The 115,343-nt window shown below is 36.2% G+C and carries 120 protein-coding genes, 1 tRNA gene, 1 pseudogene and 3 other annotated features (1 of these 125 cut by a window edge); of the genes and pseudogenes, 77 read left to right on the top strand and 45 right to left on the bottom strand.

The annotated features are described in order from the left end of the window. The first annotated feature begins 130 nt into the window (after nucleotides 1–130). A complete protein-coding gene (locus tag PQF83_RS00625; protein ID WP_000397901.1) occupies nucleotides 131–1,033 on the top strand; it encodes a helix-turn-helix domain-containing protein in 903 nt (300 codons plus the stop codon). 483 nt (nucleotides 1,034–1,516) lie between these two features. Here the strand turns inward: PQF83_RS00625 and PQF83_RS00630 are convergent, their stop codons facing one another. Next, nucleotides 1,517–2,008 (bottom strand): YajQ family cyclic di-GMP-binding protein, encoded by a 492-nt coding sequence (locus tag PQF83_RS00630; RefSeq protein WP_001040153.1) that lies wholly within the window; start codon nucleotides 2,006–2,008, stop codon nucleotides 1,517–1,519. A 246-nt stretch (nucleotides 2,009–2,254) separates the two neighbouring features. Here PQF83_RS00630 and PQF83_RS00635 point away from each other — a divergent pair, with 246 nt between their 5' ends. Next, nucleotides 2,255–3,109: a CvfB family protein gene (locus tag PQF83_RS00635; protein ID WP_000281267.1), complete on the top strand. Its 855-nt coding sequence runs from the start codon at nucleotides 2,255–2,257 to the stop codon at nucleotides 3,107–3,109. Between the two features lie 49 nt (nucleotides 3,110–3,158). Here PQF83_RS00635 and prsA read toward each other — a convergent pair whose 3' ends face one another. Together prsA and PQF83_RS00645 are read right to left on the bottom strand one after the other, a co-directional pair. After that, nucleotides 3,159–4,016 carry a peptidylprolyl isomerase PrsA gene (gene prsA / locus PQF83_RS00640; protein WP_001214230.1) on the bottom strand — a complete coding sequence of 286 codons (858 nt, stop codon included), beginning with the start codon at nucleotides 4,014–4,016 and terminating at the stop codon, nucleotides 3,159–3,161. A 129-nt stretch (nucleotides 4,017–4,145) separates the two neighbouring features. Beyond that, nucleotides 4,146–4,277, bottom strand: a complete 132-nt coding sequence (locus PQF83_RS00645; protein ID WP_001120845.1) for a DUF3941 domain-containing protein — start codon at nucleotides 4,275–4,277, stop codon at nucleotides 4,146–4,148. Nucleotides 4,278–4,377: 100 nt separating this feature from the next. Here PQF83_RS00645 and PQF83_RS00650 point away from each other — a divergent pair, with 100 nt between their 5' ends. Continuing rightward, nucleotides 4,378–5,235 carry a YitT family protein gene (locus PQF83_RS00650; protein WP_000364453.1) on the top strand — a complete coding sequence of 286 codons (858 nt, stop codon included), beginning with the start codon at nucleotides 4,378–4,380 and terminating at the stop codon, nucleotides 5,233–5,235. Between the two features lie 25 nt (nucleotides 5,236–5,260). Here the strand turns inward: PQF83_RS00650 and PQF83_RS00655 are convergent, their stop codons facing one another. From PQF83_RS00655 to PQF83_RS00665, 3 genes are all read right to left on the bottom strand, one after another. Further along, entirely contained in the window at nucleotides 5,261–5,458 is a 198-nt protein-coding gene (locus PQF83_RS00655) for a DUF3813 domain-containing protein (protein ID WP_000527400.1), read from the bottom strand. Beyond that, nucleotides 5,459–5,599 carry a hypothetical protein gene (locus tag PQF83_RS00660; RefSeq protein ID WP_000516816.1) on the bottom strand — a complete coding sequence of 47 codons (141 nt, stop codon included), beginning with the start codon at nucleotides 5,597–5,599 and terminating at the stop codon, nucleotides 5,459–5,461. Nucleotides 5,600–5,704: 105 nt separating this feature from the next. Continuing rightward, nucleotides 5,705–6,514, bottom strand: coding sequence for a Cof-type HAD-IIB family hydrolase (locus PQF83_RS00665; protein ID WP_001041235.1), 810 nt, complete (start codon nucleotides 6,512–6,514; stop codon nucleotides 5,705–5,707). Between the two features lie 492 nt (nucleotides 6,515–7,006). Here PQF83_RS00665 and PQF83_RS00670 point away from each other — a divergent pair, with 492 nt between their 5' ends. Both PQF83_RS00670 and clpB read left to right on the top strand, forming a co-directional pair. Continuing rightward, complete coding sequence (locus PQF83_RS00670; RefSeq protein WP_000531418.1) at nucleotides 7,007–7,186, top strand: YjzC family protein; 180 nt, start codon at nucleotides 7,007–7,009, stop codon at nucleotides 7,184–7,186. Nucleotides 7,187–7,397: 211 nt separating this feature from the next. Further along, a complete protein-coding gene (gene clpB / locus PQF83_RS00675) occupies nucleotides 7,398–9,998 on the top strand; it encodes an ATP-dependent chaperone ClpB (RefSeq protein WP_000365371.1) in 2,601 nt (866 codons plus the stop codon). A 37-nt stretch (nucleotides 9,999–10,035) separates the two neighbouring features. Here clpB and PQF83_RS00680 read toward each other — a convergent pair whose 3' ends face one another. Further along, on the bottom strand, nucleotides 10,036–10,218 hold the full coding sequence (locus PQF83_RS00680; protein ID WP_001211114.1) for a YjzD family protein: 183 nt from the start codon (nucleotides 10,216–10,218) through the stop codon (nucleotides 10,036–10,038). Between the two features lie 156 nt (nucleotides 10,219–10,374). Here PQF83_RS00680 and PQF83_RS00685 point away from each other — a divergent pair, with 156 nt between their 5' ends. From PQF83_RS00685 to PQF83_RS00715, 7 genes are all read left to right on the top strand, one after another. Beyond that, nucleotides 10,375–11,109 (top strand): hypothetical protein, encoded by a 735-nt coding sequence (locus PQF83_RS00685; RefSeq protein ID WP_000028704.1) that lies wholly within the window; start codon nucleotides 10,375–10,377, stop codon nucleotides 11,107–11,109. A 29-nt stretch (nucleotides 11,110–11,138) separates the two neighbouring features. Then, complete coding sequence (locus PQF83_RS00690) at nucleotides 11,139–12,011, top strand: NAD-dependent epimerase/dehydratase family protein (RefSeq protein ID WP_000486163.1); 873 nt, start codon at nucleotides 11,139–11,141, stop codon at nucleotides 12,009–12,011. 53 nt (nucleotides 12,012–12,064) lie between these two features. Beyond that, nucleotides 12,065–12,241, top strand: coding sequence for a ComZ family protein (locus tag PQF83_RS00695; protein WP_009879752.1), 177 nt, complete (start codon nucleotides 12,065–12,067; stop codon nucleotides 12,239–12,241). A gap of 402 nt (nucleotides 12,242–12,643) precedes the next feature. After that, a complete protein-coding gene (fabH, locus tag PQF83_RS00700) occupies nucleotides 12,644–13,576 on the top strand; it encodes a beta-ketoacyl-ACP synthase III (protein WP_001100541.1) in 933 nt (310 codons plus the stop codon). 31 nt (nucleotides 13,577–13,607) lie between these two features. After that, the gene (gene fabF / locus PQF83_RS00705) at nucleotides 13,608–14,846 is read left to right on the top strand and encodes a beta-ketoacyl-ACP synthase II (protein ID WP_000412651.1); all 1,239 of its coding nucleotides are present in this window, start codon (nucleotides 13,608–13,610) and stop codon (nucleotides 14,844–14,846) included. A 106-nt stretch (nucleotides 14,847–14,952) separates the two neighbouring features. Then, the gene (locus PQF83_RS00710; RefSeq protein ID WP_000539323.1) at nucleotides 14,953–15,741 is read left to right on the top strand and encodes a DUF2268 domain-containing protein; all 789 of its coding nucleotides are present in this window, start codon (nucleotides 14,953–14,955) and stop codon (nucleotides 15,739–15,741) included. 143 nt (nucleotides 15,742–15,884) lie between these two features. Further along, on the top strand, nucleotides 15,885–16,631 hold the full coding sequence (locus PQF83_RS00715) for a YjbA family protein (RefSeq protein WP_000966137.1): 747 nt from the start codon (nucleotides 15,885–15,887) through the stop codon (nucleotides 16,629–16,631). Between the two features lie 524 nt (nucleotides 16,632–17,155). Here PQF83_RS00715 and trpS read toward each other — a convergent pair. Further along, entirely contained in the window at nucleotides 17,156–18,145 is a 990-nt protein-coding gene (gene trpS / locus PQF83_RS00725; protein ID WP_000110985.1) for a tryptophan--tRNA ligase, read from the bottom strand. 75 nt (nucleotides 18,146–18,220) lie between these two features. Further along, nucleotides 18,221–18,437 (bottom strand) — a binding site (T-box leader). Nucleotides 18,438–18,543: 106 nt separating this feature from the next. Continuing rightward, nucleotides 18,544–18,924, bottom strand: coding sequence for a DUF3899 domain-containing protein (locus PQF83_RS00730; protein ID WP_001044989.1), 381 nt, complete (start codon nucleotides 18,922–18,924; stop codon nucleotides 18,544–18,546). Between the two features lie 319 nt (nucleotides 18,925–19,243). Between PQF83_RS00730 and PQF83_RS00735 the strand changes: the two genes are divergently transcribed. The 5 genes from PQF83_RS00735 (at nucleotide 19,244) to PQF83_RS00755 (ending at nucleotide 24,935) form a co-directional block, all read left to right on the top strand. Next, nucleotides 19,244–20,875 (top strand): peptide ABC transporter substrate-binding protein, encoded by a 1,632-nt coding sequence (locus PQF83_RS00735; protein ID WP_000727235.1) that lies wholly within the window; start codon nucleotides 19,244–19,246, stop codon nucleotides 20,873–20,875. A 127-nt stretch (nucleotides 20,876–21,002) separates the two neighbouring features. Further along, entirely contained in the window at nucleotides 21,003–21,932 is a 930-nt protein-coding gene (gene opp3b / locus PQF83_RS00740) for an oligopeptide ABC transporter permease (RefSeq protein ID WP_000534165.1), read from the top strand. Beyond that, the gene (gene opp3C / locus PQF83_RS00745; RefSeq protein ID WP_000974101.1) at nucleotides 21,929–22,945 is read left to right on the top strand and encodes an oligopeptide ABC transporter permease; all 1,017 of its coding nucleotides are present in this window, start codon (nucleotides 21,929–21,931) and stop codon (nucleotides 22,943–22,945) included. Before opp3b ends, opp3C begins: the two co-directional genes overlap by 4 nt. An 18-nt stretch (nucleotides 22,946–22,963) precedes the next feature. Continuing rightward, the gene (locus PQF83_RS00750; protein WP_000854346.1) at nucleotides 22,964–24,007 is read left to right on the top strand and encodes an ABC transporter ATP-binding protein; all 1,044 of its coding nucleotides are present in this window, start codon (nucleotides 22,964–22,966) and stop codon (nucleotides 24,005–24,007) included. Beyond that, entirely contained in the window at nucleotides 24,000–24,935 is a 936-nt protein-coding gene (locus PQF83_RS00755) for an ABC transporter ATP-binding protein (RefSeq protein WP_000166346.1), read from the top strand. The genes PQF83_RS00750 and PQF83_RS00755 overlap by 8 nt, the downstream gene beginning before the upstream one ends. 144 nt (nucleotides 24,936–25,079) lie before the next feature. Here the strand turns inward: PQF83_RS00755 and PQF83_RS00760 are convergent, their stop codons facing one another. Next, nucleotides 25,080–26,525 (bottom strand): MATE family efflux transporter, encoded by a 1,446-nt coding sequence (locus PQF83_RS00760; protein ID WP_002163724.1) that lies wholly within the window; start codon nucleotides 26,523–26,525, stop codon nucleotides 25,080–25,082. A 352-nt stretch (nucleotides 26,526–26,877) separates the two neighbouring features. Here PQF83_RS00760 and PQF83_RS00765 point away from each other — a divergent pair, with 352 nt between their 5' ends. Then, complete coding sequence (locus tag PQF83_RS00765; RefSeq protein ID WP_000728616.1) at nucleotides 26,878–28,524, top strand: peptide ABC transporter substrate-binding protein; 1,647 nt, start codon at nucleotides 26,878–26,880, stop codon at nucleotides 28,522–28,524. A 28-nt stretch (nucleotides 28,525–28,552) separates the two neighbouring features. Here PQF83_RS00765 and PQF83_RS00770 read toward each other — a convergent pair whose 3' ends face one another. After that, nucleotides 28,553–28,756 carry a hypothetical protein gene (locus PQF83_RS00770; protein WP_000559978.1) on the bottom strand — a complete coding sequence of 68 codons (204 nt, stop codon included), beginning with the start codon at nucleotides 28,754–28,756 and terminating at the stop codon, nucleotides 28,553–28,555. A gap of 592 nt (nucleotides 28,757–29,348) precedes the next feature. Here PQF83_RS00770 and spx point away from each other — a divergent pair. Continuing rightward, nucleotides 29,349–29,744: a transcriptional regulator Spx gene (gene spx / locus PQF83_RS00775; protein ID WP_000258267.1), complete on the top strand. Its 396-nt coding sequence runs from the start codon at nucleotides 29,349–29,351 to the stop codon at nucleotides 29,742–29,744. A 49-nt stretch (nucleotides 29,745–29,793) separates the two neighbouring features. Here the strand turns inward: spx and PQF83_RS00780 are convergent, their stop codons facing one another. Next, nucleotides 29,794–30,468, bottom strand: a complete 675-nt coding sequence (locus tag PQF83_RS00780; protein ID WP_000362603.1) for a TerC family protein — start codon at nucleotides 30,466–30,468, stop codon at nucleotides 29,794–29,796. 339 nt (nucleotides 30,469–30,807) lie between these two features. On the opposite strand from PQF83_RS00780, the gene mecA reads away from it, so the two are divergent. From mecA to pepF, 4 genes are all read left to right on the top strand, one after another. Then, nucleotides 30,808–31,491, top strand: coding sequence for an adaptor protein MecA (gene mecA / locus PQF83_RS00785; protein ID WP_000350710.1), 684 nt, complete (start codon nucleotides 30,808–30,810; stop codon nucleotides 31,489–31,491). Between the two features lie 72 nt (nucleotides 31,492–31,563). After that, the gene (locus tag PQF83_RS00790) at nucleotides 31,564–33,108 is read left to right on the top strand and encodes a cardiolipin synthase (RefSeq protein WP_000799204.1); all 1,545 of its coding nucleotides are present in this window, start codon (nucleotides 31,564–31,566) and stop codon (nucleotides 33,106–33,108) included. A gap of 80 nt (nucleotides 33,109–33,188) precedes the next feature. Beyond that, the gene (locus PQF83_RS00795; protein WP_000612277.1) at nucleotides 33,189–34,433 is read left to right on the top strand and encodes a competence protein CoiA; all 1,245 of its coding nucleotides are present in this window, start codon (nucleotides 33,189–33,191) and stop codon (nucleotides 34,431–34,433) included. 50 nt (nucleotides 34,434–34,483) lie between these two features. After that, a complete protein-coding gene (gene pepF, locus PQF83_RS00800; protein ID WP_000003390.1) occupies nucleotides 34,484–36,310 on the top strand; it encodes an oligoendopeptidase F in 1,827 nt (608 codons plus the stop codon). 117 nt (nucleotides 36,311–36,427) lie between these two features. Here the strand turns inward: pepF and PQF83_RS00805 are convergent, their stop codons facing one another. The 4 genes from PQF83_RS00805 to PQF83_RS00820 form a co-directional block, all read right to left on the bottom strand. Then, nucleotides 36,428–36,601 (bottom strand): hypothetical protein, encoded by a 174-nt coding sequence (locus tag PQF83_RS00805; RefSeq protein WP_000754592.1) that lies wholly within the window; start codon nucleotides 36,599–36,601, stop codon nucleotides 36,428–36,430. Between the two features lie 229 nt (nucleotides 36,602–36,830). Next, nucleotides 36,831–37,724: a ClpXP adapter SpxH family protein gene (locus tag PQF83_RS00810; protein WP_000360652.1), complete on the bottom strand. Its 894-nt coding sequence runs from the start codon at nucleotides 37,722–37,724 to the stop codon at nucleotides 36,831–36,833. Further along, a complete protein-coding gene (locus PQF83_RS00815; RefSeq protein WP_000043380.1) occupies nucleotides 37,724–38,122 on the bottom strand; it encodes a globin domain-containing protein in 399 nt (132 codons plus the stop codon). Before PQF83_RS00815 ends, PQF83_RS00810 begins: the two co-directional genes overlap by 1 nt. Nucleotides 38,123–38,302: 180 nt before the next feature. Further along, complete coding sequence (locus PQF83_RS00820) at nucleotides 38,303–38,881, bottom strand: CYTH domain-containing protein (protein WP_000191110.1); 579 nt, start codon at nucleotides 38,879–38,881, stop codon at nucleotides 38,303–38,305. Nucleotides 38,882–39,027: 146 nt separating this feature from the next. Here PQF83_RS00820 and PQF83_RS00825 point away from each other — a divergent pair, with 146 nt between their 5' ends. The 4 genes from PQF83_RS00825 to PQF83_RS00840 are packed head-to-tail and all read left to right on the top strand — an operon-like array spanning nucleotide 39,028 to nucleotide 41,793. Continuing rightward, on the top strand, nucleotides 39,028–39,399 hold the full coding sequence (locus tag PQF83_RS00825) for a hypothetical protein (RefSeq protein WP_001180002.1): 372 nt from the start codon (nucleotides 39,028–39,030) through the stop codon (nucleotides 39,397–39,399). Nucleotides 39,400–39,429: 30 nt separating this feature from the next. Then, entirely contained in the window at nucleotides 39,430–40,068 is a 639-nt protein-coding gene (locus PQF83_RS00830; protein WP_001081482.1) for a GTP pyrophosphokinase, read from the top strand. A gap of 18 nt (nucleotides 40,069–40,086) precedes the next feature. After that, entirely contained in the window at nucleotides 40,087–40,884 is a 798-nt protein-coding gene (locus PQF83_RS00835) for an NAD kinase (protein ID WP_000673184.1), read from the top strand. Between the two features lie 15 nt (nucleotides 40,885–40,899). Continuing rightward, on the top strand, nucleotides 40,900–41,793 hold the full coding sequence (locus PQF83_RS00840) for an RluA family pseudouridine synthase (protein WP_001079093.1): 894 nt from the start codon (nucleotides 40,900–40,902) through the stop codon (nucleotides 41,791–41,793). A gap of 47 nt (nucleotides 41,794–41,840) precedes the next feature. Here PQF83_RS00840 and PQF83_RS00845 read toward each other — a convergent pair whose 3' ends face one another. From PQF83_RS00845 to PQF83_RS00875, 7 genes are all read right to left on the bottom strand, one after another. Continuing rightward, complete coding sequence (locus tag PQF83_RS00845; RefSeq protein ID WP_000730496.1) at nucleotides 41,841–43,229, bottom strand: peptidase G2 autoproteolytic cleavage domain-containing protein; 1,389 nt, start codon at nucleotides 43,227–43,229, stop codon at nucleotides 41,841–41,843. A gap of 200 nt (nucleotides 43,230–43,429) precedes the next feature. Beyond that, nucleotides 43,430–44,170, bottom strand: a complete 741-nt coding sequence (gene prpE / locus PQF83_RS00850; protein WP_000872681.1) for a bis(5'-nucleosyl)-tetraphosphatase PrpE — start codon at nucleotides 44,168–44,170, stop codon at nucleotides 43,430–43,432. 74 nt (nucleotides 44,171–44,244) lie between these two features. After that, a complete protein-coding gene (locus tag PQF83_RS00855; protein WP_000654692.1) occupies nucleotides 44,245–45,405 on the bottom strand; it encodes an FtsW/RodA/SpoVE family cell cycle protein in 1,161 nt (386 codons plus the stop codon). 142 nt (nucleotides 45,406–45,547) lie between these two features. Continuing rightward, a complete protein-coding gene (locus tag PQF83_RS00860; RefSeq protein WP_000427738.1) occupies nucleotides 45,548–46,483 on the bottom strand; it encodes a glycosyltransferase family 2 protein in 936 nt (311 codons plus the stop codon). A 6-nt stretch (nucleotides 46,484–46,489) separates the two neighbouring features. Then, a complete protein-coding gene (locus PQF83_RS00865; RefSeq protein WP_001004741.1) occupies nucleotides 46,490–47,248 on the bottom strand; it encodes a class I SAM-dependent methyltransferase in 759 nt (252 codons plus the stop codon). Between the two features lie 136 nt (nucleotides 47,249–47,384). Further along, nucleotides 47,385–48,230 carry a TylF/MycF family methyltransferase gene (locus PQF83_RS00870; RefSeq protein WP_000428849.1) on the bottom strand — a complete coding sequence of 282 codons (846 nt, stop codon included), beginning with the start codon at nucleotides 48,228–48,230 and terminating at the stop codon, nucleotides 47,385–47,387. 122 nt (nucleotides 48,231–48,352) lie between these two features. Next, complete coding sequence (locus PQF83_RS00875) at nucleotides 48,353–49,204, bottom strand: BclA C-terminal domain-containing protein (RefSeq protein ID WP_000069699.1); 852 nt, start codon at nucleotides 49,202–49,204, stop codon at nucleotides 48,353–48,355. Between the two features lie 165 nt (nucleotides 49,205–49,369). Between PQF83_RS00875 and PQF83_RS00880 the strand changes: the two genes are divergently transcribed. From PQF83_RS00880 to PQF83_RS00925, 10 genes are all read left to right on the top strand, one after another. Beyond that, nucleotides 49,370–50,470, top strand: a complete 1,101-nt coding sequence (locus PQF83_RS00880) for a glycosyltransferase (protein WP_000932900.1) — start codon at nucleotides 49,370–49,372, stop codon at nucleotides 50,468–50,470. Nucleotides 50,471–50,622: 152 nt separating this feature from the next. Beyond that, the gene (locus PQF83_RS00885) at nucleotides 50,623–51,312 is read left to right on the top strand and encodes a class I SAM-dependent methyltransferase (RefSeq protein WP_001087872.1); all 690 of its coding nucleotides are present in this window, start codon (nucleotides 50,623–50,625) and stop codon (nucleotides 51,310–51,312) included. After that, nucleotides 51,309–51,995, top strand: a complete 687-nt coding sequence (locus PQF83_RS00890; RefSeq protein ID WP_001272381.1) for a glycosyltransferase family protein — start codon at nucleotides 51,309–51,311, stop codon at nucleotides 51,993–51,995. The genes PQF83_RS00885 and PQF83_RS00890 overlap by 4 nt, the downstream gene beginning before the upstream one ends. A 12-nt stretch (nucleotides 51,996–52,007) precedes the next feature. Next, entirely contained in the window at nucleotides 52,008–52,688 is a 681-nt protein-coding gene (locus PQF83_RS00895; RefSeq protein WP_000654997.1) for a glycosyltransferase family protein, read from the top strand. Nucleotides 52,689–52,702: 14 nt separating this feature from the next. Beyond that, nucleotides 52,703–53,440 carry a sugar phosphate nucleotidyltransferase gene (locus PQF83_RS00900; RefSeq protein ID WP_000676174.1) on the top strand — a complete coding sequence of 246 codons (738 nt, stop codon included), beginning with the start codon at nucleotides 52,703–52,705 and terminating at the stop codon, nucleotides 53,438–53,440. Nucleotides 53,441–53,448: 8 nt separating this feature from the next. Further along, nucleotides 53,449–53,994: a dTDP-4-dehydrorhamnose 3,5-epimerase gene (rfbC, locus tag PQF83_RS00905; RefSeq protein WP_000451992.1), complete on the top strand. Its 546-nt coding sequence runs from the start codon at nucleotides 53,449–53,451 to the stop codon at nucleotides 53,992–53,994. Between the two features lie 15 nt (nucleotides 53,995–54,009). After that, nucleotides 54,010–54,978, top strand: coding sequence for a dTDP-glucose 4,6-dehydratase (gene rfbB, locus PQF83_RS00910; protein WP_001024147.1), 969 nt, complete (start codon nucleotides 54,010–54,012; stop codon nucleotides 54,976–54,978). Nucleotides 54,979–54,989: 11 nt separating this feature from the next. Beyond that, nucleotides 54,990–55,844, top strand: a complete 855-nt coding sequence (gene rfbD / locus PQF83_RS00915) for a dTDP-4-dehydrorhamnose reductase (protein WP_001209176.1) — start codon at nucleotides 54,990–54,992, stop codon at nucleotides 55,842–55,844. 108 nt (nucleotides 55,845–55,952) lie between these two features. After that, nucleotides 55,953–56,723, top strand: coding sequence for an enoyl-ACP reductase FabI (fabI, locus tag PQF83_RS00920; RefSeq protein ID WP_000421886.1), 771 nt, complete (start codon nucleotides 55,953–55,955; stop codon nucleotides 56,721–56,723). A gap of 140 nt (nucleotides 56,724–56,863) precedes the next feature. Next, the gene (locus PQF83_RS00925) at nucleotides 56,864–57,397 is read left to right on the top strand and encodes a spore coat CotO family protein (RefSeq protein ID WP_074532198.1); all 534 of its coding nucleotides are present in this window, start codon (nucleotides 56,864–56,866) and stop codon (nucleotides 57,395–57,397) included. Between the two features lie 60 nt (nucleotides 57,398–57,457). On the opposite strand, the gene exsY is transcribed toward PQF83_RS00925, so the two are convergent. Further along, nucleotides 57,458–57,916, bottom strand: coding sequence for an exosporium assembly protein ExsY (exsY, locus tag PQF83_RS00930; RefSeq protein ID WP_001277736.1), 459 nt, complete (start codon nucleotides 57,914–57,916; stop codon nucleotides 57,458–57,460). A gap of 125 nt (nucleotides 57,917–58,041) precedes the next feature. On the opposite strand from exsY, the gene PQF83_RS00935 reads away from it, so the two are divergent. Both PQF83_RS00935 and PQF83_RS00940 read left to right on the top strand, forming a co-directional pair. Continuing rightward, complete coding sequence (locus PQF83_RS00935; protein WP_000899670.1) at nucleotides 58,042–58,401, top strand: DUF1360 domain-containing protein; 360 nt, start codon at nucleotides 58,042–58,044, stop codon at nucleotides 58,399–58,401. A gap of 101 nt (nucleotides 58,402–58,502) precedes the next feature. Beyond that, entirely contained in the window at nucleotides 58,503–58,688 is a 186-nt protein-coding gene (locus PQF83_RS00940) for a hypothetical protein (RefSeq protein WP_011181560.1), read from the top strand. Between the two features lie 78 nt (nucleotides 58,689–58,766). Here the strand turns inward: PQF83_RS00940 and exsF are convergent, their stop codons facing one another. The 6 genes from exsF to PQF83_RS00970 form a co-directional block, all read right to left on the bottom strand. Continuing rightward, nucleotides 58,767–59,270, bottom strand: a complete 504-nt coding sequence (gene exsF / locus PQF83_RS00945) for an exosporium protein ExsF (RefSeq protein ID WP_000492931.1) — start codon at nucleotides 59,268–59,270, stop codon at nucleotides 58,767–58,769. Between the two features lie 167 nt (nucleotides 59,271–59,437). After that, the gene (gene cotY, locus PQF83_RS00950; RefSeq protein ID WP_001277716.1) at nucleotides 59,438–59,905 is read right to left on the bottom strand and encodes a spore coat protein CotY; all 468 of its coding nucleotides are present in this window, start codon (nucleotides 59,903–59,905) and stop codon (nucleotides 59,438–59,440) included. A 142-nt stretch (nucleotides 59,906–60,047) separates the two neighbouring features. After that, nucleotides 60,048–62,114 carry an ATP-dependent helicase gene (locus tag PQF83_RS00955; RefSeq protein WP_000191175.1) on the bottom strand — a complete coding sequence of 689 codons (2,067 nt, stop codon included), beginning with the start codon at nucleotides 62,112–62,114 and terminating at the stop codon, nucleotides 60,048–60,050. Nucleotides 62,115–62,213: 99 nt separating this feature from the next. Continuing rightward, nucleotides 62,214–62,636 carry a GNAT family N-acetyltransferase gene (locus PQF83_RS00960; protein ID WP_000543279.1) on the bottom strand — a complete coding sequence of 141 codons (423 nt, stop codon included), beginning with the start codon at nucleotides 62,634–62,636 and terminating at the stop codon, nucleotides 62,214–62,216. Nucleotide 62,637: 1 nt separating this feature from the next. Beyond that, nucleotides 62,638–63,156, bottom strand: a complete 519-nt coding sequence (locus PQF83_RS00965) for a YjcG family protein (protein WP_000765876.1) — start codon at nucleotides 63,154–63,156, stop codon at nucleotides 62,638–62,640. Nucleotides 63,157–63,248: 92 nt separating this feature from the next. Continuing rightward, nucleotides 63,249–63,980 (bottom strand): alpha/beta hydrolase, encoded by a 732-nt coding sequence (locus tag PQF83_RS00970; RefSeq protein WP_001076848.1) that lies wholly within the window; start codon nucleotides 63,978–63,980, stop codon nucleotides 63,249–63,251. A 203-nt stretch (nucleotides 63,981–64,183) separates the two neighbouring features. On the opposite strand from PQF83_RS00970, the gene PQF83_RS00975 reads away from it, so the two are divergent. Further along, nucleotides 64,184–65,095 carry a DMT family transporter gene (locus tag PQF83_RS00975; protein WP_000808261.1) on the top strand — a complete coding sequence of 304 codons (912 nt, stop codon included), beginning with the start codon at nucleotides 64,184–64,186 and terminating at the stop codon, nucleotides 65,093–65,095. Between the two features lie 76 nt (nucleotides 65,096–65,171). After that, nucleotides 65,172–65,567, top strand: coding sequence for a PH domain-containing protein (locus PQF83_RS00980; RefSeq protein ID WP_000395648.1), 396 nt, complete (start codon nucleotides 65,172–65,174; stop codon nucleotides 65,565–65,567). A gap of 24 nt (nucleotides 65,568–65,591) precedes the next feature. On the opposite strand, the gene PQF83_RS00985 is transcribed toward PQF83_RS00980, so the two are convergent. Together PQF83_RS00985 and putP are read right to left on the bottom strand one after the other, a co-directional pair. Beyond that, nucleotides 65,592–65,990, bottom strand: a complete 399-nt coding sequence (locus tag PQF83_RS00985) for an Ig-like domain-containing protein (protein WP_000878719.1) — start codon at nucleotides 65,988–65,990, stop codon at nucleotides 65,592–65,594. A 271-nt stretch (nucleotides 65,991–66,261) separates the two neighbouring features. After that, on the bottom strand, nucleotides 66,262–67,740 hold the full coding sequence (gene putP, locus PQF83_RS00990) for a sodium/proline symporter PutP (RefSeq protein WP_000107220.1): 1,479 nt from the start codon (nucleotides 67,738–67,740) through the stop codon (nucleotides 66,262–66,264). A gap of 456 nt (nucleotides 67,741–68,196) precedes the next feature. Continuing rightward, nucleotides 68,197–68,434: a binding site (T-box leader), on the top strand. Between the two features lie 42 nt (nucleotides 68,435–68,476). Next, nucleotides 68,477–68,721: a binding site (T-box leader), on the top strand. A gap of 52 nt (nucleotides 68,722–68,773) precedes the next feature. Here putP and trpE point away from each other — a divergent pair. The 12 genes from trpE to PQF83_RS01050 all read left to right on the top strand — a co-directional run bounded on the left by trpE (nucleotide 68,774) and on the right by PQF83_RS01050 (nucleotide 80,137). Beyond that, the gene (trpE, locus tag PQF83_RS00995) at nucleotides 68,774–70,192 is read left to right on the top strand and encodes an anthranilate synthase component I (RefSeq protein WP_001996962.1); all 1,419 of its coding nucleotides are present in this window, start codon (nucleotides 68,774–68,776) and stop codon (nucleotides 70,190–70,192) included. Continuing rightward, entirely contained in the window at nucleotides 70,189–70,776 is a 588-nt protein-coding gene (locus PQF83_RS01000; protein ID WP_000636349.1) for an aminodeoxychorismate/anthranilate synthase component II, read from the top strand. Before trpE ends, PQF83_RS01000 begins: the two co-directional genes overlap by 4 nt. Continuing rightward, a complete protein-coding gene (trpD, locus tag PQF83_RS01005) occupies nucleotides 70,773–71,798 on the top strand; it encodes an anthranilate phosphoribosyltransferase (RefSeq protein ID WP_001067335.1) in 1,026 nt (341 codons plus the stop codon). The genes PQF83_RS01000 and trpD overlap by 4 nt, the downstream gene beginning before the upstream one ends. A 1-nt stretch (nucleotide 71,799) precedes the next feature. Further along, a complete protein-coding gene (gene trpC, locus PQF83_RS01010) occupies nucleotides 71,800–72,561 on the top strand; it encodes an indole-3-glycerol phosphate synthase TrpC (RefSeq protein WP_000536685.1) in 762 nt (253 codons plus the stop codon). Next, nucleotides 72,558–73,172 (top strand): N-(5'phosphoribosyl)anthranilate isomerase, encoded by a 615-nt coding sequence (trpF, locus tag PQF83_RS01015; protein WP_000865096.1) that lies wholly within the window; start codon nucleotides 72,558–72,560, stop codon nucleotides 73,170–73,172. Before trpC ends, trpF begins: the two co-directional genes overlap by 4 nt. After that, complete coding sequence (gene trpB / locus PQF83_RS01020; protein WP_001105009.1) at nucleotides 73,169–74,362, top strand: tryptophan synthase subunit beta; 1,194 nt, start codon at nucleotides 73,169–73,171, stop codon at nucleotides 74,360–74,362. Before trpF ends, trpB begins: the two co-directional genes overlap by 4 nt. A 3-nt stretch (nucleotides 74,363–74,365) precedes the next feature. Next, a complete protein-coding gene (trpA, locus tag PQF83_RS01025) occupies nucleotides 74,366–75,142 on the top strand; it encodes a tryptophan synthase subunit alpha (RefSeq protein ID WP_000537856.1) in 777 nt (258 codons plus the stop codon). Nucleotides 75,143–75,216: 74 nt separating this feature from the next. After that, nucleotides 75,217–75,567 carry a DUF4029 domain-containing protein gene (locus PQF83_RS01030; RefSeq protein WP_000946143.1) on the top strand — a complete coding sequence of 117 codons (351 nt, stop codon included), beginning with the start codon at nucleotides 75,217–75,219 and terminating at the stop codon, nucleotides 75,565–75,567. 339 nt (nucleotides 75,568–75,906) lie between these two features. Continuing rightward, on the top strand, nucleotides 75,907–76,722 hold the full coding sequence (locus PQF83_RS01035) for a hypothetical protein (protein WP_000751438.1): 816 nt from the start codon (nucleotides 75,907–75,909) through the stop codon (nucleotides 76,720–76,722). Between the two features lie 142 nt (nucleotides 76,723–76,864). Next, on the top strand, nucleotides 76,865–77,245 hold the full coding sequence (locus PQF83_RS01040) for a hypothetical protein (RefSeq protein ID WP_000733134.1): 381 nt from the start codon (nucleotides 76,865–76,867) through the stop codon (nucleotides 77,243–77,245). Between the two features lie 618 nt (nucleotides 77,246–77,863). Then, complete coding sequence (locus PQF83_RS01045; RefSeq protein ID WP_000974169.1) at nucleotides 77,864–79,363, top strand: L-lactate permease; 1,500 nt, start codon at nucleotides 77,864–77,866, stop codon at nucleotides 79,361–79,363. Nucleotides 79,364–79,453: 90 nt separating this feature from the next. Continuing rightward, the gene (locus PQF83_RS01050; protein ID WP_001128586.1) at nucleotides 79,454–80,137 is read left to right on the top strand and encodes a DUF2278 family protein; all 684 of its coding nucleotides are present in this window, start codon (nucleotides 79,454–79,456) and stop codon (nucleotides 80,135–80,137) included. Nucleotides 80,138–80,151: 14 nt separating this feature from the next. On the opposite strand, the gene PQF83_RS01055 is transcribed toward PQF83_RS01050, so the two are convergent. After that, nucleotides 80,152–80,985: a hypothetical protein gene (locus tag PQF83_RS01055; RefSeq protein ID WP_000424508.1), complete on the bottom strand. Its 834-nt coding sequence runs from the start codon at nucleotides 80,983–80,985 to the stop codon at nucleotides 80,152–80,154. Between the two features lie 197 nt (nucleotides 80,986–81,182). Between PQF83_RS01055 and PQF83_RS01060 the strand changes: the two genes are divergently transcribed. Then, nucleotides 81,183–81,956, top strand: a complete 774-nt coding sequence (locus tag PQF83_RS01060) for a zinc ribbon domain-containing protein (protein ID WP_000649876.1) — start codon at nucleotides 81,183–81,185, stop codon at nucleotides 81,954–81,956. Between the two features lie 76 nt (nucleotides 81,957–82,032). After that, nucleotides 82,033–82,259, top strand: a pseudogene (locus PQF83_RS01065) (YARHG domain-containing protein); the annotation flags it as partial. 42 nt (nucleotides 82,260–82,301) lie between these two features. Here the strand turns inward: PQF83_RS01065 and PQF83_RS01070 are convergent. Further along, the gene (locus PQF83_RS01070; protein WP_000332405.1) at nucleotides 82,302–82,733 is read right to left on the bottom strand and encodes a hypothetical protein; all 432 of its coding nucleotides are present in this window, start codon (nucleotides 82,731–82,733) and stop codon (nucleotides 82,302–82,304) included. A 199-nt stretch (nucleotides 82,734–82,932) separates the two neighbouring features. Here PQF83_RS01070 and PQF83_RS01075 point away from each other — a divergent pair, with 199 nt between their 5' ends. The 3 genes from PQF83_RS01075 (at nucleotide 82,933) to PQF83_RS01085 (ending at nucleotide 85,415) form a co-directional block, all read left to right on the top strand. Continuing rightward, nucleotides 82,933–84,267 carry an FAD-dependent oxidoreductase gene (locus PQF83_RS01075; protein ID WP_001110208.1) on the top strand — a complete coding sequence of 445 codons (1,335 nt, stop codon included), beginning with the start codon at nucleotides 82,933–82,935 and terminating at the stop codon, nucleotides 84,265–84,267. Between the two features lie 101 nt (nucleotides 84,268–84,368). After that, the gene (locus PQF83_RS01080) at nucleotides 84,369–84,860 is read left to right on the top strand and encodes a GNAT family N-acetyltransferase (RefSeq protein WP_000498238.1); all 492 of its coding nucleotides are present in this window, start codon (nucleotides 84,369–84,371) and stop codon (nucleotides 84,858–84,860) included. A 144-nt stretch (nucleotides 84,861–85,004) separates the two neighbouring features. Next, the gene (locus PQF83_RS01085; protein ID WP_000996789.1) at nucleotides 85,005–85,415 is read left to right on the top strand and encodes a DUF3908 family protein; all 411 of its coding nucleotides are present in this window, start codon (nucleotides 85,005–85,007) and stop codon (nucleotides 85,413–85,415) included. Between the two features lie 32 nt (nucleotides 85,416–85,447). On the opposite strand, the gene PQF83_RS01090 is transcribed toward PQF83_RS01085, so the two are convergent. The 6 genes from PQF83_RS01090 to odhA all read right to left on the bottom strand — a co-directional run bounded on the left by PQF83_RS01090 (nucleotide 85,448) and on the right by odhA (nucleotide 95,938). Beyond that, a complete protein-coding gene (locus PQF83_RS01090) occupies nucleotides 85,448–86,038 on the bottom strand; it encodes a class I SAM-dependent methyltransferase (protein WP_000025739.1) in 591 nt (196 codons plus the stop codon). Nucleotides 86,039–86,130: 92 nt separating this feature from the next. Beyond that, nucleotides 86,131–87,672: a SagB family peptide dehydrogenase gene (locus tag PQF83_RS01095; RefSeq protein ID WP_001175558.1), complete on the bottom strand. Its 1,542-nt coding sequence runs from the start codon at nucleotides 87,670–87,672 to the stop codon at nucleotides 86,131–86,133. Between the two features lie 15 nt (nucleotides 87,673–87,687). Further along, nucleotides 87,688–89,637 (bottom strand): TOMM precursor leader peptide-binding protein, encoded by a 1,950-nt coding sequence (locus PQF83_RS01100; RefSeq protein WP_000192974.1) that lies wholly within the window; start codon nucleotides 89,635–89,637, stop codon nucleotides 87,688–87,690. Further along, nucleotides 89,634–91,553 carry a putative thiazole-containing bacteriocin maturation protein gene (locus tag PQF83_RS01105; protein WP_000067622.1) on the bottom strand — a complete coding sequence of 640 codons (1,920 nt, stop codon included), beginning with the start codon at nucleotides 91,551–91,553 and terminating at the stop codon, nucleotides 89,634–89,636. Before PQF83_RS01105 ends, PQF83_RS01100 begins: the two co-directional genes overlap by 4 nt. 124 nt (nucleotides 91,554–91,677) lie before the next feature. After that, nucleotides 91,678–92,937: a 2-oxoglutarate dehydrogenase complex dihydrolipoyllysine-residue succinyltransferase gene (gene odhB, locus PQF83_RS01110; protein WP_000569916.1), complete on the bottom strand. Its 1,260-nt coding sequence runs from the start codon at nucleotides 92,935–92,937 to the stop codon at nucleotides 91,678–91,680. Between the two features lie 133 nt (nucleotides 92,938–93,070). After that, nucleotides 93,071–95,938: a 2-oxoglutarate dehydrogenase E1 component gene (gene odhA, locus PQF83_RS01115; protein ID WP_000197153.1), complete on the bottom strand. Its 2,868-nt coding sequence runs from the start codon at nucleotides 95,936–95,938 to the stop codon at nucleotides 93,071–93,073. A gap of 825 nt (nucleotides 95,939–96,763) precedes the next feature. Between odhA and PQF83_RS01120 the strand changes: the two genes are divergently transcribed. The 6 genes from PQF83_RS01120 (at nucleotide 96,764) to PQF83_RS01145 (ending at nucleotide 98,973) form a co-directional block, all read left to right on the top strand. Beyond that, nucleotides 96,764–96,973: a helix-turn-helix transcriptional regulator gene (locus PQF83_RS01120; protein WP_000428510.1), complete on the top strand. Its 210-nt coding sequence runs from the start codon at nucleotides 96,764–96,766 to the stop codon at nucleotides 96,971–96,973. A gap of 2 nt (nucleotides 96,974–96,975) precedes the next feature. Continuing rightward, nucleotides 96,976–97,353, top strand: coding sequence for a hypothetical protein (locus tag PQF83_RS01125; RefSeq protein ID WP_001109907.1), 378 nt, complete (start codon nucleotides 96,976–96,978; stop codon nucleotides 97,351–97,353). A gap of 28 nt (nucleotides 97,354–97,381) precedes the next feature. Beyond that, the gene (locus tag PQF83_RS01130) at nucleotides 97,382–97,564 is read left to right on the top strand and encodes a DUF3976 domain-containing protein (protein WP_001178301.1); all 183 of its coding nucleotides are present in this window, start codon (nucleotides 97,382–97,384) and stop codon (nucleotides 97,562–97,564) included. Nucleotides 97,565–97,698: 134 nt separating this feature from the next. Next, complete coding sequence (locus PQF83_RS01135; RefSeq protein ID WP_001036572.1) at nucleotides 97,699–98,058, top strand: hypothetical protein; 360 nt, start codon at nucleotides 97,699–97,701, stop codon at nucleotides 98,056–98,058. Between the two features lie 18 nt (nucleotides 98,059–98,076). After that, the gene (locus PQF83_RS01140) at nucleotides 98,077–98,346 is read left to right on the top strand and encodes a hypothetical protein (protein ID WP_001195382.1); all 270 of its coding nucleotides are present in this window, start codon (nucleotides 98,077–98,079) and stop codon (nucleotides 98,344–98,346) included. Nucleotides 98,347–98,427: 81 nt separating this feature from the next. Further along, nucleotides 98,428–98,973 carry a hypothetical protein gene (locus PQF83_RS01145; RefSeq protein WP_001267324.1) on the top strand — a complete coding sequence of 182 codons (546 nt, stop codon included), beginning with the start codon at nucleotides 98,428–98,430 and terminating at the stop codon, nucleotides 98,971–98,973. A 212-nt stretch (nucleotides 98,974–99,185) separates the two neighbouring features. Here PQF83_RS01145 and PQF83_RS01150 read toward each other — a convergent pair. From PQF83_RS01150 to PQF83_RS01160, 3 genes are all read right to left on the bottom strand, one after another. Then, a tRNA-Val gene (locus PQF83_RS01150) sits at nucleotides 99,186–99,258 on the bottom strand. Between the two features lie 189 nt (nucleotides 99,259–99,447). Continuing rightward, nucleotides 99,448–99,672, bottom strand: a complete 225-nt coding sequence (locus tag PQF83_RS01155) for a hypothetical protein (RefSeq protein WP_000929655.1) — start codon at nucleotides 99,670–99,672, stop codon at nucleotides 99,448–99,450. Nucleotides 99,673–99,956: 284 nt separating this feature from the next. Next, the gene (locus PQF83_RS01160; protein ID WP_000858642.1) at nucleotides 99,957–100,712 is read right to left on the bottom strand and encodes a class I SAM-dependent methyltransferase; all 756 of its coding nucleotides are present in this window, start codon (nucleotides 100,710–100,712) and stop codon (nucleotides 99,957–99,959) included. 365 nt (nucleotides 100,713–101,077) lie between these two features. Between PQF83_RS01160 and PQF83_RS01165 the strand changes: the two genes are divergently transcribed. The 6 genes from PQF83_RS01165 to calY all read left to right on the top strand — a co-directional run bounded on the left by PQF83_RS01165 (nucleotide 101,078) and on the right by calY (nucleotide 106,136). Beyond that, complete coding sequence (locus PQF83_RS01165; protein ID WP_000251858.1) at nucleotides 101,078–101,305, top strand: hypothetical protein; 228 nt, start codon at nucleotides 101,078–101,080, stop codon at nucleotides 101,303–101,305. A 155-nt stretch (nucleotides 101,306–101,460) separates the two neighbouring features. Continuing rightward, a complete protein-coding gene (locus tag PQF83_RS01170) occupies nucleotides 101,461–102,747 on the top strand; it encodes a D-alanyl-D-alanine carboxypeptidase family protein (protein WP_000247652.1) in 1,287 nt (428 codons plus the stop codon). A gap of 185 nt (nucleotides 102,748–102,932) precedes the next feature. Continuing rightward, nucleotides 102,933–103,502 carry a signal peptidase I SipW gene (gene sipW, locus PQF83_RS01175; RefSeq protein ID WP_000767809.1) on the top strand — a complete coding sequence of 190 codons (570 nt, stop codon included), beginning with the start codon at nucleotides 102,933–102,935 and terminating at the stop codon, nucleotides 103,500–103,502. Between the two features lie 62 nt (nucleotides 103,503–103,564). Beyond that, nucleotides 103,565–104,152 carry a CalY family protein gene (locus tag PQF83_RS01180; RefSeq protein ID WP_000172834.1) on the top strand — a complete coding sequence of 196 codons (588 nt, stop codon included), beginning with the start codon at nucleotides 103,565–103,567 and terminating at the stop codon, nucleotides 104,150–104,152. A 160-nt stretch (nucleotides 104,153–104,312) separates the two neighbouring features. After that, nucleotides 104,313–105,119 (top strand): DUF4047 domain-containing protein, encoded by an 807-nt coding sequence (locus PQF83_RS01185; RefSeq protein ID WP_000917715.1) that lies wholly within the window; start codon nucleotides 104,313–104,315, stop codon nucleotides 105,117–105,119. A gap of 423 nt (nucleotides 105,120–105,542) precedes the next feature. Beyond that, nucleotides 105,543–106,136 (top strand): biofilm matrix protein CalY, encoded by a 594-nt coding sequence (gene calY / locus PQF83_RS01190; protein ID WP_000053740.1) that lies wholly within the window; start codon nucleotides 105,543–105,545, stop codon nucleotides 106,134–106,136. Nucleotides 106,137–106,211: 75 nt separating this feature from the next. On the opposite strand, the gene PQF83_RS01195 is transcribed toward calY, so the two are convergent. Both PQF83_RS01195 and PQF83_RS01200 read right to left on the bottom strand, forming a co-directional pair. Beyond that, nucleotides 106,212–106,535 (bottom strand): helix-turn-helix domain-containing protein, encoded by a 324-nt coding sequence (locus PQF83_RS01195; protein WP_000578880.1) that lies wholly within the window; start codon nucleotides 106,533–106,535, stop codon nucleotides 106,212–106,214. 79 nt (nucleotides 106,536–106,614) lie between these two features. Next, nucleotides 106,615–106,749 carry an anti-repressor SinI family protein gene (locus PQF83_RS01200; protein WP_000276217.1) on the bottom strand — a complete coding sequence of 45 codons (135 nt, stop codon included), beginning with the start codon at nucleotides 106,747–106,749 and terminating at the stop codon, nucleotides 106,615–106,617. A 341-nt stretch (nucleotides 106,750–107,090) separates the two neighbouring features. On the opposite strand from PQF83_RS01200, the gene inhA1 reads away from it, so the two are divergent. From inhA1 to PQF83_RS01235, 7 genes are all read left to right on the top strand, one after another. Beyond that, nucleotides 107,091–109,481: a M6 family metalloprotease immune inhibitor InhA1 gene (gene inhA1 / locus PQF83_RS01205; RefSeq protein WP_001035919.1), complete on the top strand. Its 2,391-nt coding sequence runs from the start codon at nucleotides 107,091–107,093 to the stop codon at nucleotides 109,479–109,481. A gap of 171 nt (nucleotides 109,482–109,652) precedes the next feature. Next, nucleotides 109,653–111,020 carry an aldehyde dehydrogenase gene (locus tag PQF83_RS01210; protein ID WP_000116809.1) on the top strand — a complete coding sequence of 456 codons (1,368 nt, stop codon included), beginning with the start codon at nucleotides 109,653–109,655 and terminating at the stop codon, nucleotides 111,018–111,020. A gap of 238 nt (nucleotides 111,021–111,258) precedes the next feature. Then, on the top strand, nucleotides 111,259–112,242 hold the full coding sequence (gene potA, locus PQF83_RS01215; RefSeq protein WP_000720320.1) for a spermidine/putrescine ABC transporter ATP-binding protein PotA: 984 nt from the start codon (nucleotides 111,259–111,261) through the stop codon (nucleotides 112,240–112,242). After that, complete coding sequence (gene potB / locus PQF83_RS01220; protein ID WP_000715494.1) at nucleotides 112,239–113,087, top strand: spermidine/putrescine ABC transporter permease PotB; 849 nt, start codon at nucleotides 112,239–112,241, stop codon at nucleotides 113,085–113,087. Before potA ends, potB begins: the two co-directional genes overlap by 4 nt. Nucleotides 113,088–113,093: 6 nt before the next feature. Beyond that, nucleotides 113,094–113,894 (top strand): spermidine/putrescine ABC transporter permease PotC, encoded by an 801-nt coding sequence (gene potC / locus PQF83_RS01225; protein ID WP_000714204.1) that lies wholly within the window; start codon nucleotides 113,094–113,096, stop codon nucleotides 113,892–113,894. Nucleotides 113,895–113,933: 39 nt separating this feature from the next. After that, complete coding sequence (gene potD, locus PQF83_RS01230; protein ID WP_000772498.1) at nucleotides 113,934–114,983, top strand: spermidine/putrescine ABC transporter substrate-binding protein PotD; 1,050 nt, start codon at nucleotides 113,934–113,936, stop codon at nucleotides 114,981–114,983. An 86-nt stretch (nucleotides 114,984–115,069) separates the two neighbouring features. Further along, a protein-coding gene (locus PQF83_RS01235; protein WP_001996991.1) for a phosphatase PAP2 family protein crosses the window boundary here: on the top strand, nucleotides 115,070–115,343 show its 5' portion. Its footprint extends 344 nt past the window's final position; only the first 274 of its 618 coding nucleotides appear in the window; the start codon lies at nucleotides 115,070–115,072; its stop codon lies beyond the right edge, outside the window.

Here is a 115,343-nt window from a genome sequence, read left to right on the forward strand (position 1 = left end):
GAAATGCAACTGAGCAAAGAAGTAAAAAATCGATAGAAGAAACAATAATTGAAAATATACTAATTTTACATTACATTAAAGGGTGAAAAGTATTTTGTTACTCATTGAGGGCTATATTTGAGGAGGAAAAATGGAATTTTACGATTTGGGTATTACCATTAAAGAACTTAGAATGAAAAAGAATATATCACAATCTGAATTGTGTCATGGAATATGTTCGCAAAGTCAAATTAGCAAAATAGAAAAAGGTATGATTTATCCATCTAGCATATTGTTATATCAATTATCTGAAAGACTTGGTATTGATCCAAATCATATTTTCGCACTAACTCAAAACAAAAAACTAAAATATGTAGAAAATGTAAAATGTGTAATGAGAGATTGTACAAAACAAAAACAATATAATGAACTTTATGAAATAGTGAAACAAGAGAAAACCGAAAATAATTTCCAGTTAAAAGAAGATAAACAATTTCTAATATGGCATGAAGCGATTGCTATATTTTATGTGAATAAATCAATAAAAACTGCTTTAAATCTTTTAAATAATGCACTAAAACTAACTGTAACGAATGGTGATTTTTTATCGGAAAGAGAAATAGATATTATGCAGTCGATGGCTATATTTCATTGGGCAAATAAAGAATATGAAAAGAGTATTACTATATTAAGAAGATGTTTAACTAATTTTAACAAGTTAGATTTCCCTAGAGATAAAGAGATTAAATTAAAAATCATTTTTAATTTAGGGAAAATGTTAGGTCATGCAAATCGACATGAAGAGGCAATAAAATACAATGATATGGGTATTAAATTAGCTATTAATCTAAATACTTTATATTTATTAGGCGAATTATACTACGGGAAAGCTTGGAACATGCTAAAGCTGAAACAATGTAATGAAGAAGATGTAGCTGATAATATGAAAAAAGCATTATTTATCTTTGAACTAACAGAAAAAGAAGATCTGATAAAAATAGTTAAAGAAAAATATTTTGAACAACAAAATAAAAAAATCACTCATAATTTCTGATGAACATCTTATTATTCTCTATAAAAAAAGCACCTTATGGTGTCTTTTTTATGAATTATATCATCGATTATTACAGTTCGTAGGTTTCTTATACCAAGCTTTGTTGATGTATTTACAATTCGCAGGTGTTGAAGTTTTAGATGTATCCCCAGGTGTAGTTATATTATTAGAACACCCTGCAATATATAGACAGAATGTAGTTAATAAAAAACATAGTATTAATTTCTTCAAATAACCACTTCTAACTCTTTTTAATTAACATTTTTCATAAAATAAATTCCTTACTAATTTTACATTACAGGAAAGGGTGGAAAATATTCTTATACTCATAATTTGTTACATTTGATTGGGGAGGGAGGTTTTTGTTCCGATTTTTAAAAGGGTCTTCTTCATTTATGCATAAAATTTATCCGATTGCCCGTAAGCTTAGACTTTTACAAGCTAAAAAGAAAAACATCCTCTACATAGAGGATGTTTTTCTTTTTAGCGGTAGTTAATAAATTGTACGTCAATTGGTAAATCAGCGCTACGAACTGCTGCGATAACTGCTTGTAAGTCATCACGGCTTTTCGCTGTAACACGTACTTGATCATCTTGTACTTGTGTTTTTACTTTTAATTTCATTTCTTTAATGATGTTGTTAATTTTTTTCGCGTTATCTTTATCGATACCTTGTTGAAGTGTTGCACGTTGGCGAACAGTGTTACCAGCTGCCGCTTCAACTTTTCCGTAATCTAAGTTCTTAATTGGAACGTTACGTTTTACGAGTTTAGAAATAAGAACGTCTTTTACTTGCTCTAATTTGAACTCGTCGTCAGAAGTTAAAACAAGTACTTCTTTTTCAAGTTTAATATCACTTTTACTTCCTTTAAAGTCATATCGGTTTTGGATTTCTTTTAATGCAGTGTTAATTGCGTTTGTTACTTCAGGTAATTCTACTTTCGAAACGATGTCAAAAGAACTATCTTTTGCCATAGTTAGCACCTCCAAATAAATTTCTACTCTTTTTATGTACTGTACATACTAAAGTATAGCTGAAAACGAGCTTAGACTTAAGTGTTTTCATACTTATAATGATGTAACCTCATTTTATTATAGTGAATTTTGGGCAGTTGGACAAATAAAGAGAAAATCGTGTTATAATTAACTTTTGTTTGGAATGATAAAAATATAAAAAGTTAAAAAGTTCATTTTATATATATAGAAGGGAATTAAAAAAATATGTATTTACAAATAGGATCGATTGAACAGGTAACTGTTTTACGCGAAACGGAAATTGGATATATGGTTGGAAATGAAGAAGAAGAAATTTTCCTACATAAAAATGAAGTAGCTGGAGAAATTGAAGAAGGCGATACGATTGATGTATTCTTATACCTTGACCACCAAAATCGTATTTCGGCAACAATGAAGGAGCCAATTATTACAACATATGATTGGAACTGGGTAAAGGTTGTAGAAGTTATTCCTAGTTTAGGTGTGTTTGTTGATATTGGTGTATCAAAAGATATACTAATTCCAGCTGATGAATTCCCAATTTATATGCCAGTATGGCCTGAAGTTGGAGATGAATTATATTGTACGTTAAAATTAACGAATCGTGATCGTTTAATTGCTCTTCCGGCAAGAGATAGTGATATGCAAGAAATCGTTGTAGATGCGACACCATCTATGCGTAATAAAAACGTAAACGGACGTGTGTATCGTTCACTTCAAGTTGGTTCGTTCGTATTAACAGATGAGCATTTTCGTGCATTTTTACATCATACAGAAAGAAAAGAACAAGTTCGTATCGGTCAACGTGTAACGGGACGAATTATTGATGTAAAAGATGACGGTACAATTAACATTTCACTTCTTCCTCGTAAAGAAGAAGGAATGGAAGATGATGCTACAGTGATTTATGCATATATGGAAGAACGGGGCGGAGCAATGCCGTTTTGGGATAAGAGCTATCCAGAAGACATTAAAGAACGTTTCAATATGAGTAAAGCTGCATTTAAGCGTGCACTTGGTAAGTTGATGAAAGAAGAAAAGGTTTACCAAGAAGAAGGTTGGACGTACTTTAAGAAATAAAGGAAATAAAAAGCACCACCTTATATTTTACCTATAAGGTGGTGCTTTTTTAATTCCCTTGCTCATGTACAAGAGTAAACGTATCTTTCAACTCACTATCGTTTATTTTAATATTTGCTTTTTTTAATTCATTTTGCAATAGTTTTTTGCCGAATATAGGGTCAGAGATACGTTCTTCTTCTAAGTTTTTGCGAATAGAGTCTTTCACTTCATCATAGGGTTTTAATTCTTTTTTATCAGTTAATTTAATAATATGATAACCGTTTGGTGATGTAACGGGATTGCTAATTTGTCCGACCTTTAGTTTATAGGCAGCAGTTTCAAATTCAGGTGCCATTCTACCTGAATTGAAATATCCGAGGTCTCCGCCTTTTTCTTTTGATAGTAGGTCTTGCGATTCTTGTTTTGCTAGTTCTTCAAATGAAGCACCAGCATCTAATTTTTTCTTTATTTCTTTCGCTTCATTTTCGTCACTTACTAAAATATGGCTTGCTTTAATTTCTGGTTTATAGTGGTCTTTCACGTCTTTTTCTGTAATACTTTTCTTAATCGCTTCATTCATAGCAAGTTTGAACTTAATTTGATTTTTGAAATCAGCTTCATCTTTTAAACCATTGTTTTTCAATACGTTTTTAAATTGGTCTCCGTATTGATTTTTTGCTTTTTGTAATTCTTTATCTACATCATCGTCAGATACTTTATATTTTTTCGTGATAACGTCTTGCGCCATCATTTCGTACAGCATGTCTTTTCCGTAACGATCTTTCAACTGTTTTTCGAAGTCGCTCTTCGTAATGGTTGAGTCGGTTGCTGTAGCGACTGTATCTGAGTCGTTTTTTTGTCCACAAGCAGATAGCATTAATATACTTAGTAGTGCAGTAATAATGAAAATGTGTTTTCCTCTCATGCTAACACCTCATCCGAATATGTTATCGCTATTGTAGAATATAGAAGTGAACATGAAGTGAATTTTTAATGTTTTTTCCTGTGAAATGTAAAAAAAGTACATCAACAATATTGTTGATGTACGATGGGATCAAAGGTGATCGGTCTTTTTGGAATAAGCACGCTTACCTTGCTCTATATTCTTTTGTTCTTGCTCATTTTTTTGCGCGCGTTTTGCATTATTATCGCGTGCTTTTTTGTCGTTATCACTCGTATGTGGCATATGTATCAACTCCATTTCTAAACGTTGTACGTTTATCATTTCCTTTTTCGTAAAGACTATGTATAGCAGTGTATTCATGAATAATGAAGGTGGATTGGAAATGGATTTGAAGTTGAATTATACCGAACTTATAAAGAAGTTAATCGTTGTAATCGTCGCAGGTTTGTTAAATGCGATTGGAATGAATTTATTTTTAACGCCAGCGAAAGTGTATGCAAGTGGCTTTGCTGGATTGTCTCAATTGCTATCACAAATATTAGGTGATTTTTTATCTATTCACATATCAACCGGGGTATTATTTAGCTTGTTTAACATTCCAGTCGTTATTTTAGCATGGAAAAAGGTTGGAAAGGCCTTTACTTTCTTTAGTTTTCTTTGCGTTATCTTTATGACTATGTTTTTAGAAATTATTCCAGTTAGAGCAGTTTCAAACGACATCATATTAAATGCGATTTTTGGTGGGCTTATTTCAGCAATCGGGGTAGGGATTGCGTTGAAGTGGGGGGCTTCTACAGGTGGTTTAGATATAATCGCCATGATTTTATCAAAGATTAAAGACAAGCCTGTCGGTACGTATTTTTTCTTCTTTAATGCACTGATCATTATCGCTGCCGGCTATGTGTATGGATGGGAAAAAGCATTATATACTTTAGTGACTTTGTATGTGTCAACGCGAATCATCGATGCAATTCATACGCGTCATGTGAAGATTACGGCATTAATCGTTACGAAGAATGGGGCGGATGTACGAAAGGCGATTCACTCACGCTTAGTGAGGGGGATTACAACTATACCAGCAACTGGTGCTTATACGAATGAAAATAAGGAAATGTTAATGATTGTTATTACCCGTTACGAACTGTACGAATTGGAGAGGGTTATTAAACAAGTGGACCCAGGTGCATTTACAAACGTACTGCAAACAGTTGGGGTGTTCGGATTGTTTCGAAAAGATTAAAGAGGACCAAAGCTGGTCCTCTTTTTTAATGTGCATTCGTAATGTTTTGCAACTGCTCTTGCATTTCACGTAGCTGAACTTTTTCAGCAGTTGAAGAATTTGCGTAAGCGGATTGCAAAGCATTTTTTGCTCTATATACGAGATCTTGTTGCTCGACGCCGCTTGAACAAGATACAGCATTTGCAACAGCATCTCTAGCTTGTTGAAATAGTAAGTTCCCCATTTAGACCCCTCCAAAAGAAGAGTTACTTCTCGCTTTTTCTGCCTCAGCTAATGTACCTCGGTACGGGAATCTTGCATCATGCTTCATAACAGCATCGGCTCCTTGTTGGATAAAACGTTTTGATTTGTTCTTTTTACCCATTCGAAAAACCCCCTTTATTTAGCTGAAAACAATCGACGCGCTAACTTGTGCGTCTAATGATAGTATGAGCGTTTGGCGAGAAACTATAAGCAGGGAATTTTTAGATTACAACCCAAGAACCTCTTCTAAATATAGTGCAATACCATCTTCTTCGTTCGTTAGCGTCGTATGGTTTGCGAGTGATTTTAATTCAGGGATGGCATTTCCCATTGCGATGCCGTGACCAGCAAATTCAATCATTTCAAAGTCGTTATCTTCATCACCGAAAGCGATGATTCGCTCTTGTGGAATGTTATAATGACTAGAAATTTTTTGTAGTCCAACAGCTTTATTTAATCCGCTTTTTACAATTTCAATAATCGGCCAAGGTGCGCCCCACTTTCTATGGTCGATTACTTCAGCGTGCATATCAGTTAAATGTTGACGAATTGCACTGGAATGCTCGTCATGTGCGTCAATTAATAAGCAAGTTGGATGATCATTTAAAATATTTAATAAGTCTCCTGTAAAAATGTTTGGAGAACCGAATTCGAAAATATGTTTTTTATCTTCATCAATTTCACGTACATACACATCGTCCATTACTTCAGCGTATATGTTTTTTACGCCAAAATCAAAGCAAGCCCGGACAATTTCTTGCGCTGTTGCTAGCTCAAGAGGAGAGTGATGTGTGCCCCACTTTGAATCAAGAGGGTGATGTACGTAAGCGCCATTAAAGTTTACGATTGGTGTATTTAGACCAAGTTCTTTATAGTAATCATAACTAGCGCGGAATGGACGTCCTGTTGAGATAACAACAATATGTCCTTGTTCCTTTGCTTTTGCAATTGTATGTTTCGTTCGAGTGGAAATTATTTTGTTGTCTGTTAATAAAGTGCCGTCTAAGTCTAGTGCGATTAAATGTTGTTTGTTCATAATTTCACCTCTTATAATATTTTTTTGTTTTTATCTGTATTTCCGTTTTTAATCTGCAGAAATAAGAGGTTAGACTGGGTGAGACCACCAAAGATGGAAAGTTCACTATATATCCATCTTACGTCGCAAAGTGCTGCGGTGTCTACTATTTCTCGTTGGAAATTAAGAAAAGTCAACATCTTTTTAGAAAGTTCAAACAATGTTTCTTTCATTATGGACAAATTGTGAAAAGGGTTACATTTCTCGTATGATGAGGCTTATAATGAACATGTAATCTTCTCGTATATGTTTGACTCTCCTTTGAAACTGGCCTATAGTAGGTTGGTTTCTTTTTTTTCTACAAATAGGAAAGAAATCCCTGCTTTAAGCTTGTGTCATTCATGTATATGTACAAGAACGAAATGTAGTACCTGTTTCCTAAACATGACAGAAAAGCTTTCTTTTAAAATGGATATACTAATGAGGCAAAGACGTCATGGAAGGAGAATGGAAATGGGACAAAATCGCAGGTTTCGTTCTGGACAAAAAGCGCCGAATGATGGCATTTACGTAGAAATTGGTGAAACGGGAAGTATGGTAAAAGACCCGCAAATGGTGAAACTAACTGCTGGTGACAAGTTTCCAGATAACACGAATCATAACCGTCAGTGGACGTATAAAAGAAAACCGTAACAGGAGCCGCAATCGTTATTGCGGCTTTTTTGTCGTTACACATTTTAATTTCATTTACCGTATATTTTTCAGTTGTATCATGAATGCTCCTTTTTTCTTTTTCAAATAATAAGTTTGAAAATACATAAGCAAAATTATTGTATAAAAAAGTCAGTTGGCGTATAATCAAATCAAAGGTCAAAGAAAGTCAAACATTTGGAGGACTGTAAAGATGGACTTAAATCAAATGACAACAAAAACACAAGAGGCGATTATGAGTGCCCAATCTTTAGCGGTATCTCATCACCATCAAGAAGTAGATACTGTTCATCTCTTGTTTACATTATTAGAAGAGCAAGATGGGTTAGCAGTACGTATTTTTCAAAAAATGAACGTCGATATAGAAGCATTAAAACAAGGCGCCGAAAATTTAATTAAGAAAAAGCCTTCCGTAACGGGGAGCGGTGCAGAAGCGGGTAAATTATATATAACAGGTGCTCTGCAACAATTACTTGTAAGAGCGGGAAAAGAAGCAGAGAAATTGCAAGATGACTACATTTCAATTGAACATGTATTGCTTGCTTTTACTGAAGAAAAAGGCGATATAAATCAATTATTTACAAGATTTCATATTACGAAAGATAACTTATTACAGTCTTTAATGACAGTTCGGGGGAATCAAAGAGTGACTAGTCAAAATCCAGAAGCAACTTATGAAGCGTTAGAAAAATATGGTCGTGATTTAGTAGCGGAAGTAAGAGCGGGGAAAATTGACCCTGTTATCGGCCGCGATAGTGAAATTCGCCGCGTAATCCGCATTCTTTCACGTAAAACGAAAAACAACCCAGTTTTAATTGGTGAACCAGGTGTTGGTAAAACAGCAATTGTTGAAGGGTTAGCACAGCGTATTGTGAAAAAGGATGTACCTGAAGGATTAAAAGATAGAACAATCTTTGCATTAGATATGAGTGCGCTTGTAGCTGGAGCGAAATTCCGCGGTGAATTTGAAGAGCGTCTCCAAGCTGTATTAAATGAAATTAAAAAGAGTGAAGGACGCATTTTATTATTCATTGATGAACTTCATACAATTGTCGGCGCTGGTAAAACAGAAGGCGCAATGGATGCAGGAAATATGTTAAAACCGATGCTTGCGCGTGGTGAACTGCATTGTATCGGGGCGACGACACTAGATGAATATCGTAAATATATTGAGAAAGATCCAGCTCTAGAAAGACGTTTCCAACAAGTATTAGCAGAAGAACCAACCGTTGAAGATACAATTTCCATTTTACGTGGTTTAAAAGAGCGTTTTGAAATTTATCATGGTGTAAATATTCATGACCGCGCGATTGTAGCAGCATCAGTTTTATCAGATCGATATATTTCGGACCGTTTCTTGCCGGATAAAGCAATTGATCTTGTTGACGAAGCGTGCGCAACAATTCGTACAGAAATTGATTCTATGCCAACAGAATTAGATGAAGTAACGCGTCGCATTATGCAGCTGGAAATTGAAGAAGCAGCTCTTGGAAAAGAGAAAGACTTTGGTAGCCAAGAACGTCTAAAAACATTGCAACGTGAATTATCGGATTTAAAAGAAGTGGCAAGTGGCATGAGAGCCAAATGGGAGAAAGAAAAAGAAGATATTCACAAAGTTCGTGACTTACGTGAACATTTAGAGCGTCTGCGCCGTGAATTAGAAGAAGCAGAAGGTAATTACGACTTAAATAGAGCAGCGGAACTTCGCCACGGAAAAATTCCTGCAATTGAAAAAGAGTTAAAAGAAGCAGAAGAAATGGGCGCGAATAATAAACAAGAAAATCGTTTATTACGTGAGGAAGTAAGTGAAGAAGAGATTGCTGATATTGTTTCACGCTGGACTGGTATTCCTGTCGCAAAACTCGTTGAAGGTGAACGTGAGAAATTATTACGATTAGAGCAAATTTTATCAGAGCGTGTTATCGGACAAGAAGAAGCGGTAAGCCTAGTATCAGACGCAGTTCTTCGTGCTCGTGCTGGTATTAAAGACCCGAACCGTCCAATTGGTTCCTTCATCTTCTTAGGACCGACTGGTGTTGGTAAAACAGAACTTGCAAAAACGTTAGCGCAGTCTTTATTTGATAGTGAAGAGCAAATGATTCGTATTGATATGTCTGAGTACATGGAGAAACACGCTGTGTCACGCTTAATTGGTGCACCTCCTGGATATGTTGGATATGAAGAGGGCGGTCAATTAACAGAAGCAGTAAGACGTAAACCATATTCTGTTATTTTGTTAGATGAAATCGAAAAAGCACATCCAGAAGTATTCAACATTTTATTACAAATGTTAGATGACGGACGCATTACAGATTCGCAAGGACGTACAGTAGACTTTAAAAACACAGTTATTATTATGACGTCAAATATTGGATCTGCTCATTTATTAGATGGATTAGAAGAAGATGGCTCAATTAAAGAGGAATCAAGAGAACTTGTCATGGGGCAATTAAGAGGACATTTCCGACCAGAGTTTTTAAATCGTGTCGACGAAATTATTTTATTCAAACCTCTTACAACGAATGAAATTAAAGGTATTGTTGATAAAATTGTAAAAGAATTACAAGGCCGTTTAGCTGACCGTCATATTACGGTACAATTAACAGACGCAGCGAAAGAGTTTGTTGTCGAAGCTGGCTTCGATCCAATGTACGGAGCTCGTCCGTTAAAACGATATGTACAGCGTCAAGTTGAGACGAAATTAGCGAGAGAATTAATTGCAGGAACGATTACTGACAATAGTCATGTAGTTGTTGATGTAGAAAATAACGAATTAGTCGTTCATGTGAAGTAAAACAAAAAAGAGTTCGGATAAAATCCGGACTCTTTTTTTAGTGTTGTTCTACTGGCTCGTTTGGAATTGCAGCTGCAATTGCTAGTACGAATACCGCAAGAACAACTGAGAAAATAGACGCTTGGTTAAAATCGTATGTACCGCCAGTCATAGAGCCGATTACGTAGCTCATCATATGTACAAGCAAGAACGACCAAATTAATGCCCAAATGAAACGCATATTTTACACCTCTATTCGTTCAATCTGTCCTTATTGTAACACAATTGAAAAAAGAATATAGAAAAATATTTGTAGATTTTTCAACGCAAATTTGCATTCCGTTCATACATTATAAAAGAGTACTTTTATACGTTTAGAAAATAAGGCGGGGGAAAAATGAGTATTACGGAACGTTTTTTTTACTTAGAAAAAGAACCATGTGTCATTTATTTACCGGAGAAGCCAAATGGATTTTCTGTCATGCTTCTAGGTGATTACAACTACTTTATTGAGAATGGTACAAGTTTATGGACACAGCATGCGGGTAGATCTTATTTTTTACATGGCCTTATTGAGGAAGGCTATACGGTCTTTTCTTCTAATTTATACGGAAGACATTGGGGAAACGATCAATCTGTTCGTCTAGCAAAACGCCTATATGACGTTGTTCTGAGAAAAGAGACATTGAATGCGAAAATGCACATTATGGCAGATGGTATGGGGGCACTTGTAGCACTTGAAATGATGAACAAATACCCTGAATGTATACGCTCTGTCATTATGCTAAATCCGTGTTTAGATTTACCAGAATATGTCGAGTTTGAGAAAGAGCATAAGTTTTTTTACAAGAGACTCGTGAAGGAATTATGTTTAGCGTATGATGCTAAAGAAGAAGAATTAGAATCGAAAATAAATAAGAAATCATTTACGCTTCTTCCGTCTTGTGTACCTGTTAAAATTTTTGTATCAACACAAGAAAAAAGAGGAAGAAAACAGTTGCTACGTAAATACGAGAAAATGAGGCAATTGAACCAATGCGATACTTCTGTCTTATTCCATCTGCAAGATGTGAAATATAAAATGGTTAGGCAAACGACTGATTTCTTTAAAAAATATGAAGAAGAATTGTGAAGCTCCCATATACATAAATGAGGAGCTATTTGTTTCAAGGAGAAAGGGTTGGTGGTATGGAACGCGTGCTAATTATAGGTGCACTTACGTTTGTAGGTTATCACCTTGTGAATAAAATGATTGCAGAAGAAGTAGAAGTATATGGTCTTGATTTTGATGAATTCGATAGTATGACAAAAATTAATGAAGAGAAGTTATTGTTAATTGGGCGAAATGCGTTATTTACGTATTATTCGATAAGAGATGAAGACGGATGGAGATCCGTAGAGGAAGAGAAATTTGATGCCGTTTACTTTTGTCTGTATGAGCCTAACCAACAAAGTGGCTTTCGAAATGAAAGAGTTATATTACAGTATTTAAAGCGAATGATAAGACTGTGTGAAGAACATAAAGTGAAGTTAAATCTAATTTCTTCTATTGAAGTAGGAAACGTAGATGAGTCCGAAAATAAACGTCTATTTGCGAAAGTGGAAGAAGGATTGAAAAAAGGAGAGGTACAATATAGTGTATTTCGAGTTCCTACATTATATGGGCCATGGCAACCATCTTTTATGATGTATCATCAGCTCATTTTATCAGAACTGGGTGAGAAAGAGTGCCATTATACGAGTGAGGAAAACGCGAGTGATCTACTGTACGTTGAAGATGTATGTGAATACTTATGGGAAAATGGAATGAACGAGGAGTATCTCGGTATATATAATTTACTTAGTGGTAAAAAATCATTATGGAAAAAAGGTATGAACCTTTTACGTGCAGAGGATAAAGTGAAAAAAGAGAATGTGGAAGAAAGAGATGGAACTGTAGAGGTTATTTCGATAAAAAGAAATACTCCGTTAGAATACGGTTTAAATAAACAATTGGCACATATGAAAAAATATAAAGAGTTATACGAAGGATAGCGAGCGTGTTACACTATGTATGTGAAAGTTTTAATGGAGAGGAAGAACATAATATGAATGAGAAAAGCATGCAATTTTTACAAATCGCAATGAAGCATTTACCAGAAGCAAAGGCCATTTTAGATGATAATGGAATTGCGCTTGATATGGAGAAAGCTCAACCAGTATTAGAGTTATTGATGAAAGTTATGAACGAAGCATATGAGCTTGGGAAAGCAGATCAAGAATAAAAAGCATAAAAAGAATAAAAAGCATCTTTTGAGATGGAAGAGAGGCCCGAACCGTGGATAGAAGCGGTCAGGGCCTTTTTTTATTTTCGCCTGGGGGAAAACCAGATATATGAAGAGGCTAAAGGAAAAGTAGTGAGGAGAACCCTCTAGTTTAGAAGGAAAGCAGATAAAGAATAAAAATTTAGATGGAAGAGAGGCCTGAACTGTAAGTAGAAACGGTTCGGGCCTTTTTATATTTCGAAAGAACAGGGAAAGGTATGTTTCCGTTTCTTTTCATAAACAATAAGGTGAATAATGCGTTCGCTTTATGTTTTAGCAGAAATATATTCTAGACAAAAATACATTTATGTTTTAAAATTAGTACCAAGTCATAATAATTGATATAAAACGGAGGGCTGCGATGTGAACGTGGGCATTTTAGGGATCGGAAGATATGTGCCGGAAAAAGTAGTCACAAATCACGATTTAGAGAAAATAATGGATACATCCGATGAATGGATTCGTACGAGAACAGGGATTGCGGAAAGACGCATTGCCGATGATACAATAGATACTTCATATATGGCCGTAGAGGCTTCTAAAAAAGCGCTTGAAGATGCAGGGGTTAGCGGAGAGGATATCGATCTTATTTTAGTAGCAACAGTAACGCCGGATCGTGCTTTTCCAGCAGTGGCTTGTGTCATTCAAGAAGCAATTGGCGCAAAACATGCAGCTGCAATGGATTTAAGTGCAGCGTGTGCTGGTTTTATGTACGGAATGATTACAGCGCAGCAATTTATTCAAACGGGAACTTATAAAAATATACTAGTAGTTGGTAGTGATAAACTATCTAAAATTGTAGATTGGAACGATCGAAATACAGCAGTACTATTTGGAGACGGAGCCGGTGCGATCGTAATGGGAGCTGTTTCAGAAGGTAAAGGCGTTCTATCTTTCGAATTAGGAGCGGACGGAAGTGGCGGTAAGCATCTTTATCAAGATGAGTATGTTATGATGAATGGCAGAGAAGTCTTTAAATTTGCTGTTCGTCAACTTGGGGATTCTTGTCTTCGCGTTCTAGATAAAGCTGGTCTTACGAAAGAAGATGTGGATTTCTTAGTACCGCATCAAGCGAATATTCGTATTATGGAATCTGCAAGAGAGAGATTAAATTTACCACAAGAAAAGATGAGTATGACAATTGAGAAGTTCGGTAATACATCAGCTTCTTCCATTCCGATTGCAATGGTAGAGGAATTGCAAAACGGACGTATTCAAGATGGTGATTTAATTATACTTGTTGGTTTTGGCGGCGGATTAACATGGGGAGCAGTCGCTCTTCGTTGGGGTAAATAAGGACTGAGAGAAAAAAAGGAGTGTATTTTGTATGGAAAAAAAGAGGGTCGTAATTACAGGACTAGGAGCTGTTACACCGGTCGGTACAGATGTTGAAACAGCGTGGGAAAACATTAAAAAGGGTGTATCTGGAATCGGACGACTTACAAGAATTGATCCGGAACTATTTCCAGCAAAAGTAGCAGCAGAAATTAACGACTTTGAAGTCGAGAAATATATTGATAAAAAAGAAGCGCGTCGTATGGATCGCTTTACACAATATGCAGTAGCAGCAGCGAAAATGGCAGTTGCAGATGCAAAGCTTGAGATTACAGAAGAAAATGGACCTCGAATTGGTGTATGGATTGGTTCTGGTATTGGTGGTATGGAAACATACGAAGAACAATTTAAGATTTTTACTGAGAAAGGCCCGCGCCGCGTGAGCCCATTCTTCGTACCGATGATGATTCCAGATATGGCAGCAGGCCAAGTATCAATCGCAACAGGAGCAAAAGGAATTAACACTTGTTCTGTAACGGCTTGTGCATCTGGTGCAAACTCAATTGGTGATGCGTTTAAAGCAATTCAGCGTGGTGATGCTGATGCAATGATTACGGGCGGGGCAGAGGCGCCGTTAACAAGTATGGCATTCGCAGGATTTAGCTCAGCGAAAGCATTAACATTCAATGAAGATCCAGCAACAGCTTGCCGTCCATTCGATAAAAACCGTAGTGGTTTCGTAATGGGTGAAGGTTCAGGTATTTTAATTCTTGAAGAATTAGAGCACGCATTAGCTCGTGGTGCTCACATTTATGCGGAAATCGCTGGTTACGGTGCAACTGGTGATGCATTCCATATTACAATGCCAGCTCCTGGCGGTGAAGGCGGCGTGCGCGCAATGCGTCAAGCTTTAGCGGATGCAGGTCTACAGCCAGAAGATATTGATTACATTAATGCGCATGGTACAAGTACGGATGCGAATGAAAAGTATGAAACGATGGCAATTAAAGAAACGTTCGGTGAGCATGCGTATAAAGTAGCAATCAGCTCAACGAAATCAATGACAGGTCACTTATTAGGGGCAGCTGGTGCTGTTGAAGCGATTTTCTCTATTAAATCAATTACAGATGGAGTAATTCCTCCAACAATTAACTATGAGACACCAGATCCAGAATGTGACTTAGATTACGTACCGAATAATGCGAGACATCAAGAAGTAAACGCGGTGTTAAGTAATTCATTAGGATTCGGTGGTCATAACGCAGTATTAGTATTTAAAGCGTATAAATAATAGATGAGATAAGGAGTTTTTTCGCGATATATTGCGAAAAAACTCCTTATTTATTTTTACGTCTTTTTCTCTTTTTGCATATACATAAGAAAAAGGAGGGATAAAGATGGGGGTTGTTGAAACTGCTGAGTGGTTACATCTATATTATGGACGGCCAGAAAAGCTGTGTGAGAAGTTTACGAAGTATATCCCGCTGCCAAAAGAAAGGTTGTATCGCTTTTTAATTTCTAAAGGTATGTATCGCCCTGTTATGCGAGGAGAACGAGAAATTAAAGAGTTAGAGAAAAAGGAAGTTTGGAAAGAGTTACGTGCAGAGTATGAGAAACTGAAAAATTGGTTAAAAGGTCCAGATGTCCCTGTCTTTATTCTATTATCAGATTCCTATAATCGAACTGTACAAGAAGAGTATAACGGCAGGGCTGGATTATCTATGCGTCACGTTATTTTCTTATTCGTATGTGGACGGAATTCGGTGGAAGAATTAAAAGTGCTATTGGCGCATGAATATCATCATATATGCAGGTTGCATCAAATTGAGACGAAAGAAACGGAATATACATTACTTGATACGATGATTATGGAAGGGTTAGCTGAGCAAGCGGTAACGGAAAGATATTCAGAAAAAAACAATGCACCGTGGACGACGTATCTTTCAAAAGAAGAGGCTATATATTATTGGAAAAACGTTGTATATGAAAGAATAAGTATAAAGCGAGGAACAAGGGAGCACGACATCTTATTAAATGGATTTCACTCTTATCCGAAGATGCTTGGCTATGCGCTTGGATTTCATATTGTCAAAGATTGTGTAACTTTGGAAGGAGAAGATACACTTTCTTTATTACCTATAGATGCAAAAGAAATATTGAATAAAGCAAAAACATTTCATATATAAAAAAACAGGAGCTCTCTTTCCTGTTTTTTTAGTATTAATAGAAGAAAAAATAATAATTAGAATATATTTCCTTAGGTGGAATAAAGTTAAGAAAAATTGAACATAATGATGGATACAAACAGTAGTGAAGTGAGGGGTAGTGAATGTTATATCTACATGATGTATGGGTAAATTGGTTTGAAGGTGAAGAAAATGGGTATAACGTTTGTCATTTTTACGAATGGCGGAAAGATGATACGATTGAGCTATTAGATCAAGTGCCATTATTAAAAGTAGATTCCACATTATATCATTACATCGAGAACGAATTGTTAGAGCTTCCGCAAAAAATGTTGGAAGACGTACATCATAAGGCTTATATTCGTAAAAATCATGAACGTTTGCAGCAAGAGTATTGCTTTGTAGTTACAGATGGAAAAGGAATTATTGCAATCGACACAATTGGTTACAACGTACCGATTCGAAAGAGCAGACTTATACCGCGCCAAGAGCAGATGGTATATGAGATGGTAGAAAACGTACAAGCAGAAAAGTATGAGTTCCAAGTAGAAGAAATGGAAAAAGAACATCATATTTTATCACCATCACCTTTCATTATGAATGGCTTAACTCGTAAAGAAAGACAGCTTAAACAATTACTATTTATGGCGTTAGATCAATTACATACAACGAAAAACACAGCGGAAATTCGCTATTGGTTCACAGAGTGGGATCCATCAGCATACGGAATGGTTCAACATATGGAATTTGAAGATATTTGGGCTAAGCTGTATGATGAAGCGAAAACAGGTTGGTCTGAGAAGCACGAACAATTATGCGAGCGTCTCGTAAAAGGACAGCCATTTTTTGAAAAGTTATGGGAAATGGAAAACGAGCAAAAGGTAAATTAAAAAACCGCCAATCGGCGGTTTTTTTTATTTGTTGTAGTCTAGCTCCAGCGGCAAGAATGTTCGGTGGCTTCGCGCCTTCCTGCGAGGCAAAAAACGCCTCTACGTCAGGAGCTCCATCCCCCTCACATTCTAAGCGAGCCGCTTCTGCTTTATATGAAATCCAGCTCCAGCGGCAAGCTCTTCGTGTCTAAGAACCTTCCGCATAAGAAGGCAAAAAGCGCCTTTTATGCGAAAGAACCTTAGCCAGTCAGAGCTGAACGAGCCGCCTCCGCTTTATATGTAATCTAGCTCCGGCTCCTAACCCTTCGCGTCTAAGAACCTTCCCCACAAGAAGGTAAAAAGCACCTTCTGTGGGAAAGAACCTTAGCCGTCAGGGCTAAGCAGTCGCCTCCGCTTTATATGAAATCCAGCTCCAGCGGCAAGAATGTTCGGTGGTTTCGCGCCTTCCTGCGAGGCAAAAAACGCCTCTACGTCAGGAGCTCCATCCCCCTCGCATTCTAAGCGAGCCGCTTCCGCTTTATATGTTACCTACGTTTTCTGCTTAGTCCCATTGCGTTTTCTACTTTGCGTAGTTGTTTGAATGCGACGCGGTTTGCTTTTTCGGCACCTTTGTCTAGAATTTCGTCTAGTTCTGGTGAGTTGATTAGTTCGTTATATTTGTCTTGGATTGGACGAATTGCCTCTACGACTACTTGCGCTAAGTCGCCTTTGAAGTCGCCATATCCTTTTCCTTCGTACATTGCTTCAATTTCTTCAACTGTTTTTCCAGAGAATGAAGAGTAGATTGTTAATAAGTTAGAGATGCCAGGTTTGTTTTCTTTATCAAATTTCACGATACCTTCAGAATCAGTTACAGCACTCTTAATTTTCTTTTCAATTGTTTTTGGTTCGTCAAGCATGCTGATCATTGATTTTGGATTCGGATCAGATTTACTCATTTTTTTCGTAGGCTCTGTTAGTGACATAACGCGAGCTCCTACTTTTGGAATACGGATTTCAGGAATTGTGAATACTTCACGGAAGCGTTTGTTGAAACGCTCTGCTAGGTCACGTGTTAATTCCATATGTTGCTTTTGGTCATCACCAACAGGCACGATTTCAGTGTTGTAAAGTAAAATATCAGCAGCCATTAATGGTGGATACGTTAGTAATCCAGCTGGTACTGAATCTCTACCTGACGCTTTATCTTTATATTGCGTCATACGCTCTAATTCTCCAACGTAAGCAACTGATTGCATAATCCATCCTAGTTGAGCGTGTGCCGGTACTTCTGATTGTACAAATAACGTAGCTTTTTCAGGATCGATACCGCATGCTACATAAAGTGCAGCAAGACTGCGGATGTTTTTACGAAGCCCGACGGGATCTTGAGGCACTGTAATCGCATGTTGATTTACAATACAGAAATAACAGTCGTGTTCGTTTTGAAGCTCTGTAAATTGCTTCATAGCCCCTAAATAGTTTCCAAGTGTAATCGTTCCACTCGGCTGAATACCAGAAAAGATAACTGACATAAGTAATTCCTCCTAAATTTGAATGCGTGATAGGGAAGAGAAGGCAAACAAAAAAGCCCATTCATCCCAAAAAACTATAGGGACGAATGGACCGCGGTACCACCCTAATTATTTCACTACTGTGAAATCTCTCTAATCCATAATAACGTTTGGATATAACGCCAAAGCCTACTACTTTCGGTTCGGTTTGGAGCTCAAAAGCCCATTCCATACTGTACAATTACTTGTTCACACCAGCCACAAGCTCTCTGAAATTGCCTCAATATGTACTCTTCTTTATCATCGCATACATATAAATTTATTTATTGTTACCTGAGCTCTTTTAAATATGAAAGAACTAAAGTTTTATAACAAAATGTTTTGCAGATTATTATATCATATGGGATAGTGTTTGCAAACTACATCAAAATAGTAAAGCTAATGAAGGTCGAGAACAACCCAAGAACGATACCGGTAATGCAAATTGGATACGTCCATTTGAATGAATATGTTTTATAAATACGTTCTTTCTTATCGACAGGTTCCTCTACTTCTTCAATTAAAGAGTCGATTTTTTTGTTCGTACCAAATACTCTTTGGAATGCGTAAATTGTTACGTTAAAAAATCCATTTTGAAATATGAATAAAAAACCGCCTGTAAGAATAAAAAATAGTGCAATATAAAAAGAGATGTTGACAAAATTCAACAAAAAATGCGATGAAACGAGGAATGCACCAATACTAGAAGCGATTATCGCTATGAAAATTAGTATACAAGTATGAAAAAAAACTTTATTCAAAATGTTCCCCTCCGTCAAAATATTACTAGAATTATTATACTATAAAAGCTATAATATGTACTAGAACTAATTTTTTGAAAATTATACGCAATTAAAGGTCTGATTGCAAGATGATGGTAGCAATGTTAACGTATCCCTTTACAAAAAAATAAAAAAATAAACATTTTATTAAAAATTTTAACAAAAAAACAAAAAACTATATTCACAATTGTTATATTATATGTATAATGAAAATTGTAGAAACTTGGAGATTATTCTTTCAATTCTACTTTTTTACAAGTGAGGGTACAGGAAGTGCAATTAGGGGAGGCAACACAACATGAAGAAAAAGATACCGTTATTACTTGCATCGACGTTGACTGTCAGTATGTTAGGAGCTTGTAGTTACCAAAAAGAGGATAATAAAGCAGGCGCGAAAGAAAAATCCTCAAACAAGCAAGTGTTAAATCTAACTGAGACAGCTGAAATCCCAACTATGGATACGACGTTATCAACAGATGCAACATCTTCTAACATCATGAATAACACAATGGAAGGGTTATATCGTCTGGGGAAAGATGATAAACTTGTTCCGGGTGTCGCTAAATCTTATGAGAAATCAGAGGATGGCAAAAAATATGTGTTTAAGTTACGTGAAGATGCGAAATGGTCTAATGGTGAACCTGTAACAGCGAAGGACTTCGTTTATTCTTGGCGAAGAGCTGTAGATTCAAACACGGGTGCCAAGTTTGCTTACATACTATTTGATGTTAAAAATGCGGAGAAAGTTAACAAAAAAGAATTACCAGTTGAAGAACTTGGTGTAAAGGCAATTGATGATCATACACTTGAAGTGGAATTAGATAACCCTGTTCCTTATTTTGTAAGTTTAACAGTCTATCCAACATTATATCCTTTGAATGAGAAATTTGTAACAGAACAAGGAGCAAAGTTTGGATTAGAATCCAATACGACACTTTATAATGGTCCATTCGTATTAAATGAATGGAAGCATGAACAAAGTTTCCAACTTAAGAAGAATCCAACGTATTGGGAAAATAAAGAAGTAAAACTTGAGGAAATAAACTTCAATATTGTTAAGGATCGTTCAACTGCTATAAATTTATATGAAACGAAAGCAATTGATCGTGTAGTCTTAACATCAGAGTTTGTAGATAAATACAAATCAGATGCTGACTTTAAAACGATTAAGAGACCATCTACACAATTTATTCGCTTAAATGAAAAGAATAAATTTTTAGCAAATAAAAATATCCGAAAAGCAATTGCAATGTCCTTTGAACGTGAAAACATCGGAAAAGTAATCTTAAACGATGGTTCAGAGGGTATATATGGTTTTGTTCCGAAAGGCTTAGCAAAAGGTCCGAATGGAAAAGACTTCCGTGAAGAAAACGGAAAGCTTATAAAAGAGGATATGAAAGAAGCACAAAAATACTGGGAAGCTGGTAAAAAAGAACTTGGTGTAGACAAAGTAGAGTTAGAGCTATTAAACTTTGATACTGATGATGCTAAAAAAATCGGAGAGTATTTAAAAGGCCAATTTGAAAAGAACTTACCAGGTTTAACAGTTCCAACAAAAATGCAACCATTTGCACAAAAATTAAAACTTGAAGCAAGTGGAGATTATGCAATGTCATATGCGGGATGGAGTCCAGATTATATGGATCCAATGTCATTCCTTGAAATGTATACGACAGGTAATGCACAAAACAAAGTACATTACGCAAACCCAGCGTATGATGATTTAATTAAAAAAGCAAAAACAGAAGTTGATGTACAAGCTCGCTGGGATGCATTATTACAAGCGGAAAAACAACTGCTTGAAGATGCGGCGATTGCTCCAGTATATCAACCTGGAAAAGCATATTTACAACGCCAATCTATTACTGGCCTATTAGAACATAAGTATGGCGGGGAATTTAGCTATAAGTGGGTTGAACTCAAAAACTAAAAATGGTTTCCATCATGAATAAGGGTATATGCCTATGATGGGCGTGTACTCTTATTTTAAAAAAATAAAAGTAAGAATATTTTAAACTATCTTATTGCTTTTGAGAAAAACGGGGAGGTGCTTGACTATGGGACGTTATGTATTAAAACGTTTCGTGTACATGGCTTTGACATTATTTTTAATTACTACGTTGACTTTCTTTTTGATGAAATTACTTCCAGGTTCTCCGCTTAAAAATCAGGAGAAGTTATCACCGGCACAAAAAGAAATCATTCTTGAAAAATATGGTTTAAATGATCCAGTACCAGTTCAATATGCACGTTACTTAGGTAACTTAGCAAAAGGGGATTTAGGGGTATCATTCCAATATGATAACCGTCCAGTAACAGACATGATTGTGGATCGCATTGGACCATCAGCACAACTTGGTTTACAAGCGATTATATTAGGAACATTTATCGGTTTAATTTTAGGAATCGTTGCGGCACTTCGTAACAATACGTGGGTCGACTATGGAGCGACAATTATTTCCGTACTCGGGATGTCGGTACCATCGTTCGTATTTGCCGCATTACTACAATATTTCGTAGGGGTAAAACTTGGATGGTTCCCAGTAGCATTCTGGAAAGGGCCAGAGTTTACAGTAATGCCTACAATCGCTTTATCGATGGCAGTTATCGCAACAATCGCACGTTTCGCTCGTGCAGAGTTAATTGAAGTTATGCAAGCTGACTACATTTTAACAGCGAAAGCGAAAGGAATTAGCCAAGGCGTTATCATTATCAAACACGCCCTTCGTAACGCGTTAATTCCAGTTGTAACAATTTTAGGACCAATGGTTGCAGGGTTAATTACAGGTACATTAGTTATTGAGCAAATTTATGCTGTACCAGGACTAGGGGAACAGTTCGTTAAATCTATTACAGTGAATGACTATACAGTTATTATGGGAACTACAATTTTCTATAGTGCGATCTTCATCTTAGTTATTTTCATTGTTGATATTTTATACGGAATTATTGATCCTCGTATTCGTTTAGCGGGAGGGAAAAAATGATGAAAGATGTACAAAAATTATCTCCAGACTTATTTCAACAAGCTAATCAAAATAATGTGGATAATGAAGTCATTGCCCGTCCAAGCTTAACGTTTTGGCAAGATGTAAGAAGACGTTTGTTCCAACATAAAGGAGCAATGTTTGGTTTAGTTTTATTAACGCTTATTATCTTACTAGCAATCTTCGGACCGATGGTAAGTAAGCACTCGTATAAAGAGCAAGATTTAGGACGTGCAAAATTGCCACCGAAAATTCCAGTTATTGAAAATGTTCATTGGTTACCATTTGACGGTACAGATCAATATGGTGTTGACCAATATGAAAAACGTGATATTAAAGAGTATTTCTGGTTTGGTACAGATGATCTTGGACGCGATTTATGGACAAGAACATGGGAAGGTACACGCGTATCATTATATATCGCTCTTTTAGCAGCAGCAATTGACTTAGTAATTGGGGTTGCATATGGAGGTATTTCAGCATTCTATGGCGGTAGAGTAGATAACATTATGCAACGTATTATGGAGATTATTAACGGTATTCCATACTTAATCATCGTTATTTTAATGGTAATCATTATGGGATCTGGTATATGGTCAATTACACTCGCAATGGCAATTACAGGTTGGATAGGGATGTCGCGTATCGTTCGTGGACAAATCCTTAAATTAAAAAATCAAGAATACGTATTAGCATCTCGTACATTAGGTGCAACAAATACACAATTAATTGTAAAACACTTAATCCCGAACGTAATGGGACCAATTATTGTAATGACAATGTTTACAATTCCAACAGCGGTGTTTGGTGAGGCGTTCTTAAGCTTCATCGGTTTAGGTATTCAACCACCATTCGCATCACTTGGTTCTCTTGTAAATGACGGTTATAAATCAATTCAAACGTATCCGCATATGATGTTCATTCCTGCGGTTGTCATCAGTATATTAATTTTAGCGTTTAACTTAATGGCAGACGGATTACGCGATGCGTTAGATCCAAAAATGCGTAAGTAAAAGAGGGGAGAGGCAAAGATGAAAACATTGTTAGAGGTAAAAGATTTACAAGTCTCCTTTGATACACATGCAGGTGAAGTACAAGCTGTACGCGGCGTTACTTTTGATTTGAAAAAAGGGGAAACATTAGCGATTGTAGGAGAATCTGGTTCTGGGAAATCAGTTACTTCTAAAGCGTTAATGGGATTAATTCCGAATCCTCCTGGACGCATTAAAAATGGTGAAATCGTATTTGAAGGTCGTGACTTAACGAAATTAACAGAAAAAGAAATGCAGCAAGTACGTGGTAAAGATATCGCGATGATTTTCCAAGATCCAATGACATCATTAAACCCAACGATGACAATTGGAAATCAAATTATGGAAGGCCTTATTAAACACCAAGGAATGAGTAAAGCAGACGCACGTAAAGTTGCGTTGGAATTAATCGACCTTGTAGGTATTCCAAATCCAGAAGCTCGTTTAAAACAATATCCGCACCAATTCTCTGGTGGTATGAGGCAGCGTGTAGTTATTGCGATGGCATTAGCTTGTAACCCAAAATTATTGATTGCCGATGAGCCGACAACAGCGCTAGACGTTACAATTCAGGCGCAAATTTTAGAGCTTATGAAGGACATTCAACAAAAAACAGAAGCAGCAATCATTTTCATTACGCATGACTTAGGTGTAGTGGCGAACGTTGCGGACCGCGTAGCAGTTATGTACGCTGGTAAAGTTGTTGAAATCGGAACTGTAGATGAAATTTTCTACAATCCAAAACATCCATATACTTGGGGCTTAATCGCATCTATGCCAAGTTTAGATGGTTCAGAAGAAGAGTTATATGCAATTCCTGGAACGCCTCCAGATTTATTGAAGCCGCCAAAGGGAGATGCTTTTGCACCACGTAACCCACAGGCACTGAAAATTGATTTTGAAATGGACCCACCTTTATTTAAAGTAAGTGATACACACTATGCGGCAACTTGGTTACTTCATGAGCAAGCTCCAGAAGTAAAACCGCCGGCAGTCGTTGAAAAACGCATTCTTCAAATGAAAGCAGGTGAACAACATGACTAAACAACGTGAGAAATTAATTGAAGTAAAAAATGTAAAGCAGCACTTCGACGTGAGTGGTGGTGTTGTCAAAGCGGTTAATGATATTTCATTTGATATTTACCGCGGAGAAACATTTGGTCTTGTAGGAGAATCGGGTTGTGGTAAATCAACAACTGGAAGAACGATCATTCGTTTATATGATGCAACTGCAGGTGAAGTATTGTTCGACGGTGAAAATGTACATGGCAAAAAATCACGCGCAGAATTGAAGAAATTCAACCGTAAAATGCAAATGATTTTCCAAGATCCATATGCATCATTAAACCCTCGTATGACAGTAGGGGATATTATTGCAGAAGGTATTGATATTCACGGATTAGCGAAAAACAAAAAAGAGCGTATGGACCGTGTTCATGAATTATTAAACACAGTTGGCTTAAATAAAGAGCACGCAAACCGTTTCCCTCATGAATTCTCAGGTGGACAACGTCAGCGTATCGGTATCGCTCGTGCACTTGCTGTAGAACCTGAATTTATCATTGCCGATGAGCCAATCTCAGCACTTGACGTATCAATTCAGGCGCAAGTTGTAAACTTACTGAAAAAGTTACAAAAAGAAAAAGGTTTAACATACTTATTCATTGCCCATGATTTATCAATGGTAAAATACATTAGTGACCGCATTGGTGTAATGTACCGTGGTCAAATCGTTGAATTAACAACAAGTGATGAGTTATATGCAAATCCAATTCATCCATATACAAAATCACTATTATCAGCAATTCCACTTCCAGATCCAGATTATGAGCGCAATCGTAAACGTATCGTATACGATCCATCTCAGCACAATTATGGCAGTGAAGAACCGACAATGCGTGAAATTCGCCCGGGACATTTCGTACTATGTTCTGAAGCGGAGTACAAGAAATATAAAGAGATTTATCAATAATAAAAAATCCATTCTTCTATTACAGAAGAATGGATTTTTTTACTATATAAAAGAGTTGTCAATATTTCTCGGTAAGTCGATATATTTAAAGAATCGCAAATATAAGTTGCCTATACTAATGACTACACCTTAATTAAACGAGTATTATTGCGCCTGAACAGAAACAATCTCCTCTTGTTCTTCAGGTTTAACAAGTGCATAACGCTCCCACGCTCTACTTTTCCAGCGGAAGAACATAATAATGGCACGTGTCCATTCATCAATAGCAATTGCTAGCCAAATACCAACGAGCCCCATATCTAAATGGAAGGCGAAAAAATAACCGAGTGGTAAACTCATTAACACCATAGAGAATGCGCCGATTAAAACTGGGTACTTTGCATCACCAGCTGCGCGAAGTGAATTGATGATGACGATGTTCATCGTACGCCCTGTTTCAAGTAGTACACTTAGTAAAAGAACTGACGCACCTAACGCAATAATGTGCGGATTATCTGTAAATAGTCCCATTAATTGTGTGCGGAATGTAATAACGAGAGCAACCATACATAAAGTGACACCGATCGCCCACTTTACACTTTTCCATACACGTTCATACGCTTCATCTTTTTCACCACCGCCAACGAGGCGTCCGATAATAATTGCAGTTCCCATACCGATTGCAATAGCGAATAAATAAGTGAACATAGAGATGTTCGTAGCGTATTGTCTAGCAGCTAACGATTCCGTTCCTAAATATGTTGCATAGTATAAGAAGACAATTTGGCAAGCTTGATACATAACCTGCTCAAACGCAGATGGAATTCCGATTTTTAAAATTTTCCCGATATATTCTTTTGATAAGGTGAAGTAGTATTGTAATTTTACACGGTACTCCATAACGCGGTACAGTAACCAGAAGAAAACGAGAAGCGCTATAAGTCGGCTGACAGCAGAAGAAATGGCAGCCCCTTGTACACCTAGCTCTGGGAAACCAAATTTTCCGAAAATGAGTACGTAGTTTCCAGCGATATGAATAATATTCATTCCAAGAGAAATAAACATCGCTTGCTTTGTGAAGCCATGTACGCGGATAATTGCGGCTAATGAATTAATAATAGCTTGAAGGAAAATAGCTCCTCCGACGATAGATAAATAGCTCTGTGCATACATTAGTACATCGCCTTGTAAGTTCATTGCCATCATCATATGTTTTGAGAATAAAAGAAAACCAGCGCTTATAACGAGTCCGACCACTAAATTTAATGTGACGGCTAAAGCTGATATTTTTGATGCTTCCATAAAACGTTTGGAACCGAGGTATTGAGATACGACGATGGCTGCGCCGTTCCCGATGACTTCTAGTACCAAAATAGCGATATGGAGATATTGATTCGCTGCACCAACCCCAGATACAGCATCGTCTGATAATGCACTTAACATGAAAGTATCAGCGATCCCCATTAACATAAATAGAAAAACTTCTAGAAAAATAGGCCATGTTAATAAGAATAAACTTAATTTCTCAGTAGGCCTGTTTTTTGCCTGAATTGCTGTCATGTCCGTCCCCTCTTTACCGATATCTATTTTTAGCAAAGTGTATCGTAACATACTTTCTTGACCTTTGCACTCATTTTAACCTACATATCTTTATTATGAAGGGAGAGCTATTTTATGATAAAAACAGAAGGATAATTATGCGTAAAGTATTATAAAATATAAATTTTGTTTTTATCTAATAATTTAGAAAAATATAAAAATAATTATTTCTGACACTTCAGTAAGGAAAATCGGCAATATGAAACGTTTACAAAGGATTAAGTTTTAACAGAAAATTTTAATAAAATAGAAATATAAATATACAAAAAATATATTTGTGTGTATAATATGAATTGTTAGAACATATATATATTTCTTTTTGTTTGAAAATGAAAGGGCTAACATTTTTGTGGAGGGTGGAAATATGAAAAAAAAGATGCCAGTTTTTGTAGTATCAACAGTAGCAATGAGCATGATGTTAGGGGCATGTAGCTACCAAAAAGATGAGCCGCAAGCGAACGCAAAAGGGGATAGCGGGAAAAGCGGTGCGAAGCAAGTTATTAACTTAATTGAAACGCAAGAAATTCCAACGATGGATCCAGCGTTATCAGCTGATGCAGTTTCTTCAAGAGTAATGACTAATACGATGGAAGGCTTATACAGTTTAGGAAAAGACGATAAGCTTGTTCCTGGTGTAGCGAAGGAATTCAAAAAATCAGAAGACGGTAAAAAATATACATTTACATTACGTGAAGACGCAAAATGGTCAAATGGTGAGCCTGTGACGGCAAAAGATTTCGTATACGCATGGCAAAGAGCGATTAACCCAGATACAGCTGCGAAATCAGCGTACATTATGTATGATATAAAAAATGCAGAGAAAATTAACAAAAAAGAGATGAGTCCGGACCAATTAGGGGTAAAGGCGATTGATGATTATACATTAGAAGTGGAATTAGACAATTCCATTCCATACCTTGTAGATTTAATGGTATATCCAATCTTCTATCCTGTGAATGAAAAGTTCGTGAAAGAGCAAGGTACGAAGTTTGGTTTGGAAGCGAATACAACACTCTATAACGGACCATTTACATTAAGTGATTGGCAACATGAACGTAGCTTTAAAATGACAAAGAGCTCGTCATATTGGGATAATAAAGAAGTGAAGATTGAGGAAGTAAACTTTAATATTGTTAAAGACACGTCTACACCAATTAATTTATATGAAACAAACGCAGTCGATCGAGCAACGTTATTAGCGGAGTTCATCGATAAATATAAAGGAAAACCAGATTTCCAAACAGTAGAAGATACATCTGTATTCTTCCTTCGTTTAAATCAAAAAGATCCAGCGTTAGCAAATAAAAATATTCGTAAAGCAATTTCACTTGCTTTTGAACGTAAACCGTTCGTTGATACATTATTAAATAACGGTTCTAAGCCAGCAACAGGATTAATTCCTGATAACTTCATTAAAGGACCGGATAAAAAGGACTTCCGTGCTGTAAATGGAGATATTGTAAAACCAAACGTGAAAGAAGCGAAGAAATATTGGGAAGCTGGTAAAAAAGAGCTTGGTAAAAATGAAATCGAATTAGAGTTATTAAACGAAGATGTTGAATTATCGAAGAAAACAGGGGAATATTTAAAAGGTGAGTTAGAAAAGAATTTACCAGGTTTAACAGTGAAAATTAAACAACAACCATTCGCGCAAAAACTAAAATTAGAAGATGCGGGCGATTTCGTCATGTCATTCTCTGGATGGAGTGCAGACTTCCCAGATCCAATTACATATCTTGATATGTTTGTAACTGACGGATCACAAAATAAAATGAAATATTCTAATCCGAAATATGATGAGATCATCATGAAAGCAAAAAAAGATGGAAGCGATGTAAATGCTCGTTGGAAAAGCTTACTAGAAGCAGAGAAAATGTTACTTGATGACGCTGCGATTGTACCGGTATATCAACGTGGTAGAGCATACTTACAAAGAGATTCCATTAAAAATATGTACAACCATAAATATGGTGGCGATTTAAGCTTTAAATGGGCGTCAGTAGAGAAATAAGAAAAAAGCAGGTAATTGCCTGCTTTTTTTAATACGTACGTTTCTTATAAATACCTTTCCCACCAACTTGGTTCCAGCCGGATTGTACATCCAAACTTTTATTAACAAACTTCATCTTTTCTTTTCCGCCAAAGAGTTTTTCACCAATACTATTTGTAATGACGCCAATCAATGCTGTTATTCCGATGATGAGGGCAGCAACAGTGACAAAATCAATAAAAAAAGCAATCATTTGCAAATTCCCCCTTTGCCTGTCTGTATTTTTATTGTATGAGATAAAAGATGAAAAAGAAAGAAATGTCAGAAAAATTTTTGATTTATTTTAGAAATCGTATGGACATGAATGAGAATGTTTGTTAAAATGAGAACAAATGTTCTTTTGATTCTCACTTGTATAGTCTTACATTTCTTAATTGATTTATCAAAAAAAGGTAAGAAAACGTTCTCTTTTTCATAGGAAAGATTATGAGAGAATAACTATAAATTATATGAAAAATCTATGAAAAGCAAGCGTTAAGAGGGTTGAAGATTATTGTTAAAGAACAGCTGAAGTAAGTGTGATTATGTTACATAGCAGTGAAATGCACGGAAGAGTTTTCTCAATTAGAAGGAAATTTACTGTATATTTCTTGCAAAATCTATTGTATAATGATTATAGAAGTTACTTATTAAAAGTAATTGTTGTTTACTAAAAGTTGTTGCTTACATGAAAAGCAATTTTTGCACTTTGTTTTAAGACAAGGTATCGCGAAAAATTGCTGAATTTAGAAATTTAAACTGTAATTAGTACAGAATTTGTACTCTTTAAGGAGAGTGAGCTTTGTATGGTAACATTATATAGTTCTCCAAGCTGTACGTCTTGTAGAAAGGCGAAATTATGGCTAGAGGAAAATCATATTCCTTATACAGAACGTAATATTTTCTCAGATCCATTAACGATTGAGGAAATTAAAGAGATTTTACGTATGACAGAAAGCGGAACGGATGAGATTATTTCTACTCGTTCGAAAGTTTTCCAAGAATTAAATGTAAACTTAGAGTCTTTACCACTTCAAGATTTATATAAGATGATTCGTGACTATCCAGGGATTTTACGTCGTCCAATTATGATTGACGAGAAACGCCTTCAAGTAGGTTACAATGAAGACGAAATCCGCCGTTTCTTACCACGTACAGTAAGAACGTTCCAATTACGTGAAGCACAGCGTCTTGTAAATTAATTATAATAATATGAAAACCTTCTACCTATTATATAGTAGAAGGTTTTTTTTAATGTTTCAAATTTCGTAATCGAACTCGTTGAACGATAAAGCCGATGCATAAGATGGTGAAAATAAATAAGTAAGGAATGCCTGCAGTGAAACTTGGGTTGTTATGAAAAAAGGTTGCAAGTCTGTCTTCATGTGTGACCATTTTTCCTGCTGTATAAGCGAGAATTGCTGCCCCGCAATAAATGAGGAGTGGAAAGCGTTCCATAAGTATTAAAATGAGTTTGCTGCCCCAAATAATAATCGGGATAGAAATGAGTAAACCGATTATTACGAGTAAAAATCTTCCGTGAGCTGCCCCTGCAATGGCGATAACGTTGTCAAATCCCATAACAAGGTCCGCGAATACAATTGTACGCACAGCTTGAAATAAAGTTGTTTTTCCTTGAATAGAAGAAAGATCGTTGCTATTATCAGTTAGTAAATTTACTGCAATGAATGTAAGTAAAATGCCCCCGATAAGTTGCAGAAATGGAATGTCGAGCAAATAGACAGCTAGTATAGTAAGGATAATTCTTAGTACGATTGCTAAAAGAGTACCGATCAAAATAGCTTTATTTCGTTTCGATTCAGGTAAATTTCGGCTAGCTAGTGCGATGACAATTGCGTTGTCACCACCTAATACAACATCGATACCGACAATCATTAGTACAGATGTTAAAAACTCTAAGTCCATTCGTCTGCCTCCATTTATGATGTTTTAATAAGCGAACTATATGTATGTGGTGAAAAGGACTAAAGCATCTTCTCTAATAAAAGTTTCACTTTATTACAGTGTACGGGGGAAGATGGAAATGTATGTCCAAATTTTTTATAAGTGAGGCATCGCGACAATGATATATTTGTGTATACCATTGAATGAAGATAGGTATATAACTATTTTTGTAAAATAAATCGATTTTATTTCCATTCTGGAGAATCTTATCATAAAATGAGAGTACAAGAATCTATTGATTTGTCATATGAGTGGGGAATCCCTTCATAACAATTCTAAGCAGGAAGGGAGAGTTGTATTTTGGATATTGAAAGAATTAATGATCATACGATGAAATTTTTTATTACGTACATTGATATAGAGGACAGAGGCTTTAATCGTGAGGAAATTTGGTATGACCGCGAAAGAAGCGAAGAGCTCTTTTGGGAAATGATGGACGAAGCTCGTGATCATGACGATTTCTTTATTGATGGGCCGTTATGGATTCAAGTGCAAGCAGTCGATAAAGGGATTGAAGTACTTGTAACGAAAGCAGAACTTTCAAAGGATGGACAAAAGCTAGAACTACCAATAGGTGTAGATAAAATTATAGACATTCCTCTAGATGAAGGTATTGAATCATTATTCCAGCAAGAATTAGTGGAAGAGGTAGAGGAACAAGCAGGTACAAACTTTAACGAAGATGGTACGTTTGGCTTTTTAATTAAGTTTAATGATTTTGAAGATGTCATTTCATTAAGTCATCGTCTTATCTTTGAAGATATAAAAGATGAGCTGTATTCATTTGAGGACCGCTATTATGTATATGTGGAATTCGATGAAGTGCTACATGATGAAGAAGAAATTGATCGCATTTTAAGCATTGTTTTAGAATACGGGGAAGAATCAACTTTAACAATTCATCGTGTAAGTGAGTATGGGAAACAAATTGTGAAAGAGCATGCGCTTGAAACAATTCGCAATAATTTTCCTGCTAAAACGTAGGCCGATTTCTGTAGTATGAAATCGGCTTTTTATATGAAGAATAGGAAAGCTTTCTTAGTAAGGAGGTAAGAGATGAAAAATACGTTAAAGTTGATTTTCTTTGTTTTACTATTGTTCGCATTATTTGTGTCATTACGTATGTTTATTGATGTAGCGTTTTATTCGGATGTAATTGGGATAAAAGATGTTTCGATTTTAGGTATTATTAGTATTTTATTTACGGTATCTGCATTTTTAATTGGTTGCGTTATTTTCTTAGAGAACCGTCATCCGTCAAAAACACTTACATGGCTCATTGTGTTAGGGATTTTTCCGGTATTTGGATTCTTCGCTTATTTATTATTCGGACAGAACTTTCGGAGGAAGAGAATGTTCCAAAAGAAGGCGTTGCTCGATGAACAAGCGTTTTTACAATATAAGGGGCATGAAGATTACGAAGAACGGATTTTGCGCAATCATAAGCATCAAGAGCTGTTATTTCGTTTAGCGGATCGCTTAGGCGCTTTAAATATTTCATTTCAAACTGAAACGAGAACATTAACAAATGGAGATGAAACGTTTCAGGCTATTTTAGATGGATTAAAACGAGCGAAACATCACATTCATATGGAATATTACATTGTGCGTGATGATAAACTTGGAACAGAAATTAAAGATATTTTAATACAAAAATCAAAAGAAGGCGTAGTCGTTCGTTTTTTATATGATGCGGTTGGAAGTTTTAAATTATCAAAATCATATATTGAAGAATTAAACGACGCAGGTGTCGAAATGATTCCGTTCTTCCCTGTACGTTTTCCGATTTTAAACGATAAGATTAATTATCGAAATCACCGAAAAATCGTTATTATTGATGGGAATGAAGGATTTGTAGGTGGATTAAATATTGGTGATGAATATTTAGGAAAGGATAAGTACTTCGGCTTTTGGCGAGACACGCATTTATATTTGCGTGGGGAAGCTGTGCAAAGTTTGCAGCTTATTTTCCTTCAAGATTGGTTTTATATGACTGGTGAGGCTGTGCTAGCCCCTGAATATTTACAAGCAAAAGCAGTTGAGGGGGAGCATTGGGGCGGCGTGCAGCTCGTTGCAGGTGGGCCGGATAATAAATGGGAAACAATTAAACATTTATATTTTGCCATGATTGCTTCTGCGCGGAAATCCATTTGGATTGCAACGCCGTATTTCATTCCGGATGATGATATTTTATCCGCATTAAAAGTAGCGGCACTTGCTGGTATTGATGTTCGGTTGTTAATGCCGAGTAAGCCTGATAAGCGAACTGTCTTTTACGCATCGAGATCGTACTTCCCAGAGCTTTTAGATGCAGGGGTAAAGATATATGAATACGAAAAAGGTTTTCTCCATAGTAAAGTTGTCATTGTCGATTCTGATTTAGCTTCAATTGGGACAGCGAATATGGATATGAGAAGTTTTCATTTGAACTTTGAAGTAAATGCCTTTTTATATGATACAGATAGCATTCGAAAACTTGTTCAAGATTTTAAAGACGATTTAGAAGAATCAAGTGAAATTCATGTCGATCGTTTTCATAAAAGGCGTCTTCATAGACGAATTGTTGAATCAACGTACCGGTTATTATCGCCTTTATTATAAAAAGAGATGTCCAAAATTGGGACATCTCTTTTTTAAAAGGAATTTGTAATAAATTGTAGAATATAAGGAGCTGAAAGGGTGTGATTCCAATATTTATCGCAAAAAGAGAAAACGGAGAAAAAATTCATCTACTCGATCATCATGATGAAGAGCTTTTACACCATATGCGTAAAAGGGAAAGTTTCTTTTGCATGGCTTGCGGGAAGGAAGTACTAATGAGATTAGGAAAACAAAAAAGGTGGCATTTTGCTCATAAGAAAGTAGATTCATGTTTAGCCTTTTATGAAGCAGAATCTACATATCATATGTACGGTAAAGAATTGTTATATCGGTGGTTCAAACGTCAAAAAGTTCATGTAGAGATAGAGCATTATCTACCAGAGATTCAGCAACGACCGGATATTTTTATAGAGAGAGCAGGGAGAAAAATTGCGATTGAATATCAATGCGCCAATCTTTCTATAGAGCAGCTCTGCAAACGAACCTATTCGTATTGGAAAGCTGGTATACAAGTCATTTGGATTCTTGGTGGAAATCAATTGAAAAAGCACTCTGCATACTGGATGAAATTCTCCTCAATTATGGCTTTCTCCTTACAATCTTATCCTCAGCCACTTCTTATTTTCTTCTGTTCGAAACAAAAATCATTTATGAAATGCACGTTTATTACATCATTTTCTACAAGCGTTGCTTTTTCACATATTATATATTTACCAATTGAAACGACTACTTTTGAAATGCTCTTTTCTCCTGTTCCTTTCCAAAGGGAAGTATTAAACCAAGAATGGAAGAAGCGAAAGGATTATTTTCGTCAAAACGCTTTGCCCATCTTGAAGTATAATGATAAGTCACTATTACGCCTCTTATATCAATGTAAATGTACCCCAGCAAATTTCCCTTCTGAAATTGGTGTGCCACTCCCGTCCTCATTTGCTTTTCAAACAAATTCATTTATATGGCAAGCTTTTTTATATATGAAGTGTATAGGTGAGCTTGCGGTAGGGGATTGTATTTCCCTCAAGTACGTGTGTAGTTATATAAAAAAGTATACGAAAAGGCGTATGCTCCCGTACTTTTCACAGCATATATGGAAAGTGGCAGTTACTGAATATATGACATTTTTATGTTATGCAGGTGTCTTGCAGAGAGTAGGGACTTATAAGTACCGGAAAATACGGGGGATATCCATGTTAAAAACAGAGGAGGAAGTTATGAAATATGATGAAAGGAGTTTAGCGTATGCCTTATCTTTATTTGAGGCAAAGTACAACATGAGAGAAGGAAAAGCGGATATAATAAAGACTAATCGTGAAGGAATTACATAAGAAAAATCGAATTGTATGTAAGTAGAGATATTTAAAGGAGGGCTTAAAGCATGTCTGAACAAAACACAGCAAAAACATTACCGGATCGTAACGAAATTGAAGAATCAAGTACGTGGCGATTAGAAGATATTTTCCAAACAGATGCAGAATGGGAACAAGAATTCCAAGCTATTAAAGAGCTATTACCGAAGTTAACTGAATTTAAAGGGAAACTTGGTGACTCTGCGAACAATTTACTTGAAGCATTGCAATATGAAGATGAAATTTCAATGCGATTAGGTAAGTTATATACATATGCACATATGCGTTACGATCAAGATACAACAAACTCTGTGTATCAAGCGTTAAATGATCGCGCGACAAATTTATATTCACAAGTATCTAGTAGCACAGCATATATTGTGCCTGAAATTTTATCGATTTCAGAAGATACATTGCAAACATTCTTGAAAGAAAATAGAGACTTAAGTGTATATGAACATGCGTTAGAAGAAATTACGCGTCAACGCCCTCACGTATTATCTGAAGCGGAAGAGGCTTTATTAGCAGAAGCATCTGAAGTAATGAGTGCGTCAAGTAATACATTTGGTATGTTGAATAATGCGGATTTGAAATTCCCATCTATTAAAGGTGAGGATGGAGAAGAAGTAGAAATTACACATGGCCGTTACATTCAGTTTTTAGAAAGTGATGATCGTCGTGTGCGTGAAGATGCATTCAAAGCTGTATATGAAACGTACGGGAAATATAAGAACACATTTGCAAGTACGTTAAGCGGAGCTGTGAAGCGTAATAACTTTAATGCACGCGTTCGTAAATATGACTCTGCACGTCAAGCAGCATTAAGTAATAATAATATTCCTGAAGCGGTGTATGATCAACTTGTTCAATCTGTAAATGACAATTTACACTTGCTACATCGTTACATTGATATTCGTAAGCGAGCACTAGGGCTTGATGAGCTTCATATGTATGATTTATATACACCACTTGTACCAGAAGTGAAAATGAATGTGAAGTATGAAGAAGCGCAAGACATGTTATTAAAGTCTTTACATGTACTTGGTGATGAGTATGTTGATATTTTGAAAGAAGCATATGAAAATCGCTGGGTAGATGTGTATGAGAATAAAGGAAAACGAAGCGGAGCATATTCATCTGGTGCCTATGGAACAAATCCTTATATTTTAATGAACTGGCATGATAATGTAAATAATTTATTTACACTTGCTCATGAATTTGGCCATTCTGTCCATAGTTACTACACAAGAAAAACGCAGCCGCACGTATACGGGGATTATTCAATCTTTGTTGCGGAAGTAGCATCAACTTGTAATGAAGCGCTTCTAAACGATTATTTATTAAAAACGACAGAAGATAAGAAAGAGCGTCTATACTTATTAAATCATTATTTAGAAGGATTCCGTGGTACTGTATTCCGTCAAACTATGTTCGCAGAGTTTGAGCATATTATTCATAAGAAAGTACAAGAGGGACATGCGGTAACACCAGACATGCTAACGGAGATCTACTATGATTTAAATAAGAAATATTTCGGTGATGCTTTAGTAATTGATGAAGAAATTGGTTTAGAGTGGTCTCGTATTCCGCACTTCTACTACAACTATTACGTATACCAATACGCAACAGGATTTAGTGCAGCAACGGCTCTATCTAAACAAATTTTAGAAGAAGGGCAACCAGCAGTAGAACGTTACATTAATGAGTTCTTAAAAGCAGGAAGCTCAGATTACCCAATTGAAGTGCTGAAAAAAGCTGGAGTAGATATGGCATCTCCAGAACCGGTAAAAGAAGCATTGCAAGTATTTGAAGAGAAATTAAATGAATTAGAAGCATTATTATTTGAAGAGAAGTAATAGAAAAGACGAGGAATTTGCCTCGTCTTTTTCTTGATGTCATTTTGTCGATATTTGTCGAGAAAATAAATCGAATTGTCTTCTTTTTTCTAAACTAGAAGGCAGTTTTACAGTTCATTAAAACCCTTTAAATCGTTTTTTATGGTTGAAATAAGAGAGAGCGATGACAATGACTCCAAATAAAAGAGGAAAGGCAATCATTTTAGGAAAAGCTTGTAGTAGGGAGAGGATGTACAAGAAAAAAGAAACAATGATAGCTAGAATGATAAGTAAAATATACGTTTTTTTCATACAAAACACCTCCAAAATAGCTTTTTTATAGCTTATTCAAAAATGAAAACGTTTAGAATGTGACAAAAGTGTGAAATTCGACAAAAGGGGTTGTCATCTGACGTCGAATCTTGTAATATAATAAGCGTGAACGAATTCACATACAAACATATACCCCTTTGTTTGAACGTGAAAATTTCTCCCATCCCCTTTAATATTTTTATAAGCCGTAAAGAAAAAGACCTGGTGTTTACACCAGGTCTTTTTCTTTTGCTATCCATTTCCAATAACGCTCACATTTTACGTCAATCATTTGTACTTTTCGTTTCAGTTGTAATTTTTTTAGTTCACGTTCAATTTCTTGCTTCGAGCAGTCATATATAAATGCTACTTCTTTTGAAGAGATAAATTGTGTCGCTTCCAGTAATACTTCTAAAGGTGGTAATGGCTCTGGCTCGATTTCACATTTTACAAGTTCTTTCAATAATTGTACGTAGACGTCGTAGGAATACGTTCCAGCGATTTTAATACCTTCTTCATCTGAATTTGCATGAAAGAATACGAGAGAAGGTATTTCTGTAATATGCATCTCATTTGTGAATTTTAAGTCACATTGGAAAGCCTTTTTTGCGCTAGCGGAATATAGGTCTTTTTTAAATTCTTCTACATCAATATTGCTATCTTTTGCGCATGCAAGTAATAATTCGCAGTCAGGATTTGATACATTTTCAAGGAAAATGTATTCTTGGAGTTTTCGCAAAAACTTCGAACCTGCTTTTCGGCCCTGCAACTCCGCTGCTTTAATTGCCATCGAAACTAAATATGGTGTTGACGATGCTTCTTGCATATGTACCTTTCCATCACATGAAAAACCTTGTAAACTTGTTGTCTTTTCCCACACAAATCGAATATTAGCAGGTTTATTCCATTTGTGTGAGGAAGCGTTCGTTCCGTCCACTTTTCCTGTTACGATATGACGAATAGAGAAGTATTTCCCGTATTCAAGCCATAGTTTAATAATAAAGGGCTCAATTTCCCAGCAATCTTTACAAAGTGGATCAATAAATAAATATGCTTCTACAGACTTATGCTCACATGCGGAAGGAGATGGCATATTGATATGCTTTGCTTCCTGTTTATCCATTATATTTCACCTGTTTCGTCTGGAGTATTAACCATATGCTGAGCAGTTAATGCTAAACGTTCAAAAACGAACTCTCTTATATGACCGTGCACTCCTGTGTCATCCATTGCTTGCTCCATGCACGATAGCCAAGCCTCTGCTCGTTTTGGAGTAATCTCAAACGGGAGATGGCGTGCTCTTAACATAGGATGACCATGTTCTTCCGTGTACAAATTAGGACCACCTAAATATTGTGTTAAAAATTGCTTCTGCTTCCTAGCTGTTTCTGTTAAATCATCCGGGAAGATGGGAGATAGGTCAGGGTGTTTACTGACATAGGAATAAAATGTGTCTACTAATATTGCAATGCATTGTTCACCGCCAATTGCTTCAAATGGTGTCATCGGTTGCTTGCTCATCCTTTTAAACTCCTTTTTCCATGAAATGTATATCTATTGTAGCAATGGAATGTTAGGGAGGGCAAATAAACCGCCTTCATAACGTTCTTTGCTTATTCTACAGATGTAAAAGAATCTTTTCTTTTTCAAAAAGTGAGATGTATCCACTAGTAGAACGTATTCACTAGTGGAATTTTCACTTTAGCGTGCTTTGTTTTGTTTGGCAAGGAAAAAGCGTTTTACTTTATTATTTGTATGACGGATTGGTATGTCGTGTTGCTTTAACAAATGAATAAAGGCAGCTTTGCCTGCTTCTTCATCTTGCACTTCAAATTCAATTTCATAATCATCGTGATTGTAATAGAAACTATGATCAAAGACAAGCGTTCCGCCTTCAAATAGTGTTTCGGCTCTTTCAGTTGTTAAACTACCCATATAAGTTAAAGCAGAAACAGGAATTTGTAATGTGTGTAGTTGATCTACTACAGCGCCTTGAATAATTGTATTTGTTTCCATCATCAATCTTGCTTCATCTGCTGTTATAACTTGATGCGTTTCTAACAAGCCGACTTCTGCAGGTTGTTTTAATGTTAATGTATAAGTTTCTCCTTTATGACGAATACGAAGTGCAGAGCCAGCTTCTTTTAATGAGAAGCTCGGTGTTTCAAAGTAGTGATTCACCTGTTTCGTAAATCCTTCAATAGAGAATGATTTACATAATGTATTGAATTCTTCTTCTGTAACAATATTTTTAAATTCAATTTCAATTTCTTGTGTCATTGTATGCGCGCTCCTTTTGAAAAATAATTCTTTACACATTATCGCTTTTTCACAAATTTGGTTCAATGTTTTATTTGTTTGCGTCCATGTTATGATACAATAATACTGTTAAGTAAGACAGGAAGTTGAGATGGAGGAGTTAGAGCATGCAAAATAAAATCCAAGTTAAGAGCGTAGAAAAGAGAGAGAATGCTCTTATTTTTTGTGCGGAAAATAGTGAAATAGAGGTAAAGGAGTTAAGTGCGCGTAATCACGTACTTGTAGACTCAGATAATTTATCATTTTTATATATCTTAGAAAACGAATCATCTTTCATTTATGTAAGCATTCCGCATACATGCTGGGAAGCAATGCATGAAGCGATGAATAACGACGTGATTATGTTCGTTCGCGTGAATGACATTGAAATGGAATTAGAAGGTTTAAAAGAAGAAGTAGAATATTTAGTTGAAAATATTGAAGGTAATGCAAATTACGGAGAAGAACTAGTAACTGCTGTAGAAAAAGTATTTCTATAAGCAAATGGATTGATTTTGGTGGTGGTTGAAATGAATCGAAATTGGGAAGAATTTTTAGCACCTTACCACCAAGCGGTGGCAGAGCTGAAAGTGAAACTAAAAGGAATGCGTACTCAATTTGCAATGTTAACAGAGCATTCTCCAATTGAGTTTGTAACAGGAAGGGTAAAGTCTGTTGCAAGTATTATTGATAAAGCGGAGAAGAGAAATGTACCGTTAGACAGGCTAAGAGAAGATATGCAAGATATCGCGGGCCTTCGAATGATGTGTCAATTTGTTGATGAGATTAAGCCTGTTGTAGAATATCTTCGAAAACGAAATGACTTTGAAATCGTGGAAGAACGTGATTACGTCACGCAGAAGAAAGATAGCGGTTATCGTTCTTATCACGTTGTCATTAGTTACCCAGTTCAAACGATTCAAGGTGAACAAAAAGTATTGGTAGAAATCCAAATACGTACGCTAGCAATGAACTTTTGGGCAACAATTGAGCATTCTTTAAATTATAAATATAGTGGACGTTTTCCTGAAGATATTAAAATACGCTTGCAACGTGCAGCGGAAGCAGCATTTTTATTAGATGAAGAAATGTCTTCTATCCGTCTTGAAATTCAAGAAGCGCAGAAAGCTTTTTCAAGAAAGCAAGAAACGAAAGATTCCGAATCATAAACTAAAGGGTGTTGGGCGATGAAATTTACAATTATGTCAAAGGGAGATCAATCATCAGATGCACTGGCAAGCACGATGAAAGAATACTTGCTAGATTTTGGATTTATAATGGATGAAAAGGAACCCGATATTGTAATTTCTGTTGGGGGAGATGGAACGCTTTTATATGCGTTTCATCGTTATTATAATCGATTGGATGAAACAGCATTTGTTGGTGTACATACAGGGCATTTAGGTTTCTATGCAGATTGGTTACCGACAGAAGTAGAGAAATTAGTAATTGCAATTGCTAAAACACCATTCCAAGTGGTGGAATATCCGCTTTTAGAAGTGATTATTCGCTATGTGAATGGGAGTAAAGAGTCGCAGTATTTAGCGATGAATGAAGCGACTGTAAAAAGTGCAGAAGGTACATTAGTAACAGAAGTGGAAATACGCGGAGAGTACTTTGAAACGTTCCGCGGGGATGGCCTTTGTATTTCTACTCCTTCGGGAAGTACTGCGTATAATAAGGCGCTTGGCGGAGCAATTATTCACCCTTCTATTGAAGCGATTCAAATTGCGGAAATGGCATCTATTAATAACCGGGTGTTTCGTACGGTAGGTTCGCCGCTCGTATTGCCGAAACATCATACATGCGTGCTGAAGCCGACTGCAGGAATGAACTTACAAATTACGGTGGACCATTTAACGATGGTTCATCAAGATGTGAAATCAATTCAGTATCGCGTGGCAAATGAGAAAGTACGATTCGTTCGTTTCCGTCCATTTCCGTTCTGGAAACGAGTTCGTGACTCGTTTGTTGCAGATAAATAGAAAGGGTTTATATATTTGAACAGATTTACATTGAAATGGGATATAGACTCGGCTGAGGAAGGAACTTTAGTTAGAGAATTTTTAAAAACAAAAGGAATCTCCAAAGCCGCATTAACGGATATAAAGTTTCATGGCGGATCTATAGAAGTAAATGGTCAACATGCGAGCGTTCGTCATCAGTTGCAAGCTGGTGAAGAATTACGTGTCTTTTTTCCAGTAGAGGAAAGAAGTGAAGGGATGATTGCTGAAGATATTCCTTTATGTATCGTATATGAAGATGATGCAGTTCTTGTCATAAACAAAGAGGCAAACATGTCAACGATCCCGTCTAGAGAACATCCGGCAGGAAGTGTTGCGAATGCGCTCTTATCTCATTATGATAAGCGACATCTTACAAGTACGGTGCACATCGTAACGAGGTTAGATCGTGATACTTCAGGGCTTATGCTTATTGCAAAAAATCGTTTCGTACATCATCTTTTATCGAAACAGCATCAACAAAAAGCTGTGAAAAGAACGTATGAAGCGATTGTTCACGGTGAGATGGTAGAAAGAGAAGGAACGATTGACGCACCGATTGGACGAAAATCGGATAGCATTATTGAGCGAACCGTTTGTGAGGAGGGGCAAAGAGCCATTACTCATTTTAGAGTGATCGATAGCGTCAATCATAAGACGCACGTATCACTTGAGCTCGATACAGGGAGAACGCATCAAATTCGTGTGCATATGGCGTACATAGGACATCCGCTACTTGGCGATAATTTATATGGTGGAAAAAGAGATGAAATGAAACGACAAGCGCTTCACAGTACATCCTTGACGTTTTATCATCCTATTTTAGAGAAAGAAATGTCTTTCACTACACCGATTCCAAGCGATATGCAAGCGGTATTAAGACATATTTAAAAAGGGAACAAAATTCTTATGTAACGAAGAGTTTTGTTCCCTTTTTCTTAGCGGAATAATATTAAAATTTGATTGTCGCCCGTGCGCTTTATAACGAAAAAGCCACTTTCAGATTTTGTAGCAATGCCATCGTTATTTGGACGACAATATCCATGCGTTTCGCAAGTACCGTCATCACGTACTAACATTTGTCCAATTAATCCGACAGGAAGCCACTCGTTACGGTCTTTTCTTGCTATATATTTGCAAGCTGGATCCCATTCTGCATTTAAAAGAGGTTGTATGTCTTGCGATTCCGTACGTACATATTGACGTTTTCCGAAGCTATCTGTTTTATAGCGTTTTTGCCAACTTAAAGCACCGCTATTTCCTATAAGAGCGGGGGTGGCACTAGATATTCCTAAGATGAATGAATCGTTTGAAGTAGCGATTCGAATTTTTTCTTCGCTACTAAATGTAACGAAGTAACCTACATCAATAAAAGTATTGTCTACTGTTTCAAACATTTGTGCAAAATCAGTTCCGCTTGCATTGTAAGAAGCGCCCTCAATATACATTTCTCCATTATGAGCAAGCCACTTTGCACCGATATTATGATCGGTTTCATTTGTGCCGTTTGCAATAAACCAAGAATAAGATTCATCTGCTGTGCCGAAGCGCCCCATAATATGGCTACCTGCAAAATGAGCTGTTGATGTATGATTACCTTCCGCATGAGAAGAGAATCCGTTAGCGATAGTCGCGGTTCCTTCTGCATGTGCTGCTTCGCCTAAAGCGATTGTATGTTTACCTTCCGCATGAGAATAGGAGCCACCTGCTGTCGTTTCACTTCCTTCACTATGGGAACTATGTCCAGTTGCTTTTGTTTTTGATCCTTCTGCATGAGAGAAAGAACCTTTTGCATGTGTGAGAAGTCCTTCTGCATGTGAAGCTGTACCCTCTGCATGAGAGTGAAGACCCTCTGCATATGCATACCGCCCATCTTTTTTTACTTTTTTATTTTCAGATGTAGGGGTCTGAATGATAATCGTTTTTTCTGTTTGTATATCACCTGATGGTACTAATGCTTCTTTAATTTTTTTTACTTGATTTATAATAGCAGCTGGAATTTCTGCTTCCGCTTTTTTATTTATTGCTACAGGGCTGTTTTCTTCTGTATTCTTCTCTACTTGCTCAGAAGGCACAATCTGTTCAATATGAGTAGAGAGAGGTTTATTTTTTTGCTGCATCTTTGCTTTTCTATTATCAATTATGCGGCTCATTACAGCATTCTGTAATGAGACATATTTTGGTCTATCTTTGTTTTTTGTGGAAGCCTCTTGTTCTTCCAGTTCTTCTACAGCTGCAGCTCGAATGCTGCACCAGTTGTTAATTCCGTACATGGGCAGATAAAAAGGCGGGCATTTTCTTTTTTGTTTAGAAGATTTTTTCTTCATTCTGTCACCTCCTGCGACAGTATATGCCGTGTCATTAAAAAAAGATGCACTTTATTGCATCTTTTTTTAATGACTTTACCCAATTTTTATCCCACTTTAATGGGCGGGCTGCCCATTAAAGTGGGATTGGTGAGGGCTGATTAAAGTTTCACTTTATATGAGAGACGCCTAAAAGATACGGTAATCCTTACACATATGAGTTATGAAATTGGGCGGAATTTCTCAGGGACAAAAGGCAGGGAGGAAGGAACGGAAACAATCTCCATTTCAGGATAACGTAGTCCAGTTAGTTTGCCACCAAATACAGCACCAGTGTCAATATTGACTGTATGATTTACAAAGCGAGGTTCTTTTACGGGTGTATGTCCATATACAACCCAAGATGTTCCTTTATACTCCTTCGCCCAGTCGCGACGGACAGGTGAACCGTCAGCATGTTTTTCTCCTGTAATATCGCCGTATAATACAAAGGTTTGTACTTTTTTATCTTTTCTTCCTATGTAATCTTGCCGAATGCCGGCGTGACACACAATTAACCTTTTTTCATCGAGTACATGATATAAAGGGGATTGCTCGTAAAGTGTGATGAATTTTTCTTTTATCATGTTTTGTTGATGAGAAGGTAGTGCTTCATATTCGGCAACAGTTGTTTCGAGTCCATGAGCGATTGTCACATTACGTCCAAGGAAAAATCGGTATAGTTTATTGCAGTGATTTCCCGGAGCGTAATACGCTACTTTTTTATTTATGACAAGTTCCCATACAATTTCAATCATACGTAATGAATGAGGACCGCGATCTGTGATATCGCCAACAAAAGCAAGCTTGCGTTGATCAGGGTGAATCGGTAAGTCACTATTCCAGTTATATCCGAGTTTTTTCGTTAAATCTTGAAACTCTTGGAAGCATCCATGAATATCCCCTATAATGTCATATTTCATATTTAAACCTCCATCATATTTTTCATTAGTATATCTAAAAAAGGATAGAGATAAAAATATACCGTTTTTGTGCTTCAGTTGAACATAAAGATTTTCGTTCTTGAGCGGACGTTTAAAACAAATCCAATCGCTATCATGTATGTGAGTAAGGAACTTCCTCCGTAGCTCATAAGGGGTAATGTGATTCCTGTAATAGGTAGTAGTCCGATTGTCATCCCGATATTTTGAAATACTTGAAAAGTAAACATTCCGATTGTACCAGCGCAGATGTAACTACCGAAAGGGTCATTACTTTCTATAGCGATATGAATCATGCGGAAAATAAGTAGGAAAAAAAGTGCAATAATGACGCTTGCGCCTAAAAATCCGAATTGCTCAGCGACATTCGTGAAAATAAAATCTGTATGTGGTTCTGGAAAGTATACTTGTCCATTTTCCCAACCTTTTCCTTGCATTTCTCCTGATCCAGTAGCTAAGAAAGCTTGTCTTAATTGATAGCCTTGCGCATCATATTTGTATGGAGCTAACCAGCCGTAGAAGCGATTTAATTGATATTCTTGTAAAATGTGTGCTTTAAAGAATTTTGTATGAGTAAAAAAAATATACGTTAATGTAACGCCAGCTGCAAAGATACCGGAAGCTATCCCGAAAATAAAACGCCAACGTATACCAGAAACTAATATCATTGCTGCAAGCATAGCTGAAATTACCATTGTGTTTCCTAAATCAGGTTCCTTTGCGATAAGTAGTAGGGGCGGCAAACTTGTTGCGCATATTTTTCCGAGTAATAGAAAATCGTCGTGTATTGTTCGGTAAAAATATTTCTCATTGTGATTTGCTATAATTCGTCCGGTGACGATAATTAAAAACAATTTCATAATTTCAGAAGGCTGGAAATTTCCGATGCCTGGGAGCCTGTACCAAGCGGTCGCACCTTTAATTGTAATGGCACCTGGTACTTGAAGTTCTAGTCCAATTAGTAGTACCAATGCAAAGCTATATAAATACCAAGCAATTTTTTGATAACGATCGAAATCGATAATCATAATAACACCAATGGCTATGAATCCAATGAAGTACCACTGGATTTGCTTTAATACAAAATTTACATTTTGCAAAAATGGTGGTAAAGAGGCTTGTGCACTTGCAATTGCAAAGCAACTAACAGTCCCAATGGCAAATAAGATGCATAGTAATACGTAGTCTATTTGATATTGAGAATTTGGATCTTTCAATGTATGTATTCCTTTCTATCGCCTAGTAAATATATGGATTATGTCATGAAAAAAATAATATACAAGCAGACTATGCATACATTTATTCCACTATTTGCGGGAAGTCATACATCACAAGGGAGGAATTCCCCCTTGTGATGGATTAGATTGCATGGAGTTCTTTTGTAACTATATTCAAACAATGAGAAAGGCGAGTATGTGTATCGGTCGTTGGAATGAGTTCTGGATATAGCTGATAAAATGTTGTAGCGTTTTTATACCATTCGCAAGCTTTTAACAGACTCGTTTTGTAATAGTCAGTCTCTTGTAGAAAACCATATTTTTTTGAATGTAAAACGAGATGTGAAAAATCTTCGCAACCTTCAAGGTATTTGTGATGTACTTGCTGTCCCGTATGAAGGCGGAAAGAACTTAAAGGTTCCGTAATATAGATTGCATCACCTTTGGAAAGTAAACTGATCCAAGAAGCCATATCCACACTACAATTATAATTTCTCCCATTTAAAGTACCGAAAGGTTCTGTTAATAGGCGTTTTCGAAAGAGTACAGTCGTAGGTTCACCAATAATATTTTGTCCTAGTGTAAGCATATGGTTTCCAAGATCTTTCCCATTTAATAGAGTATCTTCATCATATAATCTGTTCATGGAGGGGTGTTGTTCAATTATCTCTCCATCATCATTAATCCAAGTACGATAAGATGTAATAAGTGCGAGATTTTGATCTAAGTCTTTTTGGAAATAAAACATCATTTTTTCAATTTTATTATTATAAAATATATCATCGTCCATTAAGAAATTTATGTACTCTCCATTTGATTGTTCTAAAAGCATAAGGGCGTTATGAAATTGTCCTAAAGTAGAGGGGTTTCGAATGTACGTTATATGTTTATGCTTATGTAAATAATCTCTGTATATTAATTTTTCTGTTTCATTATTTGTGCTATCGTCTCCTACAATAATTTCAATATTTGAATACGTTTGTGCTAATGCACTTTCTAGAGCAATTTTAAAATAATGTGGCCGATTATAGGTAGGAATAAGGATGGAAACGAGAGGTACATTTTTTATGTTTTCCATATACAACTACCTTTCAGAAATTTTCTGTGTAAGAATAATATCTTGATAACTTGTGTGTTCAGTTCTGCCACACCATGAACCATAATGGGGAGGAGTCTGCATTTCTAGCCCATATTTATTTAATAGAGTACGAATATCTTCCTCAAGATAGGCAACTGCGAAATTCGGGATATCTTTATTTAGAACATAACAATTGTCAATTTGATGGTAAAAACCTAACGGACTTAGTCCTGCATTTAAGTAATAGGAAGATTCAGGATTAATTAAAAAGAAAGTAATAAAACATCTCCCATCTTTTTTCAGAACTCGTGCAATCTCGCGTACGTAATGTTCTAATTCTTTCGGAAGAAGATGGGTAAATACAGACGTTAAAAAAATAAAATCGAATGATTCATCTTCATATGGAAACTTGTATTGGGAAGCATCTTCTTTTCCATCGGGATTGTAGAATTGGTTATATATATCGACATGTTCAAAATGGAAATTGTTACGGCGTGTTGAAATGTTATTTTTGCACCATGTAATTCCCTTATTAAATAAGTCAAATCCATAATAATTACCATCATCGCTTAAATAGTTCATTAATGGAACCGCCATCCGGCCGATACCACAGCCTACATCTAACACTGTTTCATTTGATTTTAAATTGCCAATTTCAATAAAATACTGCATAAACTCTTTTCCAACTTCTTCAAAATGACCACCTACATATTGAACAAGTTCTGGAGGTGGGATTAATGTGATTTTTTTCTCATTTTCGTTCAAAAAATTCACACCTTTCTTATAGTAAAGTAGGAAATTTCTACTTTATATTGAGGGGAGCTTTGCTTTTATTCATTACAAGATTGGTTTTCATGAATTAGTAGTATAATAGTACCCCTCAACTAAATATTTTTTTGTTCTATTCTTTTCTCCAAAAAATACCGAAATCATCGATTTGAGTCATAGGAGTTTTTATGTTTCTTTCACTTCTGAAATCTGTTACAGCCTCTGCGCATGTTATCAATCCATAATCATCAATAATAATAAAGCCGCCTGTTGAAACTTTATCGTATAAATTTACAAGACTATCCATCGTTGATTCATACATATCACCATCAAGGCGAGCAATTGCAATTTTTTCTACCGGTGCTGAAGGCAATGTATCTTTAAACCAACCCTTTAAAAATTTCACCTGATCATTTAATAAATCATATTTTCTAAAGTTTTCTTGCACTGTTTCTAAAGAAACTCGTAAGTAATCGAATGTGTGCAAATAATCACCGTAATCTTTCGGATATTGTTCTAAGTTAGGTGCGGGCAGACCTTCAAACGAATCGGCAACCCATACAGTACGATCCTTAATGTTGTTTGCTTGTAAAAACCCATTCATAAAAATGCATGATCCTCCGCGCCATACACCAGTTTCAATAAAATCACCTTCTATATTTTCCCTGACTACAGTTTCCATCGCCTCTTGTAATTGATTCATACGTTTTCGCCCAACCATACTATGTGCAGCTCTTGGCCAATCCTTGCCACCTTGACGCTCATTGTTTGAAACGTTAGGATTAACGATTTTTAAATTGTGATTTTCTATATACTGCTTAAGAAATAAAGGAAGGGGAACCGTAACTGGTTCATATGATAGTTCTTTAGATATATGTAACGAAGCAGGTAAGTATGGTTCGTATTCCAACCATATTTCAAATAAAATTGTTTTCTTTAATAACTCAAGATAAAGCTGGACAGCCGATTTATTTTCCATATAAGTGCCTCCTGAAGAATGTCATACAACATTATGACTATGTAGAAAAGAAGGATTTAATGATTGAATTTACCAATGAAAAAGCAGTAAAACTGATATCAGTTTTACTGCTAAGTAAAAATTTAAGCGATTTTTTCAATAATAATGGATGCACTCGTACCAAGAGCTAATGATAATCCAAGCCCTGTAACAATTACTTCAACTAATGATGGAGTTGTCGTAATTTGCGTAATTGCTTGAATAACGATAGGTGCTCCAAGTGAGATTAAACTTGATCCAGTACCTGGTACAGGTACTCCATTCACTTGGATTGTAAGACCTCCTAATGCACTGACTGTTGCAGTATTAGCGATAACAGTAATTTTATAGAATCCAGTTTCACTAATTACGAAAGTATCAGCATCTAATTGAGAAATTGCTGTACCAAACTGAGATCCAACAGTATTAAATGGTAGTGGATCATTAATTCCTAGATCTAAAGAAATCCCACCGGAGTTAAATGCATATAATCCTGCTGGAAGTCCTAGCCCTGATGGTCCAGTCGGTCCAGTTGGCCCAGTCGGTCCGGTAGCCCCAGTCGGTCCAGTAGCACCAGTGTCACCAGTTGGCCCAGTCGGTCCAGTAGCACCAGTGTCACCAGTTGGCCCAGTTGATCCAGTCGTACCAGTTGTACCAGTTGGCCCAGTTGGTCCAGTCGTACCAGTTGTACCAGTTGGCCCAGTCGGTCCAGTAGCACCAGTTGGTCCAGTTGTACCAGTTGTACCAGTTGGCCCAGTCGGTCCAGTTGGCCCAGTTGGCCCAGTTGGTACAGTTGGCCCAGTCGGCCCAGTTGGTCCAGTCGGTCCAGTTGGCCCAGTCGGAAGGGTAAACGGTGGTATTGGTGGTAATGTTGGTCCTACAAGATTAGGGTCAAATGCACTAGCTGATAAAGATTCATCGGGATTCAATCCATCTGAATAATTATTATTTGACATAAATTCACCTCCATAAAGCGTTCATTATATAGTAGATGCAAAACCGAAAGAAAATGACACGGACATTTGAATTATTGAAAAGAAATCTTAAACTGCTTGTGCAAGTTAAAAAAGTGGAAAGTTTATTGTATGTATAACATATGATTGATTTGGAAGAGGGTGATTATGTTGAACAAGCAAGGAATTACAATTAGTTTATGTATGATTGTTCGAGATGAGGAAGATACAATAGGTCGATGTTTAGATGCAGTCGAAAAAATTGTTGATGAAATTATTATAGTTGATACAGGTTCCATTGATCGAACGAAAGAAATTGTAGCTCAATATACCTCTAACATATATGACTTTCCATGGATTAATGATTTTGCAGCAGCAAGAAATTTTTCTTTTTCAAAAGCAACGCAAGAGTATATATTGTGGCTAGATGCAGATGACGTATTATTAGAAGATGCTCAAGAAGCATTGAAACTTTTAAAAAGAGAATTAGATCCTAAAATTGATGCTGTTTCGATGCCGTATCATCTTGCATTGGATTCTAGCGGGAAACCTTTATATTGTACAAAAAGAAATCGACTTGTAAAGCGTGAAAAACAATTTCAATGGTTTGGAAAGGTTCATGAGTATTTAGCTATTTCTGGTGAAACTTTTAGTAGTAATGTTGCTATTACACATAAAAAAGAAAAAAAGGTAACAAATCGTAATTTGAAAATTTTTCAAAATGCTGTAGCTGCAGGAGAAGAATTGAGTCCGAGAGATTTATTTTATTACGCTAATGAATCTATGGATAACCAAAAATATGATGATGCAGTTATGCTATATGAAACATTTCTTAATCAAGATGAAGGATGGTATGAAGAGAAAATTTATGCATGTGGTAAGTTAGGAGATTGCTATGCAAAGCTTGGATCATGGGAAAAGGCAATTGAATCTTGCGTGAAGTCGTTTCGATATGATGTTCCTAGAGGGGAGAATTGTACAAGAATAGGATATATATATATGGAACAACAAAAATATAACGAAGCGATATTTTGGTTTAAACTTGCAACGGAAGTACCAATGGCGACGGAGAGTCCATTTCATAGTCCAGCGAGCTACACATGGCTTCCCTATTTACAAATGTGTATTTGTTATAGCAAGTTAGGAGATCAAGACAAAGCTTATTATTACAACGAATTAGCGGCTGCTTATGTTCCAAATAATGCTGCAATCGAATATAACCGCAAATATTTTCGGAGTGTTTTTGATAAACAATATAAATCGTTATAGGCAGCTTTTTTTAGAAATGGCTCATCGTGATTCTAACTCTAATAGATTGGCTATATAAGTAAAGTATCGGCAATGTAACTAGTACAGGTTACATTTATAGACTTTAAATGAGATTTATATTTCAAATTCAATTTGCATAAGGAGTGTGTAAAATGAATTCCCCAAAAAATTCTTTATACGAAGAAAAGTCTGGGCATTATTATAATACAGTGAATCCGAATTTATTAAAGCATATAAAAAAGGAATGGAAAGAAGTTCTTGATATCGGTTGCTCGAGTGGTGCATTGGGAGCTGCCATAAAAGAAAATGGCACACGTGTATCTGGAATTGAGGCATTCCCAGAGGCGGCAGAACAAGCAAAAGAAAAACTAGATCATGTCGTTTTAGGCGATATAGAAACAATGGATATGCCGTACGAGGAGGAGCAATTTGATTGCGTTATATTTGGTGACGTATTAGAGCATTTATTTGATCCTTGGGCTGTAATAGAAAAAGTAAAGCCATATATAAAAGAAAATGGTGTGATTTTAGCAAGTATACCAAACGTTGCTCACATTTCAGTATTAGCACCGTTACTTGCTGGAAATTGGACGTATACAGAATATGGTTTATTAGATAAAACGCATATTCGTTTCTTTACATTTAATGAAATGCTCCGAATGTTTTTAAAAGCAGGATATTCGATTAGTAAAGTAGATCGTGTATATATTGATCATAAAGTGTATGAACCGTTAATTGAGGAGTTATATGGAATTTGTAAGAAATATCGTCTTGGAAGTGGCTTCATGGCTGAGACGGTCGTATTTCAGTATATTATTGAAGCAGAAAAATCACAGTTATGAGTGCTGGTGAAAAAACAATATTATTTGTTACGTGTATAAATGATCGGAAAATGTATGCACAGTGTGTACGGCATATATTGAGATTGGCAGTGCCTCCAGGATATATTGTACAATTTATGCCAATTCGGAATGCGAAAAGTATGACGAGCGGATATAATCAAGCGATTTCGCATCCAGCGAAATATAAAGTATATATACACCAAGATGTTTTCATTATGAATGTGGCATTTTTATACGGATTACTTCAATTATTTAACGAACATGAACATCTTGGAATGATTGGAATGATTGGAGCCCAGTATGTTCCTCCAAACGGGATATGGAATGAAGGCAAGGGAGTTGTTGGGAAAGTAATTGGTTATATGAACGATTTATTTTATATGGCAACGCAAGAACAACCGTACCATGAGTCAAAAACATTTATGCCTGTGGAATGTATAGACGGTTTATTGATGGCAACGCAATACGATATTCCGTGGCGAGAAGACTTGTTTGATGGGTTTGACTATTATGATGTATCTCAGTCATTTGAATTTAGAAAAGCTGGCTATACAGTTGGGGTTCCTGTACAGCGTGATGCGTGGTGCATTCACTATCATATTGATGTAAATATGACCAACTATGACAAGTATAGAAAGATATTTGTGGAGAACTATATGTCAGATGTAAATCAAGACGAATAGAGGGGCTACAAAATGAAGGATCGTACAATATTAGTTGTTGTTTGTGTAAATAATGAAGAGCTATTTGAACAATGCGAGAGACAAATAAGAAACCTTTTTGTTCCCCCTGATTATGTCGTGCAAATTTTTCCGATACGAGATGCGAAAAGTATGGCAAGCGCATATAACCGAGCGCTTTCATATCCCGCGAAGTATAAGGTTTATATACATCAGGACACTTATCTTATTAATCGAGAGATGTTTTATACACTTATTTCTCTGTTTAAAGATAATGAAAAGCTCGGCTTAATTGGAGTAGCTGGAGCCCAATTTTTACCGAGTAACGGGATATGGTGGGAAGGGAAAAATTTAGTAGGGAAAGTGATTGAGTATAGAAGACGGAATTATCAACTATTAAATTTAGATCAGGGGTTTTATGGAAGCCAATCTTTTATGTCGGTGCAGGCAATTGATGGCTTATTCATGGCAACGCAGTATGATATTCCGTGGCGAGAAGATTTGTTTCAAGGGTTCCACTTTTATGATGTATCACAGTCTTTAGAGTTTCAAAGGGCTGGTTATTTAATTGGTATCCCAAATCAATCAAATTTATGGTGTATTCATTATAACGGAGATGAATTTGATGCGGATACATATGAGAAAGATCGAAAAGTGTTTGTAGAACAGTATAAAGATATATTATCTCCATCATAAGGGAGAGATGCAGAGTGAAAGGGATTATTTTAGCAGGCGGTACTGGATCGAGGTTATACCCAATAACGAAAGTAACGAATAAACATTTGCTTCCTGTTGGACGTTATCCAATGATTTATCATGCGGTATATAAGCTAAAACAATGCGAGATTACAGATATTATGATTATTACAGGTAAAGAGCATATGGGAGATGTTGTTAGTTTTTTAGGAAGCGGTCAAGAGTTTGGCGTGTCCTTTACGTATCGTGTGCAAGATAAGGCTGGTGGAATTGCGCAAGCATTAGGGCTTTGTGAAGATTTCGTTGGGAATGACCGCATGGTAGTTATATTAGGTGATAATATTTTTTCGGATGATATTCGTCCGTATGTTGAAGAGTTTGCAAATCAAAAAGAAGGTGCGAAAGTACTGCTGCAATCTGTAGATGATCCGGAGAGATTTGGCGTAGCAAATATTCAAAACGGCAAAATAATTGAAATTGAAGAAAAGCCGAAAGAGCCGAAAAGTTCCTATGCAGTCACAGGAATTTATTTGTATGATTCGAAAGTCTTTTCTTATATAAAAGAATTAAAACCTTCCGCAAGGGGAGAGCTTGAAATTACAGATATCAATAATTGGTATTTAAAACGTGAGGTACTTACTTATAATGAAATGAGCGGTTGGTGGACTGATGCAGGAACTCATGTTTCTCTTCAAAGGGCGAATATGTTAGCGCGGGATATAAACTTTGGTAAACAGTTTAACGGAGAATAGGTGAGAATATGGAAGTTATAGAAACAAACTTTACCGACGCAAAATTGTTAGAACCGAGGTTATTTGGAGATGAGCGTGGCTTTTTTACTGAAAGTTATAATAAGAAGGTGCTAGAAACATTAGGAGTTACGTATTCATTTGTACAGGATAATGTTTCGTATTCGACAGAAGCGGGAACGATTCGGGGGTTACACTTTCAAAAAAATCCGAAAGCACAAACGAAACTTATTCAAGTTATGCAAGGAGCAATTTATGACGTTATCGTTGATTTGCGAAAAGATTCACCAACTTTTAAACAATGGAGAGGATATATTTTAAGCGCGGATAATCATCGGCAATTATTAGTGCCAAAAGGATTTGCACATGGTTTTTGTACACTTGTCCCGCATACTATTGTTATGTATAAAGTAGATGAGTATTATAGTGCTAATCATGACTCAGGGGTACTTTGGAATGATAAAGACTTAGCAATTCCATGGCCGGTAACAAGCCCTATTTTGTCTGATAAAGATCGAATATTACCATCGCTTCAGGAATGTGAAGATAGTTTTTGAGTAGGAGAGTTGTGTATGAATATATTAGTAACAGGTGGGGCCGGATTTATTGGAAGTAATTTTGTGCATTATATGTTACAAAGCTATGAAACATATAAAATTATTAATTTCGATGCATTAACATATAGTGGAAACTTAAATAATGTAAAGTCTATTCAAGATCATCCGAATTACTATTTTGTAAAAGGTGAAATTCAAAATGGAGAGCTGCTGGAGCATGTTATTAAGGAACGTGATGTGCAAGTCATTGTCAATTTCGCAGCTGAATCACATGTAGACCGTAGTATTGAAAATCCGCTTCCTTTTTATGATACAAATGTAATTGGGACAGTCACCTTATTAGAATTAGTAAAAAAATATCCGCATATTAAACTCGTGCAAGTATCAACGGATGAGGTGTATGGCTCTTTAGGAAAAACAGGGCGATTTACCGAGGAAACCCCGTTAGCTCCAAATAGTCCATATTCTTCAAGCAAAGCGAGCGCCGATATGATAGCTTTATCTTATTATAAAACATATCAATTACCAGTTATAGTAACGCGTTGTTCCAATAACTACGGGCCGTATCAATATCCTGAAAAATTAATTCCGTTAATGGTTACGAATGCGCTCGAAGGAAAAAAATTACCGTTATATGGCGATGGATTAAATGTAAGAGATTGGTTACATGTAACGGATCATTGTCGTGCGATTGACGTTGTTTTGCATAAGGGACGTATAGGAGAAGTATATAATATAGGTGGAAATAATGAAAAAACAAATATAGATGTTGTGGAACAAATTATTACTCTCTTAGGAAAAACGGAAAAGGATATTGAATATGTGACAGATCGTTTAGGACACGACCGCCGTTATGCGATTGATGCAGAGAAAATGAAGAATGAATTTGATTGGGAACCGAAGTATACGTTTGAGCAAGGGTTACAAGAAACAGTGCAATGGTATGAGAAGAATGAGGAATGGTGGAAACCATTAAAAAAGTAAGGGGCATATAAATGAGAGAACGGATTATCATAACAGGAGCAAATGGTCAATTGGGAAAGCAACTACAAGAAGAGTTAAATCCTGAAGAATATGACATATATCCATTTGATAAAAAGTTACTAGATATAACAAATATATCCAAAGTGCAGCAAGTGGTACAAAAAATAAGGCCACATATCATTATTCATTGTGCAGCGTATACGAAGGTTGATCAAGCTGAGAAAGAACGAGATCTTGCTTATAGAATAAATGCAATAGGGGCTCGAAATGTAGCAGTTGCCTCACAATTAGTGGAGGCAAAGTTAGTTTATATTAGTACGGATTATGTATTTCAAGGTGATAGACCGGAAGGGTACGATGAATTTCATAATCCGGCGCCGATAAATATATACGGGGCTTCTAAATATGCGGGAGAGCAGTTTGTCAAAGAGTTACATAATAAATACTTTATCGTTCGTACATCATGGTTGTATGGTAAGTATGGAAATAATTTTGTGAAAACGATGATGCGATTAGGGAAAGAAAGAGAAGAAGTATCTGTTGTAGCGGATCAAATCGGTTCTCCTACGTATGTGGCGGATTTAAATGTAATGATTAATAAGCTCATCCATACTTCTTTATACGGTACGTATCATGTATCCAATAGAGGATCATGTTCTTGGTTTGAATTTGCAAAGAAAATATTTTCGTATGCGAATATGAAAGTGAATGTGTTACCTCTTTCAACCGAAGAATTTGGGGCTGCAGCAGCAAGGCCGAAATATTCTATTTTCCAACACAACATGCTGCGATTAAATGGTTTTTTACAAATGCCTTCTTGGGAAGAAGGATTAGAGCGTTTTTTTATAGAAACAAAAAGTCATTAACAATTTTCAGTTAATGACTTTTTTGTTTGCCTTTAAGAGGTTTTATGTTACTATAATTATAGTATCAGGTACTAATAACAAGTATAAGTATTTCTGGGAGGATATATCATGGAACTATTACAAGGGAAAACATTTGTTGTTATGGGCGTTGCGAACCAAAGAAGTATTGCATGGGGAATTGCTCGCTCTTTGCATAATGCAGGTGCAAAATTAATCTTCACATATGCAGGAGAACGTTTAGAGAGAAACGTTCGTGAATTAGCGGATACATTAGAAGGACAAGAGTCACTTGTATTACCTTGTGATGTAACAAATGATGAAGAACTTACAGCTTGCTTTGAAACAATCAAACAAGAAGTTGGTACAATTCACGGTGTAGCACATTGTATTGCTTTTGCAAATCGTGACGACTTAAAAGGTGAATTTGTAGATACTTCTCGCGATGGATTTTTACTTGCACAAAATATTAGTGCATTCTCTTTAACAGCTGTAGCAAGAGAAGCGAAGAAAGTAATGACAGAAGGCGGAAATATTTTAACGTTAACATATCTTGGCGGCGAGCGCGTTGTGAAAAACTATAACGTTATGGGTGTAGCAAAAGCTTCATTAGAAGCGAGCGTGAAATATTTAGCTAACGATTTAGGTCAACATGGCATTCGCGTTAACGCTATTTCTGCAGGTCCAATTCGTACGTTATCTGCAAAAGGTGTAGGCGACTTTAACTCAATCTTAAGAGAAATTGAGGAGCGCGCACCACTTCGTCGTACAACAACGCAAGAAGAAGTTGGGGATACAGCAGTATTCTTATTCAGTGATTTAGCACGCGGCGTAACAGGAGAAAACATTCACGTTGATTCAGGGTATCATATCTTAGGATAAATATAATATTAATTTTAAAGGACAATCTCTACATGTTGAGATTGTCCTTTTTATTTGTTCTTAGAAAGAACGATTTTTAACGAAAGTTCTTACCACGTTATGAATATAAGTATAATAGTACACGATTTATTCAGCTACGTATGGAAGTGGGAGGGACGAGTGTGAAGAATAAAAATAAAAGTTCAACAGTTGGAAAACCGTTGTTATATATTGCGCAAGTAAGTTTGGAACTTGCTGCACCGAAAATCAAAAGAATTATTTTAACAAACTTTGAAAATGAGGATCAAAAAGAGGAAAGTAATAGAAACGAAAATGTTGTAAGTAGTGCGGTGGAAGAGGTAATAGAAGAGCAACAAGAGCAAAAAGAGCAACAAGTAGAAGAGAAAATAGAAGAAGAAGAGGAACTGGAACAGAAACAGAAAGAACCAGTGAGAACTGTCCCGTATAATAAATCATTTAAGGATATGAATAATGAAGAGAAGATTCATTTTTTATTAAATCGTCCTCATTATATTCCGAAAGTAAGGTGCAGAATAAAAACAGCTACAGTCTCATATGTTGGATCAATCATCTCGTATCGTAATGGAATTGTAGCCATTATGCCGCCAAATAGTATGAGAGATATTAGGTTATCTATAGAGGAGATAAAATCGATTGATATGGCCGGCTTTTAAATATGTAAAGGTGGTAGAAATCTTCTACCACCCCAATAGTTTTTTAGTTTACTTCACTTATTAGATAGTAACGTCGCGTAAGCATTGAATCGCACAGAAACAGCTTAAATCAACAGTAATACAAGTAGATGTCGATACTAGTCTTGCATTTGGTACAGCTAAAAACGTACAAATTGGATCGTCAGTAGGTGGTACCGGAGTACCGTCACCTAATACTACACTTAATACACGTAGCACAGCACAGCTATCATCATCTACGCTTTCCACACGGAAAATTGGAGATCGGCAGCTAGTAAGGCTTGATGATGGTGCAAATGCTTCAAAAGGTACTCCAGCTTTTGTGTATAAAATAAAAGGACGTGTATTTGCTACTGATGCAGTATTGTGTGCACCTAAAAATGGAATTTCACAACCAGATCCACACGTTGTTGTAGAACAATCTTGTAATTCATTGATGAATTTTACAACGTCAACTACACAATGAGAAGAGCCATGGTGTTTATTTTCGTTACAACTCATTAATGTCACTCCTTATCTTCTTGTTTGTATTTACATTAATAAGATATTGGAGTTGAGGAGATTTGGTCACAATCTCAAGACCTTTTTTTTTAAATAGGCGAAAGAGGATAAGGGAAGGTGGAATTATGCTGTTTACAAGCTGGCTTTTATTTTTTATTTTCGCGTTAGCTGCTTTTAGGCTCACTCGTTTAATTGTTTATGATAAAATTACAGGCTTTTTGCGAAGACCATTTATTGATGAATTAGAAATTACAGAGCCGGATGGAAGTGTATCAACTTTTACAAAAGTAAAAGGTAAAGGATTAAGAAAGTGGGTTGGCGAATTATTAAGCTGTTATTGGTGTACAGGTGTATGGGTTAGTGCTTTTTTATTAGTCTTATATAATTGGATTCCGATCGTTGCAGAGCCGTTACTTGCATTATTAGCTATTGCAGGAGCAGCAGCAATCATTGAAACGATTACAGGATATTTTATGGGAGAATAATATATTTCCATAATACGAGAAAAAGCGGAGTTTAAAAGAATGAGGGAACGGAAATAAAGAGTTGTTCATATAGTAAATAGACAGAATTGACAGTAGAGGAGATGTTTGCTGTGAGCAATAATCCAAGGCAAAATTCATATGACCTGCAGCAATGGTATCACATGCAGCAACAACACCAAGCACAACAACAGGCATATCAAGAACAATTACAGCAACAAGGATTTGTGAAGAAAAAGGGATGTAATTGTGGAAAAAAAAAGAACACAATAAAACACTATGAAGAATGAAACACTCATGTTACTGTGAGTGTTTTTTATTATACATATAAAAAAGCGGTATTTCTGTATTAGAAATACCGCTTTTTACTAGCTAATTTGTGCAACTGTTAATGCTGCAGCACGGATGTCTACAGTTCCAATTAACTCGACTGGTACAATTTGAATTAAGTCACCAGGGTTTAAGTTAATAAGAATAACACCGCTGGATACGTCTACTTCACCAGTACCAATAACGTTAGAACGAACCGCTGTACCTGATCCAGGAATAATGTTAGCTGGTGTACCTAATGATAAGAAGAAACGACCAGCTTCTGGTGCAGTAGGTACGTTATCAAGACTAATTGTTAATGTATAACTGATTTGATAAATACCAGCTCGTAGAATTCGAATGCCATCTCCGACACTTACTGTATCATTTATTACAGGAACAGGAATATTTGGATTGGGGCTTACGCTAGGTAATAGTAGTGGTGTAAATAGTGAAGCGAACTGAGGTGCAGACGCGTTGAAAGCAAAACCGAAGGCAGGTAGTGTACTAGCTGGTTTTGCCTCGCAATCAATTTTCGTAAATTCGCAATCAGAAGAGAACATGTTTTTCACTCCTTTATCTGTTTCTACTTTCAGTTAATGAAAAGGACAGGTTCTATGTTCTAGACAAGTTCCCAATTTTAAGAAATTTACATAATAATACTCGTTAAGCATGGATTGGGTGGCAGATAATTCTGCCACCCAATCCATGCTTAACTCATTATTTAGTTTTAAATCGTAACATCACGTAAGCATTGAATAGCGCAGAAGCAACTTAAATCAACAGTAATACAAGTGTTAGTCGATATTAATCTTGCATTTGGTACAGCCAAAAACGTACAGATTGGATCGTCAGTAGGTGGTACAGGAGAGGTATCACCTAATACGACACTTAATACACGCAATACAGCACAATCATCATCATCTATACTCTCGACACGGAAAATTGGAGAGCGGCAGCTAGTAAGGCTTGCAGATGGCGCGAATGCTTCAAAAGGTACTCCAGCTTTTGTATATAAAATAAAAGGACGCGTATTTGCTACGGATGCGCTATTATGTGCTCCTAAAAATGGAACCTCGCAACCAGATCCGCATGTTGTCGTTGCACATTCTTGTAGTTCATGTATAAAACGAACGACATTAGATACACAGTTGAAATCAAAATCATGTTGATGATCTTCGTTACAATTGCAGCTCATTATGTTCACTCCTTCTCGTGAGTTCTGACATACACTATTACAATATGAGTGGGATATGGTTGATATTACGTTAATTCTTATGATAAAAAGAGGGAATTTATATAGGAGGGATGTACATATTGCAATATAAAAAAAGACATCCTTATTTCGTGGATGTCTTTTCAGGTAAATCTTTTCGCACAGTATACAAAAAGCGAGATATATCTAATTTTTTTCCTCTAAAAAATTGCGGAGAGGAAATGTACAATTCTTCTTTCGCACGTGTAATTGCGACATAAAGTAGTCGGCGTTCTTCTTCTAAAGCTTCAGAAGTCTCTGTAACACGATCATTTGCATCTTTTAAAGAAGAAGTATGAGGCAGAATACCATCGCTCGCCCCGAGTAAAAAGACACATGGAAATTCAAGTCCTTTTGCGTTATGAATAGACATAAGCGAAACAGCATCTTTTTGCGGCATTGTTTTTAATGCTTCCATTTCTTTTTGCCCTTGAATGGCTTCATCAATAAACTGTAAATAAGCTGGAATGTCGGTGAAACGAGTTGCAGACTCCATTAATTCTTCTAACATTTCTTCTTGTATATCTTTATGCATCGTAAAGGAAGAACGATCGTTACTTTGTAAGTACTCTAAATACTTTCCTTTACCACGAATAATTTCTTTTAATGCTTTTTTCGGTTCTAATTCTTTTATAAATTTAATAAAATCGATACGCTCATTTACCTTTTTCACTTGAAAAGGTTTTAAGTTCGGATTTAATAATAAGAAATGAAGAAGAGAAGGGAAACGGCCTTCACCATATTTCCATTGTTCACGTTCAATAAATGAAATACAATCATCACGCCCGATATACATCGTTGGTAATATGTTTGAAAGTGATTCTAATCGAAATGGTTCAATTACGAGTCGTAAATGATCCAATACAGGCTTAATTAAAGAATGTTCATAAAATGACTGACTCGCACCGTGCTTAATAAACGGGATTTTATGAATGGTAAGCTGATCAAGTAACGAACGGCTTACAGAATGTGTGCGATACAGCAAACAAAAATCTTTATAATTTCGTTCACCACTATCTACTTTTTCTTGAATGAGCTGCAAAATTTGATTTGCTTCATCAAGAGTCGTAGCCGGTCTTGCGTAAAAAGGTTGTACACCTTCTTCACGAACAGAATATAGCTCTTTATCAAACCGTTCTTGATTTAGTTTGATAACTTCATTTCCAAGTCCGACAATAAAAGGATTGGATCGATAATTCGTATTAAGGGCGATAATCGTAGTGTTATCAAATTCTTTTGGAAAAGATAAAATAATTTGGTGACTTGCTCCTCGCCAACCGTATATCGCTTGATCGTCATCACCTGCGATAAATAAATTATTTCTTGGCGAAGCTAACAATTTTACAATTTCATATTGAGCATACGATGTATCTTGGAACTCATCTACTTCAATATAGTGGAAACGTTGTTGTAATTGGGTAAGCAAAGGAGCGTTATTTTCTAACATATAATATGTTTCTAATAAGATGTCATCGAAATCAATATAATTATATCGTTGTTTCACTTCTTCAAAACGCTCGTATACTTCTTTAAATTCTTGTTCAACGGGTGTTTTTGCTTTTACATCTTTCGGACGATTTAATTTGTTTTTCTCAAGTGAAATCATCGCGAGCATCGTTTCAGCATCATAATCGTCTTTTAAACGCAATTCTTTTAAAATTTTCTTTATCATAATTTGTTTATGTTTTTCGTTTGCTAAAATTTGCTGATTATATCCTTGACTACGAAGCAATTTTAAAAAGACAGAGTGGAATGTACCGGCAACAACGTAGCTACTTGCCGCATGATTCATACCCGGTAAATTCGCTACACGATTTCGGATTTCTTCAGCCGCTTTTTGTGTAAATGTAAGTAATAAAATATTTCGCGGATGAACTTGTTTTACATTTACTAAATAACCGACGCGAGTTGTTAAAACAGATGTTTTCCCGCTTCCAGCACCAGCCAGTGTAAGAACAGGGCCTTCTGTCGTTCGTACAGCCTCTAATTGTTTTTCGTTTAAAAATACATTTTGCTGTTCGAGAGCGCGGAAATACGCCGCATCTGCATCTTCTTCCATAATTAAATGGGTAGATGTTTTCGGAATATGATATGTTGCACGTGGAATATCAGCGTGCGTTAATGATTTTTGTGAAAATTTTTCTTGTGTCATATATTCACCTTCAAAACTATAGCATCAACATTTAACTTTAGCGGAAGAAAAAGAAAATAGCAATGTAAAAAACAGGAGGGGATACCTCCTGTTTTCAAATTACAATTCTTTTATCATAACGATGTGAGGAATATTTGCTTCCATAAATACATCAGAATTCGTTACATATCCAAGTTTCTTATAGAAATCTTCTGCATGTGTTTGAGCATGCAGCTTCAATTTTGGTAGCGAGTTTTCCTTCGCATATGCTTCAAGTGCATTCATAACAATTTTTCCGATGCCTTTTTTTCGATGGGAAGCTAGTACGCAAATGCGTTCCATTTTTCCTATTCCATCAATGGTGCGAAAACGCCCAGCACCAACGGGAACATCATTATCATATATAACGACGTGTATGGAAGTTTCTTCAAACTCATCATACTCTTCTTCGGCAGAAACTTGCTGTTCCTTCACAAATACTTGCTTACGTACAGAGAATGCATCTCTTAGTTGTTCGTCCGTTTGTACGATCTGTGCATGCAAATTAGTTGTTCCCCTTTCCAAGGCGGAATGTTTCGTGTACAGTCCATGTTCCGTTTTCTAATTGATATAGAAGGTGGAAGCGGTCAATTGGTTGTTCGTAATAGAAATCTTTCATACGTAATCGACCTAGTACATCAGCATGCTCTGCATCTGATAAGCCTTGTCCAATTGTTAAATGAGGTACAAAAGCGTATTCGCGTTCTTGTGTAAAGAATCCGCTATGCATTTCCTCATTTAAGAAAGTAAGTTCAGGTGTTTTTTCTACTTTAAAATAAATAACATTATTAACAGGTGCGAATGAACCAACTTTTCCAACATGAAGGGTGAAAGGGTTCGTTTTACTTGCGATTGTATGTAACTCGTTTACAATCGATTCTAATTGTTCATCTTGCGTCTCAAAGGGTGTTTTCAATGTAATATGTGGCGGAACTAATGCGTAGTGCGGATCATAACGTTTACGCAATCCGTTCGCTTTATCTTGAATCATTTTAGATGGAAAAATTACAATGCCTAATTTCATGTTCCAATTCCTCCCTTTGTAAGTCTAGTTAGATTTTGAGAAAATAACTCTCTTAATCTATTATATCAAATTATTCTGAATACTGCTCTCTATTATTTCATTGATAGCATATGAGAGAAAGCTTTCGGTAAATCAGTTTGCCAATATTTCCACGTATGATTACCTTCAAACTCCTCGTAATGCGTGATGAAATTTCTATCTGTCAGAAGCGTATTAAGCTCACGGTTCGGCCCTACGAAATCAGATACTTGTCCATCCGTGCGCTTTACAGCTGTTTCTTCTGTCCCAATAACGTGATAAAGCTCTAGCGCCTCCGGATTTTTGAAGTCTTTTGCTAAGTTCATTACTGTTTCATCCACAAATGGTGATTGCATAACGACTTTACCGAATGTATGCGGATACATAAGTGCAGTCATAAAGGAAACTGTTCCGCCAAGAGAATCTCCAATTAGCACGCGACCTTTTCCCATTTGGTACGTTGGATAATTTTCATCGATATATGGCGCAAGTTCATGAGCAAGGAAACGAATATAAGCAGCGTTTTTTACTTCGTTTGGGAAATATTTTTCTTTACGATCGTGGACATTTTTATAGGGAATACCGACAATAATTGTACGGTCAATTTCTTCAGTTTCACGAAGGCGCTCAATTACACGGTGTGCTTTCCCAAGCTGAAAATAATCTCTGCCATCTTGTGCAATGACAACTGTATGTTTGTGCAGCGGTGTGTAATTTACCGGTAAGTAAACGAGAAGTGTAACATCTTCTTGAAGTGATGCACTATAAAATGAAATTTCTTCAATTCTCCCAATTGTTTGATTCATGTAGATCCCCCTAAATAAAAATTTACTGTAATAATTGTAAGAGCGACGCTTGTAGTGAAAAAGAAAGAAATATTCACTAATAGGTGCTTTCGTTTCTATTTTACCATAATGGTACGAAGAATCTAAAAAATTAGTATTTAAGTTAGGAAAGAAAACGGATATAATGAAGTGGGATTTTTGACAGGTGAGAGGGGAGACGGAATTTGAAACAAGAAAGATCAATCGCACTACCATTAGCCATTTCCATTATAGCCATTTCATTCGCAGCAGTTTTTGTAAAGATGTCCTCAGCACCATCTTCCATATTAAGTATGTATCGATTATGGATTATCGTACTTCTTATGCTGCCTATCGTTTGGAAAAAACGGGAAGAGTTTAGTAAGATTCAAATAAAAGATTGGGGATTTTTAATTGGATCTGGTTTCTTTTTAGCACTTCATTTTCTTTTATGGTTTGAATCTTTAAAGCATACAACAGTTGCGAGTTCGACGATTATTTTAGCGCTTCAACCAATCGTATCTTTAGTTGGAGGTTTTTTCTTATTTAAAGAAAGAACAACATACTCAGCCATTGCGACAATGGGAATTGCGATATTAGGTGTAGTGTGTATTGGTTGGGGAGATTTAGGACTAAGTAAACAAGCAATTTATGGAGATATATTATCCTTTTTAAGTGTAATAGCAGTTGTCGGTTATTTATTTATCGGGCAAACGACAGTAAAGAAAGTATCACACTGGATTTACAGCTTTACAGTCTTTGCATTCGCAGGTATTTTTATGGGAATTTATAATATAGTATTGCAAGTGCCTTTTACAGGTTATACAAAGTGGGATTGGACCGTCTTTCTTTTACTTGCGGTCGTGCCGACAGTGTCACACGTCATTAATAATTGGTTATTAAACTACGTAAATGCAACAACAATTTCGATGAGTATTTTAGGGGAACCAGTTGGAGCATCTATACTAGCGTTCTTCTTACTTGGGGAAAGATTAAATGCAATGCAAATGATCGGTAGCATACTCGTATTGTTTGGTGTATCTGTTTTCTTATTGCAGCAACAAAAAAGAACAGCAAAAAATGTCGTAAACGAGCCTGCTTATACACAGGAATTATAATGTTAAGAGAGAAAAGAGAAGTTGTGATACTTCTCTTTTTGTTTTATAGAAATACGGGCGTAGAAGGGGGAGGGAAATGGAGTTTCCATCAAAAAAAGATACATGGTTATATCCGATTTTTTTCGTTGTCATGGGAGCGTGTTTTGCTCCCATATTTGCAGGAAGAGAATATTTTCTTTTATTTTTCACAATCCCATTAGCCATAGTATTTATTTGGAGTTGGTTTTCAACAAAATATATTGTCGGAGAGGAAACAATTACTATTAGATCCGGTTTCGTGAAAAAGCGCATATTTATACGAGATATAAAAAAGATTTCAAATACGAAAAATCCAGTAGCAGCTTATGCCTTATCATTTGATCGACTTGAAATTGTTTATGGATCACATCAAACAGAAATTATTTCTCCTAAAGATAAAGAGCAATTCATCAATCTCGTTACAAGTAAAAATTCACACATTGAAATAAAGTAAAAGAGTGGCTTCATAGCCACTCTTTTACTTTGGGTTTGTCATATAAGGTTGTACATGAATGATACATAGGTCCCTGAACTTACCTTCAGCAGTTGTGACAATTACGACTGCTCTACCTGCACTTTTTCCAGTAATCGTTACTGTATCACCTTTTGGATACAGTGTGATAACATCAGCATTCATATTTGTCCAAATAAGTTCGTTATTGGTTGCTTGTACTGGCAAAACAGTGGCGGACAACTCAGTGCTTTGGCCAGTTCTTATTTTCAACTTATTTTTTTCCATATGAACACCGATGACTGAAATAACAGAAGGAGCGATTGAAATTTTAGGTGGATTAGGTTGTATGTTCAAACAAGACGCAGAAGTATTGGTGATAGGTGAAAATTTTCGTGTTTGTTGTTGCTGGAAAGCTGCTAACATGTTGGAGTCCCCTTTCTGTATAAGTGCTGATAGTACTACTATAAAGGAGTAGTGTTACGTTTAATTTAATGAAACATAAAGAAATTGTTAAATTCGAGCAGAAGATTGTCGAACATTGATAAATTGCAAATTTAATTAGTTCTTTACCAATCGGGCAGTTATTTCCCACCTAGCTCCTTCGTATTCGCCGAATTTTGAGGTGTGAGTCTTATTGCCAACAAATAGCGGGATAAAAAGAAAGCTCTGCTATCATAACAGCAGAGCTTTTCCTTTATAGATTATCACTATGTTGTTTTTCGAAATTCTCAAATTGCTCTTCAATTTCTTTTGAAGGCTGTGTTAGTAAACTAACAATTACGATTACTAGTAAACTAATAGTGAAACCAGGAATCATTTCATATAAGAATTCTTTTAAGAATTTGAATTGAGTCCAAATAATGACTGTAGCGGCACCAGAAATCATACCAGCAAGTGCGCCCCACTTCGTCATACGTTTCCAGTATAAGCTTAATAAAATAGCAGGTCCGAATGAAGAGCCAAATCCAGCCCAAGCGTATCCAACAAGAGCTAAAATCGTATCATTTTGTTTAAACGCTAATGCACATCCAACTAATGCAATAACAAGTACAGCCATACGGCCGACAAATACAAGCTCTTTATCAGAAGCAGAACGTTTAAAGAAAGTACGATATAAGTCTTCAGTTATGGCACTAGAAGTAACGAGTAACTGAGATGAGATTGTACTCATAATTGCTGCTAAAATAGCGGCTAATAAAAATCCAGTAATAAGCGGGTGGAATAAAATTTTTCCCAGTTCAAGGAAAATTGTCTCTGGATTGGATAGCTTTAATCCTTTGTCTGAGTAGTATGCAATACCGATAAGACCAGTAAACATAGCTCCAACAACAGAGAAAATCATCCAGCTCATACCAATTCGTCTTGCACTTTTAATTTCTTTTACAGAAGAAATTGCCATAAATCGTACGATAATATGTGGTTGTCCAACATAACCAAGGCCCCATGCGAATAATGAAATAATACCTAATACAGAAGTGCCTTTAAAAATGTCTAATAATGTTGGATCAATTGATTTAATTGTGCTAAATGCTGGACCAAGCCCATTTACATTCATAATTGTAACAGTAGGAACAAGAATAAGAGCAATTACCATAATGATTCCTTGCACGAAGTCTGTCCAACTTACTGCTAAGAAACCACCAAATAACGTGTAAGCAACAACAACGCCTGCAACAATGAATAATCCAACATGGTAGTTCATACCAAATGAATTTTCAAATAATACAGCGCCTGAAACTAATCCTGAAGCTACATAAAAAGTAAAGAAAATCATAATAACAAGTCCAGATACTAAGCGTAGCATATGGGATTTGTCTTGGAATCGGTGTTCCAAAAATTCTGGGATAGTAATAGAGTTGTTTGCAATTTCTGAGTAGGTACGTAAGCGAGGAGCGACATATAGCCAGTTTGCGTATGCGCCTAGTGTTAGGCCGATCGCAATCCAACTACTACTTAATCCAACGCTAAACATTGCACCGGGTAAGCCCATTAAAAGCCAACCACTCATATCGGATGCTCCAGCACTTAATGCTGTTACTGCGGGGCCTAGTGTACGCCCGCCAAGCATATAATCTGTTAAGTTGGACGTTCGTTTATAGGCGAAATAGCCAATTACTAACATCCCGAGCATGTAAATAGAGATAGAAGTTAAAGTTAACATCTGCGTACTCATGTAGTTCCCCTTCCTTTTGTCATGTCTTTTGATGCGTTATGCATATTTATCCCGCATTAACGGGCAGTAAAACTCCCACCTTAAAATCGGCTGGGCAAGGAAGTTAGGTGGGAGATCAACTGCCCGTAAATGCCCGATTGGTTCAACTAATAATCAGTGGGGGATGAACAAAATCCCCACTGATTAAAGTTTCACTTTATAATCTATCATGATTATTCTGAAAAATCCATACAGAAATATGAATTTTCAGAAATGTAAGCGTTTTTTGATGTCATTTTACTTTTTTGATATATAATATTCATACAAAAAACCTTATTTTTAATAGAGTATTTATTATATTTACATAAAAAGAGGTTGTTTTGTCAATATAATATTGAAAGGAGAGAAAAATAAAATTTTTTAAAAAGTATTGACTTGTGAAAAAAGTTAGGTCTATAATGAGTGCAACTTAAAAAAATGCAAGCGTTGATGAAGAAGAGTACACATGATGAACATGTCAGAGAGCTGATGGTTGGTGCGAATCAGTATGGAATTGATGTGGAATGGGCTTCGGAGCTTCCAAACCGAAACGAAAGAAGTAGGCTTTGGCGACATGATCTCATCGATACAAGAGACACGTATTGTTTTTGATACGGTAAAGTGCGTTACGTTCGTAACGAATTAAGGTGGCACCACGGGAGTACCCGTCCTTTCTATAGGATGAGTACTCCCTTTTTGTGTATAAAAAATTAAATAAATGAAATCGTTTAAGTAAGAAGAGTACGTATATTGGAGACGTTACAGAGAGCCGGGGATAGGTGGGAGCCCGGTGCGGTGTCATATACGGAATGGGCTTACGAGAGGTATGCTGAACAATTATTTTCAGTAGGCAACCCGGGTTCCGCCGTTACAAGGATAAGGTATAAATTTTGTACCTGAACAAAGCGGGATGCTTTTGCATCCAACACGAGGTGGTACCGCGGTATATTTATCGTCCTCTACATATTTTCGATATGTAGAGGACTTTTTTATTTTTCAGGGCGAGGTGAAGGACATGATGACGAAAGAAGAATTTATAAAACAAAAAAGAGAGAGAAAGACATTTTTAGTAATCACTGAAGAAGAAGGAGATAGCATTACGCCAATTTCTTTATATAGACGTATGAAAGGTAAAAAGAAATTTTTATTAGAAAGCTCACAGCTTCATCAAGATAAAGGGCGCTATTCTTACTTAGGTTGTAATCCATATGGTGAAGTGAAAAGTGCTGGTACAGAAGTGGAACGAACTATTTACGGCAGGTCAGAAAAGTTGCAAAGTAACGTACTTCAAGTGTTAGAAGAAGTGATTGCGTCAGCTCAAGTAGATAGTCCATTTCCATTTTGCGGTGGAGCAGTTGGTTATATTGGCTATGACGTCATTCGGCAATATGAAAACATTGGAGCAGATTTATATGATCCATTGAATATTCCAGAAGTACACCTTTTACTATATCGTGAGTTTATCGTTTACGATCATTTACGCCAAAAGTTGTCGTTTGTATATGTATGCAGGGAAGATGATTCAGCAGATTACGAAGAAGTATATGAAAGGTTGCAAATATACAAAGAAGAAGTGCTACAGGGAGAAGAAGCTGAAGTAACCGAAATAAGATCAACACTATCATTCGCTTCTTCTATAACGGAAAAAGAATTTTGCGCGATGGTAGAAACGGCGAAAGAACATATTGGGGCCGGGGATATATTTCAAGTTGTATTATCTCAGCGTTTGCAAAGCGAATGTATTGGAGATCCATTCGCGTTATATCGAAAACTTCGAATTGCCAATCCATCACCATATATGTTTTATATCGATTTTCAAGATTATGTTGTACTCGGTTCTTCGCCAGAAAGTTTGTTATCGGTAAGGGAGGATAAAGTAATGACGAATCCAATTGCCGGTACGAGACCGAGAGGGAAAACGAAGGAGGAAGATACGGAGATTGAAAAAGAACTGTTAGAAAATGAGAAAGAGCGAGCGGAGCATATGATGCTTGTAGATCTTGGGCGAAATGATATTGGTAGGGTGAGTGAAGTCGGCTCAGTTACGATAGATAAATATATGAAAGTAGAAAAATATTCTCATGTTATGCACATTGTATCTGAAGTTTACGGAACATTACGAAAACGAATGAGCGGATTTGATGCATTAGCGTATTGCTTACCAGCGGGGACGGTATCAGGTGCTCCGAAAATTAGGGCGATGGAAATTATAAATGAGCTAGAGAATGAAAAAAGAAATGTGTACGCCGGTGCAGTTGGATACGTTAGTTTTTCAGGGAATCTTGATATGGCGCTCGCCATTCGAACAATGGTTGTAAAGGATGAAAAAGCATACGTTCAGGCAGGAGCGGGTATCGTTTACGATTCAGATCCAGTAGCTGAATATGAAGAAACATTAAATAAAGCGAGAGCGCTATTGGAGGTAATGAAATGATTGTACTGATCGATAATTATGATTCATTCACATATAACTTGTATCAACTATTAGGCGAATACGAAGAAGAGATTGTTGTCGTAAGAAATGATCAAATAACGATAGAACAATTAGAAGAAATGAACCCAAAAGGAATTGTGCTTTCGCCAGGACCAGGAAAACCAGAGGATGCTGGCATTTGTATTGAAGTGATTCATCATTTTTATAAGAACGTTCCCATATTAGGTATTTGCCTTGGTCATCAAGCAATTATATCAGCGTTTGGAGGAGAGATTGTAAGAGCAGAGCGCATTAAACACGGAAAAACATCGCGTGTGAAACATAACGGAACGTCAATTTTTTCGTATGTGACGCAGCCGCTAACAGCGATGCGCTACCATTCTCTTGTTGCAGCACAAACGAGCTTGCCACAGTGTTTTGACATATTAGCGACAGCGATGGACGATGGAGAAATAATGGCAGTTCGTCACAATTATTATCCGCTCTTCGGATTACAGTTTCATCCGGAATCAATCGCGACAGAAGAAGGCGGAAAGTTAATACGTGCCTTTTTAGGCGAAGTGAAAGAGGAGGAAAGAGTATGAATAACTATCTTCGTAAATTGGTGGAGGGACAACATTTAACAGAAGAGGAAATGTATAAAGCGGGGATTCTTTTATTAAATGAAAACATATTGGAAAGTGAAATTGCAGCTTTCTTAGTCTTACTGAAAGCGAAAGGTGAAACGGCAGAAGAAATATACGGTCTCGTTCGAGCTCTTCGCGAAAAGGCATTACCGTTTTCGAATCATATACAAGGCGCGATGGACAATTGCGGGACAGGTGGTGACGGTGCCCAAACGTTTAATATTAGCACAACATCAGCATTTGTACTGGCAGGAGCTGACGTAAAGGTTGCAAAACATGGTAATCGTGCTGTTTCTAGTAAAACAGGAAGTGCAGATTTATTAGAAGAACTCGGTGTAAATATTAGTAGTACGCCAAACGAAATTGATTATTTATTAGAGCATGTCGGAATCGCATTTTTATTCGCACCAGCGATGCATCCAGCATTAAAGCGCATTATGAAAATAAGAAAAGAATTAAACGTTCCGACGATCTTTAACTTAATTGGACCGTTAACGAATCCGGTGAATTTAGAAACACAATTTGTCGGCATTTATAAACGAGATATGTTACTACCAGTTGCGCAAGTACTACAGAAACTAGGAAGAAAACAAGCACTTGTCGTAAACGGAAGTGGGTTTTTAGATGAAGCATCATTGCAAGGAGAAAATCATGTTGTCATTTTAAAAGATAATGAAATAGTAGAAACGAGTATTGAACCTGAGAAATATGGATTCTCAATAGTGAAAAACGAAGAGATTAGAGGAGGGAATTCGAAAGAAAATGCAAAGATTACGCTCGGAGTATTAAGCGGAGAGAAGAGTGTTTACCGTGATACTGTTTTATTCAATGCAGGGCTTGCTCTTTTCGCAAATGGAAAAGCAAAGACGATTGAAGAAGGAATAACACTCGCAGCACATAGCATTGACTCTGGAAAAGCATTAGCGAAACTAAACTTATTAATTGCAGCAAGTAACGAAAAATTAGAAAGGGTGAATTAAAGTGGGGACGATTTTAGACAAAATTGTAGATCAAAAGAAAAAGGAAGTTGCGGCATTATATGAAACATATACACCAGTAAAAGAAAAAAGAAAAACGCGCTCACTTGTAAAGGCTCTAGAGCAATTTACTGTCATTGCAGAAGTAAAGCGAGCATCACCATCAAAAGGAGATATTAATTTACATGTTGATGTACGAAAACAAGTGAAGGCATATGAAGAATGCGGCGCTGGTGCAGTTTCTGTTTTAACAGACGGTCAATTTTTTAAAGGATCATTTTATGATTTACAAACGGCAAGAGAAGAAAGTAGCATTCCGCTTTTATGTAAAGATTTCATAATCGATAAGATTCAAATTGATAGAGCGTATGAAGCTGGTGCAGATATTATTTTACTAATCGTAGCGGCGTTAACGAAAGAGAAATTAAAAGAGTTGTATAGCTACTTACTAGAAAAAGGATTAGAAGCGATTGTTGAAGTTCATGATGAACAGGAATTAGAAATTGCAATCCAATTAAATCCGCACGTTATTGGTATTAACAACCGTAATTTAAAAACATTCGAAGTCGATTTAAGTCAAACAGAAAAGCTTGGAAAACGATTAAATGAGGAGAAATTACTTTGGATTAGTGAGAGCGGGGTTCATTCAAAAGAAGACATGATCCGCGTTAAACGAGCTGGGGCAAAAGGTGTACTAGTTGGAGAAGCGCTTATGACATCGTCTTCTATTCATACCTTTTTTGAAGATTGTAAGGTGAACATATGAAAGTGAAAATTTGCGGGATCACTGATATGGAAACAGCAAAACGTGCTTGCGAATACGGAGCTGATGCAATCGGATTTGTTTTTGCAGAAAGTAAGCGGAAAATTACTCCAGGGCTAGCGAAAGAAATCATTCAGGAACTTCCAGCCAACGTGTTAAAAATCGGTGTTTTCGTAAATGAATCAGTAGAAGTAATCCAGATAATTGCAGATGAATGCGGGTTAACACATGTACAACTACATGGGGATGAAGATAATCATCAGATTAGAAGATTGAATATTCCGTCTATAAAAGCACTCGGAATAACTTCAGAGGCCGATATGAGAAATGCTCAAGCATATGAAACGGATTATATATTGTTTGATAGTCCGAAAGAAAAGTTTCACGGAGGAAATGGAAAGACATTTTCTTGGGAGTTACTTGCGCATATGCCAAAAGAATTACGAGAGAAAACGATATTAGCTGGTGGATTAAACACTCTTAATATAGAAGAAGCAATTCGAACTGTTCGGCCATATATGGTCGATGTGAGCAGCGGAGTAGAGACAGAAGGAAAGAAAGATGTAGAGAAAATAAAACAATTTATTATAAAAGCGAAGGAGTGTTCTAAATGAACTACGCATATCCAGATGAAAAAGGTCACTACGGTATATACGGAGGACGATACGTTCCAGAAACGTTAATGCAATCTGTATTAGAACTAGAAGAAGCATATAAAGAGGCAATGGAAGATGAAGAGTTTCAAAAGGAATTAAATCATTATTTAAAAACGTATGTCGGAAGAGAAACACCGCTTTATTTCGCTGAGAATATGACGGAGTATTGCGGAGGTGCAAAGATTTATTTAAAACGTGAAGATTTGAACCATACAGGAGCTCATAAAATTAACAATACAATTGGTCAGGCACTTCTTGCGGTGCGAATGGGAAAGAAAAAAGTTGTCGCTGAAACAGGAGCTGGACAACACGGAGTCGCAACAGCTACTGTATGTGCCCTTCTCGGTTTAGAATGCGTCATTTTTATGGGAGAAGAAGATGTAAGACGTCAAAAATTAAATGTGTTCCGAATGGAATTACTCGGAGCGAAAGTAGAAAGTGTAGCAGCAGGTAGCGGTACATTAAAAGATGCGGTAAACGAGGCGCTTCGATACTGGGTTTCACATGTGCATGATACGCACTACATTATGGGATCTGTTCTCGGGCCACATCCATTCCCGCAAATTGTCCGTGATTTCCAAAGTGTAATTGGGAAAGAAACGAAAAAACAATATGAAGCGTTAGAAGGAAAGTTACCAGAAGCAGTCGTTGCTTGTATTGGTGGTGGTAGTAATGCGATGGGAATGTTTTATCCGTTCGTACACGATGAAGAAGTTGCTCTTTACGGCGTAGAAGCAGCAGGGAAAGGAGTTCATACAGAAAAGCATGCAGCTACTTTAACGAAAGGAAGCGTTGGCGTTCTCCACGGATCGATGATGTATCTTCTGCAAAATGAAGAAGGACAAATTCAAGAAGCTCACTCTATTTCGGCGGGACTTGATTACCCTGGTGTTGGGCCAGAACATAGCTTGCTAAAAGATATTGGCCGCGTTTCTTATCATTCCATTACTGATGATGAAGCGTTAGAAGCATTTCAATTATTAACGAAAAAAGAAGGAATTATCCCGGCGTTAGAAAGCTCGCATGCTGTCGCGTACGCTTTAAAATTAGCGCCGCAAATGAAGAAAGACGAAGGGCTTGTCATTTGTTTATCTGGCCGCGGTGATAAAGATGTAGAGAGTATAAAACGTTATATGGAAGAGGTGTAAACAATGGGAGTAGAAAAAATGAAAGCAGCATTTGAAAATGGCAAGAAAGCATTTATTCCGTACGTAATGGGCGGAGATGGTGGCCTTGAAAAATTAAAAGAAAGAATTCGTTTTCTAGACGAAGCGGGAGCAAGCATCGTTGAAATCGGCATCCCGTTTTCAGATCCAGTCGCAGACGGCCCGACGATTCAAAGAGCAGGGAAACGAGCGCTAGATAGCGGTGTAACAGTAAAAGGCATTTTTCAAGCATTAATAGAGGTAAGGAAAGAAGTGCAAATTCCGTTTGTACTCATGACATATTTAAATCCAGTACTTGCATTCGGGAAAGAACGATTTATCGAGAACTGTATGGAAGCAGGGGTAGACGGTATTATCGTTCCGGATTTACCGTATGAAGAACAAGACATTATTGCACCGCTTCTCCGAACTGCAAATATCGCTTTAATCCCACTCGTTACCGTTACGAGCCCAATTGAGCGAATCGAGAAAATTACGAGTGAATCAGGAGGGTTCGTCTACGCTGTTACAGTAGCAGGCGTAACAGGCGTACGTCAAAACTTTAAAGAGGAGATTCATAGTTACTTAGAAAAAGTAAAATCACATACGCATTTACCGGTAGTGGCAGGGTTCGGTATTTCAACAAAGGAACATGTAGAAGAAATGATTACAATATGTGACGGGGTTGTCGTTGGAAGTAAAATTATTGAACTGTTAGAAAATGAAAAACGAGAAGAAATATGTGAATTCATACAGGCAACAAAACAAAAAGAAGAGGCATAAGTCTCTTCTTTTTGTTTTCTGTAATAAATGTTAAAATATACAGAAAATACATATAATTTAGAGGGTGAGAAAGCATGCTAAGACGGAAACTATTATATCTACTTCTAACTGTACCACTATACGCTTGGCTCATTAGCATGACAAAAATAGAGTTGATGGCTCTATTTTTAGGATATGTATTCATCTTTTCAAACTTAAATCGCATTCAAGAGCAATCTATTTTAGAAATATGTATATTTTCGATTAGTATAGAATTATTTAGTATCGTTTCGATTGTATTATTAAATGAATTATTTGGATGTATCCATTCATTTGAATTAATAAAATTTGGGGATGTTGTATTGCAAGTCATATGTGCTTATATTGTGTTTGTTGTGTTAGACAAAATAATTGGGCAGCAGACGGTTTTTGAGAATAATAGATAAATTGTTGTGTACTCAAAAAAGGAGCCTATGTTATTAAGATATTTTATTTTGATATGATTTTTAAAACTGAATTTGGATTTCTTATATACATAGGATTTACTATTATAGCTGCAATGCAGATTGACAATAAATTTGTTTTCCATACGTGAAAACAAATTTTGTAAGCAAAAATTCCGTTAATTTTTAAGTGATTGTTTATCATTTAAAATAATTAAATAGATAGTAGCATAAATGTATATGTAATTATTATATTCCAATTAATTACATATTGTTGTTTTGTTTGAAAAAATTACATATAATGGGTTTGTGGCAAAACTATTATAATTAGGGAGGAATACTATGAAGAAAACTAAAGGTTTGTTTTATGCAAGTCTAGCTTTATCAATTGGTTTTACTAGTTTCATTGCTCCTACTTCTAGCTTAGCTCAAACACAAGATGCTCCAGCGATTAAAAAAACTACTGGGGAATCTAAAATTAAAGATGTTAAGAAATATGATGAAATTACAGATTTAAACGTATTATATGAGAGAGCAAAAATCAATAAACAAGATTTTAAAGACAGTCTAAAATTTAAATCAGAAGCGAAAATCACCCCAATCCAACAAGGAGTTGCTATTAGCGAAAGCACATCAAATACATTAAACGCTGACGATTATCAAACTTCTCAATTACTCGAAGAAATAACTTATGCAGACGGAACGAAAAGCAAGACATATGTTGTTACTAATCTTGCTGTTATCCAAGAGGCTGAGAATGATTCTAAAAAAGGTATTGTCGCTTTAGCAGATAAATATAGAGAAAAATGGGATGACACTGGTGGTTTGAAAGCTTATAGTAGACTCTATATAAATGAAACATCAGGATGGATATCTCTTTCAAGTGTACAAGGTGGTTGGCAAATAGCAGATAGTAGTTACACTATACCAAACAGACGTGTGAGATTAAACCAATCTGGAGTTGGTGTAAATGGGGCAGTGATGAAGCAACAAGATTACTACCCAGGAGGTCTTACATTTAACTACACGGCACCTTCATGGCCAAAAGTATCAACTATTACATCAGGAGCTGGACAAGCGTATGTAGGGGCTGGACAATATGTAACAATTAAACGAGGGGGTTCTTCTTGGCAATTTAGTTGGTCAAATAACTTTTAATATTATACAAATATATAGTAAAACAATCCTCTTAAAATAGAAGGGGATTGTTTTACTATATAGAATTAAATATTAAATTGGAAGATTGTTTTTCAACAACTTATATAGGCATAGAAAAAATTGTGATTATAGGAGGAAAACATTGAAAAAATTAATTGCTTTTTTATTAATTTTTATTCCCATTTTAGGAAGCTGCTCAAAAGAATACAGTGTTTTTTCTGGAGAAAGTCAACATTGGGCAGGAAGATATTCAGTAAACATTGATGGGAATGAAGAACATGGGAATTATGATTTTCATTATAAGAATGGTGATAAAGATACAAAATTTGAGAATTTAGAAATTAGTATTAGCAGTAAATTTGAACAGACTTCTAAAAAGGTAGAGATTCATAAGGGGGCAACTATTTTTTTATCATCTAATTGTCAGGGATGTATGGCAACTGATAAAAAGGAGAGTATAAAAGTTACCATTAAATGGAATGGTAAGAATGAAGAAACGTTCTTGTTGAAATCAAAAAAATAAAATGTTCCAAGTACTATAGAGGGACTGAAAAAGTAATTAATTAAAAAAACAAGAATTTTTATCAAAAGTCTCTTTTTTCTTATAAAATGGGCTTTTTCGGTACCCTTATACTATAACACCTAACTTTTTCATGAATAGCTGTAGTAATAAATTATTCAATTGTGTTTTTATAGGGACGTTGCAACCAACTTACAAACTCTTCTAGTCTCATACGTTTGAGATCTTTCCTAGTTTCTTGTATATATATAAGAAATATTACTTTAATGCATAACAGTATGTTTTCTATGTGTTCCTACTGGCCTCTGTATAATCCAAATACTTAATGCATTATCGCAAAAATACCTTCTTTATCTACCCATATGTACCTTTTCCTATATTCTGGTATTAACTCTTATACACAAATCTTCCTTCCTGAAATTTTTGTACTCGGTCAACTGACCTCAATAACCCTTTTGCTGTGAGTTACTTCTTTGTCTCAAAAACTAATATATGTTCTTTTAACAGGGGATACATAATAAATAATCTCTTTCATTATAATATGTTTAATCACTCGTCTTCTTTTGTGAATCTGTTATATAATAGTTGAAAATTGTATTTTAAACGAAATGAGATGATAACATGGCCATATTTTTGGCACTTATCCCAATTATGATGATTTTCATTTGCTTATTTTTATTGAAACAAACGTCATTAAGATCCTCGTTAATTTCTTATGCGGTATGTGTTGGAATCGTTTTACTCTCGCCAACATTTCAATTAGGGATAAGTGAAACTGTGCACGCAACGATTAAAGGATGGTTAATTTGTTTTATTGTCGGGTACGTTTTATTTTTCGGTATTTTTTTATTTCACCTCATGAACAAAATGGGGTACATCGACCAAGTAGCGCGTTTTTTAGAAGAAGTGACGCAAGATCGTTTATTACAAATGCTTCTTATGTGCTTTGGTATTTGCCCACTAATTGAATCGGTAAGTGGATTCGGAATTGGTTTTATGGTTGCAGCACCTATTTTTCTTTCATTAGGTTATAAACCGTTCCAAGCTGTACTGCTCTCGTTTATCGGCTTACTAGCTAGTTCATGGGGGGCAATGGCAACTGGTACGATTATCGGTTCGCAACTTATCAATATGCCGCTTACAACACTCGGTACAAATACAGCGCTATTAAGTATCCCGATGTTTGCTTATTTCGTCATTCTTTCTTTACACGTTGTTGGCGGCTGGCAGGCGGTTATTGAAAAGTGGAAGGAAGGATTCAGTTTCTTTCTATTATTTTCTCTCGGAATCTATCTTTCTAACGCATACGTAAGTGTTGAACTAGCAGGTATACTAAGTTCTATCATTACGATTACATTTGGCTTTCTTATCATTAAATTAAAAGGAAAAAGTGGGCAAAATCTTATAACAGAGCATGCGGCTGCAACGGAGAGAGAAGTATCTATTATAAAAATTATTAGCCCTTATATATTTCTAACAGTTTGTATTTTACTTTCTCGCCTCGTTCCAGCATTACATGATTTGTTCAGATCATATGCGGTTCTTGATTTGAAATCATACTCTTACAAACTAGAGTTACTATATTCACCAGGATTTTGGCTCGGTATGACTTGCTTATTTACTATTATTTTCTTCCGCATCCCGTCTAATATTATTAAACAATCACTCTCACAAACGATCAAACAATGGATTCCTTTTGCGATTACGACGACAATGTTTATCGCCATTTCAGAATTAATGGGTGCATCTGGCATGCATTCATTACTTGCAAAAACGGCTGGTGAAACATTTGGAACATTTTTCGTTTTCGTTGCTCCGTTTATCGGTGGTATCGGTGGCTTTTTAACAGGTAGTAATGCAGGCTCAAATGCGATGTTCATAAAACTACAAATGCAAACGGCGCAAAATGTAGCACTCCCGTGGCAATACGTCACAACATTGCAAAACACCGCATCATCAGTAGCGACGATCGCTTGCCCGTCACGGATTACACTAGGTGCGTATTTATGTAACATTCCGTATCGTGAAAATGAACTATTAAAGAAGACGACGTTAATGATTTTTGGTGCGGTGTTGCTTATAGTGGTAGAGGTTGTTGTTTGGTATATGTTGAGAAATTAAAAATCCTCCTGACATAGGAGGATTTTTGTTATGAGTGGATAATGTTTTAAACATGAATAGCTTCTATTAAATGAATAGGAGATGAAATGTATGCCCCTAAAAAACTACGGCGTGTTAAAAGGTACAGTTATACAATCTAAAATCGGAAAAGGGAAAACTCCTCATTATCAAGTTCATTTACAAGGTGAAGCAGAAGTAGATTATCGTATTGCAATTAACGTAAAGTCGCAAAGTTATCCGTCAGAAGTTTTATATTTTGCAAGCGACAATATTCGGTCAGAAGCGATTCATATTTTACCAACATTACCATTTGGTTTTACAGAAATAAAAAACAATGAACCGAAAGTAGCTTTAGACTACGTAAGAGGTAATTTATTTGATTCCAAGCAAATGATTCCTTTACCTGCTGAAAAAGCAGGAGTGGATAATGATTTAAATGAAAAAATAGAACGTTATATAAAACAAGCAATAGAAGAAAAAGCAATTATTTACGCGTTCGGTGAAAGATGGGGACCAGAAGAAAATACACCCGATTCTTACTTTCATTTCGAACCAGGAAACGGGATACATGATATTCACATGAATCAAGGGAATGTAGAAAAATGGAAAGGTGATAATGGTATATGGCAAGACGGAGGAATACTCATTCACTTTGAAAAGGAAGAAAAATGGATCGGTATATTCCTTGCCTTCCAGTCACAGTCATGGTGTACCGATGAAGAGGGACATGCTCGTGTGCCGGTTGAGCATTGTGATTATAAGAGGAATAATTGAGAAGAAGAGGGCGTTCAAAAAGAACGCCCTCCTCTTATTTTATAAAACCCAAAACTAACAAGTGTAGAAATACAAGAGAACAGCAGTGCTACACTAGAAAACGCAATGAGGTACATATTATACTTCATCACTTTTCCAATTAGTTGGTTGCTATCATACTGAAACAATCCCGCTATGATGTTGAATAAAAATAACACGATAAACATGACGATAACACCGTCTATTGATCCTTGAATATCTGGTTTGCTTAAAGCGATATGTGCAGAAATACAAATGGCGATAAATAAAAATAGCCAAAAGGAAGGATTCAATACATTATTTATTGTAAATAAACTTTTCAATAATACGAACGTCGACAAGAGCATGTTTTGAACCATTTCTACATTAATAGAAGTAGAAGTGATTGTTTTTTCGAGAGTTGTATGAAATAAAAAATATGAATTTGGTACGAAATAGCGCATTAAAAGGATTAGTGCGGTAATACCAGAAATAATAGGCCCGATGCCGATAAAGAAGTTTCCAATTCGTTGATATACACTTTTATGATTGTATTGATGTTGTACGTAGCCTAAAGCGCCCTGGCTTGTATCTGTTGGGAAAAACTGCGTTGCTACAATTTTATGACGAAATAGTACGCACATAATGGCATGTCCAAGTTCATGAATAGGAACACCAATCCAAGCAGTCAAAAGGAATCCTTTTCTTCCAAATGCTCTCGACCAATACATCCGTGTTAGTGATTCTAAATAGCCTAATAGAAATCCGATTACAATGATAACGCCAATTAAAGAAAATAATTGGATTACGCTTGTAAGGAGTATTTGAAAAATTGAGTTTACCAATTCCATTGTTTTTCATCCAATCTGTTAAAAATATTATTTATTCTGTTTCATAATAGCATTTTTTTTCAAGATTGCTAGCACATATATTTTCTTTCAGAAGGAGGATTTCAGAATCTTTTTCTTGTAGTCATGTTTTATGTACAAAGTCATATATTGAATTTGTAACACCCTATACGGTATCTGCTTAAGGGGGGAATGCGAGAATGAAATGTCTGGCGTGTCATACAGAAAATAGAGCAGAGGCAAAGTTTTGCGGGAATTGTGGACATTCGTTAACGGAGGAAGCCGTAGCGAGTGAAGGTGAGCAACAGGAACGCGTAGCTTTAGCAAAGAAAACTCGAACAAATGAAACGGTAGAGCAAGCGAAGCGATTTGCGAGTGGATATTTTCAGTTTTTTAAACATGCTTTCAAAGCACCGACAGCGATTATGAAAAGCGGCAAGATTGAAGTACGAAATGGAATTGTAAGTCTTGTTCTTATTTGTTTTTTAGGAGCATGTATTTTTTATAGAATGATGAGCACAGCAGCTGCTGTTACGAGAACATTTGCACCAGATATAACGACTCCTAATTTCTTTTGGGACTCTATAACTGTCTTTTTATTTTTACTAATTTTAACTTTATTTGTCGGATTTATTATTTTTGTAAGTGGAAAGATGATGAAATCTTCATTTTCATTTCTTGAAGTATTCGGTGTGTGGGGAACGATAGCGACGCCAGCTATTGCTATATTAGTTCTTTCTTTTCTGTTTAGCTTTTTATTAATCTTTTTCTTACCAATCTTATTAGGGCTGGCTACAACGTATATGTCAATTAGTATAATTGTCGCTATAGTAAAGCTAGATAACGGCGGATTAGACCTTATTTATACACTTCTTATCGCAAATGTTTTAATTGGAATTGCAACATTCATTGTACTGTGGTCTTACATTAGCACGATAATTCAAACCTTTACACAGGGATTCACTGGCTTCTAACGAAAAGGTGGATGAATGTATGTACAAAGTGTGGCACTCATTTTGAAGACGGTGTTCAATTTTGTCAAAACCTCAGTATATATATAATGGCTTCATCTTTCCTGATATTGATATCCGAAAATTAACGAGTGGGGACTTAACATACTTATCGAAAGAACAATTGAAAATAGAGAGAAACGAAATATACGCAAGGCATGGACATATTTTTCAAAGCAGTCTTGGTATAGAGAAAACAAGTATTATACAGGAGAGCTAACGGATATTGAATCTTATAATGTTGAACTCATTAAATCAAGAGAATAAACACGATAAAAAGGTACAGTGCATAACTGTACCTTTTTATCGTTATTTATCTGAACCAGGATCCCTTGAGAAAAAGATGTGAAAGAGAAATGTGACTTTACTGGATCCTCCTGATGTACTAGCTTGTATATGTGATAAAGGACCAGACGTTAGGGCTGCCTCGGAATGGGGTGGGACGACTATTTTGAGCGCATGATCTGATTCTGGTGAAGCAATAACAGTAATTGTATCATCAGAGAAGTTTATAATTTTAACAGAACCGACTGGAAAGATGGACTTGCCAGCATGTGATGCTGAAGCGAATTGGGTAGCTTTCCAAATATCTTGCGCAAATGTATCATCGTTAGATAACCAAGCACGAGCGCTATATATTGTTGCATTAATGGAAAATTCTTGGTCAAGTGAGACGGCGGGTTTCGGTTCTTTTGGTTCTTGCGGTTCATCTGGAAGCTGGGCGAGAAGGCCGGCGCACATGTATGTTTCACCTACTTTCAATTGTTACTGTTATAGCATATTAAACATGTTGTTTATAAGGCACGACGGTTACCTATTTAGGCATAGGTTTGTGCACTAAATTTGAAGATGAAATTCTCTTTCTTTACAATAGAAGTAGGTGTTATTTCTATAAAATATGGAAAACGTAAAGAGTATGTAAAAAAGAAGGAGTGGTAAAGTGAACTATGTCATTATTGGCGGAGATGCAGCTGGTATGAGTGCAGCGATGCAAATTGTTAGAAACGATGAAAATGCAAATGTTGTGACGTTAGAAAAAGGTGAAATTTATTCGTACGCGCAGTGTGGGTTACCGTATGTCATTAGTGGTGCTATCGCTTCAACGGAAAAGTTAATCGCGCGTAATGTAAAGACGTTTCGTGATAAATACGGGATTGATGCAAAAGTACGACATGAAGTAACGAAAGTAGATACGGAAAAGAAAATTGTGTACGCAGAGCATACGAAGACGAAAGATGTCTTTGAATTTCCGTACGATCGTTTATTAATTGCGACTGGCGTGCGTCCTGTTATGCCAGAATGGGAAGGTCGAGATTTACAAGGTGTTCATCTTTTAAAAACAATTCCGGATGCTGAGCGCATATTAAAAACGCTAGAAACGAATAAAGTTGAAGATGTAACCATTATTGGCGGCGGTGCAATTGGACTTGAGATGGCAGAAACTTTCGTCGAACTTGGTAAGAAAGTAAGAATGATTGAGAGAAATGATCATATCGGTACAATTTACGATGCAGATATGGCGGAATATATACATAAAGAAGCAGATAAACATCATATTGAAATTTTAACGAATGAAAATGTAAAAGCGTTTAAAGGGAATGAACGAGTAGAAGCAGTTGAAACGGATAAAGGTACGTATAAAGCGGATCTTGTTCTAGTATCTGTCGGAGTGAAGCCGAATACTGATTTTCTTGAAGGAACGAATATACGTACAAATCATAAAGGGGCAATCGAGGTAAATGCATATATGCAAACGAATGTGCAAGACGTATATGCAGCTGGTGATTGTGCGACACATTATCACGTTATAAAAGAAATTCATGATCATATTCCAATTGGAACAACTGCAAATAAACAAGGGCGACTTGCTGGACTGAATATGCTGGATAAACGAAGAGCTTTTAAAGGAACGTTGGGTACAGGCATTATTAAATTTATGAATTTGACGCTCGCAAGAACAGGCTTAAATGAAAAGGAAGCAAAAGGATTACATATCCCGTATAAAACAGTCAAAGTAGATTCGACAAATATGGCGGGCTATTATCCAAATGCGAAACCACTTTACTTGAAATTACTATACCGTTCTGACACGAAACAATTATTAGGCGGACAAGTAATTGGAGAAGAAGGTGTAGATAAACGGATTGATGTGATCGCAATGGCACTCTTCAATAAAATGAGCATTCACGATTTAGAAGATGTCGACTTAAGTTATGCACCACCATATAACAGCGTTTGGGATCCAATTCAGCAAGCGGCAAGACGAGCGGAATAGCACTTTTTAAGTGCTATTTTTTTCGTTAAAGGGTAATCATCATTTTTGTCGAATGAAGAGGGTTGGGAAATAGTTACATATAGGGAAGGGGATTATTAAAAATGTTTGTAACACTTCAAACTGTTCAAGAATCAGAAAAAGAAATATTGCGTAATTTATATGCACTATATCTGCATGACCTCTCTAAGTTCACACCCAATATAACAATTGAAGCAAATGGATTTTTTGAATACGAAGATTTACATATGTTTTGGGGAAATGATGGAATCACTCCGTATTTTATTAAAAGTGATAATGAGATTGTAGGATTTTTATTACTACTGGAACGTCCATTTTTGAAGAAGGAAAACGATTTTGGTATAAATGACATTTTCATATTGAATCAATACAAGGGGAAAGGAATCGGTAAACAAGTTATTAAGAATGTACTAAAAGAGAAACGAGGGCAATATTTCGTTATCGAACTTGTGAAAAATGTACCAGCTGTTTCTTTTTGGAAGAAAGTATATAGGGAGCTAAACATCGAATTTGATGAGAAAATACAGTTAATCGACGATGAAGAATGCCTCGTGCAAACGTTTAAAATACAATGAGATTGGTGCTCCTAGTATATTACTTTGAAATTTAACTTTATTTTGAATATACCGTTCACCCTTGAAAACATAGTACGTATCGCTTATATTGTCATATAGTATTTAGTTTTTAAACAAAGCAATGAACGAACCAGGGGGCACAGTATGGCAATTAACATGAAAACAATCGAAGAATGGATTGCTGAATCAAACGCAAGACAGGAAGAAGACTTTGGACACGTTATTGAAGAGATGAAAGAAGTATGCGTCGGACTTGATAATGCGACATTAATTTATACGAAAAATGTATTTTGTTTCGGTAAGAAAGTAGAAGTATTTTTCTTCTTCCAAGACCATGTCGTGATCGGACAAGAAAAAGACGAATATGTTGAAATTGAAAAATTAAAGTATGATGCTATTACACATAGTAACTTAAAAACAAACGATAAAAATACAACGTTAGAATTAAAGTTTGCTAACGGACAATCTATCAATTTAGATAGTTTAAATGATAACTACGGTACGAAAAACTGGTTATTTGCGAGACAAATAAAGAGCATTTTCAAATTAATCTAGTAAAAAAAGCAGACCTCAAAGGGTCTGTTTTTTTACTTGGTCCCTATTACACAAAGGCATCCTCTTTCTTCATAACATTTCACGCTTGTAAATCCTGTTTTATAAAATAGGTTTACTAATTCTTCATTCGTTTTGCATTTCTCCATATGATATTGAATTTTGAAAGTTTCAGCCACTAATAAAAAGGATCCTTTCGGTTGCAAGACGCGAAATACTTCTTTTATATCTTGTTCCATATCAGGCCAGAAGTAGTGTGTTTGAAAAGCGGTAATGAGATCGAAGAAGTTTGTATGATAGGGAATAGAAGAAACGCTTGCTTGTTGAACAATGACTTTTTGTTTTTGAACATCTTTTATATTCGTCTGTATCGAATTTTTTACAGCTTGATAGGAGTAATCAATCCCGTATATTTTTCCAAGTGGAGTTCGTTTTGAAAGAGTGTGTATCGTTTTACCGCCGCCACAACCGATATCTAATATAATTGCCTCTTTCTTTATATATACTTTTTGTAATGCCCAATTGGTTAGTCTCGTATGTGCACTGTTCATAATACAAAGCATGGAAGAACCAATTGTCCCCCGAGGATTTTTTGCTTGCTGGATTAATCGTTGTAAAATGCTCAAGTTAAACTCTCCTTTTATGTAAGAATATATACTCACTTCTCTTTTTATTAAGTAAGTCCTTTAAAAAAAGCACGCCGATGAGCGGCGTGCTTCTAAATACGCAAATCCCCTTTTAACCAATTCCGCGCCCGATACGCTCCAACAGGAATTTGAATAAGTGACGTTTCATTCCCAGCATCTATTCCGTACAACTGATCACATGAATTTGTATCAAAACTAAGTAAAGGATGCCCGCCCATCCCCATCGCAGTCGCTGCAAAAACGAGTTTGTGAACGAGTATACCTGCTTCCATTTGATGAATACGGTACCCTCTATAGCCTAATGCATTTGTATAGTAATCTTTCTTTCCGACTACATGTAAGCAAAGTGGTACTTGAAAAAGGTTTACGTTATCCATCGTCATACTAGATTGAAGGGGATAACGAAGGTCCCCATATCGAAGTGATTGTATGGAATGTGTTTTACTGTTATAAGTGTAAGCGCCGTTTTCTATATCTTTTACGTTATAGAAACATCCATATAATGAGACGCGCACATTTTCATTTACATACTGACCATCAATGTCATTGTAATAAGGGAAGGAGAGGCTCGCTTCTTGTAGTAAAGTAGCGAGCTCGGCTGCATCCCATTTTGTTAAAATAAAGTCAGCATCAGGGGAATACCGTTTTCGGCAAAGTTGTAAGAAATCATAAGATAAACGCTCTACTTTCGGCAGTTGTACAGCGTGCGCATGATGTTGATAGTGCTCTTCATGAGCTAGTGTTTGGAACTGTGCTGTCGATTCGATCATAGAAGCTGCATTTATTTTTGTTATCATCGGATACTCATTTACATGCTTTGAGCGAACGAAATGTTCATGTGCTAAAGGCGGAATTTGTTGTAATAGCTCATGAGAAGTAATTGTTTTATGTTCACGGTAATCATTGTGAAACCAATTAGATTGCGGTTCTGTACTGAAAGGAACGACAGCATACACGCTTTCTTCTCCTTCTGACAGTCCGAGTAAATGATTGATTGCACGGTCTAGAAACTGAAAATATACACCATTTGTGTAACCAAATTGTTTGGCACATTCCAGTAATTGGCCGATGAGAACACCGCTATCTAACCCTTGAAGCCGATACGAAAAGTTATTGTATTTAAAGTAGTTTTTCCAAAACATAGTGGATACGAATGCAGCACCGAAACAAGACTGTATGTCACAACGATTGCCAAGTGCTTCTGTAATATAAGAATCAAAATTTCCTTCGCGAAGTAAGATAAGTCGGTGATGCGCGGCGTCGTAATGGTAAATGCCGTCTGGATAATCGTCAATTTTTAAATATATATACAATTCATTTGGATACAAAGCGCCGCCGGAAGGGATAGATCTTCGAAATAAAATTTTCTCGCTATTTAGCTGACATAACTGGGTTAAACCAAATGAACACCAAAGGTAATGACCAATCTCTTTCAAAGTAGGTGTAGTAGAAGAGTTAGGTAAAGAGAATGGGATTTCTAAAGAGAGAGGAATGATAGGTACATTTCGATATAGTTTATAAGGAAGCGGTGCATCTTCCCAGTCCACTTCATGATTCGGCATAATTTCTTCTATAGAAAAATGGAGATGATGTAAAAAAGTATCCAGCTGCATAGAATCCCTCCTTTACTATGGAAACGGATGCGGATGTGGATTTAATTGTTCATTCATTAAAGGCTCAGCGGTATATCCAAGCGTCATCGGTACAGTATACACTCTATCCAGTCCTGTAATCCGAGTGAGATGGTGACCGAACGTCATCGGTAGCATGCCTGGAATAATGACTTTTACACAATGCAATCCGTTTTTTTCTATAAGAGGCACTGTTTGATCTACAACGATTACTTCAAGTCCGGTTTGCCCTAGACGGTTTAAAAGTTGATGAAGATCGGATGTTAAATCGAGATCAAATGATTGTAATCCGTTCATTTCTTGGAACGATTGCACCGGAGCATCCCCGCGTAAAAGGAAGTGAAGACGTTCTTCTGCTTCTTTCAATCCGTACAGCATACTATGGTCTTCCATTTTATTTACGAGATAAGGGTCTTGTAAGCAATTTTCGTAGTGCTCTCTTTTTTGTTCGAGTTCATCGTCTGTTATAAGTAACATACCTGCTATTTCGTGAATGGCACTCTTTAAAGCGCGGATTGGGTCCAAATGAGAGCCTCCAGCACAAACAACGTTCATTCCATTTTCACGCGTATTTTTCGCGATTACCCATAAGCTTGGGATGCCGTGTTCCATCGTTGCGTTAAAAGCATGCAATTCATAACCGGTAATCGTGTACAGCCGCTGAATCATTAATTGTAATTCCGTATCATTTGCTGAACTAAGATCAAGGCGGGGAAGAGGTAATTCGGCATACCAAGTGAGCAAAAAGGCGTCACGCTCTACAACTTCTAAAATACCGTGAAAAATTGCTTCTTCTAAACTACCACCAATGGCACATCCATTTGATGTTTCATATACGTAAGCATCTCGATGACCGAGGCTATAATAAGCGATTGATTCAGGAACTAAAATTGGACGGTTTTGTGACAATGAATATCCCCATACCCAGTTTTGTTCATAGTCAGGGTCAAACGGTTTAAATGGAAAACCATCACGATTATAGTGTTCATTTGTATGTACACCGAGCGTAAGGGGATTTAGTGCATGATCCTCTACATCATGAAAACTAGCATGCACATTTGTCTTTTTCCCTCGAGGTGACATACCACAATATCGCTCTAAACCTTCTAAAATAGCAGTTGCTTCACTTATTGCAAATGAAAGAGTTCGGCCTGCAACCCCTTCATTTCCAAACATTAATGGCATGTTTATAATAACGTCAGCAAATGGTAATAAAGAATGCTGCATTTTTCCGTTCAACATACCGACTCGGTAATCTAAATAGTCCTTCGTTAAAAATGTGTTTAGTTCATGAATGGAACGACAGCGATATGTTGCATCACTTGTTTTTAAGCTCGGTTGTAATGAAATCGCTGCTGCATCTGCCGTGTCATCAGGCAAATTACTACATACAGGACAGAGCGGATCTGGAAGAAAAGAATGCCGCGTACATTGCAGTGTTTGTAAGTTTAGTAAAATGAGTTCATTTTCTAAAGAAGAATGAGTATGAGTTAATATTTTCTCTGTTTCTGCGCAAATAAGATGGCACATTTGCAGAATGCCATTTTGGGTGGCACGTACATCACGCCTTGTTACGTTTTCTTCTTTTACCGCATATTTTCGTTGTAGCTCCCACATCTCTTTTTGATCAAATCCAGCGATAAAGCGTCGTCCATCGGCACAATGAGTACATCCTGCTGCAAGAGGATGAATATAAGGACCGATAATACCTTCACCAAATGAAGTAAAACCACGTAGCCACGGAATATGATTTGAACGGAAAATTAGCTCAGCGTCATGATGAATAGTAGAAGGAGAGCCGTCGTGTAATACGAGAGCGAGATCGATATTTTCAGGGAGTTCGTCTGCAATTGTATGTTGGCGAACGATGGAATATTGTTTGCATAATCGATCATGTACATAGTCTGCAAGAATGCCATCCCCTATAAGTAATATATTTTGAGTCATAGACCGTCCTCCTTTGCAATTAATACCCCGTACACACCATCTAAGTTTTCTTTCAAAAATGATTCAATCGCTAAATCAAACACGAATGGATAAAAATGATGTTCTTCTAAATGTTGCAGGGCAAGCTGTACAGATTGCGTACTTGGAATTTCTTCTTCTGCTTGTATTTCTAACCTAAAAGAATCCGTGTCATATAAAATAATAGAGGATTTCGGCAAGATATTAGCTCTGTAAGGAGTTTCTTCATTTTGAATATGAAGAAACGATAGTTGTAGTGCGTTTCGTAACGCTAACGTCATATTAATATTAGATGCACCATACCATCGATCATGTATACCAACCCAAACGACTGGAAAGCTGAGAATCTCTTCACCCATTGCGATTTTAGGTGTTTCATGAATGGTAGCGAGGGCATCGTAATAAAATCTACAATGTTTATCATAAATGTCCGTTAAGTCGACCGTCGTAATTTCTTCTAGCATATGTGCTTGTCGTTCATACAATTTGTGATTTAAATGTTGTTGTAGTGCCCGGTATACACCCTCTGTCATCGTTTCTCCAGCGCCAATACCGATATCGTTATGTTCAGGGATAAGGCGGTGCATAATTTCTGCTACATATGTTTCAATTCCTGTTAAACCAGCTTCTCGGCGCGCTTCGTTATGAGTCAAACCAGCGCAAGTCATAAGAGGAAGGAGGGAAGTTGGACCATCTGATAGCGGTGTAGCTACTTGAATATTGCATTGTGATAACGGTAATTGATATAAATCTTGTTCATCCCATACATGGAATATACCAGTTTCTTTAGAAGTTAATGAATCGAAAAAACGGAATAAATCAGTTGAGGTATGTTGGTTAGACCGATGCTCAAGTTGTTCAGAAAGGTTTTCTATCGTATCAATTGTAAAACTTTCATCAGTGGCGAGAGGATGTTTTATAAAAGGATGCCATGCTCCTTCGAGTGTTTCATAATTTAATAAAAAGAATTGAGGTTCTTTTTCTCGGTAAGAATCATTAGCAACGTGCTTAAATAATTCAAAAACGATTATATTTGCTAGCATTGCAGATGTAATAGGAGAGAAGGCGGCTGATGAATTTTCATTTTGTAAAGTCGTTTCATGTAGCCGATGCCATGCGGATTCCCAGCATTCTTCACGATTAGCCATTACGACAGGACCAGCTATACCAAGTGTTGATAAACAAACGGCTGGTATGAAGTTCTTTCCTACTTCCTTGCAAATCGTGTGAGCTGCTCTTAGTCCTTCGATATCTCCATTTTGCGAAACGTATAAAATCCAGTCGAAAGGCTCGAACACTTCATGCAGGGGACGATCAATTGTTGTATCTATTTCTTGAACAAGTACAGCATCATCTACTTCATGTGCAAGTTCTACTAGCTCGTGAATACGGTCGTAATTCGTTTCTTCATAATCTGTCACAAGGTAATGAAAAGTAGGTAATCCGGATTCTAATAAAGAAGAAACTAAGGAAGTAAGCATATCTCCAGAGCCGATTATAAGTACATTTGCATTGCGGTACGTTTCGAATTTTAAAGCGCCTGAATGAGAATCTGCTTCTAGAAATTCAATTTGCGAAGCATATCTATCAAGTAATGCACTGTTTAATTCATGAGGTGCATCTTGACTTACATCACGGACAAACCCATTTGTATATAAAATCTCTCCAATTTCAAATACACGATTTTGATAGGGGAGAGGGAGACCATCCGTTATTTCTGCTAAAGAATAATTACCATTAAACATTGGCATTAATTTTTCAATCCAGTTATAAATTCCGTCACCGTCCATACGAAATGAACTGGCGTTATTTCGAAAATAGACACCCCCGTTTGAGTCGGGGAGGAAGAAAGTATCTTTATTTGCTTTTAGTTTTGCATGTGCTGGAAGGTTACTCATTTTAATCCTCCTTACTTTTTAGGCATACATTATTACCTTATGTCATGCGATTTGTCCCGTATGAATGCAATAAAAAAAGCTGTAGAATGATATATTCTACAGCTTGTAATAGATTATAAATCTATCAACCTTCTAATAATAATGATTTTGGATCTTCAAGCATATCTTTAACAGCAACAAGGAAGCTAACTGCTTCTTTACCATCAACAATACGGTGATCGTAAGATAAAGCGATGTACATCATTGGGCGGTTTTCCATACGTTCGTTATCGATTGCAACTGGACGTACTTGGATTTTGTGCATTCCTAAAATACCAACTTGTGGGCTGTTTAGGATTGGTGTTGACATTAGAGAACCGAACACACCACCGTTTGTAATTGTAAATGTACCACCTTGCAGTTCTTTTAGTGAAAGTTTGTTATCACGTGCTTTTTTACCTAATTCACGAATTTCGCTTTCGATTTCAGCGAAGTTTAATTGGTTCGCATCGCGTACAACTGGAACAACTAATCCATCTGGAGCTGCTACTGCAATACCGATATCATAGAATTTTTTAATGATAAGCTCGTCGCCTTGAATTTCAGCATTTAATAATGGGAATTGTTTTAATGCTGCAACAACTGCTTTTGTGAAGAATGACATGAAACCAAGACGTACATCATGTTTTTTCTCGAAAGCATCTTTACGCTCTTTACGTAATTCCATGATTGCAGTCATATCAACTTCGTTAAATGTTGTTAACATTGCAGATGTTTGTTGAACTTCTACAAGACGTTTTGCAATTGTTTGACGGCGGCGGGACATTTTCACGCGCTCAACTGGTTTTTCGAATTCAGTTTTTGCAACTGGAGCAGGAGCTGGACTTTTTGGAGCAGCTGGTGCTTCTTTTGGTGCTGCAGCATGAGCTTGTACATCGTGTGGTCTCACACGTCCAAGTGGATCTGTGCTACGTACGTCGTTTAAGTCGATTCCTAATTCACGAGCCATTTTTCTAGCAGCTGGTGATGCGATAGGACGGTTTGTATTTGGTAAACCTTGTAAAGTTGCAGTTTGTTCAGCACTTGGTGCCGCAGCTTTTGGTGCTTCAGTTGTTTCTTGTTTTGGTTGCTCAGCCAACGGTGCAGGTGTACTTACTGCAACTGGTGCTCCGTTTGCGTCTAAAATTGCGATAGTTGCGCCAACTTCAACTGTATCCCCAGGTTCGCCTAGTAACTTCGATACAATACCTGAATCTTCTGCAATGATTTCTACATTGACTTTATCAGTTTCAAGCTCAACAACGCTGCCACCTTTCTCAACTTTGTCGCCTACGTTGATAAGCCATTGTGAGATAGTTCCTTCAGTAATAGATTCTGCAAGCTCAGGTACTTTAATTTCGATCATTTTAAATGTCCTCCCCTTATTTGCCTAACGGTGTGTTTTTTCTTCTTTTGTCTTCGGTAATCTCCATTTGTTAGCCTGACCTTGGGCAGAATATCTGCCCAAGGAACAAGCTAGAAATCTTCATTGTTACTTTTTAGTTGCTGAAAACTTCAATTTCTAGTTTATCTTGACGGAAGTTATACTTCACGTCTAAAGCGTGTGAAACAATTAGTTCTTGCTCAGCTTTGTGAGCGAATGGATCGCCGCCAGATGGGCTAGAGCGATCTGGGCGTCCAATATAACCTGTTTTCACTTTATCTCCAGCTAGTTCGAACAGAATTGGAGCCATGTAATGCCATGCGCCCATATTACGAGGCTCTTCTTGAACCCAAATAATTTCTTCTAAGTTTTTAAAGCGTTTAATAATAGATTGAACTTTCTCAGCAGGGAATGGGTACAACTGTTCAATACGAACGATATGAATTTCATCTAAGTTGTACTCATGCTTACCAGACTCGATTTCTGCTGCTAAGTCAATCGCCATTTTACCTGTACTTAAAACAAGACGTTTTACTTTGTTTGGTTTCATGCCAAGGTTTTCTTGTTCTAAAGCAGGTTGGAAACGTCCTTCGCTTAACTGACTAGCAGTTGAAAGCGTAAGTGGGTGACGTAATAAACTTTTCGGCGTCATCAATACTAATGGTCGAACAGCTTCTGTTCCTAAGATAGATGCTTGACGACGCAGGATATGGAAATATTGTGCCGCGCTCGTTAAGTTTGCAACTGTCCAGTTGTTCTCAGCAGCTAACTGTAAGAAACGTTCAGGACGCGCACTAGAGTGCTCTGGCCCTTGACCTTCATAACCGTGTGGTAATAGAAGAACTAAACCAGATTTTTGACCCCATTTTGCTCTTCCAGCTGAAACATATTGATCAAATAATGCTTGCGCAGTATTTGAGAAGTCACCATATTGCGCTTCCCACATAACAAGCGTTTCTGGAGCGAATACGTTATAACCATACTCGTAACCAACAACAGCAGCTTCTGATAATGGACTGTTATGAACAGAGAATGAAGCGTTGATGTTTGGTAAGCGATGTAATGGTGAATATGTTTCATTTGTATCCGTATCGTGTAATACGATGTGACGATGCGCGAATGTACCACGCTGTGAATCTTGACCAGTTAAACGAATTGGTGTACCTTCTTGTAAAATAGAAGCAAATGCTAATGATTCAGCAAGTGCCCATTCAATTTTACCGTTCTCTTCAAGAGCGTCTTTACGGCGCTCAAGAATTTTCTTCACTTTCGGATATACGTTAAAGCCTTCTGGCCAAGATAGCAGACCTTCATTAATTGCACGAAGTGAATCAAGCTCAACACCAGTATCAATTGACTGAATGCCCTTTGCAACGACATCTGGCACTTTAACGTGAATTGTTGCATCGCTCGTATCAGCTGGCGGTACTTGTGCATAGTCAGATTTTAATTGCTCTTGCGTAAACTGTGTAATTGTTTCAATTTCATCTGCATTTAGAACACCAGCAGCTTGTAATTGATCTGCATAAATTGCTCTTACAGTTGGGTGATTTTTAATCTTTTTGTACACTTGTGGTTGTGTAACTGCTGGATCATCCATTTCGTTATGACCGTAGCGGCGGTAACCAATTAAATCGATTAAGAAATCTTTTTTGAACAACATGCGATATTGAATCGCAAGATTAGCAGCAGCAAGACAAGCTTCCGGATCATCAGCATTGACGTGAACAATCGGAATATCGAAACCTTTTGCAAGGTCACTTGAATATTTCGTAGAACGAGAATCATAGCTATCAGTCGTAAAACCAACTGCATTGTTTGCGATAACATGAATTGTTCCGCCTGTTTGATATGCATTCAATCTGCTTAAGTTGAGTGTCTCAGATACAATACCTTGACCAGGGAATGCAGCATCACCGTGAACTAAAATTACGAATGATTTTGAAGTATCTTGTTCTGGAAGACCAGATTTTTTACGATTTTCTTGAGCCGCACGTGCGAAACCTTCTACAACAGGATTCACGAACTCAAGGTGACTTGGGTTATTTGCTAATGTAACGCGAGTACTAACTTCTTCGTTACTAACGACTTGTTCTCTACCTAAATGGTATTTTACGTCGCCAGTCCAACCAGAGTTTGCTACTGCACCTTCTATTTTTGCATGTTTGAACTCAGCAAACATGTGACTATATGGTTTTTCTAATACGTGTGCAAGTACGCTTAGGCGACCGCGGTGAGCCATACCAATCATGACATCTTCTACGCCGTTTTTAGCACCTTCTAGCACAATTTCATCTAGAACGGGTACAAGCATATCAACGCCCTCGATAGAGAAACGCTTTTGCCCAACGAATGTTTTATGCAAGAATTGCTCGAAACCTTCAACAGCTGTTAAACGTTTTAAAAGAGCAGTTCGTTTTTGATTTGATAGTGGTTGACGCAATGAATTTGATTCCACCATTTGATGCAACCACGCGCGTTCTTCACTATCTTGTATATGAGAAAATTCATAAGCTAAAGTTTGTGTATACACTTCTTTTAATCTATGAATTACATCAAGTGCAGTGTGAATACCTTCTGGTGCATCTTGCCATACTGTTTTTGCTGGAATCGCTTTCAAATCAGCGTCGCTCAGTTCGTTCATTGCTTTCTCAAGAAGAGATTGTCCATTTGCAGCATCTTCCATCGGATTGATGTGAGCCAACGTATGCCCGAAAGAACGAATCTGTTCAACAAGCTGAACGACTTTAAGAATTTTTTCAATGTTCCCTGTGTTTTGAGGAGAAAAATGTGTTGCTGTGTTGTCCCCTGTTACGACATCATCTTGAAACGAAGGAGCTCCAAAAATTTCAAAAAGCTCTTGTAATTCCGGATCAACAGAACCTGCTCCAGTTACGTAAAGATCATACTGTTCAATAACATAACCAAGGTTCGGACCGTGGAACTTGGCCCAAGGGTTTGTCGTTGTATTCTTCCTCGTCATTTGTTTAAACCTCCCAATGCATATAATCCTTTTTCCATACAAAAAGGTGCATTTTGCTCTTTTCAATAATTGATGAACCAATAATCAATGTAAATGTTTTTCTTTACTCTTATGTTATTACAATAATTTACATAATACCAAACACTATTACTTATCTGTTTTGTAAAAAAACATTCACAATAACTTATCACCCAAGTTAATCTTTCATGTTATAAAGTAATTTTACAGAAAAATAGGGTGGATATATTTGGTATACCTATACAAATAACTAAAATTGTAGCATGTAAATATAAGTATAATAGTTAGAATGTTTTGATAAAAATGAGTTCGAATTATGTATATTGAAATAATAAGCGCTTTCATTGATATTATACAACAATATAACGGAATATAGTATAAAAAATAAAAAATTATGAATTTATCGTAAACTTTATTTAGATAGTGTTAAATATTGAAAGGAAAGTGAAGGATTTCTACAAAAAAAGTTGTTAAACATAAAAAATGCTTTATAAACAGTTAGTTTCTATAAATATGACGAAAAACACCGTAAAACCAATAACACATTTCGCCGAATAAAGGGATAAATGAAATATTTTAAAAGGATAAAACAAATATGGAGATATTAAATTTTAAAAAAAGAGAGGAGGAGATATAGTAACTGTTAGTTACAGTGTTCCGTATTTTGTTTCAAAATAGACGTGCTGAAATTAAAAAGTTTCTTCTATATAAATAGAACGAAAAATAAACAAAACAGATGTAAAGGAAACTTGACGTAAAGTTTCCTTTACGTATATACTCGTTATAAGGAAGGAGGGAGAAATTTCCTTGGAAAATAAAATGGTCGAATACCGAAAAAAATTTGGACTATCTCAAGAAAAATTGGCTGAGAAACTTGGCGTTTCCAGACAAACCATCATTTCAATTGAAAAGGGAAAATACGATCCGTCACTTCCGTTAGCATTTGAAATCGCGAAAACATTTCAGACAACGATAGAACATGTATTTATTTATGAAGGAAAAGAAGGGGAGGAATAAAGATGAACTATTCACAAAAGTACTTCGTTATCATGGGAATTATTTTTCTATTCATGAGTGGATTTATGATATTAACAGGTATAATGACGCATTCCGCACCGCCAGAAGCAACTTATCCATTACTTGGTATGATGATTATGTGTTTTTGCTTAAGTTATTTACACCCACAATTTAAAGAAAAAGATGAGCGAATGAAACTTATTCGTTATAAAGGAATGTTCTTCAGCTTTTTTGCGCTAACGGCATATTATCTTCTTTTCTCTTTCGGCTTAAACTTAAAAATACTTACACTATCTGCTACTGAACTATTGAATATACTTATGGCACTTACAATGAGTACAGTTTTTATCTCGTTTGTTGTTTTATCGAAAAGATATTAAGATGGAAGTGAGAAAGGAAGATTAACATATGCAAATGATGTATGCTTTTGGCATTGGGCTTGTATTATTTTTAGCCGTATTCTTATTTATTCGGAAAGACGTGCAAGGCGGGACGTTAACAAAAAGAGGCTTTTATAAAATGATCGGCTGTTTAGTTGTTATGTTTATAGCGATTATCGTAATGATCGTTTTAATAAATCGGTCACTATAGAATGTAAAAGTGTAACCTTACTTGAGTAAGGTTTTTCTTTTTAGTTTAAAATCCGAAAATTCCCATTAAATCCATTTACCACATATAATGGATATTATATAATTTAATAAAATGATGGATAGGGAGAATAGTATATGAATAAAAAAACTATCTTCTTTTTATTAACATGTCTACTACTTGTAGCTAGTACTACTTATATAATATGTAACAAACGAGAACAAGTGCCACCTATGTTAGTATGGGAGGGGCAAGAATATTATGTTACGAATGAACCGGCCAAAGCAGAAGAAGTCGGGCAAAGGCTAGGAGAAGTAACAAAGAAAATTGAAACAAGTGAAAAACCTATTAAAAATAGTGAATCCAACATAGTACAGGAAAAAACAGAAGTATTCACAATGATAGAAGAAGAAAAAGGTCCCCACTCACCTTTAATCATAAAGGAGCCTGATGGTGAAGAATATAGAATTGTGAGGCCAATGTTAAAAGTATTATAAAGTGAAAAGGAGATTCCTATGCAGACAGTAACTTCATATCCATGGTCGTTAAGAAAAATGTTTGTCTTTTTCCTTTGTTTTATCCTTCCTCCTATCGGTGCGATTTACATTGTAATGAATAGAGGGGCGCTACAAAAAAGAGACTTCATTTTATATGTATTATTTGCTGCTATTAATATATCACTTTGGTTGTCGCTTATGATCTTTGATCGGAGTATGTGGATGGTAGTAGGGCATTATGTGCTTGGGGCAATTGTGATTGTTTTTTCAAATATAAATAAGAGATAACCTAGCAATTTTAAAGTTGCTGGGTTTTATTTTGCTATTTATAATGAAGAAACAAATTTTTAATAGAGAGTAGTGAGCGTTATGAGATGGAAAGAGGGAACGTTTGAGGAAATTGAAACGAATGACTCATCTATTGAGAAACTCATACATACATTCAAGGAACAAAACGTAAATGGCGGAGCGGTTATAAGCTGTTTTAAAGTACATAACGAAAATTTTTTCAAAGAAATACCACATTCGAAAGAGGGATACGAACACTTCTTTAGAAGAATCTTCAACTCTTTAGATATAATGCATAACTTAGAAGAGTTAAAAATACATACGTCAGAAAAATATAAGTTTCATTTTGAAGAACATCTGGCAGTCATGCTTGATGGTAGCATTGCCGCGCAAATTTTGTGGGGCGGAGCATATGAAACATTTAAGGAACGACCAGTTATCGCAAAGCAATTAGCAGTCAATGTATGCCAATATATGTTCCAAGATCGATACGAAGATATTAAAGTTTTTGAAAGCTATCACCCTTGGACAGATTGGTTTTATGATGTTGCGTGGGATGTTACTTGGATGGTGTTGGATAGTAGGGAGCAGAAAATGTGGTTAGTTTGTGCTACTGATACGGATTGATAGATGGGAGAAGTTTTATGCCAATGATCTTTGCTAGTGCTTTTAGCAAAGATAGAGGTGGTGACTAGAAAATCGTTGCAGATGATAACTTGAAAGAAGTATTGTTTGCCAATGCGAAGTCTTTGGAGAAGAGGTTTGGTGGGAAGTGATTGATTTAGATAAAAAAGAGAAGCCATATCACGTAGAAAGTTGATATGGTTTCTCTTTTTTTATGACCCCGGAGAGGCTCGAACTCACGACCTCCACCCTGTCAAGGTGGCGCTCTCCCTGCTGAGCTACGGGATCTTCAAAAATACTTATGTAATAGCATCTTTACTCATTATGTTAAAGCAATTATATATAATTAACTGAAATTTTACAATATTTTTATAGTAATCTTTTGAACAGGAAGAATTTGGAGTCAATTTAGTAGTGTATTAAGGAATATATAGGTAGGGAATGTAATGAAAAGTGGGTTAAAATAGAGCGGTTATATTATTTTTTTCGATACCAATCCAAAGGACCTTCATCACTCAAATGAACAAGAAAAGGGAATAAGAAGTGTAAAGGTAAGCTTAAAAGTTCTGGCATAGCATTTACGGTCTTCTTTGATAAATATTGCCTTCCGAAACAATACGGACAATCTTTTTCAAATGTTACGAGTATCGACCATACATCTTTTACTTTCCATTTCGTTTTACAATACGTACAGTGCGCCATGAAGTTCCTCCTCGGTTTTAGATATTTTCTAATATATTCCATTTCATTGTAATAAATTCAAGTGTATTTCGTGTGATAAAATGTGAGTTTTTTATAAAAAGATAATAAAGCTATTAAATTTTATCACACGAAACAAGCATACCCTCGTCCTAAATCCAGACCGGGAGTATGCTTGCTTAATTTTCAATATAGTGTACCGCATTGTATTCAACATATACCAATAAAGCTAAGGTTTATTCAATGATCGTGTCCGATTGGTGAGGGTTAATTATATGTCCAGCTGTTTACACATTGCCCAAATAACTTCGCGTTAAGTTTGGAAGAATAATTTTTCCATTCTTACTGTATTTATCGAATAACTCTGATAGGAGAAGAACAAAGCTTTTATACTCTTCGTCATTTTCTTTCGGAGCATAGGACGCTGATAAATTCCTTCCTAAAAAGCCTTCATAATCAAAAAGTAAATCATTTTGATATTCTTTAAACTCGTATTTTCCATCTTTAAAAAAGCTGTTAAACATTTCTGGAGTTTCATCTATTCCACCGCTAAAGCCTTTAAAGGTTGGACAGGTTTTCTGGCAAATTTCTGCGTTCTCTTTAATAAGTGGACTAGTTACATCTCTACTATTCCAAACAAGAGCAACGTTTGCTTTTTGTTTCAAAATTCGTTGGCATTCGATTTTGAAAGCTTCTTTATCAAACCAATGAAATGCTTGAGCAACAGTTACTAAATCCACACTATTTTCTTTTAAAGTGGTATTTTCGGCAGTTGCTTTTATTGATTGAAAATGAGGATATCGTTTTAACGAGTGCTCTGCCATTTTTCTCATGTCGTCATTTGGCTCAACGCCAATAACATGTAAACCACTTTCAAGCAGCTGGCAGCTAAATATCCCTGTACCTGAACCAATATCGGCCACAATTTGATTCTCATTTAATTCGTTAGCTGAAAGCAAATACTCAATATATTCATTGGGATAACTAGGTCGATATTTCGCATATATATCGGCCTTGTCAGTAAAATTTTCTGTTGTTTTCACCTTACTACCTTCTTTCCAGCAATATTATGTATAGAAATAGGAACCAAATAGTAATTTCCGCATCAATCTCTAAGTCTACAACGTAAAAGTTCATCTAAATGGAGCTACCTTAGTGCTCTTATTCAAATTATACTATTTTGCGTGATATCTTCCAAAAGACCATGATTTTTTATTCATCTAAATGGTTTAATTGTTGAATAATATGACCATTTGTATATGGAACGAGAGGTATGTAGGATAAGCGATTTCCATTTTCAATATCTAAATTGGCCAATATATCCTTTTTACAATTTACTTAAAATCATGTATAACAGAGATACAAGATTATTTTATAAATATTCAAAAGTAAAGGGAGAATTATCGTAATGGTAAGGAAAACGTTCAAGATGCGCGTATCTAAAAATAGAACGATTTCAATTAATGGCTCAATTCTTGATGTGGATGTTACACATGATGAGTTTTTGCAAGAGTTTGTTGAGTGGGTCGATTCTAAAGGTTGGTCGTTTATGGGGATGACCGATGAGATTACACCTGAGGAAGCTAGTCAAAATTTAATAGATTCATTGATTGATGAGAAGGATAAGAAAGAATAATTCTTTCTTATTTTTTATTGTATATTTATGTTCTTCATCGTAAAAGTATGATATAGTAAAAAACAGTGAATATTCTTCCAATTTAATACAAATTACATATAGATTGGTAGATTCAATTTTTAAACTGTGAGAGTATAGTGAAAAGGGAGAGTCATATGGTAAATTTAAAGAAAATTTTGGCTTTTGTTACCGTTATTTGTTTATTTTTTTTGACACCTATGACGTTACGTGCTGAGACGAATATTGGAGTGAATCCAGAACAAGTGGCGCCACCACCTAAGGAAGGACCAAATGTTTTTAGTCAGTTTGCAACTACAATTGATGCGAAAACCGGAGATATTTTGTATGATAAAAACGCACATCACCGTGCATTTCCGGCTAGTATGACGAAAGTGTTAACGGCGATTTTACTTATGGAACATACGAAGCCAGAGGATCAATTTACATTTTCACAATTAGCATTAGATCAAGAGAAGAGTAATTATCAAATTGAGTTTCAACCTGGTGAGACGATTAATAGAAATACTGCACTTATGATTTTAATGGTGCTGAGTGCAAATGATGTGTCGTATGCGATTGCGGAGCGTATTGGCGGAAGTGTTGAGAATTTCGCTAATATGATGAATGAGAGAGCGAAGCAATTAGGCGCTACCGACAGTCATTTTGTAACACCAAACGGATTGCATGATCCGAATCATTATACTACGCCATATGATATGGCTATGATTACGAGAGGTGTGCAAAAGTATCCTGAAATTTTACAAGCGATGAATACGAAAAGAACGACAGTTACGACATCTAGGCAGACGGTGTCTATTTTTAATAAATCTACTTATTTTGAAAATCCATATAGTATTGGTGGTAAGACAGGTTTTACAAATGAAGCGCGCAATACACTCGTTTTATTAAATGAGAAGGATGGAAATCGTATTATAAATGTAGTAATGGCTTCTCAAAGACCTGAAATTTATGAAGATTTAAAGCAGATGGCGGACTATTCTTTCGGTCAATTTGTGAAGCAAACTGTACTGGATAAACATAGTTGGCATCAAAAGACAACGTATTTAAATAAAGATATTGATAGTGAGCTTGAAAAAAGTGCAGAACTAATGCTTAAGAAAGATGAAGGGAAAAATGTGAAGACGACGTTCCGGGCGGCTACATTAGATAAAGATTCTTTGTATCATAAAGGAATCCATCGCGGTGAGGTAGTTGGGGCAGTTGATATTACGAAAAATAATCAAACAATTGCGACGGTAAATGTTCTTTCAAAAGAAGATGTTACTTTTGCGATGCCTAAAAAAGATACGGCTACGCCTGAAGTAAAAGAATCAAATGTGAAAATAATAAGCATTGGGATAGGAGCTGCTGTACTATTTGGAGCTATTTTATTTGTAGTGCTACGCCGAAATACAACAGGAATGAAATCAGAAGAAAAATAAATTACTAATTAAAAGGCAGTTCAGCATGAACTGCCTTTTTTATTTTTAAAATAACTAATAATTGTAAATCTTCTTATTGCATTTTTAGTTTGTTCGTTATATTATTTAGTTGTGTTCTTGTTAAAGAACAAAAATGAATATTGCATACTTCAAATAATATAAAACAACGGAGAGGAAGAGAAACGATGAAATTAATTTGGAAGGTGATTAGCAACGTTATCTCATTTGTTTTATTTGCGTTGATGGTTTGCTTAGCTTTTGTAGTTATTTCTTCAAAAGCGAGTGGTGGTGATCCAACGGTAATGGGATATCAATTTAAGAGTGTTCTTTCAGGATCGATGGAGCCAACATTTTTAACAGGATCAATCATTGCGATAGAGCCGACGAAAGATGGTTCTAAATATCAAAAAGGTGATGTTATTACCTTTAAAGAGAAAGATGAAAAAATTATCACTCACCGTATTATCGGTGTGAAAGATATAAATGGAAAAGTAATGTATGAAACAAAAGGGGATAACAACAACGGCGCTGATTTAGAACCAGTACTTGCGGAGAATGTCATTGGAAAATACGCGGATATTACAGTTCCTTATGCAGGGTATGCATTAAATTATGCAAATTCAAAAGCGGGAGCTGCTTTACTTCTTATTATTCCAGGAGTCTTTTTATTAGGATATTCCGCTATTACTATTTTTGGTGCTATTCGTAGCATAGACGGAGAAAAGAAAGAGAAAAAAGTAGAACAATCTGTCTAGTTCATTTGGTTATACTTTCCGTTTAGGAAGTTGACAAATATATAAATCAAGGGGATATGGACATGACTTTAAAGAAAAAATTAGGAATGGGTATCGCATCAGCAGTATTAGGAGCAGCGTTAGTTGGCGGAGGAACGTTTGCGTTTTTCAGTGATAAAGAAGTGTCAAACAATACATTTGCGGCTGGTACGCTTGATTTAGCATTAAATCCATCAACAGTTGTTAATGTATCGAATTTAAAGCCTGGTGATACAGTCGAAAAAGAATTCAAATTAGAAAATAAAGGGACATTAGATATTAAAAAAGTACTACTAAAAACAGATTACAATGTAGAAGATGTGAAGAAAGATAATAAAGATGATTTTGGTAAACATATTAAAGTAACATTCTTAAAAAATGTAGACAAGCATGAAACAATCGTAAAGGAAACAACGCTAGATAAATTGAAGGGTGACACACTTACTGCGGTAAATAACGATTTAGCTGCTTGGTTCTGGGATGAAAAAGGTATTTCTGCAGGTAAGTCTGATAAATTCAAAGTGAAATTTGAGTTCGTTGATAATAAAAAAGATCAAAATGAATTCCAGGGGGATAAGCTACAATTAACTTGGACGTTTGATGCACAACAAGGTGAAGCTGAAGGAAAATAATAAGGACAAGAAAAAGAGACTATCAAAAATGATAGTCTCTTTTTTGCTAAAAGTGAAATATAAAAAGAAACATAATTTTTATATCATTTTGTAATTCACTTTATTATAATAAAGATATAGTTCTTGATAAAGAACAAGTTGTTCGATAGGAGAGATTAAAATGCTGAAGCAACCGCGTAAATTCAAAAAGATGCTTATATTGCCATGTTTGTGTTCTATTACTTTTTATTTAGGCTCTCAAATGATGACTTATACAGAAGCAGCTTTCGTTCATGAAACGAAAGTAGCGGCTACTATTTCTACAGCAAGTATTTTTCCAAAAACAGTTGATCAATTAATAGAACAAGCTAAGCAGCATAAGGAAGTTATTTTGCATGAGTACGAAGGGATGAAATCAAAATTAAATGTTAGATCCACTCAGGAATTAGAACAGGCGCTTGTTATATGGAAGCAAGGGCGTGAGAAGATAGCTACTGAGAGAGAATCGTTACAAAAAGTATATAAATCAATAGAAGAACCTTATAATCAAGTACAAGAAGAGTTAAAAGGAAATACAACTGAATCGAATAAGCAAGTATTCTCGTATGTGAATGCTGGCTTCCATATAGTAAAAGAAAACTGTGAGTATATTGATAAAGAAGTTAATTTACAAGTGATTGATAAACAAATTCAAGATTTTGAGAAGTTACTAGTAGATGAAACAGCAAAACAAGTGAGTGAGGCTGAGAAGCAAAAAGAACTAGAAGAGAAGAAACAAGAAGAAGCAAAAAAACTAGAAGAGAAAAAACAAGAGGAAGCGAAAAAACTAGAAGAGAAGAAACAAGAAGAAGCAAAAAAACTAGAAGAGAAGAAACAAGAAGAAGCAAAAAAACTAGAAGAGAAGAAACAAGAGGAAGCGAAAAAGCTAGAAGAGAAGAAGAAACAAGAGGAAGCAAAAAATCAAGAAGAGAGTAAGAAACAAGAATAGCAAGTAAAATACAGCAACATATAGAGCGAATAGCGGTTATACAGCCGAATAGGTGAGAGAGCATTGCGACTCACCTATTCGGCTGTATCCTCTTTATTTTAACGATACATGTAAAAATCTAGAAGATAGGAGAAAACTAGTTGACAGTATGATAGTGAAGGAGAATAATTAGTTTAAATATTAATTCGCATTTTTTATTTCTCAATATTTTTTGGAAATTTCAGAATAATATTGAGAAATAAAAATAACTGAAAATATTAATAAATATTTGTTGTATTTATATAGGTTTGTTCGTTATAATGAACATAAGGTTTTTAAAAAAGAACAAATATTAGCTAATGCTAATATAGTTTTAGTTACATCTCTTATTTTAAATAAGAGATAGCAATAAAAATATAAAAAAACAGCTAGGGGGAATTGATTGTGAGTCTGAAAAAGAAATTAGGTATGGGAGTTGCATCAGCAGCATTGGGGTTATCTTTAATTGGTGGAGGAACATTCGCATACTTTAGCGATAAAGAAGTATCGAATAATACATTTGCGGCTGGGACGTTAGATCTTACATTAGACCCTACAACGCTTGTAGATATTAAAGATTTAAAACCAGGGGATTCTGTTAAGAAAGAGTTCTTATTAAAGAATAGCGGTTCATTAACAATTAAAGACGTTAAACTAGCGACAAAGTATACTGTGAAAGATGCAAAGGGCGATAATGCTGGTGAAGACTTTGGTAAGCACGTTAAAGTGAAATTCCTTTGGAACTGGGATAAACAAAGTGAGCCTGTATATGAAACAACTTTAGCAGACTTACAAAAAACTGATCCAGATCTTTTAGCTAAAGACATTTTTGCTCCTGAGTGGGGAGAAAAGGGTGGATTAGAAGCTGGTACAGAGGATTATTTATGGGTACAATTTGAATTTGTAGATGATGGAAAAGACCAAAATATCTTCCAAGGTGATTCATTGAATTTAGAATGGACGTTCAATGCTAACCAAGAAGCTGGAGAAGAAAAATAATAAAAAAGCGGGTATCCCCCGCTTTTTTTTATAAAGAAAAAAGAAGTGCCGATTGTAAGCACTTCTTTCTATTTATTATTTTTGATCTTGCTTCCATTTTGTAAATTCAAGAAATTCACGAAACTGTTCTTTGGAGACGCCGGAGTTCATTGCATCTTTAACGAGTTGTGTCCATTCGGAGTCTAAGTGATTTTCCTTTGTTGTTTCATCATGAAGTAGAGTATCAACTGGAATTTGTAGAACTGCTGCAATTTTTTCAAGAAACTGAATGGAAGGGTTTTTTTGTAAATTTCGTTCTATAGAACTAATGTAAGATTTAGCAACACCAGCTTTTTCGGCAAGTTCAGTTAATGAAATACCTTTTTGTAAACGCAGGCGTTTTATACGTTCTCCAATCATATTTGCGCACCTTTCTATCAATATGTCGTCGTCTTATGATGTCATTATTATAACATAAACTTCGCTAAAAAGAACAAACCTATTGAGCCTGGCTTGATGGTTTCATACGTTGGAAAAAATGTTCGATATCTTGCAGAGCGATACCAGCGTCTAGAGCTTCAAGTATTAAATCAATCCATTCTTGATCCAATGCGTCAGTCTTATCTTTGTACAAATGTAATTCCTCCCTAATTATCGGTCATAACTGCTGCTACAGAATACGTGATAATACAATCAGATTTTGTATTTATGTAGTGAATTATCAAATATTTTGTAGATAAAACAAAGATAAAATCCCCATTAAATTCCCTCTATGGCGATTATAAAGTTTCTGACAAATATTTTCAATATTTTCAGAAAACATTGTTGAATTGTGATATATTCGTATGCTAACTATGGAATTTTTACAAATATATTAAAAACATTACATAATATGACTAAATATTGAAAAAATATTGAATTTTTAATAAAATTCAATTTGTAATACATATTATTTATTAGGGGAGGAAATAAGGGATGAACAAGAAACCGTTCAAAGTTTTATCATCGATCGCTTTGACAGCTGTATTAGGTCTTTCATTCGGAGCAGGTGGTCAGTCTGCATATGCTGAAACGCCTGTTAATAAGACAGCTACGAGCCCAGTTGATGATCATTTAATTCCGGAAGAACGTTTAGCAGATGCTCTAAAAAAACGTGGGGTAATTGATTCGAAGGCTTCAGAGACAGAAACAAAGAAAGCTGTCGAAAAATACGTAGAGAACAAAAAGGGTGAAAATCCTGGGAAAGAAGTATCAAATGGGGACCCACTTACGAAAGAAGCATCGGACTTTTTAAAGAAAGTGAAAGATGCAAAAGCAGATACGAAAGAAAAGTTAGATAAACCTGCGACAGGAACACCTGCAGCGACAGGGCCAGTTAAGGGTGGTCTAAATGGTAAAGTACCAACATCTCCAGCAAAGCAAAAAGCGTACAACGGTGATGTTCGTAAAGATAAAGTACTCGTTCTACTTGTAGAGTACGCTGACTTTAAACATAACAATATCGATAAAGAACCTGGTTATATGTATTCGGAAGACTTTAACAAAGAACATTATGAAAAAATGTTATTCGGTAATGAGCCATTCACATTAGATGATGGAAGTAAAATTGAAACATTTAAACAATATTATGAAGAGCAATCTGGCGGTAGTTATACAGTAGACGGAACAGTTACAAAATGGTTAACAGTTCCTGGTAAAGCTGCTGATTACGGTGCGGATGCTGCGAGCGGTGGTCATGATAATAAAGGGCCAAAAGGACCTCGTGATTTAGTAAAAGATGCATTAAAAGCAGCTGTAGATAGCGGCATTGATTTATCAGAGTTTGACCAGTTCGATCAATACGATGTAAATGGTGATGGAAATCAAAATCAACCGGACGGTTTAATCGATCACTTAATGATTATTCATGCGGGTGTTGGACAAGAAGCAGGTGGTGGTAAATTAGGTGACGATGCAATCTGGTCACATCGCTGGACTGTTGGTCCAAAGCCATTCCCAATTGAAGGCACGCAAGCAAAAGTTCCATATTGGGGCGGAAAGATTGCAGCATTTGACTACACAATTGAACCAGAAGATGGAGCGGTTGGTGTATTCGCACATGAATATGGTCATGATTTAGGCCTTCCGGATGAGTACGATACACAATATAGCGGTCAAGGTGAGCCAATTGAAGCTTGGTCTGTTATGAGTGGCGGAAGCTGGGCTGGTAAAATTGCAGGAACAACGCCAACGAGTTTCTCACCGCAAAATAAAGAGTTTTTCCAAAAAACAATCGGTGGTAACTGGGCAAATATCGTAGAAGTAGATTACGAGAAATTAAATAAAGGTATCGGTTTAGCGACATATTTAGACCAAAGTGTTACGAAATCTAACCGCCCAGGTATGATTCGTGTTAACTTACCTGATAAAGATGTAAAAACAATTGATCCTGCATTTGGAAAACAGTATTACTACAGCACAAAAGGTGACGATCTTCATACGAAGATGGAAACACCACTGTTCGATTTAACGAATGCAACTACTGCAAAATTTGATTTCAAATCATTATATGAAATCGAAGCAGAGTATGACTTCCTTGAAGTACATGCTGTAACAGAAGATGGTCAACAAACGTTAATTGAAAGACTTGGTGAGAAAGCTAATAGTGGAAATGCAGATTCGACAAATGGAAAATGGATTGATAAATCATATGATTTAAGCCAATTCAAAGGTAAGAAAGTAAAATTAACATTTGATTACATTACTGATGGTGGTTTAGCATTAAATGGATTTGCGCTTGATAATGCTTCATTAACAGTAGATGGTAAAGTAGTATTCTCTGATGATGCAGAAGGGACACCACAATTAAAATTAGACGGCTTCGTTGTATCTAACGGAACTGAGAAGAAAAAACATAACTATTATGTAGAGTGGAGAAACTATGCTGGTGCAGATAACGCATTGAAATTTGCACGCGGTCCAGTATTTAACACTGGTATGGTTGTATGGTATGCGGATTCAGCTTACACAGATAACTGGGTTGGCGTACATCCAGGACACGGTTTCCTTGGCGTAGTTGATTCTCACCCAGAAGCAATTGTAGGAACTTTAAATGGTAAACCGACAGTTAAGAGTAGTACACGATTCCAAATTGCTGATGCGGCGTTCTCATTCGACAAAACACCAGCTTGGAAAGTTGTATCTCCAACGCGTGGAACATTTACGTATGATGGCTTAGCGGGTGTACCGAAGTTTGATGATTCAAAAACATATATTAATCAACAGATTCCAGATGCAGGACGTATTTTACCGAACCTTGGCCTGAAGTTTGAAGTAGTAGGACAAGCTGATGATAATTCTGCAGGTGCTGTTCGTTTATATCGTTAATACAGTAAAACTACCGAGAGATTTTCTTTCGGTAGTTTTTTTGTGAGCAATGAATTTTATATACAAAAAGAAATTATATATAATGTAACTTTACGAATAGAAATTTATTATATATGAAGTCTATATAAATAATGAAAGAATTGGATAAAAATAGTGGGAGAAGGTGAATGAATGAGTGTTTCTTCTATTGTAAATAAACAAAAGGAATATTTTTATAATGGCCATACGAGAAGTGTAGAAGTGAGAAAGAATAATTTGAAGAAGCTTTATGAAGGCATTCAGCGTTTTGAAGAAGAAATATTTCAGGCGTTAAAATTAGATTTAAATAAGTCAGTTCATGAGTCATTTACAACGGAAGTGGGATATGTATTAAAAGAAATCTCTTTTCAATTGAAGCATATTTCATCGTGGAGTAAACCGAAGCGTGTTCGAACAGCACTTACTCATTTTGGATCAAAGGGGAAAGTAGTGCCTGAACCGTACGGTGTGACACTTATTATTGCACCGTGGAACTATCCGTTTCAATTAGCAATTGCACCGCTTGTAGGAGCTCTAGCAGCTGGAAATACAATCGTTTTAAAACCGTCGGAGTTAACGCCAAACGTTTCCAAAGTGATTACAAGGATGTTAGAGGATTTATTCCAAGAAGAGCTTGTAGCGGTAGTAGAAGGCGGCGTTGAAGAGAGTACAGCTTTGCTGAAAGAACCATTTGATTATATTTTCTTCACAGGTAGTGTGGGCGTTGGGAAAGTTGTCATGGAAGCAGCAGCAAAACAGTTGACGCCGCTTACGTTAGAACTTGGCGGGAAAAGTCCATGTATTGTACATAAAGATGCGAAAGTAGATGTAACGGCAAGAAGGATTGTGTGGGGAAAGTTTTTAAATGCAGGGCAAACGTGTGTAGCGCCTGATTATATGTATGTGCATGCTTCCGTGAAAGAACAGTTAATTGAAGCGTTGCGACATGAAATTGAGGAGCAGTATGGAAAAGAGCCACTGCACAATGATAATTATGTAAGAATTGTGAGTGAGCGTCATTTTGAACGTTTATGTACGTTTTTGAAAGATGGTAAAACTGTAATTGGCGGGAACCATAAAAAAGAGACTTTACATATAGAACCAACAGTGTTAACTAATGTTACATGGAAAAGTTCCGTTATGGAAGATGAAATTTTTGGTCCGATTTTACCAATCATAGAGTATGACAATATAGAAGATGTAATTGGCACAATCCAGCAACATCCGAAGCCGTTAGCGTTATATGTATTTTCTGAAGATAAAGAGGTACAAAAGAAAGTGACGAGTAATATTTCATATGGCGGAGGCTGTATTAATGATGTCGTCTATCATCTTGCAACGCCATATTTACCTTTTGGTGGCGTCGGAAGTAGTGGATTAGGGAGTTATCATGGGGAAGAAAGTTTTCGGACTTTTTCACATTATAAAAGCATTTTAGCCCAATCTACGGCATTCGATATGAAAATTCGCTACTCTTCTACAAAAAGTGCTTTAAAATTCATACGAAAGTTGTTAAAATGATGATGGTGTTTATCAGTAGGCGTAGCCGTATGATAAAAGCCCCTTCGCAATGGAAGGGGTTTTTCTGTTCGACATTATGTATCATGCGAAAATGAATCAAACATACTACATAAAGAATAGAAGTGAACGCTTGCTAAATAACCATTTTTGTTTGGATCGAAACAAAAAATAGTCTATAGAACATAAATATGTATTCATGAATATAAAAATTTAAATTTGAGGTAGATAGGACGGGAAAATGAAAAAGATTATTAAAGTTGAAGCAGTAGAAAAACATTTTGGAAATCAAGTGATTATCCCACCGCTTTCTTTAGATATTAAAGAAGGGGAATTTTTAACGATTTTAGGGCCGAGTGGTTGCGGGAAAACGACGTTACTTCGTATGATCGCAGGGTTTGAAACTCCAACTAAAGGGAATCTTTTGTTAGATGATGAAAAGATTAACGATTTGCCACCATATAAGCGTCATATGAACTTAGTGTTTCAACACTATGCGTTATTCCCACATATGAATGTGGAGAAAAATATTTGTTTCGGTATGAAAATGCAGAAAGTACCGGCAGCAGAGCAAAAAGAGCGTGCTGAAGAGGCAATGCGTTTAACGCAGTTACTTGAGTTCCGTAATCGTAAACCTGCAAAGCTTTCTGGTGGACAGCAGCAGCGTGTAGCAATTGCGAGAGCGATTGTAAATAACCCGCGTGTATTATTACTAGACGAGCCACTTGGAGCATTAGACTTTAAGTTAAGAAAAGACTTGCAACGTGAATTGAAAAACTTACAACGTAATTTAGGAATTACGTTCATATACGTAACGCACGACCAAGAAGAAGCGATGAGCATGAGTGATCGTATCGTTGTTATGAATAAAGGCCATATTGAACAAATTGGAACGCCGAAAGAAATTTATAATAAGCCGAAAACGTTGTTCGTTGCGACATTTATCGGTGAAAATAATATTGTGAAAAACGGGGAAGGCTATGTAGCAATTCGCCCTGAAAATGTAAAAGTGCGTTCGGTTGAAGAGCAGATTTTAAAAGAATACCACCTTGGACATATTGAAGACATTGAGTTTGTTGGAAATATGGAAAAGCTTTATGTACGTGATGAGAAAACATCAGAATTACTAATGGCATATCAAACTGCTGAAGAAGCAGCGCAGTGGAGCATTGGAGATAATGTATACGTAGGCTGGGAGCAAGAGGACGAGGTGACCTTAAATTGAAAAAAGGGAAATTACTCGCACTACCTACAGTCGCGTGGCTGTTAATATTCTTCCTAATTCCCCTTCTGTTTGTATTGGCATTTGCCTTCATGCAGCGCGGAGCATATGGGACAGTGGAAATGCAATTTACATTAGAGAACATAGCACGTGTATTTGACCCATTATATATGGGGACGTTATGGGAAACAGTGAAAATTGCGGTTATCACGACAGTAATATGTTTACTGATCGGTTATCCATTTGCATATACAATTACAATTGTTGATCGTAAATATCGTTCCATTCTTTTATTATTGGCAACGATCCCGTTTTGGATTAACTTCCTTGTTCGTTCTTACGCATGGATTGTTATTTTACGTTCACAAGGTCTTGTAAACACATTGCTATTGAAGCTAGGTATTATTAGTGAGCCTTTAAATTTATTATATAATACACCTTCTGTAATACTTGGGATGGTATATTCTTTATTACCATTTATGATTTTACCAGTGTATGCAGCGATTGAGCAGCTTGATAAGCGTAAGCTAGAAGCAGCTTATGATTTAGGAGCAACACCAGTAAAAGCATTTTGGAATGTTACAGTACCAATGACGATGTCAGGGATTGCTACCGGTTCTATTTTAGTGTTTGTTTCTTCTATCGGAATGTTTGTTGTATCAGACGTTATGGGTGGATCGAAAGTAGCATTAATCGGAAACGTAATTCAAAATCAATTCTTAGGAGCGCGTGATTGGCCGTTTGGATCTGCGTTATCTATGATTGTTGTTCTATTCTCTGTTCTGTTAATTTACTTATATTATCGTGCAACGAAAGTATATAAATATGATGGGAACGGAGGGGAATAGGCAAAGATGAAGAAGTTTTTAGTTTCTTATTCTTGGTTAATTTTATTGTTCTTGTATTTTCCAATGATGGTTTTAATGGTGTATTCCTTCAATGATTCTCGCATTAATGCGGAATGGGAAGGATTCACATTCCATTGGTATACAGATTTATTTCAAAAACAAGATGTTATTGATGCGTTTGTAAATAGTATGACGATTGCGGTCGTAACGACGATTGTAACGACTGTTCTTGGTGTGATTTTCGCAATTGCATTACATCGTTATAAATATCGTTATGAAGGTGCTATTAATGGTCTTGTGTATTTACCAATTTTAATTCCTGATATTTTAATGGGATTATCTTTACTTATTTTATTTAGTCAATTAGGTATGGAACTTGGTAAAACAACAATTATTATTGCACACATTACATTTAGTATTTCATTTGTTGTCGTTATTTTAGCAGCACGTCTTTCTGGTATGGGACGTGATTTAGAAGAGGCTGCGAATGATTTAGGAGCAACGCCGTGGCAAACGTTTCGTTTTGTAACGTTCCCAGCGATTGCACCTGGAGTTATTTCGGCTGCATTATTAACATTCACATTATCAATTGATGATTTTGTAATTAGTTTCTTCGTATCAGGACCAGGATCAACAACATTGCCATTATACATTTACAGTATGGTTAAGCGCGGAGTATCACCAGAAATTAATGCACTTTCTACAATTTTAATTGTGGCTATCGTAGGATTAATGGTTCTATCTGAAATCTTCCGTAACAAAGGTGCAGATGGTGAAGAAAACTCTGGAGGACACCTTCCTTTATAATACGAACGATATAGAAAGTACGAGGAGGTAATAAAACCGATGAAATTAATGAAAAGATTAGCCGGCGCAGCAATTAGCTTTAGCCTTGTTGCTGGTGTACTTGCTGGTTGTGGTGAAAAAAAAGAAGAGTTAAACATTTATAGCTGGGCTGACAATTTTGATGAGCAAGTGCTAAGAGATTTTGAAAAGAAATATAACGTGAAAATTAACTATGATAAGTATGCAAGTAATGAAGAAATGCTTGCGAAATTACAAGCAGGTGGAGCGAAGTATGATTTAATTCAGCCGTCGGATTATATGGTTAAAACGATGGCGAAAATGGATTTATTAGCGCCGTTAGATAAAAAGAATATCCCAAATATCGAAAACATGGTTTCTAATTTCAAAACACCTGCGTTTGATCCAGAGAATAAATATTCTTTAGTATATACTTGGGGCGTAACAGGTATTGCATACAATAAAAAGTATGTGAAGGAAGCACCTACAAGCTGGGCTGACTTATGGAATGAGAAATATAAAGGGCATGTAACTTTATTAAATGATTCTCGTGAAGTGTTAGGAATGGGTCTTAAGAAGCATGGATTCTCAAACAGCACGAAAGACGATGCACAGTTAAAGACAGCAGCAACTGATTTACAGAAGCTACTTCCAAACTTATTAGCATTTGATACAGATAATATTAAACAAAAATTCATTACAGAAGATGCTTGGATCGGAACAGTTTGGTCTGGGGATGCAGCATTTATCGCAAAAGATAATAAAGATGTAGAGTACGTTGTACCAAAAGAAGGCGGCACAATTTGGGCTGATACGTTAGCAATTCCAAAAGGTGCAAAAAACAAAGAGCTTGCAGAGAAGTTTATGAACTACTTATTAGATGAAAAAGTAAGTGTGAAAAACTACGAGTCAATTGGATACAGTAATCCAAATGAAAAAGCTCACCCTCTTCATAGTAAAGAATATCGTGATAACCACATGATCTTCTTAACGAAAGAAGAATTAGATCGTACAGAATGGCTTGTTGATGTAGACGATAAGCTAAAAGACTACGACCGTTACTGGACAGAGTTAAAAACAAAAGGTAAATAAGTAAGAAAATGCGGTTTCTACAGTAGAAATCGCATTTTTTCATAGTAGGAGGAAATCGTTTGAAGAAGTTGCATCAATATGAGGTAATGTGTATCGGTTTATTATTTGCTGTATTTGGCATTGTTGCTTGGCGAGTACATGCTGGCGGCGTTACAGTGATGGATACATATGTCCGAGGGGTAGTAAAAGGGTTACAAACAGAAAGTTCGCTTACATTTTTCTCACACTATACAAAATTAGGTTCTGCCATTGGGATTGTAACTGTGCTTATTATAAGTTTACTTGTTTTTTGGAGAAAACGTTATTATGCTGCGATGATTGTATATCCAATGGGCATTTTAACAACACATCTTGTGAATA

The organism is Bacillus sp. FF-1, from assembly GCF_028548245.1.
In the GTDB taxonomy this organism is placed as follows: domain Bacteria; phylum Bacillota; class Bacilli; order Bacillales; family Bacillaceae_G; genus Bacillus_A; species Bacillus_A paranthracis.

Excerpts from the sequence above, each read along its gene's own strand:
- PQF83_RS00625 (WP_000397901.1), top strand. The coding sequence starts at position 131 with ATGGAATTTTACGATTTGGGTATTACCATTAAAGAACTTAGAATGAAA.
- PQF83_RS00630 (WP_001040153.1), bottom strand. The coding sequence starts at position 2,008 with ATGGCAAAAGATAGTTCTTTTGACATCGTTTCGAAAGTAGAATTACCT.
- PQF83_RS00635 (WP_000281267.1), top strand. The coding sequence starts at position 2,255 with ATGTATTTACAAATAGGATCGATTGAACAGGTAACTGTTTTACGCGAA.
- prsA (WP_001214230.1), bottom strand. The coding sequence starts at position 4,016 with ATGAGAGGAAAACACATTTTCATTATTACTGCACTACTAAGTATATTA.
- PQF83_RS00645 (WP_001120845.1), bottom strand. The coding sequence starts at position 4,277 with ATGCCACATACGAGTGATAACGACAAAAAAGCACGCGATAATAATGCA.
- PQF83_RS00650 (WP_000364453.1), top strand. The coding sequence starts at position 4,378 with ATGGATTTGAAGTTGAATTATACCGAACTTATAAAGAAGTTAATCGTT.
- PQF83_RS00655 (WP_000527400.1), bottom strand. The coding sequence starts at position 5,458 with ATGGGGAACTTACTATTTCAACAAGCTAGAGATGCTGTTGCAAATGCT.
- PQF83_RS00660 (WP_000516816.1), bottom strand. The coding sequence starts at position 5,599 with ATGGGTAAAAAGAACAAATCAAAACGTTTTATCCAACAAGGAGCCGAT.
- PQF83_RS00665 (WP_001041235.1), bottom strand. The coding sequence starts at position 6,514 with ATGAACAAACAACATTTAATCGCACTAGACTTAGACGGCACTTTATTA.
- PQF83_RS00670 (WP_000531418.1), top strand. The coding sequence starts at position 7,007 with ATGGGACAAAATCGCAGGTTTCGTTCTGGACAAAAAGCGCCGAATGAT.
- clpB (WP_000365371.1), top strand. The coding sequence starts at position 7,398 with ATGGACTTAAATCAAATGACAACAAAAACACAAGAGGCGATTATGAGT.
- PQF83_RS00680 (WP_001211114.1), bottom strand. The coding sequence starts at position 10,218 with ATGCGTTTCATTTGGGCATTAATTTGGTCGTTCTTGCTTGTACATATG.
- PQF83_RS00685 (WP_000028704.1), top strand. The coding sequence starts at position 10,375 with ATGAGTATTACGGAACGTTTTTTTTACTTAGAAAAAGAACCATGTGTC.
- PQF83_RS00695 (WP_009879752.1), top strand. The coding sequence starts at position 12,065 with ATGAATGAGAAAAGCATGCAATTTTTACAAATCGCAATGAAGCATTTA.
- fabF (WP_000412651.1), top strand. The coding sequence starts at position 13,608 with ATGGAAAAAAAGAGGGTCGTAATTACAGGACTAGGAGCTGTTACACCG.
- PQF83_RS00710 (WP_000539323.1), top strand. The coding sequence starts at position 14,953 with ATGGGGGTTGTTGAAACTGCTGAGTGGTTACATCTATATTATGGACGG.
- PQF83_RS00715 (WP_000966137.1), top strand. The coding sequence starts at position 15,885 with ATGTTATATCTACATGATGTATGGGTAAATTGGTTTGAAGGTGAAGAA.
- trpS (WP_000110985.1), bottom strand. The coding sequence starts at position 18,145 with ATGTCAGTTATCTTTTCTGGTATTCAGCCGAGTGGAACGATTACACTT.
- PQF83_RS00735 (WP_000727235.1), top strand. The coding sequence starts at position 19,244 with ATGAAGAAAAAGATACCGTTATTACTTGCATCGACGTTGACTGTCAGT.
- opp3b (WP_000534165.1), top strand. The coding sequence starts at position 21,003 with ATGGGACGTTATGTATTAAAACGTTTCGTGTACATGGCTTTGACATTA.
- opp3C (WP_000974101.1), top strand. The coding sequence starts at position 21,929 with ATGATGAAAGATGTACAAAAATTATCTCCAGACTTATTTCAACAAGCT.
- PQF83_RS00750 (WP_000854346.1), top strand. The coding sequence starts at position 22,964 with ATGAAAACATTGTTAGAGGTAAAAGATTTACAAGTCTCCTTTGATACA.
- PQF83_RS00755 (WP_000166346.1), top strand. The coding sequence starts at position 24,000 with ATGACTAAACAACGTGAGAAATTAATTGAAGTAAAAAATGTAAAGCAG.
- PQF83_RS00760 (WP_002163724.1), bottom strand. The coding sequence starts at position 26,525 with ATGTTACGATACACTTTGCTAAAAATAGATATCGGTAAAGAGGGGACG.
- PQF83_RS00765 (WP_000728616.1), top strand. The coding sequence starts at position 26,878 with ATGAAAAAAAAGATGCCAGTTTTTGTAGTATCAACAGTAGCAATGAGC.
- PQF83_RS00770 (WP_000559978.1), bottom strand. The coding sequence starts at position 28,756 with ATGATTGCTTTTTTTATTGATTTTGTCACTGTTGCTGCCCTCATCATC.
- spx (WP_000258267.1), top strand. The coding sequence starts at position 29,349 with ATGGTAACATTATATAGTTCTCCAAGCTGTACGTCTTGTAGAAAGGCG.
- PQF83_RS00780 (WP_000362603.1), bottom strand. The coding sequence starts at position 30,468 with ATGGACTTAGAGTTTTTAACATCTGTACTAATGATTGTCGGTATCGAT.
- PQF83_RS00790 (WP_000799204.1), top strand. The coding sequence starts at position 31,564 with ATGAAAAATACGTTAAAGTTGATTTTCTTTGTTTTACTATTGTTCGCA.
- pepF (WP_000003390.1), top strand. The coding sequence starts at position 34,484 with ATGTCTGAACAAAACACAGCAAAAACATTACCGGATCGTAACGAAATT.
- PQF83_RS00805 (WP_000754592.1), bottom strand. The coding sequence starts at position 36,601 with ATGAAAAAAACGTATATTTTACTTATCATTCTAGCTATCATTGTTTCT.
- PQF83_RS00810 (WP_000360652.1), bottom strand. The coding sequence starts at position 37,724 with ATGGATAAACAGGAAGCAAAGCATATCAATATGCCATCTCCTTCCGCA.
- PQF83_RS00815 (WP_000043380.1), bottom strand. The coding sequence starts at position 38,122 with ATGAGCAAGCAACCGATGACACCATTTGAAGCAATTGGCGGTGAACAA.
- PQF83_RS00820 (WP_000191110.1), bottom strand. The coding sequence starts at position 38,881 with ATGACACAAGAAATTGAAATTGAATTTAAAAATATTGTTACAGAAGAA.
- PQF83_RS00825 (WP_001180002.1), top strand. The coding sequence starts at position 39,028 with ATGCAAAATAAAATCCAAGTTAAGAGCGTAGAAAAGAGAGAGAATGCT.
- PQF83_RS00830 (WP_001081482.1), top strand. The coding sequence starts at position 39,430 with ATGAATCGAAATTGGGAAGAATTTTTAGCACCTTACCACCAAGCGGTG.
- PQF83_RS00835 (WP_000673184.1), top strand. The coding sequence starts at position 40,087 with ATGAAATTTACAATTATGTCAAAGGGAGATCAATCATCAGATGCACTG.
- PQF83_RS00845 (WP_000730496.1), bottom strand. The coding sequence starts at position 43,229 with ATGAAGAAAAAATCTTCTAAACAAAAAAGAAAATGCCCGCCTTTTTAT.
- prpE (WP_000872681.1), bottom strand. The coding sequence starts at position 44,170 with ATGAAATATGACATTATAGGGGATATTCATGGATGCTTCCAAGAGTTT.
- PQF83_RS00860 (WP_000427738.1), bottom strand. The coding sequence starts at position 46,483 with ATGGAAAACATAAAAAATGTACCTCTCGTTTCCATCCTTATTCCTACC.
- PQF83_RS00870 (WP_000428849.1), bottom strand. The coding sequence starts at position 48,230 with ATGGAAAATAAATCGGCTGTCCAGCTTTATCTTGAGTTATTAAAGAAA.
- PQF83_RS00875 (WP_000069699.1), bottom strand. The coding sequence starts at position 49,204 with ATGTCAAATAATAATTATTCAGATGGATTGAATCCCGATGAATCTTTA.
- PQF83_RS00880 (WP_000932900.1), top strand. The coding sequence starts at position 49,370 with ATGTTGAACAAGCAAGGAATTACAATTAGTTTATGTATGATTGTTCGA.
- PQF83_RS00885 (WP_001087872.1), top strand. The coding sequence starts at position 50,623 with ATGAATTCCCCAAAAAATTCTTTATACGAAGAAAAGTCTGGGCATTAT.
- PQF83_RS00890 (WP_001272381.1), top strand. The coding sequence starts at position 51,309 with ATGAGTGCTGGTGAAAAAACAATATTATTTGTTACGTGTATAAATGAT.
- PQF83_RS00895 (WP_000654997.1), top strand. The coding sequence starts at position 52,008 with ATGAAGGATCGTACAATATTAGTTGTTGTTTGTGTAAATAATGAAGAG.
- rfbC (WP_000451992.1), top strand. The coding sequence starts at position 53,449 with ATGGAAGTTATAGAAACAAACTTTACCGACGCAAAATTGTTAGAACCG.
- rfbB (WP_001024147.1), top strand. The coding sequence starts at position 54,010 with ATGAATATATTAGTAACAGGTGGGGCCGGATTTATTGGAAGTAATTTT.
- rfbD (WP_001209176.1), top strand. The coding sequence starts at position 54,990 with ATGAGAGAACGGATTATCATAACAGGAGCAAATGGTCAATTGGGAAAG.
- fabI (WP_000421886.1), top strand. The coding sequence starts at position 55,953 with ATGGAACTATTACAAGGGAAAACATTTGTTGTTATGGGCGTTGCGAAC.
- PQF83_RS00925 (WP_074532198.1), top strand. The coding sequence starts at position 56,864 with ATGGAAGTGGGAGGGACGAGTGTGAAGAATAAAAATAAAAGTTCAACA.
- exsY (WP_001277736.1), bottom strand. The coding sequence starts at position 57,916 with ATGAGTTGTAACGAAAATAAACACCATGGCTCTTCTCATTGTGTAGTT.
- PQF83_RS00935 (WP_000899670.1), top strand. The coding sequence starts at position 58,042 with ATGCTGTTTACAAGCTGGCTTTTATTTTTTATTTTCGCGTTAGCTGCT.
- PQF83_RS00940 (WP_011181560.1), top strand. The coding sequence starts at position 58,503 with ATGTTTGCTGTGAGCAATAATCCAAGGCAAAATTCATATGACCTGCAG.
- exsF (WP_000492931.1), bottom strand. The coding sequence starts at position 59,270 with ATGTTCTCTTCTGATTGCGAATTTACGAAAATTGATTGCGAGGCAAAA.
- cotY (WP_001277716.1), bottom strand. The coding sequence starts at position 59,905 with ATGAGCTGCAATTGTAACGAAGATCATCAACATGATTTTGATTTCAAC.
- PQF83_RS00955 (WP_000191175.1), bottom strand. The coding sequence starts at position 62,114 with ATGACACAAGAAAAATTTTCACAAAAATCATTAACGCACGCTGATATT.
- PQF83_RS00965 (WP_000765876.1), bottom strand. The coding sequence starts at position 63,156 with ATGAAATTAGGCATTGTAATTTTTCCATCTAAAATGATTCAAGATAAA.
- PQF83_RS00970 (WP_001076848.1), bottom strand. The coding sequence starts at position 63,980 with ATGAATCAAACAATTGGGAGAATTGAAGAAATTTCATTTTATAGTGCA.
- PQF83_RS00980 (WP_000395648.1), top strand. The coding sequence starts at position 65,172 with ATGGAGTTTCCATCAAAAAAAGATACATGGTTATATCCGATTTTTTTC.
- PQF83_RS00985 (WP_000878719.1), bottom strand. The coding sequence starts at position 65,990 with ATGTTAGCAGCTTTCCAGCAACAACAAACACGAAAATTTTCACCTATC.
- putP (WP_000107220.1), bottom strand. The coding sequence starts at position 67,740 with ATGAGTACGCAGATGTTAACTTTAACTTCTATCTCTATTTACATGCTC.
- trpE (WP_001996962.1), top strand. The coding sequence starts at position 68,774 with ATGATGACGAAAGAAGAATTTATAAAACAAAAAAGAGAGAGAAAGACA.
- PQF83_RS01000 (WP_000636349.1), top strand. The coding sequence starts at position 70,189 with ATGATTGTACTGATCGATAATTATGATTCATTCACATATAACTTGTAT.
- trpD (WP_001067335.1), top strand. The coding sequence starts at position 70,773 with ATGAATAACTATCTTCGTAAATTGGTGGAGGGACAACATTTAACAGAA.
- trpF (WP_000865096.1), top strand. The coding sequence starts at position 72,558 with ATGAAAGTGAAAATTTGCGGGATCACTGATATGGAAACAGCAAAACGT.
- trpB (WP_001105009.1), top strand. The coding sequence starts at position 73,169 with ATGAACTACGCATATCCAGATGAAAAAGGTCACTACGGTATATACGGA.
- trpA (WP_000537856.1), top strand. The coding sequence starts at position 74,366 with ATGGGAGTAGAAAAAATGAAAGCAGCATTTGAAAATGGCAAGAAAGCA.
- PQF83_RS01030 (WP_000946143.1), top strand. The coding sequence starts at position 75,217 with ATGCTAAGACGGAAACTATTATATCTACTTCTAACTGTACCACTATAC.
- PQF83_RS01035 (WP_000751438.1), top strand. The coding sequence starts at position 75,907 with ATGAAGAAAACTAAAGGTTTGTTTTATGCAAGTCTAGCTTTATCAATT.
- PQF83_RS01045 (WP_000974169.1), top strand. The coding sequence starts at position 77,864 with ATGGCCATATTTTTGGCACTTATCCCAATTATGATGATTTTCATTTGC.
- PQF83_RS01050 (WP_001128586.1), top strand. The coding sequence starts at position 79,454 with ATGCCCCTAAAAAACTACGGCGTGTTAAAAGGTACAGTTATACAATCT.
- PQF83_RS01055 (WP_000424508.1), bottom strand. The coding sequence starts at position 80,985 with ATGGAATTGGTAAACTCAATTTTTCAAATACTCCTTACAAGCGTAATC.
- PQF83_RS01060 (WP_000649876.1), top strand. The coding sequence starts at position 81,183 with ATGAAATGTCTGGCGTGTCATACAGAAAATAGAGCAGAGGCAAAGTTT.
- PQF83_RS01070 (WP_000332405.1), bottom strand. The coding sequence starts at position 82,733 with ATGTGCGCCGGCCTTCTCGCCCAGCTTCCAGATGAACCGCAAGAACCA.
- PQF83_RS01080 (WP_000498238.1), top strand. The coding sequence starts at position 84,369 with ATGTTTGTAACACTTCAAACTGTTCAAGAATCAGAAAAAGAAATATTG.
- PQF83_RS01085 (WP_000996789.1), top strand. The coding sequence starts at position 85,005 with ATGGCAATTAACATGAAAACAATCGAAGAATGGATTGCTGAATCAAAC.
- PQF83_RS01095 (WP_001175558.1), bottom strand. The coding sequence starts at position 87,672 with ATGCAGCTGGATACTTTTTTACATCATCTCCATTTTTCTATAGAAGAA.
- PQF83_RS01100 (WP_000192974.1), bottom strand. The coding sequence starts at position 89,637 with ATGACTCAAAATATATTACTTATAGGGGATGGCATTCTTGCAGACTAT.
- PQF83_RS01105 (WP_000067622.1), bottom strand. The coding sequence starts at position 91,553 with ATGAGTAACCTTCCAGCACATGCAAAACTAAAAGCAAATAAAGATACT.
- odhB (WP_000569916.1), bottom strand. The coding sequence starts at position 92,937 with ATGATCGAAATTAAAGTACCTGAGCTTGCAGAATCTATTACTGAAGGA.
- odhA (WP_000197153.1), bottom strand. The coding sequence starts at position 95,938 with ATGACGAGGAAGAATACAACGACAAACCCTTGGGCCAAGTTCCACGGT.
- PQF83_RS01125 (WP_001109907.1), top strand. The coding sequence starts at position 96,976 with ATGAACTATTCACAAAAGTACTTCGTTATCATGGGAATTATTTTTCTA.
- PQF83_RS01130 (WP_001178301.1), top strand. The coding sequence starts at position 97,382 with ATGCAAATGATGTATGCTTTTGGCATTGGGCTTGTATTATTTTTAGCC.
- PQF83_RS01135 (WP_001036572.1), top strand. The coding sequence starts at position 97,699 with ATGAATAAAAAAACTATCTTCTTTTTATTAACATGTCTACTACTTGTA.
- PQF83_RS01140 (WP_001195382.1), top strand. The coding sequence starts at position 98,077 with ATGCAGACAGTAACTTCATATCCATGGTCGTTAAGAAAAATGTTTGTC.
- PQF83_RS01145 (WP_001267324.1), top strand. The coding sequence starts at position 98,428 with ATGAGATGGAAAGAGGGAACGTTTGAGGAAATTGAAACGAATGACTCA.
- PQF83_RS01155 (WP_000929655.1), bottom strand. The coding sequence starts at position 99,672 with ATGGCGCACTGTACGTATTGTAAAACGAAATGGAAAGTAAAAGATGTA.
- PQF83_RS01165 (WP_000251858.1), top strand. The coding sequence starts at position 101,078 with ATGGTAAGGAAAACGTTCAAGATGCGCGTATCTAAAAATAGAACGATT.
- PQF83_RS01170 (WP_000247652.1), top strand. The coding sequence starts at position 101,461 with ATGGTAAATTTAAAGAAAATTTTGGCTTTTGTTACCGTTATTTGTTTA.
- sipW (WP_000767809.1), top strand. The coding sequence starts at position 102,933 with ATGAAATTAATTTGGAAGGTGATTAGCAACGTTATCTCATTTGTTTTA.
- PQF83_RS01180 (WP_000172834.1), top strand. The coding sequence starts at position 103,565 with ATGACTTTAAAGAAAAAATTAGGAATGGGTATCGCATCAGCAGTATTA.
- PQF83_RS01185 (WP_000917715.1), top strand. The coding sequence starts at position 104,313 with ATGCTGAAGCAACCGCGTAAATTCAAAAAGATGCTTATATTGCCATGT.
- PQF83_RS01195 (WP_000578880.1), bottom strand. The coding sequence starts at position 106,535 with ATGATTGGAGAACGTATAAAACGCCTGCGTTTACAAAAAGGTATTTCA.
- inhA1 (WP_001035919.1), top strand. The coding sequence starts at position 107,091 with ATGAACAAGAAACCGTTCAAAGTTTTATCATCGATCGCTTTGACAGCT.
- PQF83_RS01210 (WP_000116809.1), top strand. The coding sequence starts at position 109,653 with ATGAGTGTTTCTTCTATTGTAAATAAACAAAAGGAATATTTTTATAAT.
- potA (WP_000720320.1), top strand. The coding sequence starts at position 111,259 with ATGAAAAAGATTATTAAAGTTGAAGCAGTAGAAAAACATTTTGGAAAT.
- potC (WP_000714204.1), top strand. The coding sequence starts at position 113,094 with ATGAAGAAGTTTTTAGTTTCTTATTCTTGGTTAATTTTATTGTTCTTG.
- potD (WP_000772498.1), top strand. The coding sequence starts at position 113,934 with ATGAAATTAATGAAAAGATTAGCCGGCGCAGCAATTAGCTTTAGCCTT.